General features: G+C 44.6%; 89 protein-coding genes, 3 tRNA genes, 3 rRNA genes, 1 pseudogene and 1 riboswitch (1 of these 97 only partly in view). Of the genes and pseudogenes, 68 read left to right on the top strand and 28 right to left on the bottom strand.

Annotation, left to right across the window (positions count from 1 at the left end; translation table 11 throughout):
* From PBAL39_RS02065 to PBAL39_RS02040, 5 genes are all read left to right on the top strand, one after another.
* A protein-coding gene (locus tag PBAL39_RS02065; RefSeq protein ID WP_008237747.1) for a RagB/SusD family nutrient uptake outer membrane protein crosses the window boundary here: on the top strand, positions 1-804 show its 3' portion. Its footprint begins 690 nt before the window's first position; only the last 804 of its 1,494 coding nucleotides appear in the window; its start codon lies beyond the left edge, outside the window; its stop codon occupies positions 802-804.
* A gap of 84 nt (positions 805-888) precedes the next feature.
* Positions 889-1,827, top strand: a complete 939-nt coding sequence (locus tag PBAL39_RS02060; RefSeq protein ID WP_008237745.1) for an ABC transporter ATP-binding protein — start codon at positions 889-891, stop codon at positions 1,825-1,827.
* Positions 1,827-4,202 carry a DUF4350 domain-containing protein gene (locus PBAL39_RS02055; protein ID WP_008237739.1) on the top strand — a complete coding sequence of 792 codons (2,376 nt, stop codon included), beginning with the start codon at positions 1,827-1,829 and terminating at the stop codon, positions 4,200-4,202. The genes PBAL39_RS02060 and PBAL39_RS02055 overlap by 1 nt, the downstream gene beginning before the upstream one ends.
* Positions 4,203-6,911 (top strand): putative mismatch repair-like protein, encoded by a 2,709-nt coding sequence (locus PBAL39_RS25660; protein WP_008237738.1) that lies wholly within the window; start codon positions 4,203-4,205, stop codon positions 6,909-6,911. It abuts the gene before it with no gap.
* A gap of 150 nt (positions 6,912-7,061) precedes the next feature.
* A complete protein-coding gene (locus PBAL39_RS02040; RefSeq protein WP_008237727.1) occupies positions 7,062-7,907 on the top strand; it encodes a transporter in 846 nt (281 codons plus the stop codon).
* A gap of 110 nt (positions 7,908-8,017) precedes the next feature.
* Here PBAL39_RS02040 and PBAL39_RS02035 read toward each other — a convergent pair whose 3' ends face one another.
* Positions 8,018-8,365, bottom strand: coding sequence for a hypothetical protein (locus PBAL39_RS02035; RefSeq protein WP_008237721.1), 348 nt, complete (start codon positions 8,363-8,365; stop codon positions 8,018-8,020).
* A 9-nt stretch (positions 8,366-8,374) separates the two neighbouring features.
* Positions 8,375-9,115: a hypothetical protein gene (locus PBAL39_RS02030; RefSeq protein ID WP_008237719.1), complete on the bottom strand. Its 741-nt coding sequence runs from the start codon at positions 9,113-9,115 to the stop codon at positions 8,375-8,377.
* A gap of 301 nt (positions 9,116-9,416) precedes the next feature.
* Between PBAL39_RS02030 and PBAL39_RS02025 the strand changes: the two genes are divergently transcribed.
* From PBAL39_RS02025 to PBAL39_RS01940, 17 genes are all read left to right on the top strand, one after another.
* Positions 9,417-10,850, top strand: a complete 1,434-nt coding sequence (locus tag PBAL39_RS02025; RefSeq protein WP_008237717.1) for a GntR family transcriptional regulator — start codon at positions 9,417-9,419, stop codon at positions 10,848-10,850.
* 225 nt (positions 10,851-11,075) lie between these two features.
* Positions 11,076-11,726, top strand: coding sequence for a DUF6266 family protein (locus tag PBAL39_RS02020; protein ID WP_008237716.1), 651 nt, complete (start codon positions 11,076-11,078; stop codon positions 11,724-11,726).
* 5 nt (positions 11,727-11,731) lie between these two features.
* Positions 11,732-12,007 (top strand): helix-turn-helix domain-containing protein, encoded by a 276-nt coding sequence (locus PBAL39_RS02015; RefSeq protein ID WP_008237715.1) that lies wholly within the window; start codon positions 11,732-11,734, stop codon positions 12,005-12,007.
* A gap of 176 nt (positions 12,008-12,183) precedes the next feature.
* Positions 12,184-12,840, top strand: coding sequence for a DUF6266 family protein (locus PBAL39_RS02010; RefSeq protein WP_157273851.1), 657 nt, complete (start codon positions 12,184-12,186; stop codon positions 12,838-12,840).
* Between the two features lie 72 nt (positions 12,841-12,912).
* On the top strand, positions 12,913-13,302 hold the full coding sequence (locus tag PBAL39_RS02005) for a hypothetical protein (protein WP_008237713.1): 390 nt from the start codon (positions 12,913-12,915) through the stop codon (positions 13,300-13,302).
* Between the two features lie 32 nt (positions 13,303-13,334).
* Positions 13,335-13,769 carry a peptidoglycan-binding protein gene (locus tag PBAL39_RS02000; protein ID WP_008237711.1) on the top strand — a complete coding sequence of 145 codons (435 nt, stop codon included), beginning with the start codon at positions 13,335-13,337 and terminating at the stop codon, positions 13,767-13,769.
* Entirely contained in the window at positions 13,766-14,281 is a 516-nt protein-coding gene (locus PBAL39_RS01995; protein ID WP_008237710.1) for a hypothetical protein, read from the top strand. Before PBAL39_RS02000 ends, PBAL39_RS01995 begins: the two co-directional genes overlap by 4 nt.
* Before the next feature lie 19 nt (positions 14,282-14,300).
* A complete protein-coding gene (locus PBAL39_RS01990; protein WP_008237707.1) occupies positions 14,301-14,975 on the top strand; it encodes a hypothetical protein in 675 nt (224 codons plus the stop codon).
* A 471-nt stretch (positions 14,976-15,446) separates the two neighbouring features.
* A complete protein-coding gene (locus PBAL39_RS01980; protein WP_008237704.1) occupies positions 15,447-17,465 on the top strand; it encodes a hypothetical protein in 2,019 nt (672 codons plus the stop codon).
* 56 nt (positions 17,466-17,521) lie between these two features.
* The gene (locus PBAL39_RS01975) at positions 17,522-18,418 is read left to right on the top strand and encodes a restriction endonuclease (protein ID WP_008237702.1); all 897 of its coding nucleotides are present in this window, start codon (positions 17,522-17,524) and stop codon (positions 18,416-18,418) included.
* Positions 18,415-19,503 carry a PIN domain-containing protein gene (locus tag PBAL39_RS01970; RefSeq protein ID WP_008237700.1) on the top strand — a complete coding sequence of 363 codons (1,089 nt, stop codon included), beginning with the start codon at positions 18,415-18,417 and terminating at the stop codon, positions 19,501-19,503. The genes PBAL39_RS01975 and PBAL39_RS01970 overlap by 4 nt, the downstream gene beginning before the upstream one ends.
* A 167-nt stretch (positions 19,504-19,670) precedes the next feature.
* Positions 19,671-20,615, top strand: coding sequence for a DUF1837 domain-containing protein (locus tag PBAL39_RS01965; protein ID WP_008237698.1), 945 nt, complete (start codon positions 19,671-19,673; stop codon positions 20,613-20,615).
* On the top strand, positions 20,602-23,193 hold the full coding sequence (locus PBAL39_RS01960; protein ID WP_008237697.1) for a DEAD/DEAH box helicase: 2,592 nt from the start codon (positions 20,602-20,604) through the stop codon (positions 23,191-23,193). The genes PBAL39_RS01965 and PBAL39_RS01960 overlap by 14 nt, the downstream gene beginning before the upstream one ends.
* Positions 23,193-24,134: a hypothetical protein gene (locus PBAL39_RS01955; RefSeq protein ID WP_008237694.1), complete on the top strand. Its 942-nt coding sequence runs from the start codon at positions 23,193-23,195 to the stop codon at positions 24,132-24,134. The genes PBAL39_RS01960 and PBAL39_RS01955 overlap by 1 nt, the downstream gene beginning before the upstream one ends.
* Positions 24,131-24,430, top strand: a complete 300-nt coding sequence (locus PBAL39_RS01950) for a hypothetical protein (protein WP_008237692.1) — start codon at positions 24,131-24,133, stop codon at positions 24,428-24,430. Before PBAL39_RS01955 ends, PBAL39_RS01950 begins: the two co-directional genes overlap by 4 nt.
* 86 nt (positions 24,431-24,516) lie before the next feature.
* Positions 24,517-25,206, top strand: a complete 690-nt coding sequence (locus PBAL39_RS01945) for a DUF2971 domain-containing protein (RefSeq protein WP_157273850.1) — start codon at positions 24,517-24,519, stop codon at positions 25,204-25,206.
* Positions 25,207-25,751: 545 nt separating this feature from the next.
* The gene (locus tag PBAL39_RS01940) at positions 25,752-26,144 is read left to right on the top strand and encodes a helix-turn-helix domain-containing protein (protein ID WP_008237688.1); all 393 of its coding nucleotides are present in this window, start codon (positions 25,752-25,754) and stop codon (positions 26,142-26,144) included.
* Positions 26,145-26,263: 119 nt separating this feature from the next.
* Here the strand turns inward: PBAL39_RS01940 and PBAL39_RS01935 are convergent, their stop codons facing one another.
* Entirely contained in the window at positions 26,264-26,536 is a 273-nt protein-coding gene (locus PBAL39_RS01935; protein WP_369750709.1) for a JAB domain-containing protein, read from the bottom strand.
* Between the two features lie 159 nt (positions 26,537-26,695).
* Here PBAL39_RS01935 and istA point away from each other — a divergent pair, with 159 nt between their 5' ends.
* Positions 26,696-28,249 carry an IS21 family transposase gene (gene istA, locus PBAL39_RS01930; protein ID WP_008237686.1) on the top strand — a complete coding sequence of 518 codons (1,554 nt, stop codon included), beginning with the start codon at positions 26,696-26,698 and terminating at the stop codon, positions 28,247-28,249.
* A 65-nt stretch (positions 28,250-28,314) separates the two neighbouring features.
* Positions 28,315-29,004 (top strand): IS21-like element helper ATPase IstB, encoded by a 690-nt coding sequence (istB, locus tag PBAL39_RS01925; protein ID WP_008237685.1) that lies wholly within the window; start codon positions 28,315-28,317, stop codon positions 29,002-29,004.
* Here the strand turns inward: istB and PBAL39_RS25510 are convergent.
* Genes PBAL39_RS25510 through PBAL39_RS01910 form a run of 3 tightly spaced genes read right to left on the bottom strand, consistent with a single transcriptional unit; the run spans position 28,945 to position 30,274 of the window.
* Positions 28,945-29,343, bottom strand: a complete 399-nt coding sequence (locus PBAL39_RS25510) for a DNA repair protein (protein WP_008237684.1) — start codon at positions 29,341-29,343, stop codon at positions 28,945-28,947. The two genes, istB and PBAL39_RS25510, sit on opposite strands and share 60 nt — an antisense overlap.
* Before the next feature lie 11 nt (positions 29,344-29,354).
* A complete protein-coding gene (locus PBAL39_RS01915; RefSeq protein WP_008237683.1) occupies positions 29,355-29,603 on the bottom strand; it encodes a hypothetical protein in 249 nt (82 codons plus the stop codon).
* 2 nt (positions 29,604-29,605) lie between these two features.
* Positions 29,606-30,274 carry a hypothetical protein gene (locus PBAL39_RS01910; RefSeq protein WP_008237682.1) on the bottom strand — a complete coding sequence of 223 codons (669 nt, stop codon included), beginning with the start codon at positions 30,272-30,274 and terminating at the stop codon, positions 29,606-29,608.
* Positions 30,275-31,091: 817 nt separating this feature from the next.
* Between PBAL39_RS01910 and PBAL39_RS25505 the strand changes: the two genes are divergently transcribed.
* The 12 genes from PBAL39_RS25505 (at position 31,092) to PBAL39_RS01860 (ending at position 41,278) form a co-directional block, all read left to right on the top strand.
* Complete coding sequence (locus tag PBAL39_RS25505) at positions 31,092-31,265, top strand: hypothetical protein (RefSeq protein ID WP_008237678.1); 174 nt, start codon at positions 31,092-31,094, stop codon at positions 31,263-31,265.
* 9 nt (positions 31,266-31,274) lie between these two features.
* A complete protein-coding gene (locus tag PBAL39_RS01905) occupies positions 31,275-31,916 on the top strand; it encodes a hypothetical protein (protein ID WP_008237675.1) in 642 nt (213 codons plus the stop codon).
* A 306-nt stretch (positions 31,917-32,222) separates the two neighbouring features.
* Entirely contained in the window at positions 32,223-33,392 is a 1,170-nt protein-coding gene (locus PBAL39_RS01900; protein WP_008237673.1) for an esterase, read from the top strand.
* 180 nt (positions 33,393-33,572) lie between these two features.
* Positions 33,573-34,175: a glycoside hydrolase N-terminal domain-containing protein gene (locus PBAL39_RS25150; protein WP_008237671.1), complete on the top strand. Its 603-nt coding sequence runs from the start codon at positions 33,573-33,575 to the stop codon at positions 34,173-34,175.
* Positions 34,163-35,887 carry a glycoside hydrolase family 95-like protein gene (locus tag PBAL39_RS25890; RefSeq protein WP_008237669.1) on the top strand — a complete coding sequence of 575 codons (1,725 nt, stop codon included), beginning with the start codon at positions 34,163-34,165 and terminating at the stop codon, positions 35,885-35,887. The genes PBAL39_RS25150 and PBAL39_RS25890 overlap by 13 nt, the downstream gene beginning before the upstream one ends.
* 109 nt (positions 35,888-35,996) lie before the next feature.
* Positions 35,997-36,266, top strand: a complete 270-nt coding sequence (locus PBAL39_RS01890) for a hypothetical protein (protein ID WP_157273849.1) — start codon at positions 35,997-35,999, stop codon at positions 36,264-36,266.
* 292 nt (positions 36,267-36,558) lie between these two features.
* Positions 36,559-37,452, top strand: coding sequence for an AraC family transcriptional regulator (locus PBAL39_RS01885; protein ID WP_008237665.1), 894 nt, complete (start codon positions 36,559-36,561; stop codon positions 37,450-37,452).
* A gap of 108 nt (positions 37,453-37,560) precedes the next feature.
* Positions 37,561-38,532: a carboxymuconolactone decarboxylase family protein gene (locus tag PBAL39_RS01880; protein ID WP_198139732.1), complete on the top strand. Its 972-nt coding sequence runs from the start codon at positions 37,561-37,563 to the stop codon at positions 38,530-38,532.
* A 109-nt stretch (positions 38,533-38,641) separates the two neighbouring features.
* Positions 38,642-39,379: a methionine ABC transporter ATP-binding protein gene (locus tag PBAL39_RS01875; protein WP_008237661.1), complete on the top strand. Its 738-nt coding sequence runs from the start codon at positions 38,642-38,644 to the stop codon at positions 39,377-39,379.
* 46 nt (positions 39,380-39,425) lie between these two features.
* A complete protein-coding gene (gene metI / locus PBAL39_RS01870; RefSeq protein ID WP_232282882.1) occupies positions 39,426-40,028 on the top strand; it encodes a methionine ABC transporter permease MetI in 603 nt (200 codons plus the stop codon).
* 23 nt (positions 40,029-40,051) lie between these two features.
* A complete protein-coding gene (gene metQ, locus PBAL39_RS01865; RefSeq protein ID WP_008237648.1) occupies positions 40,052-40,861 on the top strand; it encodes a methionine ABC transporter substrate-binding lipoprotein MetQ in 810 nt (269 codons plus the stop codon).
* Between the two features lie 54 nt (positions 40,862-40,915).
* Complete coding sequence (locus tag PBAL39_RS01860) at positions 40,916-41,278, top strand: nuclear transport factor 2 family protein (RefSeq protein WP_008237647.1); 363 nt, start codon at positions 40,916-40,918, stop codon at positions 41,276-41,278.
* Positions 41,279-41,326: 48 nt separating this feature from the next.
* On the opposite strand, the gene PBAL39_RS01855 is transcribed toward PBAL39_RS01860, so the two are convergent.
* The gene (locus PBAL39_RS01855; protein WP_008237646.1) at positions 41,327-42,016 is read right to left on the bottom strand and encodes a LytTR family DNA-binding domain-containing protein; all 690 of its coding nucleotides are present in this window, start codon (positions 42,014-42,016) and stop codon (positions 41,327-41,329) included.
* Positions 42,013-43,032 carry a sensor histidine kinase gene (locus PBAL39_RS01850; protein ID WP_008237645.1) on the bottom strand — a complete coding sequence of 340 codons (1,020 nt, stop codon included), beginning with the start codon at positions 43,030-43,032 and terminating at the stop codon, positions 42,013-42,015. The genes PBAL39_RS01855 and PBAL39_RS01850 overlap by 4 nt, the downstream gene beginning before the upstream one ends.
* 153 nt (positions 43,033-43,185) lie before the next feature.
* Here PBAL39_RS01850 and PBAL39_RS01845 point away from each other — a divergent pair, with 153 nt between their 5' ends.
* The 4 genes and pseudogenes from PBAL39_RS01845 to PBAL39_RS25885 all read left to right on the top strand — a co-directional run bounded on the left by PBAL39_RS01845 (position 43,186) and on the right by PBAL39_RS25885 (position 49,753).
* A complete protein-coding gene (locus PBAL39_RS01845; RefSeq protein ID WP_008237644.1) occupies positions 43,186-44,559 on the top strand; it encodes a TolC family protein in 1,374 nt (457 codons plus the stop codon).
* A 12-nt stretch (positions 44,560-44,571) separates the two neighbouring features.
* Entirely contained in the window at positions 44,572-47,844 is a 3,273-nt protein-coding gene (locus tag PBAL39_RS01840) for an efflux RND transporter permease subunit (RefSeq protein WP_008237643.1), read from the top strand.
* A 63-nt stretch (positions 47,845-47,907) separates the two neighbouring features.
* Complete coding sequence (locus tag PBAL39_RS01835; RefSeq protein WP_008237642.1) at positions 47,908-48,990, top strand: efflux RND transporter periplasmic adaptor subunit; 1,083 nt, start codon at positions 47,908-47,910, stop codon at positions 48,988-48,990.
* Between the two features lie 65 nt (positions 48,991-49,055).
* Positions 49,056-49,753, top strand: a pseudogene (locus PBAL39_RS25885) (DUF2461 domain-containing protein).
* A 113-nt stretch (positions 49,754-49,866) separates the two neighbouring features.
* Here PBAL39_RS25885 and PBAL39_RS01825 read toward each other — a convergent pair.
* The 5 genes from PBAL39_RS01825 to PBAL39_RS01805 form a co-directional block, all read right to left on the bottom strand.
* Complete coding sequence (locus PBAL39_RS01825) at positions 49,867-53,091, bottom strand: error-prone DNA polymerase (protein ID WP_008237625.1); 3,225 nt, start codon at positions 53,089-53,091, stop codon at positions 49,867-49,869.
* A gap of 28 nt (positions 53,092-53,119) precedes the next feature.
* On the bottom strand, positions 53,120-54,622 hold the full coding sequence (locus PBAL39_RS01820) for a DNA polymerase Y family protein (RefSeq protein ID WP_008237624.1): 1,503 nt from the start codon (positions 54,620-54,622) through the stop codon (positions 53,120-53,122).
* Between the two features lie 2 nt (positions 54,623-54,624).
* A complete protein-coding gene (locus PBAL39_RS01815; RefSeq protein WP_008237623.1) occupies positions 54,625-55,380 on the bottom strand; it encodes an ImuA family protein in 756 nt (251 codons plus the stop codon).
* Positions 55,381-55,513: 133 nt separating this feature from the next.
* The gene (locus PBAL39_RS01810; RefSeq protein WP_008237622.1) at positions 55,514-56,029 is read right to left on the bottom strand and encodes a DinB family protein; all 516 of its coding nucleotides are present in this window, start codon (positions 56,027-56,029) and stop codon (positions 55,514-55,516) included.
* A gap of 100 nt (positions 56,030-56,129) precedes the next feature.
* Complete coding sequence (locus PBAL39_RS01805) at positions 56,130-56,459, bottom strand: hypothetical protein (RefSeq protein ID WP_008237621.1); 330 nt, start codon at positions 56,457-56,459, stop codon at positions 56,130-56,132.
* 305 nt (positions 56,460-56,764) lie between these two features.
* On the opposite strand from PBAL39_RS01805, the gene PBAL39_RS01800 reads away from it, so the two are divergent.
* The 3 genes from PBAL39_RS01800 (at position 56,765) to PBAL39_RS01790 (ending at position 58,469) form a co-directional block, all read left to right on the top strand.
* Positions 56,765-57,229: a peroxiredoxin gene (locus PBAL39_RS01800; protein ID WP_008237620.1), complete on the top strand. Its 465-nt coding sequence runs from the start codon at positions 56,765-56,767 to the stop codon at positions 57,227-57,229.
* A 3-nt stretch (positions 57,230-57,232) separates the two neighbouring features.
* Positions 57,233-57,748, top strand: coding sequence for a thioredoxin domain-containing protein (locus PBAL39_RS01795; protein WP_008237619.1), 516 nt, complete (start codon positions 57,233-57,235; stop codon positions 57,746-57,748).
* A 286-nt stretch (positions 57,749-58,034) separates the two neighbouring features.
* Positions 58,035-58,469 carry a DUF4143 domain-containing protein gene (locus PBAL39_RS01790; RefSeq protein WP_050784291.1) on the top strand — a complete coding sequence of 145 codons (435 nt, stop codon included), beginning with the start codon at positions 58,035-58,037 and terminating at the stop codon, positions 58,467-58,469.
* Positions 58,470-58,536: 67 nt separating this feature from the next.
* Here PBAL39_RS01790 and PBAL39_RS01785 read toward each other — a convergent pair whose 3' ends face one another.
* Positions 58,537-59,136 carry an FMN-dependent NADH-azoreductase gene (locus PBAL39_RS01785; protein ID WP_008237615.1) on the bottom strand — a complete coding sequence of 200 codons (600 nt, stop codon included), beginning with the start codon at positions 59,134-59,136 and terminating at the stop codon, positions 58,537-58,539.
* 109 nt (positions 59,137-59,245) lie between these two features.
* Between PBAL39_RS01785 and PBAL39_RS01780 the strand changes: the two genes are divergently transcribed.
* Positions 59,246-60,406, top strand: coding sequence for a DUF3095 domain-containing protein (locus tag PBAL39_RS01780; RefSeq protein ID WP_008237613.1), 1,161 nt, complete (start codon positions 59,246-59,248; stop codon positions 60,404-60,406).
* Positions 60,407-60,430: 24 nt separating this feature from the next.
* Here the strand turns inward: PBAL39_RS01780 and PBAL39_RS01775 are convergent, their stop codons facing one another.
* A complete protein-coding gene (locus PBAL39_RS01775; protein WP_008237611.1) occupies positions 60,431-61,327 on the bottom strand; it encodes an AraC family transcriptional regulator in 897 nt (298 codons plus the stop codon).
* A 151-nt stretch (positions 61,328-61,478) separates the two neighbouring features.
* A complete protein-coding gene (locus tag PBAL39_RS01770; protein WP_198139728.1) occupies positions 61,479-62,057 on the bottom strand; it encodes a hypothetical protein in 579 nt (192 codons plus the stop codon).
* Between the two features lie 307 nt (positions 62,058-62,364).
* Here PBAL39_RS01770 and PBAL39_RS01765 point away from each other — a divergent pair, with 307 nt between their 5' ends.
* The 6 genes from PBAL39_RS01765 (at position 62,365) to PBAL39_RS01740 (ending at position 71,789) form a co-directional block, all read left to right on the top strand.
* Positions 62,365-62,913: an RNA polymerase sigma-70 factor gene (locus PBAL39_RS01765; RefSeq protein WP_008237607.1), complete on the top strand. Its 549-nt coding sequence runs from the start codon at positions 62,365-62,367 to the stop codon at positions 62,911-62,913.
* Positions 62,914-62,990: 77 nt separating this feature from the next.
* Complete coding sequence (locus tag PBAL39_RS01760) at positions 62,991-64,193, top strand: FecR family protein (RefSeq protein ID WP_008237605.1); 1,203 nt, start codon at positions 62,991-62,993, stop codon at positions 64,191-64,193.
* A 257-nt stretch (positions 64,194-64,450) separates the two neighbouring features.
* The gene (locus PBAL39_RS01755; protein ID WP_008237603.1) at positions 64,451-67,951 is read left to right on the top strand and encodes a SusC/RagA family TonB-linked outer membrane protein; all 3,501 of its coding nucleotides are present in this window, start codon (positions 64,451-64,453) and stop codon (positions 67,949-67,951) included.
* A 52-nt stretch (positions 67,952-68,003) separates the two neighbouring features.
* On the top strand, positions 68,004-69,416 hold the full coding sequence (locus PBAL39_RS01750; protein WP_008237602.1) for a RagB/SusD family nutrient uptake outer membrane protein: 1,413 nt from the start codon (positions 68,004-68,006) through the stop codon (positions 69,414-69,416).
* A 28-nt stretch (positions 69,417-69,444) separates the two neighbouring features.
* Positions 69,445-70,614: a TlpA disulfide reductase family protein gene (locus PBAL39_RS01745; protein ID WP_008237600.1), complete on the top strand. Its 1,170-nt coding sequence runs from the start codon at positions 69,445-69,447 to the stop codon at positions 70,612-70,614.
* Between the two features lie 32 nt (positions 70,615-70,646).
* On the top strand, positions 70,647-71,789 hold the full coding sequence (locus PBAL39_RS01740; protein WP_008237598.1) for a TlpA disulfide reductase family protein: 1,143 nt from the start codon (positions 70,647-70,649) through the stop codon (positions 71,787-71,789).
* Between the two features lie 104 nt (positions 71,790-71,893).
* Here PBAL39_RS01740 and PBAL39_RS01735 read toward each other — a convergent pair whose 3' ends face one another.
* Positions 71,894-72,442, bottom strand: coding sequence for a fasciclin domain-containing protein (locus tag PBAL39_RS01735; protein WP_008237596.1), 549 nt, complete (start codon positions 72,440-72,442; stop codon positions 71,894-71,896).
* A 265-nt stretch (positions 72,443-72,707) separates the two neighbouring features.
* Here PBAL39_RS01735 and PBAL39_RS01730 point away from each other — a divergent pair, with 265 nt between their 5' ends.
* Positions 72,708-72,911 carry a hypothetical protein gene (locus tag PBAL39_RS01730; protein ID WP_008237595.1) on the top strand — a complete coding sequence of 68 codons (204 nt, stop codon included), beginning with the start codon at positions 72,708-72,710 and terminating at the stop codon, positions 72,909-72,911.
* Positions 72,912-73,024: 113 nt separating this feature from the next.
* On the opposite strand, the gene PBAL39_RS01725 is transcribed toward PBAL39_RS01730, so the two are convergent.
* Complete coding sequence (locus PBAL39_RS01725; RefSeq protein ID WP_008237594.1) at positions 73,025-73,828, bottom strand: glycoside hydrolase family 16 protein; 804 nt, start codon at positions 73,826-73,828, stop codon at positions 73,025-73,027.
* Between the two features lie 391 nt (positions 73,829-74,219).
* On the opposite strand from PBAL39_RS01725, the gene ccsB reads away from it, so the two are divergent.
* Complete coding sequence (gene ccsB / locus PBAL39_RS01720; RefSeq protein ID WP_232282880.1) at positions 74,220-77,540, top strand: c-type cytochrome biogenesis protein CcsB; 3,321 nt, start codon at positions 74,220-74,222, stop codon at positions 77,538-77,540.
* Between the two features lie 95 nt (positions 77,541-77,635).
* Here the strand turns inward: ccsB and PBAL39_RS01715 are convergent, their stop codons facing one another.
* A complete protein-coding gene (locus PBAL39_RS01715) occupies positions 77,636-79,318 on the bottom strand; it encodes a sulfatase-like hydrolase/transferase (protein WP_039865979.1) in 1,683 nt (560 codons plus the stop codon).
* A 286-nt stretch (positions 79,319-79,604) separates the two neighbouring features.
* On the opposite strand from PBAL39_RS01715, the gene PBAL39_RS01710 reads away from it, so the two are divergent.
* Positions 79,605-80,546 carry a hypothetical protein gene (locus PBAL39_RS01710; protein ID WP_008237588.1) on the top strand — a complete coding sequence of 314 codons (942 nt, stop codon included), beginning with the start codon at positions 79,605-79,607 and terminating at the stop codon, positions 80,544-80,546.
* Between the two features lie 244 nt (positions 80,547-80,790).
* Here PBAL39_RS01710 and PBAL39_RS01705 read toward each other — a convergent pair whose 3' ends face one another.
* From PBAL39_RS01705 to PBAL39_RS01675, 7 genes are all read right to left on the bottom strand, one after another.
* Positions 80,791-82,011, bottom strand: coding sequence for a sterol desaturase family protein (locus tag PBAL39_RS01705; protein WP_008237583.1), 1,221 nt, complete (start codon positions 82,009-82,011; stop codon positions 80,791-80,793).
* A gap of 217 nt (positions 82,012-82,228) precedes the next feature.
* Positions 82,229-83,035: a phytanoyl-CoA dioxygenase family protein gene (locus tag PBAL39_RS01700; protein ID WP_008237580.1), complete on the bottom strand. Its 807-nt coding sequence runs from the start codon at positions 83,033-83,035 to the stop codon at positions 82,229-82,231.
* Between the two features lie 544 nt (positions 83,036-83,579).
* Positions 83,580-84,356, bottom strand: coding sequence for an SDR family oxidoreductase (locus tag PBAL39_RS01695; protein WP_008237578.1), 777 nt, complete (start codon positions 84,354-84,356; stop codon positions 83,580-83,582).
* Positions 84,357-84,398: 42 nt separating this feature from the next.
* Entirely contained in the window at positions 84,399-85,385 is a 987-nt protein-coding gene (locus PBAL39_RS01690; RefSeq protein WP_039865977.1) for a TlpA disulfide reductase family protein, read from the bottom strand.
* Positions 85,386-85,426: 41 nt separating this feature from the next.
* Positions 85,427-86,905, bottom strand: a complete 1,479-nt coding sequence (locus PBAL39_RS01685) for a RagB/SusD family nutrient uptake outer membrane protein (RefSeq protein ID WP_008237576.1) — start codon at positions 86,903-86,905, stop codon at positions 85,427-85,429.
* Between the two features lie 42 nt (positions 86,906-86,947).
* Positions 86,948-90,055: a TonB-dependent receptor gene (locus tag PBAL39_RS01680; RefSeq protein ID WP_008237575.1), complete on the bottom strand. Its 3,108-nt coding sequence runs from the start codon at positions 90,053-90,055 to the stop codon at positions 86,948-86,950.
* 79 nt (positions 90,056-90,134) lie between these two features.
* Positions 90,135-92,381 carry a M28 family metallopeptidase gene (locus PBAL39_RS01675; RefSeq protein ID WP_008237574.1) on the bottom strand — a complete coding sequence of 749 codons (2,247 nt, stop codon included), beginning with the start codon at positions 92,379-92,381 and terminating at the stop codon, positions 90,135-90,137.
* Positions 92,382-92,474: 93 nt separating this feature from the next.
* A riboswitch (SAM riboswitch) is annotated at positions 92,475-92,582 on the bottom strand.
* Positions 92,583-92,803: 221 nt separating this feature from the next.
* Between PBAL39_RS01675 and PBAL39_RS01670 the strand changes: the two genes are divergently transcribed.
* The 15 genes from PBAL39_RS01670 (at position 92,804) to PBAL39_RS01600 (ending at position 113,354) form a co-directional block, all read left to right on the top strand.
* Positions 92,804-92,885 (top strand) — tRNA-Leu (locus PBAL39_RS01670).
* Positions 92,886-93,364: 479 nt separating this feature from the next.
* A complete protein-coding gene (locus PBAL39_RS01665) occupies positions 93,365-94,390 on the top strand; it encodes a LacI family DNA-binding transcriptional regulator (RefSeq protein WP_039865924.1) in 1,026 nt (341 codons plus the stop codon).
* 1,308 nt (positions 94,391-95,698) lie between these two features.
* Positions 95,699-97,220 (top strand): 16S ribosomal RNA (locus PBAL39_RS01660).
* 116 nt (positions 97,221-97,336) lie between these two features.
* A tRNA-Ile gene (locus PBAL39_RS01655) sits at positions 97,337-97,411 on the top strand.
* A gap of 14 nt (positions 97,412-97,425) precedes the next feature.
* A tRNA-Ala gene (locus PBAL39_RS01650) sits at positions 97,426-97,502 on the top strand.
* Positions 97,503-97,727: 225 nt separating this feature from the next.
* Positions 97,728-100,604, top strand: a 23S ribosomal RNA gene (locus tag PBAL39_RS01645).
* A 109-nt stretch (positions 100,605-100,713) separates the two neighbouring features.
* A 5S ribosomal RNA gene (gene rrf, locus PBAL39_RS01640) occupies positions 100,714-100,825 on the top strand.
* The 16S, 23S and 5S rRNA genes sit together here with 2 tRNA genes alongside, the layout of an rRNA operon.
* A 454-nt stretch (positions 100,826-101,279) precedes the next feature.
* The gene (locus PBAL39_RS01635) at positions 101,280-101,843 is read left to right on the top strand and encodes an RNA polymerase sigma-70 factor (RefSeq protein ID WP_008237563.1); all 564 of its coding nucleotides are present in this window, start codon (positions 101,280-101,282) and stop codon (positions 101,841-101,843) included.
* Positions 101,844-102,008: 165 nt separating this feature from the next.
* Positions 102,009-102,977, top strand: a complete 969-nt coding sequence (locus tag PBAL39_RS01630; RefSeq protein WP_008237556.1) for a FecR family protein — start codon at positions 102,009-102,011, stop codon at positions 102,975-102,977.
* A 168-nt stretch (positions 102,978-103,145) separates the two neighbouring features.
* On the top strand, positions 103,146-106,622 hold the full coding sequence (locus PBAL39_RS01625) for a SusC/RagA family TonB-linked outer membrane protein (RefSeq protein WP_008237551.1): 3,477 nt from the start codon (positions 103,146-103,148) through the stop codon (positions 106,620-106,622).
* A gap of 5 nt (positions 106,623-106,627) precedes the next feature.
* A complete protein-coding gene (locus PBAL39_RS01620; RefSeq protein WP_008237550.1) occupies positions 106,628-108,037 on the top strand; it encodes a RagB/SusD family nutrient uptake outer membrane protein in 1,410 nt (469 codons plus the stop codon).
* On the top strand, positions 108,027-108,800 hold the full coding sequence (locus tag PBAL39_RS01615) for a DUF4843 domain-containing protein (RefSeq protein ID WP_008237548.1): 774 nt from the start codon (positions 108,027-108,029) through the stop codon (positions 108,798-108,800). The genes PBAL39_RS01620 and PBAL39_RS01615 overlap by 11 nt, the downstream gene beginning before the upstream one ends.
* 56 nt (positions 108,801-108,856) lie before the next feature.
* Positions 108,857-110,341: a PKD-like family lipoprotein gene (locus PBAL39_RS01610; protein ID WP_008237547.1), complete on the top strand. Its 1,485-nt coding sequence runs from the start codon at positions 108,857-108,859 to the stop codon at positions 110,339-110,341.
* Positions 110,342-110,356: 15 nt separating this feature from the next.
* Positions 110,357-112,288: a TlpA disulfide reductase family protein gene (locus tag PBAL39_RS01605; RefSeq protein ID WP_039865923.1), complete on the top strand. Its 1,932-nt coding sequence runs from the start codon at positions 110,357-110,359 to the stop codon at positions 112,286-112,288.
* A gap of 1 nt (position 112,289) precedes the next feature.
* The gene (locus PBAL39_RS01600) at positions 112,290-113,354 is read left to right on the top strand and encodes a S9 family peptidase (protein ID WP_008237542.1); all 1,065 of its coding nucleotides are present in this window, start codon (positions 112,290-112,292) and stop codon (positions 113,352-113,354) included.
* Positions 113,355-113,503: 149 nt separating this feature from the next.
* Here the strand turns inward: PBAL39_RS01600 and PBAL39_RS01595 are convergent, their stop codons facing one another.
* Positions 113,504-114,097 carry a pentapeptide repeat-containing protein gene (locus PBAL39_RS01595; RefSeq protein WP_008237541.1) on the bottom strand — a complete coding sequence of 198 codons (594 nt, stop codon included), beginning with the start codon at positions 114,095-114,097 and terminating at the stop codon, positions 113,504-113,506.
* A gap of 54 nt (positions 114,098-114,151) precedes the next feature.
* The gene (locus PBAL39_RS01590) at positions 114,152-115,189 is read right to left on the bottom strand and encodes an aldo/keto reductase (RefSeq protein WP_008237539.1); all 1,038 of its coding nucleotides are present in this window, start codon (positions 115,187-115,189) and stop codon (positions 114,152-114,154) included.
* Between the last annotated feature and the right edge of the window lie 154 nt (positions 115,190-115,343).

Below are 115,343 nucleotides of genomic sequence, written 5' to 3'. Positions count from 1 at the left end.
ATGGGTAAGCCCGACGAAGCACTTCCTTTGTTAAAAGCTGCGCTGGCAGACGTAGCTGCTAACGGACAAACGGCCTTGTACAATTATAATCAAACCTTGCAGGCGGGAGGTAAATTTTTGCCAATTGACGAATACCGCGGGCCGGTAAACGGACCCGGTAACCTCGTAAACGACCTTCAGGAAGCGGTAGTATCGAAGGTATTTTATAGCGGGACTTACAACGGGAATTTTACCGGTAATGAAGGACTGGTATTGACAGATGAGGCGAAAGTTCTCTATGGAGCCAACGATTTGCGGTTGAGCTTTTACACCAACACCAACCTGGACAACACGTTGAATGCTGCCGGGCGACTTCGTAAATATGGCGTGACTTTCTCCAGGTGGGGACTGCAACTGCCGGAATTGTACCTGCTCGCGGCGGAAGCCAAGGCAAGGACGAATGATCTTGCCGGAGCTGTATCTGATTTGCAAACACTCAGAAGCAACAGGATCCAGGCGGTCGATGCAGACGGAAATGCGATTAACGATGCGATGGTTCCTGCAGCTGCTGCCAGCAATCGAGTGGCACTAATTCAGTTCATCATGGAAGAAAGAATCCGGGAGTTTGCGGTGGAAGGCTATCGTTGGTTCGATATGCGCAGGCTCGCCGTGGATCCTTTGTTTCCAAACTTAGCGTTTAAACATACCTTGTACAATGCGGATGGCAGCATCACGACATACACCCTGAAATTGCCAGAGCGTTTGGTCATGCAGCTACCACCCAATATCGTTGAAGGAGATCCCGGGTTAATTAATAACCCTTAGACAGACGAATAAATAACCACTTTATCTTTTCATAACTAACAACCCCGGTCGCCAGCAGGCGTTCCGGGGCTGATAAACTATTGTATGCAAACAAGTATTGTAAAAATTGAGCATTTATCTCATCGTTATAGCAGCTCATGGGCAATCCGGGACATTAACCTTGAAATCGCCCACACGGGTATTGTAGGGCTGTTGGGGTCCAATGGCGCGGGTAAATCGACCACCATGAACATCCTCTGTGGTGCTTTGAATCAAACTGAAGGACGGGTGCTCATCAATGGCATTGATATGCGAAAGGATCCCAAACAAGCGAAAAGGGAAATCGGGTTTTTACCGCAAAATCCGCCTTTGTATATGGATTTCACGGTAGATGAATATTTAACCTACTGTGCCGGATTGCGACTTATGGAAAAAAGATCCATAAGGGCTGCGGTAGATGAAGCGAAAGAAAAGACCGGCATCACACATTTCAGCAGCAGGCTGATCAGTAACCTGTCCGGCGGGTACCGGCAACGTGTGGGCATCGCACAAGCCATTATCCATCGTCCGCGTCTGGTGGTGTTGGATGAGCCGACCAATGGCCTGGATCCAAATCAGATCACGGAAGTAAGGACCCTGATCCGGGATATTGCTACGGAACGTGCAGTGATCTTCTCTTCCCATGTTTTGTCAGAAGTGCAATTGCTTTGCAAAGACATCCGGATGATCGAGGGTGGCAGGATTGTTTTTTCTGATACCATGGATGCTTTCAATAATTATGTGGAGCCGCATAGTGTGGTCATGCACCTGGAAAACCCGCCATCGGCAGCTGATATTCTCATGATTGAGGGAGTGACCAATGTTGATTTCCTGAGTGCAAAGCAGCTTCGTGTATACTTTAACGGCGACCAGGAAATCACCGAGCGCCTGGTGGCAGCAAGTATTCAACATGGATGGCGCTTGCGCGAAATTACGCTAGACAAAACCGCGCTTGACGAAATTTTTAAACAACTATCTGGTAAATCATCTAATCACATTAAATAGTGAAAACCGTATTCAGAATTGCAAAGGCAGAGCTCAGAAGCCTGTTTTATTCACCTATTGCATGGCTTTTAATCATCGTATTCATGATCCAGTCTGCACTCACCTATATGGATCAGCTGGGCAATACCGTTAGTCAGCAGGAACTGGGAGGCACGGCTTTATTATATTTGGACACGCTTACCTTCCGGATCTTCACGGACATCTTTGGCTTTTTCGGCAGCGTCATGCGGAATTTATACCTGTACATTCCGTTGTTAACCATGAGCCTCATCAGCAGGGAAACCAGCAGCGGAACCATCAGGTTGTTGTATTCTTCGCCGATCAGTGTCTGGGAGATCGTTTTCGGCAAGTACCTGTCGATGATGATCGTAAATCTCTTGTTCGTAGGAGTGGCCGGCATCTTTGTGGTATCCGGTGTTTTTCAGATTAAAGATGCAGAGATCGGGATGTTGATGACGGCAATGCTGGGGCTCTACCTGTTGCTATGCACGTATGCTGCCATCGGCCTGTTCATGTCATCTTTGACCAATTATCAGGTGGTGGCTGCGATCTGTACCTTTGCAACCATAGGCGTACTCAGCTATGTGGAAACCTGGTGGCAAGGAGTAGAATTTGTAAGAGACCTCACTTACTTTTTATCCATAAACGGCCGGACGCAGAATTTGATGGAAGGCTTGGTGACTACCAAAGATGTGTTTTACTTCATCCTGATCATTTACCTGTTTCTGGGCCTTAGTATTTTTAAACTTAAAGCGGGTATGGAATCCAAGCCGGCTTTGATTAAAACATCCAGATATCTGGCTGTTGTGGTTTCGGCACTTTTGCTGGGTTATTTGTCTTCTCGCCCAGGTATGATTGGCTACCATGATGCCACCTCAAACAAGAACAGGACGCTGACACCAAATGCACAGCAGATCATAACAGAACTTAAAGCTGAGCCTTTGGAGGTTATTGCATACAACAACCTCCTGAGCAATTTCTGGTATATGGGCAGTGCCCAGTATTATAACAAAAACCAGGCGTTGTGGGCACCCTATCTGCGTTTTGATCAGAACATCACTTTTAAAACGGTGAATTACTATGATGCTCCGACAGATAGTAAACTCTTCAAGTATTATCCCGGCAAAAACCTAGAAGAAATCGCGGAGATCTTTGCCCGAAACAACAATGTTGAACTAAAGAGCCTCCTAAAGCCTGCTGAAATCCGTAAGATGATTGATCTGGAACCAGAAATGTACCAGTATGTCATGCTATTGAAGTGGAAAGGAAGGCAGACTTTTCTTCGTGTGTTTGATGATCCGATGATCTGGCCAAGTGAAACTGAGGTATCCGCTGCGTTTAAGCGACTGCTGCAGGCAAAGATGCCTAAAATCAGTTTTCTTACAGGTGACCTGGAAAGAAACATTCATAAAACGGGCGATCGGGAGTACAAGGCCCTCACTAACCTGGCCACTTTTCGCCATTCACTGGTTAATCAGGGGTTTGACGTAGATACGCTTTCTTTAGAAAACCGCGAGGTACCTAAAGACATTACTGCGCTTGTCATTGCCGATCCTAAAATTGCTTTCAGTCCGGCCACGATGACCAGGCTGCGTAAATATATCAACGACGGAGGAAACTTGCTGGTCGCTGCTGAACCAGGAAAACAAGATGTTGTCAACCCGCTGTTGAAGGAACTTGGTGTGCAGGTGATGCAAGGGATGTTGATTCAAGAGAGCAAGGACATGGCACCCACCTTAGTTACGCCAGAGCTGACTAAGTTTGCAGGCACCTTCTCAAAACGGGTCGCAGAAAGTCTTTCGGATAGCATGAAGGTGTCAATGCCGGGTGCAGCTGGTCTTTCTTATGTTAGCGGGGGACCATTTGATGTTCAGCCATTGTTGCTGACCGATCAAAGGCTGAGCTGGAATCGGCTAAAGCCATTAGGTACCGATATCGTGACCGCAAGTTTAAATCAACAGGAGCCATCCGCATCTCCTTCTGCTGTGGCAAACAGAAGCAACACCGGTACCGTCAGCTTTTCGTCGGCGGAAGGTGATGTGAGAGGAGCTATTCCAACTGTACTGAGCCTTAGCCGCAAGGTGAACGGTAAAGCGCAGCGAATCATTGTTGCCGGCGACGCAGATTTCATGAGTAATGTGGAATTGCAGCGGATGAATGTACGGACGGCTAACTTTGCGTTCAACACGGCATTGTTTAGCTGGATGTGTGATGGGGAGTTTCCTATTGATACTTCCCGTCCCAGGGCAAAAGACAATCGGGTGAACGTCAATAGGGAACAGTTAGCTGCGCTACGCATTTTATATGTCTGGATCTTGCCAGGATTGCTGATGGCTTTTGGCGTTATTTTGTTAATTAGAAGGAAGAGGAAGTAGATGAAGTTATTTACAACAGATCAACAAACGCTTGATGATTTAAATATTTTTGGTAAACACGGAAGCGATTCTGTGTTTGCCCTCTTTAACAAAACAGCGACGCGGGGTGGTGCGGCCTTGCTGGAAGCATTTTTTAGGAATCCGATGTCAGACGAGGCTGCCATTAGTCAGCGCAGCGTACTGATCAGGTACTTCGCTTCAAAAGCAGTAGGCTTTCCTTTTGATCCTGCAGATTTTGTGATCATAGAACAGTACCTGAGCAATACAGATGAACGCAGTAAGCTCTCAGCTCAAGTGCAGTCTGCTTCAGCCAAGCTAACCAGTTTGATCGCTGTAGACGCAGAGGTAGCTTCTTTTCATAAAGGCATTAACGCTGTTGCCAGCCTGATGAAAAAAATGAGGACATTTTTGAACAGTTTAGAGGTGGGGATCCATGACTATTATCAGAAGGATAGCGTTGCATTGCTATCAATTTTAAGTCATCCTGATTTCGCTGAAGTGCTGGAGCATCAGGCCGAAAAGAAGTTTTCCAATACCGAGTATGCGACCTATGATGTGCTTTTCCGCTTTCGCAACCGGGAGCTGATCCATGAATTGCTGCAGCAGGTCTATCAATTGGATGTCTATCTGGCCATAGCCAAAACTGCCCTGGAACACAATTTCAGCTTCCCCTTAGCATTGCCCGGAGATCAGCAGGTAGTTCAGCTGGAAGGCTTTTATCATCCCCAACTTAAAGAGGCAGTTTCTAATTCCATTGAGATTAACCGGGATAGCAATGTGATATTTCTGACCGGAGCAAATATGGCCGGAAAGTCCACCTTTATGAAGTCGCTAAGTGTCAACATGTACTTAGCACACATGGGATTCCCTGTGGCTGCAGATGGGATGCGGTTTTCGGTGTTGGATGGCATTTATACCACGATCAATCTACCGGATAACCTTGGTATGGGAGCAAGTCATTTTTACGCTGAAGTCCTTCGCGCAAAAAAGATAGCGGCTGAACTAAAAACTAAAAACCTGTTCATCGTATTTGATGAGCTTTTCAGAGGTACAAATGTCAAGGATGCCGGAGAAGCAACCATTGCGCTCACAGAAGGTTTTGCCAGAAAGCGTGGAAGCATATTTGTCATCTCTACCCATATCATCGAAGCTGGGGATGTGCTGCGGGAAAAATGTTCGAACATCAGCTATGTATACCTGCCTACATCGATGTCAGGTAATACGCCGGTTTACACCTACAAACTAAAACAGGGAATAACGGAAGACCGGCATGGAATAATCATCATCAACAATGAAGGAATCCTGCAAGCCCTGGATTGTGGGTTAAATGTGCAGGAAAAGTCAGTTGGACAGGTGGTTAGCGTAAGTGAAAAGCCAGTCGCGTTTACTGTTGATCAACAAACCTTAACTGACCTAAACCTGCTGGGGAAATATAAATCGAATTCGGTTTATAACTCCTTTAATAAAGTCGAAACGTTAGGAGGGGAACGTCTGCTGCAAGAAATGTTTCATCATCCCTTAACAGATGCTGAGCAAATCAACCTACGCAGCAGTTTATTCAAATATTTCGGCAGTCTGGGCTTTACGTTTCCTGTAAAAAAGGAGCTGTTTGTACTTGCGGAAGGCTATTTAACGTCAGGCACTGAGAGCAATTTACCTTCGGCATTGCTAGGTCTGCTTTCTAAAAAGCTGCAGGCTGAGTTTTTAAAAGACGAGCAGTTCAGTTTTATTCATGATGGACTATTGGCTGCCATTAAGATGCTGAAGTTATATGCGGGGTTTGTCGAGAAACTGGCTGCAATTTGCCTGACTGGTAGCCCTTATTTTGAGGAACTGGCATCCCAGCAAAGGATAATAAATGACAAGCGTTTAGGTTTTCTTCACACCGGGCAAAGTCTGGAAAAGTTGTCCTTGTTTGAGGTGGCGAAATATGACTTCCTGTTCAAACATACGCTTAGAAATGAAGTGGAAGTCGTGCTCAATTGCTTATATCGGTTGGATGTGTTCTTTGCTGTAAGTGGGGTTGGTAAACATCGGGGATACGCTTATGCACATGCACTCCCTCCTACAGAAAACATCATGCGATTAACGGGATTGGTGCACCCGGCATTGGTTCGTGGAATCCCAAATGCTGTGTCCCTGACCCAGGACGAAAATATGATGTTCCTGACCGGGGCGAATATGGCAGGTAAGTCGACCTTCATGAAGGCTTTCGGCATTGCAGTTTACCTGGCACACATGGGGTTCCCCGTAGCGGCGGAGGATATGCAGTTTTCCGTTAAAGATGGGTTATATACTTCGATCAATGTACCAGACAGTCTGACCGATGGGCATAGCCACTTTTACGCAGAAGTTCTGCGTGTTAAAAAAGTAGCAGAAGAAGTGGGAGCGGGCAAAAAACTGGTTGTCATATTTGATGAATTGTTTAAAGGTACAAATGTGAAAGATGCTTATGATGGTACGTTGGCAGTGACCGGGGCATTTTCAAAATACAGGAGCTGTTTCTACATCGTGTCTACACATATCATCGAAGTGGGGCCTGCTTTACAGAATAGCGGGAGCCAGGTACAGTTTGCGTATTTGCCTACGGTGATGGAGGGAAATAAACCTAAGTATACTTATAAACTTGAACAAGGTATTACATCGGATCGACAGGGGATGCTGATTATAGAGAATGAAGGGATTTTTGACCTGTTAAAATCAAAGTAAAACCATGCCAATGGCGATGTTTAGATCTTTGTATGACGAAGCTGCAATTTTTTATTTCTATGTGCTGCAAACCTTTTGTCTGAGTAATGGGTTAAGGCATGAAGTCAGTAAGGTATTGCTTACTACTCATCACATCCCAGCTTTGTAACTATGTATAAATTCCATCAGATTCTGCTTTTGCTGTTTTCTCTATTTTATCTGCCTGTTCAGAGTTTTGCTCAGGCCACACCTGCCGCCAGCTTCTCATTATTTCATCCTGTGCCAAAAGCGCAGATGAGGGATATGGAAACGGACCGTCCAGATGTGACCGAATCTCCCTTCACGGTGGATGCCGGGCATTTTCAATATGAAACTGATTTCGTCAGAGTGACCCGGGAGCGATCTGAGCAAAGCCAGACAAATACATTGCTGATCAATCAGGCCAATTTGAAAATTGGATTGACAGGTTCTACTGCCATACAGATAGGACTGCAGAGTTTTGGCCGTCAAAAAGAACTTGACCTGGCTTCGGGCGAGCGCAAGGTGAGCTCTGGTATTGGCGATGTAACGTTAAGAATCAAGCAGAATCTTGTAGGCAATGATGACGGTAATTTTGCGCTTGCTATTTTACCGTATGTCAAGTTCCCCAGTTCAAAGTATGATCATCAAAGCCGCTTTGAAGGCGGGATGATTGTTCCTATGTTATTCAAACTACCCGGTGAATGGAACCTTGGGCTCCAGGTACAAGCAGACCGGCTTAAAGATGCCGATGCGCAGGCAATGCATACTGAGTTTTTACAAGCGCTGACGCTGAGCCATGCGCTGATAAAAGGAATGGACGGTATTGCAGAAACTTATTATACCTATGACCTTAAAGCACATCAATGGTCTAATTTTTTAAATGCGTCTGTCCAGGTAGAGGCCAGTAAAGACTTTAAACTTGATGCCGGTTTGAATTGTGGACTACAGAAAACAGCTTCCAAACAATACTTTATCGGCGCATCATGCCGATTTTAGCAGTGTACGCTTCTCCCGCTACGTTCAAATGAAGCACCTGGCTGATCAAGACAAAGCCAAACATCTTGGCATTTGACTTTCATTCTGCACTACCAGTAACTTTGTTAATTTCAGGGCTCATATCCCTCGTCAAAAGCGGTTAGTATTAATGCTGGTTTTGTTCTGGAATATTTAATGGAAATGCTATCTCCTGCTTTTATTTGGTGGCGCACATGTGAAGAGAAATTGATAGGTGTGATATACGTTTCCCCGTCTACCTGGTAAACAACAACCATCTTGTTTTTTCTTAGATGCTTGCTTTTAATAATGCCACGTGTGCTGCCATAGTTTTGATGAATGAAATGTATGCGTTCTGTCTGCTGCTGTTGCAAATAAACATATAATATAATCACAGCGATAACGGCTACGCCTAATAACATGATGAATGCCTTACTGTATAGTGATACCTTCTGGGGCATAGATTATTATTAATTTAGATCGTCCATTTTTCCCTTCCTGCGCCTCGGTTTATTCAAAGTTATAAACTCTGCCAAGTTGCTTTCGATAGACAATATCAAATCAAGCAACAAACTCACTTCGATAATGTTCGTGTCTAGTCGTTTATATTTTCCATTGCCGCCATTTCGAAACTGGTTGGCGAAACCCCGTGGAATCTTATTGCTTTGCACGGTGAGGGCACTGGCATATTTATAAAGCGTTGAAATAAAGTCGACAAGTACTCCTTGATAGGACACCCGCATCTGTTTATAACTTTTGGAATCCATCCGTATTAATTTACAAGCAGAAAATCTTCCTGATTCAGTACATATATCACGATCATTTAAATCAGTCCGCTCGTATATGAGATGCCTAAAATTAAAAGCGTGTTTAAATCTGCTAATCCGGGAGAATGTCTGATAACCGTTTTGTACAAAAGGGTCATCAACCCCACCGAGGAATACAAGGTGCTCAATTGGCTGATATATCGAATTGTGGAACTCCTTTGGGTAGGACTTCTTAGATTTTTTAAAAGCCAGGTAATAATTATAGTCGTAAACATCTGACCACATGCTAGTCAGGACAATTACTAAGCCACGAATGAGTAAATCAAATTCGAAGGCGTCATTTTCAGATGGGTATCTAATTTCCATATGTTTTAATTTTTGCGCCAATATATCAGGAGTAAATGGAATTCCTTTGGTGTCAACTAGCTGAATTTTAGGTGTCATAATTTGCTCATTTTTCCTGCAGGTTCGTGTGAAAACCTTGAAGACGCATTTCGCTAAAACAGCTACAAAACCACAGCATTTTTGGTAGAGTTTGATACTGATTCTTGCAATCAAATATTCTAAATAGTTGATTTTTAGTTTTTTATTAAAAAAAATAATTCTCTTTGAACAGGGAATTGTTGATTTGCAATCAATGTAAATTTATTGTTATAGTATCTTGTGATAGGTTACGAACAGTAAAACTTTATGTGTCAAAGAAATTTTGTGTCGCAAATTAATATTGTTTGATTTACATTTGGACATGTCTGAACGTCCTCCATGCCCAATCTCCCCCTCCATTGACGCTGCTCAATTCTGGAACATTTCCTGGCAAATTGTTAAAGGTGCCAAGTTTTCACAGAAGCGCCAGATTATCGAATATATCTGTAAAGAATACGCAACTGGCAACCACCCACCGATGGGAAGGATGCCGTCAATAAATAGTTTGTCTAAGCAAATCGGAACCGATCGCTCGAATGTCCAGAAGGCTTACCATGCTTTAAAAAAACAGGACACGATTCTTTACGGTTTCGGAAAGATCACTAAAATGTATCCTCTTAATGTCCAGGATGATGAGGATGAGCCGAGAGCAGATGATCTGCCTATATTTGGGAACGACTACGATTTTTCATTTCTGGACCAGTCCAAGCTGAATATGTTAACCCTTGGAAAGTCAGGTGCCGAAATGCTCAGAGAAGCTTATCATGAACCGGAGCAGTATAAGCTAACGGGAAGTTTAGTCAGGGGGCGCAGCACATCTCAGGAATATATTCTTGACATCGGAGCCAGATATCTGCTTCGGAATAAATACATCACGAGTGTAAGACATGTATGTATTATACCCGAAAATTTTGCATTGACCAAGGTACTCAAATCCATTACTAAAAGTGGAGACCATGTGGCTATGGTGTCTTATTCCGACTATACCGCAATGTCATCCATTGCAGACCTTAACAGGAAACTGGTCTTTACTGGTGCGGACGAGGACGGTATGTTAACCGACAACTTAAAATCGGCCTGTCTGAAACATACCATTAAAGCAGTGTTGATCAGGCAAACATCCGATTTTCCTGTTCCGAATACCTTATCGGAAAGCCGGTTTATCGAACTGATTGCCATGTCCAAAGCTTATGGCTTCTGGATCATCATGCTGGATGATGATCATTTTTATCGCGATGAACCTGGCATAAATCCACGTATAGACAGTAGACGAGTCATCTATTTATGTCATTATCCCGCTTTCAATCCGTTGTACAATGTCTATCTCGTGACTGGTCCCCCACATCTTTTTGATTCCATAAGCAGGAAGCTGGCCCGGGCTTTTGCCACCTGGCCAGTGATCCGCCAAAAGGTAGCGAGACTGGATGAAAGCAGGGCAAGACTGGAAAAAGAAATCAGCATCATCAACCAACAACGTGCTCAGGGACGTCTTGCTATTGAGAAAGTACTGAGTAAATTGATCACGAAAAAAGTGGAGGTGATTATCCCCAGGTCAGGAACTTTCGCTTCTATTATCTATCAGGAAACAGTGCCCTTACACATCACTGAATTCACCAGGACCAGCCCGGTTTTTCATGAAAATGAAAACCTCAACCATGAACCTGATAAACCGGTAAAAATTGTACGTATCAGTCTTTTGACGACCGACTGGAGTCCGATACACAGCATACTGGAGTTCATGAATTGGGAAAAGTAAACCCATTTCAGGAATTCCTGTCAGCCCTATACACCGGCTATATACCGGCTAGGTGTGAAGGCGTCTTGCAGACGGGATGACAAGGGGTTAATGAGGTAAAATGGCCCTTTAACCTTGTGAACCCCTTGTCATCCCCTTGATAACCCCTTGTTAACCTTAGCCCTCATATAGGGCGTGGTTAGCCACAAACTGAATTAACCAAGTCATCACATAAAACCAAGAAAAATGCCGAATTCTAAAAGAAATCCTAAAGGAAAACGATCGAAAAAAGTGGGGCGCACTGTGAGTTATCTATTAAATGGCAAGATGGTAACACGTAGCGTGGGGATCCGTACCACGCCGTTTACTCCAAATGAACTTGCAATTCAATTTTTGGTAAAATTAGTTCAGAAATTTATGAATTCAATTGAAGGTTTTCTCCATGTCGGTTATGAGCTGGAAGCCCGCCTTCAACACCAAAACCAACAAAATGTATCCTTTTCCTATATCCGGAAAAATGCGATCGCAGGTATATATCCCGATGTTGGCATTGATTACGCCAAGGTACTTGTAGCCATGGGCGCATTAGGGCCGCCCATGGATCCGGTCGTCACGATCGTCAATAATGAGCTCCTGTTTACCTGGAAGTACGATCCCACAGATCCGGCACAGCAATGGGCAGATCAGGTGATGCTGCTGGCTTACTTCCCTGAAGTGAACAAATCGGTGTATATCACTGCCGGTGAGCGTCGTGAAAAAGAACGTGCGCTGCTGGAGCTGCCCAGGTACCTGAAGTTCAGCATCATTGAAACTTGTATTGCCTTCGTTGCCAGCGACCGCAGAAAGATATCTAACAGCGTGTATACCGGCCGGTTAACCTTAACTAAATCCCTCTAAGCATTATGTATTTAAGAAGAATATTAGAAGTACTGGAATTCCTCAAAGAACTCCTGGAACGCAATACCCAAATTCTGGAGCATGTAGGACTTACTGTGTTCCCCAATCCTGATAAATACCTTTCCACCTCAGAAGCCAGCTACCTGCTGAAAAAATCTGAGAAGACCCTATACAACTGGGGCGTCAGAGGATGGATTGCCTTCAGGAAAATCGGAGGTGCGAACTATTACCTGGAATCAGACGTGATGATGCTGGTCAACAATAAAGGGCGAAAAGCCTGACCCGAGTTCGGTAAAAGCCAGTAACTGGTCGGTAAAAACCGGTAAAATCCGGCAATATGGTGCTGTACGTTAGGAAGTTATGATTTAACGTTCTACTTTCGTTTCAACGAGCCGGAAACATCCGGAGGTGGAAAGCTCGAAATAACAAAATGTTTAACAATTAAATTTTAACAATTATGGCAACTAACAGAAATGGATATCTCGGACCCTTTAGTGGAAAACTAGGGCCAGCAATGGGATCCGTATGGAGAGGCATACAAGTCATCAAGACCCTGCCTGCTCCCTCCAACAAACCACCAACCGCAAAGCAGTTGGATCAGCACGCAAAGTTTGGGCTGGTAACCGATTTCCTGGGTAAACTATCCAGCTACATCAAGCGTGTGTTCCAGAGCTATACCATGGGAGTTACACCAATGAACGTAGCTGTAAAGTATCATCTTGAAAAGGCGGTATCAGGTGTCTACCCACTTTACGAGATCAATTATCCAAATGTGCTGCTCACAGATCCCAACTCGGACGGAATTGATGAGCTGCTAAACCCGGTGCTGACTGCATTACCGATGCATAAGATCAAGATCGACTGGGATACGGAGAACTTCCGGCCGGAAACGAAAGCAACAGATAAGCTGACTGTCGTTTTCTACAGCGAGGCAAAAGACGTCATTATGGGTACTGCGCTTACACCAGCCCGTACCGATAAGACAATGACTTTTACTTCATCGCGTCAGTTTGCTGCCGCGCCAGTGCATGGCTGGGGATACTTTGTCTCCGATGACGGTAAGATCGTTTCTCCAACAGTTTACCTTGGCTCGATCCAGACGATCGACGCCTAAAGATTTCCCGGCAGCGTGTTCAGCGCTGCCGGGTATCTGAAAACAACCATTTCAAATCTTTAACATTTCATTATGAACACTAAAAAATTAGGGTTTAAGGAATTCCCTACGCCAAATTTTCCTGAACTGCTGACTAAAGCAGAGCCTTTGTTACTGTTCCTGATACTCCTGTTGCTGTGGTGTTGCGCACCTGGTTTCCTGCGGAAAGCAGATGTTGCTGCGGGATCCATTGATCAGAGCATCTGGCTTTTGATCCTGCTGAGCATCATGGCTTTTCTGCTGATACTGGGTTTGTGCTGGTGGATTTTTCAGCGCTTTGTGCTGGCGGTAGCGCTACCGTCAGTGGAATATATGGTTTCACAATTCAATCTTTTAAAAACATGGCAACAATACGTTTTCTACTTTGCTTCATTTTCCTTGCTACTGCTTTCAAGCCTGCTGTGCCTGATCGCCATCTGCTAAGGCAGTCCAATCAAAATGTCAGGCAAAAAATAGTGCGCATTGCAACAGCCGAAGTCGGCGTGAAGGAAACAGGGTATTCCAACCGTGGTATCCGTGTAGAGGAATACCTTCGATATGTATCGTTAAAGGGAGGGCAGCCCTGGTGCGCAGCTTATGTCTCATGGGTGTTTGGCCAGGCAGGTTTTGCTAAACCAAGATCGGGCTGGTCGCCAGATCTGTTTCCCTCTTCAAGATTGGCCCGCTCTGCTTTGCCCGCCAACCTGATTGGGATTTACTTCTCGGAATTAAAGAGGATTGCGCATGTGGGAATTGTGGTCAGGCAGGATGGGGACTGGATCGTAAGCGTGGAAGGTAATACAAATGATAATGGCAGCAGGGACGGGGATGGGGTCTATGTCAGACGACGGCATGCGAGAACAATTAAACAGTTTGCGGACTGGACGGATGGAGAGAGGAGGTTACCATGAGGGCTTTCAAGTTACTGCTAACTGTACTTCTACTGATCGTTTTGCTCATTTACAGCTGTAACCTGCTCAAAAATGTATCTACAGATAAGAGCCTGAATCGGAGTAATTCCAAGTCCTCTTCTGAGTATGTATTGTCCTCAGATTTTGACCGGGAAAGGAATATTGATTTTTTCTCCTACCGGAAAGACTCAGGTAACCAGCAATACCAGGTCACCTTATGGCCAAAAGGCCGGTTCAGCTTTAGCCAGGATAGTGGCTTTAGGGGAGAAGCAGATAGGATTGATATTAAAGGAACTGCTTCTTCCCTAAGGACTGCTACGGCCAGGATGAAAGGCGACGAAAAGTTGAAAGTGCAAGAGGAATTGACAACCCGTAACCAACAAAAGTTAGCCGAGGAGCAAAGCCACAAACAAAAAATTACATCTGTTTCCTGGAAGTTACTGCTGATGGTGGTGCTTGGTATCCTCGTCCTGCTGTTCTGGCTGTACCGGAAAATTAAACGGAAAAGTTAATGCTTTAAATTTTATTCTAATGATGAACGAAATCAAAAAACGGATTGCTTATGTCTTCGATGAAATTGCTATAGGAGAACAGTTTTATTACGGGCATAAATGTTATACTAAAAATGAACTTGGCGAGATTGAAGAGGTGCCGGGTGCGCCGGTGAAAAAGAAACACCAGATAGTTAATTCTCTTCACAAGTACTGCTCAGATGAAATCAAGGACGTTGTAAGAATAGGCTGTAAACATAATGGGTCGAAATATCATTCGGCAGAGACTAAGGTGAAGAAAAAGAATTTGGGATGTATCAAAGGGGATTATCCGGACTTGTATTTCGATTTTTCTGCGCTTTCATTAACTCATTCTTTGAATGGGGTTTATATGGAAGGCTTGCCAAATCCTGTTATTTGTAATGAACCCTGGGAAGGATTTAGGTTAACCTGGGATCCCAGTGGTGATGGAGCGACAGGCCTGGAAAAAGATGCAGATCGATTGGTGATGTTGCTATTTAATGTTTACCAACAGAGGTTCTATGTGATGGAAAATGCCGGCTATATTAGAGGTAACCAAATGCTGGATTTTTATGTGGAAGGGGCGGCTGACCATCATAGGATTGAAGGTTGGGCATTTTTCGTGAGTAAATGTGGTAATTATGTTTCTGGAACAACGTATCTGGGAGCGTTTTGTAAGGATAGGGATATTTAAACGGGGGACCGGGCTGCTGTCTTTTGGCACAGCCCTTTTTATTGATGTAGTTTAGTCTGCATACCCGCTCGAGTAGAAGACTTAGAATCTTTAACTTCTATCTTCTACACCGTCTGAAGCTCATTTCGAAATTATCTTCAATTTTTAATGAGTATCAGCTTATCACCGTCAACCATAGTTTGAGATATCAGTAAAAAAGTATTAGGACTCAACGATAATGTTCAGTTATCCTTTATTTAGGGGCCTGATTACCATATCAGAAATTCGTTTAAAATATCAGGCTATGAGATCTGAGAAAAAGACCTGGCCTTTGAACGAACATTATAGCTTTATAAATAATTCGATTATAGATATTAGTACCATTGTCAACCTAAAAAAAGAAGGTGTTGTAAAAGCAAAAGCCATTCGCCATTCAGGTTTTCACGGATTCCATTCGTTATATTTGATTATAAACCATAACTATCACAGTTCATGAGTCCAAAAATTGGAATACTGGCCTATGGGTCTTTGATTAATGACCCAGGCAAAGAAATTGAACCGCTTATAATTGACCGGATAGCTTGCGTTACGCCATTCGCTATCGAGTATGCTAGGTTAAGTAGCACTAGAAATGATGCTCCCACACTTATTCCTGTGAAAGAAGGTGGAGCCAAAGTCAAAGCGCAAATTCTGGTGCTAGAATGCAGTATTTCCTTGACCCAAGCTGAGGATATGTTATGGCGGCGAGAAACTCGGCAAAAAACCAATGTTAAACCATACCCGAGGAATAAGGAGCCTGGAAAAAACTCAGTTACCGTCATCCGAATAGATAATTTTGAGGGCGTTGACCAGGTAATTTATACCTCGATTCCTTCTAATATTGGCTTGAACTCTCCGGGCATTTTAGCTGGCTTGGCTGTGCAATCCATTTTGCAGGAAGCTGGGGAAAGGCAGATGGATGGTGTGCGATATTTGCTGGACGCGAAGCGAAATGGCATCAAGACACTAATTTCTGAGGCCTATGAACAAGAAATTCTCAAACACACGGAAACGGAAAGTTTAGAGGCCGCTATTGAAAAGCTGGACGCCTTGCGTCCAGCGCATTTGGCACGTGCCGCAGCACTAAGCGAATTTGAAAAAGAGGTCGTTGAATTAACGGATTTAATTTTGGCTTATGGGATGAATAAAACCACCGATACCAAAGGTAAGACCTACGAGGAATTTCAGGCATTAATTCAAAAAAACAAGGAAACTTTCATCACCAACGTTCATGAAGGTTTCAAACTGGCGCAAACTAAAATTGTTAACATGTTGCTCGGTTTTGAAACTGAGAAAGATCAATTACAAGCTGAAATAACACCGCTCAACCGAAAAAAGGAAAAAACAAGGGTGGACGAAATCGAAAGCCTCCTGGATCTAATACACCATAAGGAGGCGGTATTACGCCATTTGATAGATACCATTGTTTGGCAGCAGATCAAAGGACAATTATATATTGCCAGAAGGCTCTATCAAGGCGTGAAGGGCGAAAAGCGGTTACTTAAATCTAATATTGAATCGGTCATTAGTGCTGCAAACGAACTGAACAAAGATCCTTTGGCTTTTGCGCTGATCACTGACCTGTCAGCTTATATTCAAGTTGGAGATATCCTGATGACCGACGGCAAAGACGCATTACATTTTATAGAGGTTAAACAAGGGCGTAAAAATCACGAGATAATTCAGGTAATGGATGATGTGCTAAAGTCCGACAAATCCATGGAGGAAATCTTCAAAGATATTAAACATGATAAAAAGACGATCCAGCAATTAGACCGGAACATGAAGCAATTTAGTGGGATGTTTTCGTTGATGGAGATATTGAATACGGACAAGGGTACAGACCCATCATCTGGAAAGCCTGTAAAAATTATTACGCCCAAAGAAGAAACGCCTTATTTTCATGACCGGCTACATGGCTTATATGCACAATTACAGGCCCGTAACATGTGGGCCTATGATGTTATTGAGCGTTGTTTACACATTGCACTTTACGAAGGCCCGTTTCGTCGGTTAGGTCCTCTACTGTTAAAATCTATGGGCGATCAGCATGGAGGCAACTATATCATTGTGGATTTCCTTTCCATTATTAAGTCATTGCACAAACCATTGTTTTTTCTACCATTCCCAAGAGTTTTTTTATTTGATATCATCTTTGGCCGTGTCAAGTTATTCTTTATGCTGGAAATAGAGAAGTACCTAAAGTTATTTGAAGCCTTTGAAATGCAAGCGGAATGGCTCTCGAAAAAAGAAACCATGAAAGTCGTTGAAGGCGAAAAAGATCACGGCGTCTTTATCTATCAAAACCGAGCCATCCGCATCAAACACAAAGGAACTAATTTGGAATCTATTGTCAGCACCGGCCTTTTCGGCAAAATGTTCTTTGAGCATATTTTACCGTCTTACACAGCGTATACACAAAGCTATTTTCTAGACAAAAACGATCCCGAAGCACCGGATGCAGCTATTTGATCAAATGTGTAGCAACAAGAATTACTATATTTAAAATTTACTAAAGGCCGTAGTTAATGAATTTCGAAGAAAGCGATATTAATTTTGATCGTATTGATTGGCGTCAATTTGAGGAACTATGCTTCGACCTCCTAATGAAATACCAGTATCACGACATGATCTGGCATCAGGGCAGTGCAGATGGTGGAAGGGATATCGAAGGCTTGTCCACGGTAATTAATCCCTTATTGGGCTCTTACACGGAAAAATGGTTTTTTGAGTGCAAATTTTACACAGGCGGTGTTCCTATGGATGAACTAGTGAGCAAGATCGGTTGGGCAACGGCGCATCGTGTAAAACATTTTGTTTTAATAACGAATACCCATCCGACGAAAGACACTTGGGATTATCTTAACAAAACCCAGGAAATGGCCAGTTTTAAAATACATGTTATTGACGGAAAAAAAATCAAGTTAAGGTTATTAGCGTTTCCTGATTTGATTGTAAAATACTTTGCGGATGATACTGTAGCGTGGGTTAAGAATTTGGTTCGGCAATGGCTTTTTCAAAAAGCACTGCCTGAAGTAAAAACACTTGCCAGGTTGGCGGAGATTGTCGATCCGGCCAAATTCGCTAAAGAAGAGCTGGTATTTCTGATGATGGCTTATCAATCAAGTGATTACGACGAAGATGATCTACCTATTGACTTTGAACCATTTGATTTTGATTTCCTTTGGCCTGAAATTGTTAAATATGAAAACGAAAAATATCCGATCAATCTAAATGATGTATTTCTTTCCCAGGATCGTGATTGGCTTCATCTTAGGTTGATGAGTTCCACGATTGAACAACTCGATGAATTTGCTTTCGCCATGCAACACGAAATTGACGATGTAGGACATATTCAAATAACGCTGAGAAGAACCGGTAAACAATTTGCTGTTAAAATTGCCATCAACAAGCCTCAACCATGAAAGTTGTATTAGACACTAACATTATTTATGATGACTTCAATTTTAAGAAGCCCAATAGCCTGATTTTACTACGTGAATTGAAAGAGGGCAAGTTGACACTGCATGTCCCTGAAATTGTATTAGACGAAATCGTCAACAAATTCCGGCAACGCATGGAGAAGGCACATAAAGAAATCAAATCTGAGTTAGATACGATTAAAGAACTGGCGTTGGAAGGATTAACTAGCCCGACGAACGACCAGGTGATTAGTGATCTGGTCAACAACTACCGTGACAGATTGATGTCTTTATTTGAAGAATACGATGTTAAAGTAATTCCGTATCCTAAGACTGATCATCGGTTCTTGGCAAAAAAAGCGATGTTAAAAACAAAACCTTTTAATACGAATGAAAAGGGTTATCGCGACAATCTCATTTGGGAAAATATTAAATCTTTGATCTCAGGAGCTGGCGAAGAAATAGCATCCCGCCCCGAAATGGTATTTGTGACAAATAATCATACCGATTTTATGTCCGGTGATAACCTGCACGAGGACTTGGTTGCTGAATTAGATGAACAGGATTTGCAGAGCGACACGGTGGCCGTCTATAGAAATCTAAAGGAGTTTGTCGACAACGTATTGAACTTATATGTCGTGCAGGAAGATGTATTCAGGGAGCGGCTTAATGCAAATGATTTTTGGGATTTTGAATTGAAGTCAATTATTGAAGAGTATTTAGATAATGAATATGTTGGTCGTAACCTTAGTAATTTTGAGTTTTCTGCGCCAGGCGATTACTCAGATGACGATCGGGAGATCACTGCTTATCATGAAAATTTTCAAATCCGCGATTTAACAGTAAAAAAACTGAGTGCCGATGAATTTGTGGTTGATGCTAGGATCGATATTGAAACCGAACTTGAATATTTTGTAGATAAATCAGATTATTATTCCAGCAGGGATGAGGAATATGCCGTAATCGACTCTGACTGGAATAAACATGTGATGCTCGTCGGCCAAACAGAGACCATCCCATTTGATGTGACATTAATTGTGAACAGCAAATTAGAATGTCAAAGTATAGAGCTGAACAAAACTGATTAAAAGTGACAAGTTTCCTATGGATTTGCTAATGTTTTTAGTATTATTGCTTGCAGTTGTTTTTGGAAGTGATAATTATGTTAAGGTATTTTTTAATCTATATTAATATTGTTAGTTTTATAGGAGTAAAAACCTATAAATCAAATACCTTTCATCGCCAATCCAACCCAATGGCAGAATCCACAAAATCAAATCCTGATGTTTTATCAGGAGAATTGGACGTTAGTCCTGATCATTATGCTAGCATCGTCGATCATATTCAGGAAAATTGTAACATTAACGACAGGCTACAGGCCTCATTTCATTTTATTAAATATCACGATTGTGTCAATCGTGATAATGATTTCTTAAAAACGCTTTCCGGATACCTTGTTCAATATTGTTTTTCTAAACAACGTTATAAATCAGCCAACGTTTTTGAGGTCCAACAACTGTTTATAGAGGCCAGGGATAAGTTTTTTAATCCTAAAGACTCAGCCAATGGTCGAAGTGGTGCAAGCCGGTCAGGGGAGCTAGGTGAAATCGCTCTTTATTTTCTTTTAGAATCATATTTAAAATCTCCGCAGATCGTTAGTAAAATGGCGCTCAAAACCACTGGTGGTGAAAATTATAAGGGTTCAGATGGTATTCATGTAGGCATTGTAAATGATAAAAAGTGTTTTTTTTACTGTGAATCCAAGTTGAATAAGGTAAAGGATAACGCCTTTAGTTCCTGTATCACTTCAGTTATTGATTTTCACTTACACAAAAAGGATTTCGAGATATCTGTTGTCAATAATCATATTGAAATAGAAGACGTTAATCTGCGGCAAGCGGTTTTAGACTTTTTAAACCCTTCCAAACCTAAAGGAGATGATTGGTTAGAAGTAAATGCCTGTTTTATTGGGTTCGATTGGGCGAATTTCATAGATATCGAAAAGTGCCAGCCTAATGAAGCTCTGATGAAGAAACTGACAGATGATTTAAAATTGGAAATTGAAACCATCAAAAAACACATTACTGATACTATTATATTCCCTACTATAAAACACCGTTTTTTCTTTTTTGTAATGCCATTCAAGGATGTCGAAAATATGCGCAAGAATTTTATGAAATTGTTGTATGGAGGGAAATAATAAAATATCTATTTACGATGAGTTGGCTGTTTCGATTGTTGTATCAGAGCGGTTTAAAATATATTTGTCGCTGATTCGCAACGAGTTATTGAATACATTCGAGCCTGCTAGGCAGCAGAATGATATAACTAGGGAGGATTTGAAATTTTTATTGGAATCCGCTTCTATTTTAGCTTGTGCAACTTCGGACGCACATAAACAACTTGCTTATGCTATTGCGGTAAACGTCTATAACCAGTTCAAATCAGAATATGAGGATATTGATCGAATCGCCTCTTTTCTCCTATTGAGGCTTGGTAATTTTCCGGGGTTTCAGTTACTTAAAAACAGGGCAGTTGAACGAGCATTAGAAAAGGAAATGGCTGATATTAATATCAATCAGCAATATGAGGTCATTTCAAAAAGCATTGATAACAAAGTTTCCGTGAACGGAACTGATCTTTATCTGACAGATTTTCAGCGAGACGCATATCATAGTCTGAGTATTGGGCAAGATTATAGTTTTTCAGCACCTACCTCAGCTGGGAAATCTTTTTTAATGATTTTGTTTATTATAGAGCAGCTTCAACAGTCCACTGAACTTAATATTGTATATGTCGTTCCTACAAAAGCCTTGATCAACCAAGTTAAAAATGATATAAGAAGCGCCTTTAATCGCTATGATATTCAGGGCGTTGGGGTGCATTCTTCTACAACCTCTTTTGAATTAACGGAGTTGCAAAGCACTCCAACTGATAAAATCAAACATATCTACATACTTACCCAGGAACGGTTAAGCCACTTATTATCAAGGCGCGATATTCCTTTTGTTATTAACATTTTGATTGTTGATGAGGCGCAAAAAGTTGGTGACGGTTACCGCGGCGTATTATTGGAAAGAGTGATTACACAAACAGCGCGCACTTACCCGAAAGCCAGAATTGTATTTTCTTCACCGTTAGCTTCCAATCCTGAGTTTTTCAAAAAATTCAAGCCAGAATTACAAGAATCGAGGACCAACAATTCGCCGGTACATCAAAATGTACTCTTTTTGAATAGTAAGAAAAAGGATACTTTTTTGTCGGTGTTGCATGATAAAGTAGAAGCTCTAATTGAAGATAACGACCTTCAAAAAGGATGTCCAATTGCTAAACGCGCGAAGATGGCTTATTGGGCATTTCATTTAGGAAAAGGACAGTCTAATATTCTCTACGGAAATGGTGCGTCCGAAACTGAAGAGTTGGCCAAGCACCTTTCCGACTTACTACCGGATGTGCAAGATGAACGGATCGAAGAATTTGTCAATTTTATTCGGGACAATATTCACGGGGAGTACACTTTGATCAGCTGCTTGCGTAAAGGTGTTGCGTTTCATTACTCGACCATGCCGCGGGAATTAAAGGAAAAAATTGAACTTTTATTTTCGGATGAAACTGTTCCGGTAAATTATTTATGTTGCACCAGTACACTTTTGGAAGGTATGAACCTGCCTGCAAAAAATGTCTTTATCATTGATCCTACCAAAGGCCAGGGGAACCACATGGGTAAATTTGATTTTTGGAATCTTGCAGGCAGGGCAGGACGACTGTTAAAGGATTTTTATGGCAATATCTATTGTATTGACCCAGACTCTTGGAACGATGAAAGTTACATCCCGGAAAGATCTATTGAAAACTATACCATTGAAAGTTCCACTGATAATGTTTTGGTCGATAGAGCAGTAGATTTAACCAGCTACCTGCAAGATGTTGACCAAACTTTTCCAGGTAAAGATAAAGAGCTATTAGAACAAACATCATCTACTTTTTTGATTAATTCGCTGAATGATCCCGCCGATACCATCGGCAAATATCTTAATGACCATAAGATTACGATGGAAAGCCAGCAGGTAACGACTATCGAAACTGCTATTACCGGAATTATCAATGAAAACGTGTTACCCGATTATGTAATCCGGAAGAATCCGGGCATCGATATGAGGTTGCAAAACCGGCTATTTGCGTATTTCAGCACTGTGCCTACCAGTGTCTCGGTGCCGGTTTATCCAGCAGCCTTTGAATTTTATAATTCCATAGTTAGTGTTTATGACGCTATCAATACTATATTTTTGGCTTCGGCAGACACCCGTATGATTAGACGTTATGCATTCGTTTCTTCCGTCTGGATTAAAGAAAATCCTTTAGGTTACCTGATTCAAGAACAAGTAAAATATGAACAAAAAGAAAACAAGTTTTCATCTGTAAATAAATGCGTAAGGACGGTAGTCGATTTGATAGATGGTATACTCACTTATAAATATGCCAAGTACACCAAATGCTACAACGATATTTTGGAGCACTATATTCAAACCATTAAGGCGGATGTTAAACTGATCAATTTATCGGCTTATCTGGAACTGGGTGCATGTAACCCGACAACGATTAGCTTAATATCTTTGGGTCTATCCAGAACGACTGCCATAAGATTACGCATCCTGATCGGGCGCAATGACCTTGACCGCACGGCATGTGTTAATTGGTTGAGTCAAAATTATACGCGATACAAAAACCGCTTGCCGGTAGTTTGCCAAGATGATTACGACAATAATTTTAACGAATAATGGATATCGGCGATTTTTCAAAATTTGAACAGAATTTTCTAAACGGAAAGCTTGGCGTATTTGCTGACAAATATGTACGGATGCGGATTGTCTGGACACCCGAACAATTGTCTGATGATTTTTTAAAGCACATCGAAGACGAACTGGTAGCCGATATCATTTATCTTCAAAATTTTAACGATAACCGTAGGCCGGGTTTCAATCCGATTCGCTCGATGGAATGGTTAACATCGCGCAGCGGGCATACTTGGGTATTAAACAAAGCAATCACTAAGTATAATAAAGATAAAGATGTAGCACGGAAAGGAAGCCCCATCGCCGAAAGGGTTCGATTTGGCGACCGTGGTACTAAAATGTTTTATGATATCAATTTTGGTCTACAGGGACCGAATAATCATAACCGGGTGAGCACCGAAGAATATCGTAACATCAACCTTATTCCCTGGACGATTAAACACGTTAACCATGAACTGAAAATTAAACATGGCACTGATCTCAAGACAATACTTTACAACTTACCCTTAAACAGTTCACTGGTAGATATCACAGATCATTGGCTTGGAAATTATTATGATGATGAGAATAACCCAGCTTTAATGCCATTGCTCAAAACGTTCCGCTCACCGTTCTATTATTACGTTTATAAAGGGAAATATTATGCCTCGGCAGAAAGCTTAGGTGAAGAGAGATTTTCCCCGGATTCACAATATTACCAATACGGTTTCGACCTCTGCGTGCTTAATTTTTATCAACAACAAGGGGCGGTATTTGATATCAAAGATTTCACAGAGGAAGAAAGACCATTGAAAATAATTTTAAAACAGCTGACCAATGAGGCAGGTATAGATTACCACGCTGTCAGTCCGAACGACCTGGGCGTCAATGCTGATCGTTTTTTTACAACTTATGCAAACTATCTTAACTCCAAATCTATATCATGATCAAAGTAACCTGGAGGCCGCTCATGTTAGCTGCCACCCAAAACACATCTTACTGGTACTCTTTAAAAAAAGTAAAGGATCAAACCACCGCTAGGTTTGCTAACGCACTGGAATGTCAGATCAATGAAGACTTAAATGTTGGTCACGATATTTTATTAGTCGTTGGCATGAAAAAAGGACCGGACAAATTCACTTGGGATTTCTCTTATGTTCCTGAAAGTGCCGATGGAAAAGAGGTTATTAGTTACATTAAGAACAGGCGCTTTGCCAATGTTGGATTGGATTTCATCTTCTAATGTCTTTGTTTCACTATACGACCTTTCCTACACTGATTGAACATATCCTGCCGACAAAAAAAATACGCGCAAGTAATCTCAATGGGATGAATGATCCCAGGGAATCGCATCCCTGGTCATTTGGAAGTATCAATTTGCCACACGAGGAATTGTTTAAAGATGAGTACTCCAGCGAAACCCATATCGATTGTCAAATGAAATTTGGCAGGATGGTGAAAGATCGCTTTCAAATAGTTTGCTTTTCTGGCGCTCGGCACGAAGGCTGGAACAATGAAATGATGTGGGCGCATTATGCGGACAGACAACGCGGAGTTTGTCTAGAGTTTGATGCTGATTTATTAAAATCAACGATTACTGATGAATTCCCCAACTTGAATTGGGTGCTGGAGCCGGTTACCTACATTCAAAAGCCGGTTGAACATCCCTGGATTTATTGGAATCAACACGAATCAATCCAAGACAACTTTTTCAATAATATTCAACGGATATACCCTGTAATGACTTTACATAAGTCGCATTTTTGGGAAAAGGAAGATGAGAAGCGCTTGGTATTTCTTAATCAAATGGAAACTGTTTATGTGCCTATCAATTCCTGCTTAAAAGCCATCCATTTGGGGCTTGGGTTTCCACGATCCTATATGCCTGCCATTGAATCACTTCTTACTGAAATTGGAAATGCGAAAATTTATCAAATGATTTACCAAGGCGATGTTTATGCGCGCTGGCGTTTAAAGAAAACAGCCGATAAATGGCTTTCTTATGCGGAAGATGATTAATTAATGAATTGCAGGAATAAGTGTTTATCAAATTTTTGAAATTCGTTGAGAGTAAAAATGAAACATCTTTACTTTACTCATCCACCAGTCAAAATTACAAGGTTCGAAATAGTTCAATGATCCATGAAATCCTTCCCCTGTAAAACCGTAACAAATACGTAACGGACCAAAATTTTGAGGTTTCAAAAATAGTTCGTAAATTGCTTCTGTAAGTCAGAAAAGCATATTTTGCCTCATAATAGGGCGGTTAGGCTAGAAGACTCATAATCTTTTAGTTCAAATAATTGCATGGTGAATATCTTTTGATTTACGGACTAATTGAGAAAACTTAAGTTGGTAGTTACCAATTCGTAATCTTTCATGTATGTTTTGGAGCACTTCCGTAGGTACTACATTATACCAGCAGAAGTATTATCAAGCTCATGAAGTATCTATTTTAAAAAATACGATTCTGGAAATTCTCAGTCCATAATATTCCTATTTTTTGTATTTGTTTTAATACTTTATAGATTTGCCAATCTCATATATTAAGTGAGGTTTTCTATATGAATAAAAACAAGTTAGATACTGGTTTCAAGATCCGCTCTTTACGCCAAAGACAAATGAAAGGTCAAAACGCTATCGCGCAGAATTTGGGTATATCGATTGCGGCTTACGCAAAAATTGAAAAAGGTATTACAGATATAAATATTTCCCGTCTAACTCAAATCGCAGCACTTTTCAATGTAAAGCCAGAAATCTTACTTCCTAGTTATATTGAGGAAGAGAAAGTTATTGAAAGTTCTGTGGGGAATATAGAGAATATAGAAAAAATAAATGCATTAAATTCAGAGGTGATTAAACTCCAGTCTGAGCTAATTAATGCATATGAGCAGATAGAAAATCTAAAACTGGAAAATAGTCGTCATCGGTCTACAAGGTCACAATCAAAGAAATGAAAAACATGGTCTTCTAAACTTGGTAATTGGTCAACAAGCTCTGGCTAATTGATGGTGGCCAATATTTAACAAAGTTATTCGGGCATCGCCCGAATAACTTCAGCTTTAAGAATGGCTGATTACATCATCATTTCAAAGTTTTGTAATAGTTTTCCTGGCTGTCTATTACTTAGCATTTGCCGGTCAGCGAAGCTCAGATAACCATCTGAGGTAACGATCAAGTGGTCTATCAGTTTGATGTTCAAAAGCGCAGCACCCTGTTTTATTTGATTCGTAATGTCAATGTCTGCTTTACTGGGAGCGAGGTTCATCGAGGGATGGTTGTGCGCGAGCACAATTCCACTGGCACCACTGTTGATTGCTGCTACCAATATGGATATTACGGTTCGAATGGTGCCAGCTATTTCGGTCTGTTAGTGCCAGCGATTACGGTTTAAATGATGCCACTTTGGTGGTTTAAATTTTCATCCATTTATCGGTTTTTACGGTTCAAACTGTGCCACTTTAAAAGATCAAGAAAGAATTACCTTTTCGCTATTAAATACAGCGATATGGCCAACAAACTTGATCCGATGGACTTAAAACAAATACTCACATTACATCTGGAGGGTTACAGTAACCGTAAAATAGGTTCTGTTCTCGGTATTTCCCGTAACACTGTCAACACCTATATGCAACTATTTGCTGGTAGCGACTATTCATGTCAGGAGCTTCTGGGGTTTGATACGGTTGCCTTATCCGAACTGTTCTCATCACATACCACCCTGGACACCATTCGCCACAATGAGCTCATGCTTTATTTTGAGGGGGTCAACAAGGCCCGGAACCATCCCGGTTTTACCTTCCTGTATCATTATCAGCAATATGTTGAGCTGGCGGCAGAACCTTACAGTTATACGCAGTTCCTTGAGCATTTTCGCCGCAAGTATCCTAAAGAAAAAGGGTCAATGAAACTTCAGCACTTGGCTGGCGAAGAAATGTTCATAGACTTTGCCGGTAAAAAGCTGCAGATCATCGATAAGCAGACCGGGGAGATTGTTCCCGTGGAAGTATTTGTAGCCATACTTCCCTGCAGCCAGTACACTTATGTTCAGGCATGTATGAGCCAAAAACGCGAAGACATGCTATCATGTTGTGCTGATGCCTTACGTTTCTATGGCGGATCGCCTAAAGCGATTGTATCGGATAACCTTAAGTCCGCAGTTAACAGATCGAGTAAATACGAGGCCGATATCAACCGTAGCTTTAAAGACTTTGCCCGCCATTATAATTGTGTTATCAACCCCACCCGTAGTTACGCTCCCCAGGACAAGGCGCTGGTTGAGAATGCGGTGCATTTGGTCTACCAGCGTATTTATTATCCTCTACGGGAAATGACCTTCTTTTCTCTGGAAGATCTTAACAGGGAAATTGCTGTCTTATTGGAGTGTTACAACACGCTTTTGTTCAAACGAAAAGAATCCAGCCGTATTGAACTCTTCCAAAGTATTGAACGTCAGTATCTAAAAGAGCTACCACCCAGTACCTATGAAATGAAAGACTATAAAAGGGCCAAGGTGCAGAAGATGGGTTACGCATACTTTTCTCCTGACAAATGTTATTACAGTGTTCCCTACCGATATATTGGAAAGGAGACCATGATCCACTACACCAAGAGTCGTATTGAGATCTATTATAATCATGAGAGGATTGCCCTGCATCAGCGTAACCTGAATAAAGGTAGCTACATCACTAACACAGATCACTTGAGCAGCACACATAAGTTCTACTCGGATTGGAGCCCTGAGTTCTTCAGGAAAAAAGCGTTGCCACATGGTGAATATGTTTTGGCATGCATAGAAAAAGTACTGGCCTCGCAGGATTACCCGGAAATAAGCTATAAGCGCTCTTTGGGCATTATTCATTTGAACCGTTCCTATGGCTCTGAGCGGCTCAATAATGCCTGCAAAAGAGCTCTGGCAACAGATAGCTGCTCTTACCTGCGCATAAAGAACATCCTGAAAAATAATATGGACAGACTGCCCGCTATTGATGAGCAACCCGATACCATAAAACCACATATACCTTTTCATAACAACATACGCGGTGCTTCCGCTTACCAATAAAGACAATCAAAAATCACAACAATGAATAATCAGACAGTGAAAACTACGTAACATGCGCTTGGGCGATGGCTCAATTACACCAACAGTATGTAAAGGAAAACAGGTTTGAAGGCATCACATGCGATGAATACCTGGCACTACTGACCGACCATCAGTGGGAAGACCGCGAGAACAACAAAATTGATCGGTTGCTGAAACTGGCAAACTTTAGGCAGAACGCCAGTCTTGCCGATATAAACTATGCCAGTGAAAGAAATCTGGACAAGAACATGTTTGCACGACTTGGCACACTGGACTTTACAATGAGAAAGGAGAACATCATTATATGTGGCGCCTGCGGCACAGGCAAAAGCTATCTCTCACAGGCCCTTGGACATCAGGCATGTCTTACTGGAGTAAAAACACTCTATACAGTAACCGCCAGGCTGATCAAAAAGCTGAAATTGAGCAAAGTTGATGGAACCTACCTCAAGGAACTGGAAAAACTAACTAAAATGGATCTGCTCATACTGGATGACTTTGGACTGCAGGCTTTCGATAACCAGGACCGGGAAACACTGATGGATATTATAGACGACCGGCATGGTAAAAAATCAACTATCATATCCTCACAAATACCAGTCTCGGCATGGTACGAAATTATCGGTGGTGAAGGAACTATTGCAGATGCAATATTGGATCGGATTGTAAACTCCTCACACAGGATTGATCTGAAAGGTGAATCCCTCAGAAAAGGAATATTGAAAAAGGAATAATCCCAGCTTTTTTATATCATTGTATGATCTTTTAAGTGGCACGGTTTGACCGAAATCACTGGCACCATCACGCCGAAATACCCACAATATAATTCTGACATCTACTAGCACCCCTCCAATTCCACCCGAGGCAACTGGGAGCAGCCCCAGTACGATGCCCGAGGTGTTGAGGAGAATGACTTTGAATTCTTCGATAAAGCCGATGGTATTTTGATTCCAGTTGTCCATCAGGATCTGATATAGATCATTCGATTTGCTCACTTTTGGACGGTCACAGAGCTTGAATTTAGGCTTGAAACTCAGCTCGATGCTTGGGATATTGTGGAGGTTCTTTAACATGACTTAATGGTTTATAAATTTTCAATAAATGGATGTGTTTCTTCAATTTCTTCCCGTGTAGGCATCAGTGCCCGGTACAACTGGAAAATGCTTTCCATGTTGCCTTGAGGATAATCATCCAGGTCAGATGTTTTCCTTGCCATCTGAATCATATCCATTACGGATACAAGGTCTCTCTGTAGTTCCATGATGAACGTAGATTCAAAATCTTCAAAAATTGGAATATGGATCGTGGCCATTCCTTTACTTAATTCATACATGGTTAAAGCGATTTAGATTTTGCTAAAATAGAACGGATGCGGGTAACGTTAAATACGTACTGATATCGGTCGTTGTCGTACTGCTTTTTTAATCCTCCCAATCCATCGCCCTGGCAGAAATTATCCAGTAGGTCTTTAAGCAACCGGGGATCAATGGTTAGTCCAAGGGTTCTGCTGACGTGCTGGTAAATCTGGTAAGGCCATTTGGGCTGTTCAAAATATCCTTCCTCCCGCATTTTTGCTATTTTTTGTTTAACCAGATCACGCTGGTCATATTGCATCTGAGCGAATACTAGTTTTGGTCTCAAATCAGCATCTTCAGTTAGGATGAAGTAGACATGTGCGTGTCCTACTGAAGAGTAGGAAGTGCAAATGTGGAAGTATCTGGATTCAAAGAGATGCCGTTCCATGTTGATAAAGAGTGGGTATTCTTTGATATCCGTGTCGTCAGGTGATGGGTTGATCTGTTCTTCTAAAGCTTCAGAAATGAAGTCCAGATCTTGTATGGTATAGGATGGTATAACAAGACTTTCTACACCGTCTATGTAGTTATGTTCTTTTCCGATCAGGAAAGAAAGATCGCTGGATTTGAATCCTTTGGCAATGCGTTTTTTCATCACCTGAAAAATGATCTCCAGCTTCAGGTTGCTGCTGTTAATGTAGGTTTTCATTGTTACTGTTTTTTAGGGTTTAAAAAATTGGACATAGCGCTGCCATGGGGACGAAATCCTTGAATGGCAAAAAGATAAAAAAGGGAAAAGGAGGTAGGTTTAACCTGGTGGATTCGGGTTAATGAACATCATCAGGGGCATAAAAAAATGCCGCTCAGAATGAAAATGAGGTAAGGTAACAGAAGTAGGGTAAGGGTTTAAGTTCATCATTGCTTTTTTGAGTTAAAGGCGCTAAAGCAATGATCCTAATAGCAGGAGGGAACAATAAAATATGGTCGCCTCCCGCACGCACGACACCTCCTCGGAGAGGAGAGAACCTAAGTTCCCCAACAAGCAGCACGGAAGACGCCCATATTTCTGGGTAAAGTTACAGAAATCGGGCCGTCTATCAATCCATACTTTGCTTGTTGAGATTTCCGAGGTCTGTCGTGCAAAGTTTCGTTGATTTAAAAGCCAAATCAATAAAAATTTATGCGGGTCATCCGGGAGCTACCCCCGTGTGAATCGCATGATGTAAATCTATCGATAGTGTTTTGATTGTTGTTAATTTTTGACCAATTATTTAAATAATTAATTTTGAGTTGCTTTTTATTTTTTAATAATAAACATCAACCTAGCTTTATAAACTTATAGCTAATGCCAAGACGATGAGGGTTTTAACTCATATCTTATCCTTAAATCTATATATGGTGGATAGATTTGCTGCGATAAGCAGGAACAAACAAACTCTCAATAACTCTTTGTTACTAAGAATAATCCGGTATATGATTTGCTCCATAAAAATCAAATGGATATATTTGACTAAAATAATAATACAATGAGTGATAAGGACATACAATATCTAAAAGAGATTGCTATCGCAAGACTGGAAGAGGCCAAACGGATGACCAAAACTCAGGCCATTCGCTCTTTAAATGATGCAGGCATCCTCACTACAAAGGGTCAATTCAAAAAGAACTACCAACCTTTGGAGGAGATCGTTGCAAAATAAGTCTCAATTATGTACGATGTACGCCCCAATACCATTATTGGCTTTCATGGCTGCGATCTTAGCGTAAGAAATAAACTCATATCAGATCCCAATACCGTTGAAGTAAGTAGCAAACCTTATGATTGGTTGGGCAATGGTTTTTATTTTTGGGAAAATAACTATACGCGAGCACAACAATGGGCAGACGATAAGGCGGCAAAAGGTGAAATTTCAAGTCCTGCAGTTGTTGGAGCTGTGTTGCAGCTTGGAAACTGTTGCGACTTTCTCGATTCAAAATTTACCGGCATTATTGAGCTTTATTATCCCGCAATGGCGGCGGAATATCTGGCTGCTAATAAACCCTTACCAAAAAATGTGGAGGCTAGGGATGATGCACATAAAGATAAACTTGTTAGGTTACTGGACTGCGCGACAATAGAATATATGCATAAAGTTGTCACCGAAACGTATTTTAAGGACATAAGTGCTCAAGGTCACAGTTCATCTAAAGTGTTTGATTCGGTGAGGGGTGCATTTTCCGAAGGTGGCCCTGCCTTCCCCGGTGCGGGAATACAAAAAAAGAGCCACATTCAAGTATGTATCCGCAATTTGAACTGTATAAAAGGATTTTTTATTCCCCGAGAAGAGATAGATTTTCCGCTACCTTTGTAATATATCAACGCTAAAAATGGCACATTTCATTTTCATTGGTGCTGTCTGAAAAATTCAAATATATTAACCCTGTCAAATCTGTACCAATACATTAACGTTAGCGCTAACATCACTGCATGAAAATTCATTATAATAGTCAATTAATACCCTTAATGGATGAATTTTCATGCACATTTAACTAACTGTGAAAATTAAAACAAGGTATATTCTTCTGGAAGGAAATGCCATGATTGTAATTAAAAAATGTAGTATTGTAGTGTGATACGTGTACTAAGTCACATGATACATCCTCATTTACGTAAGATTATGAAAAAGAATATCATCCTCACCGCATTGTTCGTTATGATCTGCTGGTCTACATTTGCACAGCAGGCATTGTCTGGAGGCTCCGATCTGGTGTCCCCGGAAGTTCATGAAAACAAAACCGTCACTTTCCGGATCTTCGCACCAAAGGCGGCAGAGGTGAAACTCACCGGCGACTGGATGCCAGCAGATGGCAGAATGCCCGGAGCTGCGGCCATGTCGAAAAATAAAGATGGATTATGGACTTACACCAGCCCGGTCTTGCCCTCAAACCTGTACAACTATTCCTTCCTGATAGATGGGCTGAAAACTACTGATCAGAACAATGTATACCTGATCCGTGACGTCGCCTCCCTGACAAATATTTTCACCATTCCTGGCGATAGAGCTGATCGTTACGATGTTAAAGATGTGCCTCACGGTACAGTTGCAAAACGCTGGTATGATTCTCCGGGTAACAACATGCGCAGGAGAGTCACCGTATACACTCCACCAGGGTATGAAACCGCTAAAGACAAATTACCAGTACTGTACCTGTTGCATGGGATGGGAGGGGATGAAGAAGCCTGGCCTGCATTGGGTAGGGCTACGCAGATCCTGGACAACCTGATTGCACAGGGAAAGGCGAAACCTATGATTGTGGTGATGCCCAATGGAAATGTTGCCCAACAGGCAGCTCCGGGTGAATCTGCAAAGGGATTTTATAAACCAACATTTCAGCTGCCAAATACTATGGACGGCAAGTTTGAAGAGACCTTTCCTGATGTGATGAAATTTATTGAAAGCAACTATCGCGTGAGCAATAAAAAGGCAGACCGTGCGATTGCAGGTCTTTCCATGGGAGGGTACCACTCCTTGCACATCTCCAGGTTCTATCCGAATACCTTTGACTACATTGGCCTGTTCTCTCCGGCGGTATTGCCCGATCGGAAAGCCAGCTCCGTCGTGTATAAGGATTTCGAGCAAACCTTAAAGAAACAAAAAGACAATGGTTACCGGCTGTATTGGATCGGGATCGGCAAGACAGATTTCCTGTATAAAAATGTGACGGACTATCGTGCCCAGCTGGATAAAATAGGACTGAAATACACGTATCAGGAGTCGGAAGGTGGCCATACCTGGACCAACTGGCGCGACTACCTCTCTACATTTGTGCCCCTGTTGTTTCAATAGGTAACAGCGCTCTGGTAAGGGCGCTATTTTTATTTCAGCCTTTATTTCAGCAGATCGTAATCTGGTAGCATCGGCGGGTTGCTTTGTAAACTGAGCATAGCAGAATGTCAATATCACTGAATCTGGAAAAGTAATATTCCCTTAGCTTTGGTAAACACCAATGAACCTTTGCTACCAGATATGAACCGTATTGAAATCAGATTTCCAATTTTTTCTTCCTGCCTGCTTTTGTTTTTCATTTTTGCTGTCCCCACAGTAGAGGGGCAGTCGATAGGAAAAAAGACCGCCAGTCGCCTGACACAGGCTAAACGCAAGGCCGCCAGTGTTACGACAGCTAAAACAACCTATCAAAAGATATGGGACAACCAGCCCGCTGAGAACTGGATGACCGATGCGTATCCAATTGGTAACGGCAGGATCGGAGGCATGACCTTCGGCGGAGTAAATTCGGAACACATCCAGTTTAATGACAATACCCTTTGGACAGGTAATGAAACAGAGCGGGGTACCTATCAGGCCTTCGGCGATCTGTTCATAGATTTTGATCAGACCTCAGATCACCCTGAAAATTATCATAGGGAACTTGACCTGAGCAGATCCTTAAGTACCATCAGCTACTCGGCAAACCAAACCCAGTTCAAACGTGAATATTTTTGCAGCTTTCCCGACCAGGTGATGGTACTGCGGTATACGGCCGACAAGAAGGGCGCCTTTTCCGCCAGTCTGCGCCTCAAGATGCACATGGTGCGCAACCAACTGCAAATGGTACCATGGTACAGTTAAATGGAAAATTATCAAATGGAATGGAGTACCAGGCCACAGCATTGCTGCAGCTTGAGGGTGGTTCGGCTAAAGTCCAGGCTGACCCTCAGGGAGGATCGTTGCTTAAAATATCCGAAGCTAATGTCATGACCATACTTCTGAGTGCTGCGACAAATTTCAGTATGGACAGAAAGCAAAACTGGAAAACTACAGAAAGCGCAGCGGCCAAAGTGCAGCGACTGCTGAAGTCTGCAGCCGCAAAAAGCTATGTAGAACTGCTGAGCCGACACCTCAAAGACTATCAGCAGTTATACGGAAGGGTGAAGCTGGATCTTGGCCAATCAAATGAAAATACCATCAAGATGCCTACCGCAAAGCGTCTTCTGGAATACCGGAAATCACCCGATCCTCAGCTGGAAGCGCTGATCTTTCAATATGGCAGGTATCTGCTCATCAGCTCTTCCAGGAGAGGTGGCTTGCCGGCAAACCTGCAGGGCTTATGGAATGAAAGCAATGATCCGCCATGGGGCAGCGACTACCATACGAACATCAACATTCAAATGAACTACTGGCCGGCAGAACCGGCGAATCTCTCGGAGTGTCATTTTCCCTATCTTGATCACATCAACAGCATCCGGGAGGTCAGAAAGATCAATACCCGCAAGGAATATCCGGGAGTGCGTGGCTGGACACTGAGGACGGAAAGCAACCCCTTTGGTGGCGAGAGTTATCTCTGGAATACGCCGGGCAGCGCCTGGTATGCGCAGGCACTCTGGGAGCATTATGCTTTCACAAAAGACAAAACCTACCTGAAGGATTTCGCTTATCCGATACTAAAAGAAATTACGGAATTCTGGGATGACCACCTGAAACGTCGTCCCGATGGAACTTTGGTCTCACCCATGGGCTGGTCGCCGGAACATGGACCGACAGAAGATGGGGTGACGCATGATCAGCAGATTGTGGATGATCTTTTTATAAACTATACTGAGGCCGCAGCTATCTTGGGCATAGATGCAGATTATAGGAAACACATTATTGATTTGAAGGCACATTTACTACAGCCAAAGATCGGTAAATGGGGACAGCTTCAGGAATGGGAGACGGATCGTGATGATCCTAAGGATACCCACCGGCATGTGTCGCATCTGTTTGGCCTGCATCCGGGAAGGTCCATCAGCACCATCAAAACTCCGGAGCTGGCAAAAGCAGCAAAGGTAAGCCTGCTGGCCCGGGGCGATGAATCCACCGGCTGGTCGATGGCCTGGAAGATCAACTTTTGGGCAAGGCTTCAGGATGGCGATCATGCACATACCATCATCCATAATTTCATTTCGCTGGTTGGCGGTGGTGGTGTCGACTATAATGAGGGCGGCGGTATTTACGCGAACCTCTTCTGTGCGCACCCTCCTTTCCAGATTGATGGCAACTTCGGATATACTGCAGGTGTAGCCGAGATGCTGGTCCAAAGCCATGCGGATGAGATACAATTGCTACCCGCATTGCCCAAAGCCTGGTCGACAGGAAAAGTACAGGGACTGAAAGCGCGTGGGGATTTTGAAGTTTCTGATATGAGCTGGAGCAACGGACAGTTGATCAGCATCAGCATCAAGTCTGGATCGGGTGGGAGTTGCTTACTCCGCTACGGAAATCTGAAACATACTGTCATCACAGAAAAGGGAAAAACGTATCATTTTAAACTGGATACAAAGGGCTTCAGAAAGGCAGGTTAGACGTCTTTTTTGTGTTTCTAATTGTTTAACATACAATAAGATGCTTAACATATTGATAACATTGAATTAACCTGTTAATAACTTACATTTGATGATACAAAATCAGGTTATGAAAAAAGGTAAATTGAAGTCACTAGTAGCATCAGCGCGGAAAGCAGCAAAGAAAGATATTGAGCTAAGTATAATCTCTGAATTAAACGAAGTTGCAGAAAAGTTAGGTCAGGATTCTAAAAAAGTAAAGAAGAAAATAGCAAAGGGAGCGAGAAAGTTGGCCAAACAACTGTCTAAAGCACTTAAGATAGATAAAACAGCGGTAAAATCGGAAGTCGCAGCAGGTAGTGTAGTGACTCCGGAATTGGAGGAAGCGAGCGTTTCTTAATCTGCTCAGACATTTTTCATGAAGCCCATGTGTTAACCATCCCAGGTTGATACATGGGCTTTTTTGTTTTTGTCCAGATGATCAAGGATTAATAATCGGATTGGAAATCACGAAATGTGATATCCAAGAATTGAAGATTAGTTTATTGATCAATTGACTTACACATGTGAAATGTGCTACTCAGTGGCTCAGCTAGTTATACATATTCCTGTATCACATACCATAATTCCTGATTTGGAGGGAACATGATATTTTAGCAAAATCTTATACTAATTTTGTTAATAAAAACAGGATGGAACCGATCACCAGGCTTGAGCATGTAAGTAGTTTCAATGAAGAAAGAGGGCAGGAAACGCTTCACCCTTTGATAACAATATTGGACCAGAATAAATCAAAGCCAATCAAAGTACATCGCTTTTTATCAGGCCTATATATCGTTTTTTTTAAGCATGAAAAATGTGCCGATATCTTATACGGACGTAGTCAATATGATTATCAGGAAGAATCGCTGCTGTTCATTTCTCCCGGTCAGCTGGCAGGTTTCGAAGAGGACGGTACAATGATACAGCCCAATGGCTGGGCCCTGGCTTTTCATCCTGATTTAATCAGGGGAACAACATTAGGAAAGACGATTAAGGACTACCATTTTTTTTCTTACGATGTTCGCGAAGCACTACATGTTTCTACCCGGGAAAAGCAAATTATCCTGGAGTGTTTTGAGAAAATAAAATTTGAACTTGAGCACCCCACAGACAAGCACAGTCGCAAGCTCATCGTCAGCAACATAGAACTGTTCCTGAATTACTGTGAACGTTTTTATGACAGACAGTTCATCAGCAGGGAGTTTGTGAATAAAGATGTGCTGACTAAGTTTGAGGACCTGGTTGATCGTTATTTTAGAGAAGATCAGCGGTTAGCAGGTCTCCCTACAGTGACCTATTGTGCCGGGCAACTTCATTTATCGCCGAAATATTTTGGTGATCTGATTAAGAAAGAAACAGGTCAGTCTGCTCAGGAATACATTCAAAAGAAAGTGATAGATGTAGCCAAGGAAAGGATGTTTGATACCAGTAAGTCCATCAGTGAAATTGCTTATGAAATGGGCTTTAAGTATCCCCAACATTTCACCCGGATGTTTAAACAGCATGTTGGACGATCTCCACATGACTTTAGAACAATGAATTAAGATAAACCTAAACTCGTCCCAATGAACAAAAACATCGTCTACATAACCATTGCATTATTGGTTTTTTTATCTGCTCCAATAATCAAAGCACAAGAAAAAGATCATAGCATGAGCGCATTAAATAAACATCAGCAAACTTTGGCTGCGATTGCGGCACTTACCGCAACCGGAAATTTACCCGAATTGAAATCCGCATTGAATGATGGTCTTGATGCAGGCCTCACCATCAATGAAATAAAAGAATCACTTGTACAATTATATGCGTATTGTGGGTTCCCCAGAAGTCTGAATGGGATAAACACATTGATGGCTGTATTGGAAGAAAGAAAGGATAGAAAGATAACCGATCCGGAAGGTAAGGAGGCTACAGTAGTAAAGGAAACAAACAAGTACCAGTCCGGAAAGCGAAATTTACAGCAGCTGACGGGCGTTGAGGAGAAGGGGCCGAAAACCGGAGCCAATGCCTTTGCACCGGTAATTGACGTTTTTTTGAAGGAGCACTTATTTGCCGACATTTTTAATCGTGATGTTTTGAGCTACCGTCAGCGGGAATTTGTTACAATTGCTGCATTGGCCGCAATGCCAGGTGTAGAGCCTCAGCTGAAAGCTCACCTGTCAATGGGTAAAAATACCGGTATAACCGACACGCAGCTGGCGGAACTTGCCGGGGTGATTGAGATAAACGCAGGCAGAACACAGGCAAACATATTAAGAAAGCTAATTGATCAACCGGAATTGCCGGTTGTACAGGCAGATATGATGGTGAGGATCTCTGAGATAGAAATTGTCCCGGAATACCTGGAAGAATACAAAGAGATTCTTCATCAGGAATCATCACAATCTGTAAAACTTGAACCGGGTGTCATTTCGATCTTCCCGATGTTTCAGAAAGAAAACCCAACCCAGTTTAGATTATTGGAGATTTATGCCAGCGGAGCAGCTTATCAGGCTCATCTGCAGTCTGCACATTTCAAGCATTACAAAACTACGACTTTAAAGATGGTGAAAACACTGAAACTGGTGGATATGACCATGCTGGATCCTGAAACCGTTGAACTCATCTTTGAGAAATTAAAATGAGACGATAGTTTCATACAGAAGCTTTGATATTTTTAAAATCGACTAGAATGATAGACTATTGCCTTTAATTCTTATTTTTGCAGCGGCAATCGATAAGGATAAATTTTGAATGATTGAATTAAGAAAGGTAACAAAGCGGTTTCAGCAGAAGAACAGGGAGGTGACGGCTTTGGACGAAGTATCTTTGACCGTACCCGAAGGAAAGATTTTCGGCGTGATAGGTGCTTCAGGAGCAGGGAAGAGTACGCTCATCCGTTGTGTGAACCTCCTCGAAAGACCAACTTCCGGAGCGGTAATGGTAGATGGCAAGGACCTGATGTCTTTGTCGAATTCGGCACTGGCGAAAGAACGGAGACACATCGGGATGATCTTTCAGCATTTCAACCTGCTCTCTTCCCGGACGGTGTTTGATAACATTGCTTTTCCACTGGAACTGGACGGCTGGTCGCGTTACCAGATCCGTGCAAGGGTAGAGGAGCTGCTTGCCTTAGTAGGCTTAGCCGAAAAGGCCAATGACTATCCTGCAAGCCTTTCCGGAGGACAGAAACAACGTGTGGCCATTGCCAGAACACTGGCTACCAGTCCGAAAGTTTTATTATGCGATGAGGCGACAAGTGCACTGGATCCGGCAACCACGAAATCCATTCTCAGGCTGTTGAAAGACATCAATGAACGGTTACAGATCACCATCTTACTCATCACCCATGAGATGAAAGTCGTTAGACACATTTGTGATGAAGTCGCCGTAATCAGCGCGGGCAAGCTGATTGAGCAGGGGCCCGTAGACGAAGTCTTCAGTCACCCGAAACATGAACTCACCAGAGAATTTATACACGACTATGTCTGATGCAATGATTTTACTCCTGTTTAAGGGCACAGGAGAAACGATATTAATGACCTTTTTATCCGGATTTTTTGGCTTTGTACTGGGCTTACCTGCGGGGGTGCTGTTGTTTATGACGCGCAAGGGCCAGGTGCTGGAACACCGGACTTCCAACTACATCCTGTCTGCGTTTGTATCCATCTTCCGGTCCATTCCATTCATCATTCTTATTGTATGGATGATCCCTTTTACGAGGATGTTGGTCGGCACGTCAATAGGAGTGGAAGCTGCATTGGTTCCATTGAGCATTGGGGCTGCACCATTCATCGCACGTATGGTGGAGAACAGCCTTGCAGAAGTTCCTGCCGGTTTAATTGAGGCGGCGAGGGCCATGGGGGCAACGCCTTTTCAGGTTGTTCGTAAAGTGCTGCTGCCGGAGGCCTTGCCTTCATTGATCAATACCGCGGCTATTACCCTGATCACCCTGGTTGGCTATTCGGCCATGGGCGGTGCGGTAGGTGCGGGTGGTCTCGGACAAATCGGTTACCAGTATGGTTACGTAGGTTATGATACGGTAGTGATGAATACGGTGTTGGTCATCCTGGTGGCATTGGTTTTTGCGATTCAGTTTATTGGAGATTTTATCTCCAGGCGGGTAGACCACAGGAAATAATAATGAATATTAAAATACCTTTTATGAGAAAATATACCTTTTTAGTGGCCTTGGGAATAGCTGCGTTGATTAGTGGATGTGGCGGTGCGGCAAAAAATAACAATCCTGACTTCATCAAGGTTGGTGTCGAATCCGGCCCTGAGTATGCGGTGGCGCAGGCCGCACAGAAAGTAGCGAAAGAAAAATTCGGACTTGAGGTGGAGCTGGTCCAGTTCAATGATTATGTGATGCCTAATGAAGCCCTACACCAGGGGGATATTGACGCCAATGTGTTTCAGAACAAACCTTACCTGGATGTTCAGGCGAAACAACGCGGCTACAAATTTGCCATCCTGGGAAATACCTTTGTATTCCCTTTGGCAGGTTATTCGAAGAAAATCAAAGACATCAAAGACCTGAAAGATGGCAGCACGATCATCATCCCCAACGACCCCACCAATTTAGGCAGGGCGCTGCTGTTGTTGCAGACAGCCGGGCTGATCAAATTGAAAGATGGCATTGGCCTATTGCCTACAGCAAATGACATTGTGGAAAATAAAAAGTCGCTAAAAATTCTTGAGCTTGAGGCTCCGCAGCTGCCACGTTCACTGGATGATGACAATGTAGCTATCGCGGTGATCAACAATACTTTTGCTACTCCTGTTGGGCTGATTTCCAAAAGAGATGGCTTGTTTGTAGAGGACGAAAAATCTCCTTATGTCAACATCATTGTATCGAGAGAAGACAATAAAAATGCGGAGAACGTGAAAAAGTTCGTGCAGTCCTATCAATCTGACGAAGTTGCAAAAGCGGCAGAGAAGGAGTTTAAGGGCGGTGCAGTGAAGGGCTGGTAGACGAAAAAAATATCTGGACCGCAAACTTTATGATGCAGTCGGTGTTCTGAGAAAATGGAACACGAGCTTTTAAAACTGGAGGAAATAATGATTAACGCCATCATCTACAGCGATGTGGCGGTGCTGGATCAGCTGCTACATGCGGATCTGGTATTTGTAAATCAGATGGGGATGGTGCTGACGAAACAGGAAGACCTGGCTTCACACCTGAGTGGTGACCTGAACATTACTGCGGTCTCTGTTTCTGATCAGCGCATTCAGTTTTTTGGCGATACCGCAGTGGTCACAGTTTCTAAATTCATACAGGGAAGTTATCTTGGAGAAGCCTTTGAGAGCAATGTGATGTTTACGCGGGTATGGAAAAAGTTTGATCAGGAATGGCTGGTCATTGCCGCCAGCAGCGTACCGCATCAGTAGGCACTCTGGGCCTATGCACTAATAGAAAATAATCAATTGCGTTTTCCCTTAGCTCAATAACCTGCTTAAGTTGCGCCTGTAGGTAATGCCCACAGGGATCTTTTCTTTATTCAGGATGATGTTATCACGCTCCATCTGTTCGATCTTCTGAACTGCGACAATATAGGATTTGTGTACCCGGACGAAATGGTCTTTGGGCAATAGGTTTTCCAGCTGATTGGTAGTGATGGAGGCCAGGTACTCACGGTTCGACATGAAAATCTTCACGTAATTGCCATAACTCTGTGCATATAGGATTTCACTAACAGGAAGTTCCAGCAACAGGCCATCCACCTTTACCTCAATACTGATTTCTGCTGCATCTGTCTTTTCCACAGGATCGAGCGCAAGAAAACGTTCAATAGATTTCACAAACCTGGGGTAATAGATCGGCTTGAGCAGGTAATCAATAACGCCATACTCATAACTCTCCAACGCAAATTCTGAATAGGCCGTGGTCAGGATAGTCCTAGGAATTTGTTTCAGGGTCTGCAGCATTTCAAGGCCGGTAATCTCCGGCATATCAATGTCCAGAAACATCAGGTCGACCGTATGATTGCGCAGAATGTTCAAAGCTTCAATGCCATTGTAACATTGATGGGTAAGCTCCAGCTGTGGGTTCTGATTGATGTAATTGATCAGAACGTAGTGTGCTGCGGGCTCATCATCTACGATGATACATTTCTTTGGGGTACTCATGCGCTCAGTTCTACTTCGAGGTTTACCGTATATGTGCTTCCGCTGGCGAAGCAGTCCAGATGATGTTTCTCCGGATAGATGATCTTGAGACTTTCAATGGTGTTTCTTAAGCCAACTTTTGTAGAGATCACTTTTTTCTTTTTCTCAGGGATGGAATTCCGGATCCCGAGGTGTAATACATTGCCTTCCATGTGGATGTCAATGTGGACAAAACAATCTTCAATGGCACAGGTGCCATGTTTGAAGGCATTTTCAATGAAGGTAATGAGCAGCATGGGTGCAATCTTGTAATGCCCGTACTCCAGCTGAGGGTTATAGTCGATCTGGCAGCGGTAACCTACCCGTTCTCTTTCCAGTTCGATGTAACTGGAGATGAAGTCGATCTCGTCATCCAGTGGAATAAACTCTTTGGTATTGTTTTCTACCTGGTACCGCATCATTTGAGAAACCTGCATGATCAGTTCTGAAGAACGTTCCGGGTATTGCAGACTGACGCCGTAAAGGGTATTGAAGGTATTGAACAAAAAATGGGGGTTGAGCTGTGCCCTCAGCACATTGAGCTGTGCCTGGTTGTGTAGCAGTTCCTTGTTGGTTTTTTTCTTCTGCTCCCGGTAATGTTCCAGGATTTGTATGGAACCTAAGATGCAAAGCAAGGTTCCGGCAAGGGTGCCCAGTTGAAAATGATAAGTCTTTTGATAGGACGATTTATACAGGAAGCAGTTCTTATAAAGGATTTCTGTAGAGACCTCATAGAGGAGAATCGAAAATACAAAGAGAAGCGCTGCTGTCAACAGCAGGTAGAGGTGTGGTTTGTGTTCGCGGAGCAGCACAGGCAGCACAAAAAAACGGTTGATCTGCGCATGACTATATAAAATAAAGAAGTACACCGAGCCGGTAAAAAAACTTTTCCAGCTGGTGATCAGAATCCAGTCGTTGACCGTAAACAGCAGGAAGGAAAATACCAGTATGGATATTTCCTGCAGCCATTTGTTTTCCAATATACTTTTTGACGCCATTATTATTGTTAGAATGTACAAAGTACGGATATAATCAATTAAGATGTGGATATAAATGACCAATTCAATTCATCATTTATAAGGTTCATTCATCATTTAGCATACTTATTTATAATGCATTCGACTTAGTTTTGATTCAAACTAAAGAATCAGATGTCTAAAAAGTGGCTTATTGTTCTCCTTTTATTATTTTCTGTTCGTGGTTATTCCCAAACCCTCACACTAAAGGAAGCCATTGAGCAGGGCGTTGCCAATTACGGTACCATCAAAGCAAAAAACAACTACCTGTCTGCATCACAGGAAAGCCTGAAGCAGACCAAAACAGATTACCTGCCCAACGTCACCTTATCTGCACAGCAGGATTATGGAACCGTGAACGGGCAGAACGGTCCCTTGTATGGTTTCGGCGGGTATGGGGTGGCCTCTTCGGGACTACCTTTGCCTGAGCAAAACTGGAATGCTGCCTTTGGCGCTTTATACCTGGTGAATGTGAACTGGGAAGTGTTTTCTTTTGGCAGGATCAGGGAACGCGTAAACCTCTCCAAAGCCGAAGCGGAACGCTCAGCGAAAGACCTGGAGCAGGAAGTATTTCAGCAAAAGATTAAAATTGCCGCCGCTTACCTGAACCTACTGGCCAGTCAGCGGCTGATCCTATCCCAGGAGAAAAACCTGGAGCGCGTGATCGTCTTTAAAAACATCGCCGCGGCGCGGGTTAAAAATGGCCTGCTGCCGGGTGTAGATTCTACATTGGCATCTGCGGAAGTATCAAGAGCTGTAATTTCTTTGAACCAGCTGAAAGACCGGGCGAAGGAAGAAAACAACAAACTGGTGGCCCTGATGGGGGTCGATATTCGGGATTTTACCCTCGACAGCAGTTTTGTAAGGCGCGTGCCTAATGCGATGTTGTCCAACACCAGCGCCCTGAACCCAGTGCTGCAATATTATAAGAGTCGCGTGGACGCAGGCAGTCAGGCACTAAAACTTTATAAAAAAGACTATTATCCAAGCCTGAATCTGATCGGTATTTACCAGGCCAGGGGATCCGGGTTTAATCCTGACTATGCCAGCAACCAACATTCTTTTACGCAGAACTACCTGGATGGCATCAATCCCAACCGGCAGAATTACCTGTTTGGTTTGGGGCTGACCTGGAACCTGACTTCCATTGCCAGAGCCAGCAAGAGGGTTGCCGCACAGCAATATACGGTGTCCGGATTACAGAATGAATATGAGGTGGTAGACCAGCAGCTGAAAACTCAGCTGGATGCCGCAGAGGCGAAGATCAAGTTTGCACTGGATAACTACCGGGAGGCACCGAGGCAGGTCCGCGCAGCACGTCAGGCGTACCTGCAGAAGACGACCTTATATAAAAACGGACTGACCAACCTTGTGGATGTGACCCAAACGCTGTATACGCTGAACCGTGCTGAGATTGACAGCGACATCATCTACACCAATGTCTGGCAGTCGCTGCTGATGAAAGCCGCCGCCGCCGGTGATTTCGACCTTTTTATTAATGAATTTTAAAGCTGTAGCTCAATGAATTTAATACGTTTTGCCCTTCGCAAACCCATTTCTATCCTGGTGCTGGTTGCCGGACTTTTCTTTTTCGGCCTCGGCGCCATCAAGAGCATCAAGGTCGACATCTTGCCGAAGATGAACCTGCCGGTGATCTACCTGGCACACCCTTTCGGTGGATACACCCCAAACCAGATGGAGTCTTATTTTGCCAAGAACTATGTCAACATCCTGCTCTTTGCCAATGGGGTGAAGTCCATAGAAACCAAAAATATTCAGGGCCTGACCTTGGTGAAGGTCACCTACTATGAAGATACCAATATGGCGCAGGCAGCAGCGGAGCTGAGTGCATTGGCAAACAGGATCCAGGCGGCGTTTCCTCCCGGATCGCAGCCGCCTTTTATCATCCGTTTTGATGCTTCGTCACTGCCGGTGGGCCAGCTGGTGCTGAGCAGCAAGACCAAAACCAATAACGAATTGCAGGATCTAGCCAACGTTTATGTAAGGGCTTCCTTTACATCGGTTCCCGGATTACTTTCGCCACCTCCCTTTGGTGGTAGCCCGAGAACGATAGAGATCAACGTGGATCCGGTGATGTTGCGTACCCATAACTTAACACCCGATCAGATTGTGGAGGCCATCCGGGTCAATAACCAGACGGCGCCTTCCGGAAATGTGCGGATAGGAGACCTGAACTACATTACACCGACCAACAATACCATCAAGGAAGTCAAGGACTTCGAAAAAATTCCTTTGTTTAAGGGGGGAGTACAAAATGTTTACCTGGGAGATGTGGCGACAGTGAAAGACGGAGCCGACGTGACTGCCGGGTATGCGCTGGTGAACGGCAAACGTTCTGTATATGTCAGCATTGCAAAGGCGGGCGATGCCTCTACCTGGGATGTGGTGCAGCAGCTGAAAGCCAAGCTGCCTACGATACAAAGCACACTGCCGGATGATGTACAGCTGTCCTACGAATTTGACCAGTCGGTTTATGTGATCAACTCTGTAAAGAGTCTGGTGACAGAGGGCGCGATTGGGGCGGTGCTGACCGGTCTGATGGTCTTGCTTTTCCTGGGCGACCGAAGAGCGGCGCTGATCGTGATCCTGACGATTCCCATTTCGGTCATCTCGGCTGTGTTGATGCTGAAACTGTTCGGGCAGACGATCAACCTGATGACATTGAGCGGTCTTGCACTGGCCATCGGGATCCTGGTAGATGAAAGTACGGTAACGATAGAAAATATACACCAGCACCTGGATATGGGGAAACCCAAGGCCCTGGCGATATGGGATGCCTGCAAGGAGATTGCCTTGCCAAAACTGCTGATCCTGTTGTGTATCCTCGCTGTTTTTGCACCGGCATTCATGATGTCCGGCATCCCCGGAGCGTTATTCCTGCCTTTGGCACTGGCCATCGGTTGTGCCATGGTGGTTTCCTTTTTGCTGTCGCAGACTTTTGTGCCGATCCTTGCCAACTGGTTGATGAAATCGCATACGAAGGTGGCGCACCAGGAGGGGATTACTGATGATGAAGCGGAATTTAATGCTTCTGGCATCAGCCCGGAATCGGAGCGGGACGTCACCACGCAGAAGGAAGTACTGATGCGTGATGATATGGACAATGATGGAAAGGTGAGTGGTTTTGAACGTTTCAGGGTCGGTTTTATCAAGATGATCGACAGGTTGTTTCATTTCCGGAAACCGGTGACCTTATTGTACCTGCTGGGGATCTCGGCGTTAGCGGTGGTGCTTTTAAATGTGATTGGTCAGGATGTTTTTCCGAAGGTCAACTCCAGTCAGTTTCAACTGCGGTTACGCGCTGCGGATGGCACCAGGCTGGAGCGTACGGAAGATCAGGCCAAGGCGGTGCTGCAGGACATTGAAAAGATGGTGGGCAAAGACCACCTTGCGATTTCATCCATTTATATTGGTCAGCACCCGGCGCAGTTTTCGGTATCACCGATTTATCTGTTTACCGCCGGCCCGCATGAAGCTGTATTTCAGGTAGCCCTCAAAGATTACCATGCCGATATGGATGTTTTCAAAGATGAAGTCAGGGCAAGGATCAAGAAACGCTATCCAGATTTAAAAGTTTCCTTTGAGCCGATAGAGCTGACCGATAAAGTACTGAGCCAGGGTTCTCCGACACCGATAGAGATTAGGATTGCAGGGAAAAATAAAAAACTCAATGAGCAATATGCCAATAAACTGATTGCCCAGCTGAACCAGGTGGACTACTTCAGGGACGTGCAGATTGCACAGCCGATTCACTATCCTGCGCTGGACATCAACATCGACCGTGTACGTGCAGCACAGCTGGGGGTTGACATGAGCGACATATCGAGATCACTGATTGCCTCCACCTCATCATCGAGGTACACGGAGAAAAATACCTGGGTGGATGAGAAAGCGGGACTGTCGTACAACGTTCAGGTACAGGTGCCGCTGGAAAAGATGATGACGGAAAATGAGATGGGTGCGATACCTGTTTTGAGAAACAATTCACGTCCGGTGTTGAGCGATGTGGCAGAGATTGTACCATCGGTAACCTATGGTGAAAATGACAACATTGGTGCCATGCCTTACATCTCTGTTACCGCAAACATCGACCATACTGACCTTGGGACGGCCTCCAAGGAGGTAGGCAAACGAATTGAGGCGCTTGGCACTTTGCCTCGTGGGATGTTCATTGAGCCCATTGGCTTGAGCACGGTGCTGACAGAGACAATGAGCAGCCTGCAGTCGGGATTACTCATTGCCGTGGTAGTGATCTTCCTGATGTTGTCTGCGAATTTTCAATCTTTCAAAATCTCTTTTGTCATTCTTACCACAGTGCCGGCAGTGGTCTTGGGGTCTTTAATCTTCCTATTACTGACAGGATCTACGCTGAACCTGCAATCTTATATGGGGATCATCATGTCTGTAGGGGTATCCATCGCCAATGCGGTGTTGCTGATTACCAATGCGGAGCAGCTGCGGAAGCACAATGGCGATGCGGTCTTGTCGGCCAGGGAAGCCGCTTCCCTGCGTCTGCGTCCGATCATCATGACCAGTATTGCGATGATTGCGGGGATGTTGCCTATGGCAATAGGCCATGGCGAAGGTGGCGAGCAGGTTTCCCCATTGGGCAGGGCCGTGATCGGAGGACTGTTGTTTTCGACATTCACCGTACTGATCGTGTTGCCGATGATCTTTGCATGGGTAATGGGCAAGTCGACTACAGATTCCGTATCCCTCGATCCGGAGGATGAAGAAAGTAAACACTACATTTCGACTTTACCACATTCCTAAAGAAAGGCAATAGTTCGGTTTGGAGTCAATTGCTGCAGAAGTTTAAAAAAGAAAAACATACAAATGAAAAATATATACATCACCACCACAGTTTTCAGCCTGGCACTGCTGTTGTCCAGCTGTGCTGAAAAGAAAAAGGAAACGGTTCCTGTTGAGGAAAGTCCGTCAATGGAGACCTTTGAGGTTAAAAAAGAAAAGTTGTCTACGGAGCTGACCATGCCGGCAGAGCTGGTAGGTTTCCAGCAGGTGGACCTGTATGCCAAGGTGACCAGCTTCGTGAAGGAGCTGAAGGTAGACATTGGATCTGAAGTGAAAAAAGGGCAGTTGCTGCTGGTGCTGGAAGCACCGGAAACCATCTCTCAGGTTACTGCGGCTGAGTCAAGGTTACATTCGCAGGAATCGGTATACACCGCAAGCAATAGCACCTATAAAAGACTCCTGGAGACCAGCAAGGTAGAGGGGACGGTATCTACCAACGACCTGGAGCAGGCGGAGGCACGCAAAAATGCAGATTTCGCACAATTGCAGGCGGCAAAGGCGAGTTATAGGGAAGTGCAGTCGATTCTGGGATATCTTCAGATCCGCGCGCCATTTGACGGTGTGGTATCGGCGAGGAACGTGAACCTGGGCGCTTATGTAGGTCCTTCAGGAAAAGGTTCCGAGCTGCCGCTGTTTACCATTCAGGAACAGCGCAAGTTACGTTTGTCGGTATATGTGCCGGAATCTTACGCAGGTTACCTGAGTGTGGGCGACCAGATGCATTTTACAGTACGCTCATTGCCGGGTAAAGACTTTAGTGCAAAAATCGCCCGTAAATCAGGTGCGCTGGATAGCAGACTTCGCTCGGAACGGGTGGAGATGGATGTGGCCAATACAGGAAATCAACTGTTGCCAGGGATGGTGGCCGAAGTGGTGCTGCCGCTGAACGCAAAAGACAGTACTTATGTGGTGCCTAAGTCGGCAGTAGTGACCTCAAGTGAAGGGGTGTTTGTGATTGCCGTGGAGAACAAAAAGACCTCACGTACCCCCGTGCAGAAAGGCAGGGAGTTTAAAGATAAAGTGGAAGTCTTTGGTGCGCTCAATGAACATTCAGTGTTGGTAAAGATCGCATCAGAGGAAATTAAAGATGGTACGGAAGTTAAGTAAGTTTTTTTGTTGTTTAACTGTTAATAGACGGATTCTGTAGCACACATTTTGATGTGAGAGCCATTATGCAAGTGAATAGTAAGATCAAACTTCCGATTGTTCCCGCCTCGAGCATGGATTTTCTGAAAAAGATAGGGGACAATAATAACCGCGAATGGTTCAATGCCCATAAAGATGAATTTTTGAAAGAACAGCAGCACATCGTCGACTTCGCAGATGGTTTGTTGTTGGCACTGAATGTGCATGATGTGATCGAGACCCCATCTGGAAAGAAAAGCCTGCACCGCATTTATAGGGATACGCGTTTTTCAAAGTTCAAAACCCCATATAAGACAAACTGGAGTGCTAATTTTACCAGGGCAACCAAATTTCGCCGGGGCGGGTATTTTTTCACCTGGAGCCGGGAAATAGTTATATCGGTGGAGGTTTCCAGGCACCCAATGCCGGTGACCTGAAGCTGATCCGTGATGACATCAGCTTTGATGATGCACCACTCAGGAAAATTATCAGTAGTCCTTCATTTGTAGGCAACTTCGGGGAGATCCGCGGAACGCAACTGATCACCGCGCCTAAAGGATATGCTGCGGATCATGAGGCAATTGATTTATTGCGTTACAAGCAGTTTCGCCTGATCAGAAAATTCAGCGATGAAGAGGTCCTCGATTCCTCATTTGTGGTGCTGGTCGACCAGGGGTATCAGGCGATGCGGCCATTTTTTGATTACATGAGCGAGGTGCTAACAACAGATCTGAACGGCGAATGATAATCAACATTCTGTCGTAGGTCAAAATGCATTAATGATAAGTAGTGGAAAGAAATTATGCTCATGTCTTACCTTGTTAGGATGAGGGAATTACAAGAAATACCTTGTAGAGGTTACTTGAAGTTTCTGGCATTTGGGAACAGCTGTTCCTGCTTTTCATCAGGCAGTCCTACCTTTTTAGGGTAAACAGGGAAAGGCGTCCGTTCATCCGCCCGTGATAAGCTGAGCAATGTTTCATCATCGGCTGCAGTGCTGCTCAGCCCTCTGAGTAGTTTGGAAAGGTCAAAGCAGCGTTTGACGACGACGTGGATCACCTCACCCTCACGTTGCAGCTGCCCTTCTACCATCAGCAGCTTTGATTGCAGGATTTCCTTTCTGTATTTGTCGAATACCTTTTGAAAAACCACGAGGTTGCTGAAGCCCGTTTCATCTTCAATGGTGATGAAGCAGACCCCTTTTGCTGTTCCTGGTCTTTGGCGAACGAGCACTAGTCCTGCAACCTTTAGCGGTGTCCCATCTTTAATTTCACTGAGCTCGCCCGTGGAAACTACGCGTAATAACCGGAGTTGCTCCCGCACAAAGCTGACCGGGTGCGCTTTTAACGATAAAGAAGTGGAAGCATAATCCTGCACCACATGTTCCCCGGCGGTCATTAGCGGCAGTTCTATCTGGGGCTCCGACTTGCTTTCTGAGTCCTGCCCCTGGAAAAGTGCAATGGGCCTGTCCTGAAGCGCCGATACCTCCCATAAAGCTTGTCGCCGGTCCAGTCCCATCGAGCGGAAGGCATCCGCATCAGCCAGTTTTTCAAGTGTCGACTGACTTACACCTGCTTCGCAGAGCTCATGGATGTTTTTATAAGGAGTAGTTCTAGCCTGGATCAATGCCAGGATTTCATCTTCTGCAAGCCCTTTGATTTGGCGGAAACCCAAACGCATGGCATGCCAGTCGCCACTTTTTTCTTCCAGCAGGTTGTCCCAGTCAGAATGATTCACATCTGCCTCTCGCACTTCAACACCATGTTTTTTGGCATCAATAACGATCTGCGCAGGCTGATAGAAACCCATGGGCATGCTGTTGAGCAAGCCCGCGGCAAATACATCTGGCAGGTGACATTTGATCCAGGAAGAAACGTAAACCAGCAGGGCAAAACTCGCCGCATGACTTTCCGGGAAACCATAACTTCCAAAACCTTCCAGCTGCTTGAAGATGCGTTCCGCAAACGCCGCCTCATATCCATTGGCGATCATGCCCTCAATCAGTTTTTTCTTTTGGGTGCTGACCATTCCTTTTACTTTAAAGGTGGCCATGCTCCGGCGCAGCTCATCTGCTTCCGTAGGGGTAAATCCTGCGGCCACAATGGCGATTTTCATTGCTTGTTCCTGAAACAGTGGCACTCCGAGCGTACGCTTCAGGATTTCCCTTAATGCTTCAGAAGGATATTCTTCTTTTTCTTCACCGTTGCGGCGGCGCAGGTAAGGATGCACCATGTCCCCCTGGATGGGGCCTGGCCTGACGATGGCGACCTCAATGACCAGGTCATAGAAACATTTCGGGCGGAGGCGGGGCAGCATGGATTGCTGGGCGCGGCTTTCAATTTGAAAAACCCCGAGCGTATCCGCATGACTGATCATCTGGTACACCTCAGGGTCATCCTGAGGCACGTTGGCGAGCGTAAGATCCCTTTGGTGATGTTTTTTAGCGAGGTCAAAACATTTTCGGATGCAGGTGAGCATCCCCAGGGCGAGGACATCTATTTTGAGGAAGCCCAGTGCATCAATATCATCTTTATTCCACTCGATGTTCGTACGGTTATCCATGCGGGCATTCAGGATAGGGCACAGGTCGGTGAGTTTTCCCTGGGTGATGACAAAACCGCCGGTATGCTGGCCCAGCTGACGTGGAAATCCAATCATCTGACCCGTCAGCTGCAGTACTTTTCGCAAGTGCGGATCGTCGGGGTTTAATCCCTTTTCCAGGATGCTGTCGCGCTCAAACCAATCTTCCGTAAACTCCCAGATGGCTGAAGAAAGTCTACTGATGGTATCCACCGACAAGCCCATGGCTTTGCCTACATCCCTGATGGCACCTTTTTTATGTTGCTGCGTTACGGTTGCCACAATAGCGGCACGGTCGCGCCCATATTTATTATAGATATATTGGATGACTTCCTCGCGGCGTTCATGTTCGAAATCCACATCTATATCGGGCGGTTCATTCCGTGCGGAGGATATGAAACGCTCAAACAGCAGCTCAAATTTAGTGGGGTCTACGGCGGTGATGCCCAGGCAGTAACAAACGGTGGAGTTTGCTGCCGAGCCACGCCCCTGACATAAGATCCCCTGCTGGCGGGCAAAACGTACAATGTCATATACCGTCAGGAAGTAGGAAGCGTAGTTCATCTCTTCCATAAATTTGAGTTCATATCGGATTGCAGCAGAGATGCTTTCCGGGATGTTGTTTTCATAGCGCTCATTAGCACCTTCCCAGGCGAGGTGGGTAAGCTCCTGCTGTGGCGTACGGCCATCAGTAGTCAGCTCTTCCGGGTATACATATTTTAGGGTACTCAGCGAAAATTCACAAGCATCGGCGATTTCCTGAGCATGCCTGATGGCTTCCGGGTACTGACGGAAAAGGCGCAACATTTCATCGATGGGTTTCAGGTGCCTTTCCGCATTCTTGTGCAGTCGGAATCCAGCGGTGTGGATGGTGCATTTTTCACGTACACAGGTCAATACGTCCTGTAGTTCCCGGCGTGAGGTATCGTGGTAGTAGACATCATTGGTTGCCGCCATGGGGATGTGGAGATCTGCAGAAAGCTGTGCAATGCGGTACATTTTCTTCAGGTCATTGCCCTGGTAAGCCCTTGTTGCGGCAAGGTACAATGAGTTGCCCAATGCCTGTCGGTATTCGGTTAAGTCCTGCTTAAAGGCTGCATCAAAATCGAACAGGGTATTGAGCTCCTGAGGGGGGATGACGATAAACTTCATGCCCTCCGCATGTTCATAAACATCGGTCTTGTAGAGGTGGCAGTCCCCTTTTTCTGCACGGAGGTTTCCCTTGCTGAGCAATGCCGAGAGGCGGGTATAGGCGGCCATATCCGTAGGGTAAGCCAGTAAGCTTGGCCCATCAAGCAGGTTCAGTCGGCAGGCAGGGATAATGCTGATTTCTTTTCCTTTTGTTGCCGTATGTGCCCGTACCACACCTGCAAGGGTATTGTGATCCGTAATGGCTATTTTTTTGTAACCAAGCGCATAAGCATGAGCCACCATCTCCTCGGGATGCGAAGCACCGCGGAGAAAGCTGAAGTTTGTGGTGACCTGTAGTTCTGTATAGCTCATGTTAATTCATATCACTTCATGTGAGGATTTAGGCAAAATAGCCATGAATAAACCAACGGCTTCCCTTTTCACCCTGGTAATGCCCGGACCTGAAGATCCAGTAACGCTGGCCATCTTCATCTTCCACCTGGTAGTAATCGCGGTGTTCCCCATGCTCCAGCCACCATTCCCTTTCGATACGTTCCGGGCCGTCTGCTTTTTTGATGTGGTGAACGTTTCCTTTGTAGCGGAACAGCATTGGCGGGTAATCGGGGATAGGGGCGGTAACTTCAACAGGTTCCGGATGGCGGAGCAGCTGTGTAGGACGGGGCCTGTCGCTGCGCCAGCCCGAAGCTGCTTTTTCATGGATGGAGGCCGCAATCCTGAGCGACCGTTCCGGCCAGTAGTGTTCCGCAGGAAGGTAGCGGTGGATGACATCATTACCCAGCTTAACCGTGAGCCGGTCGAGTAACTCCGTCAGCCCCTGGTTGTTCAGGCCCAGGTCACCTGCCCATAACACTTCCTGCTCCGGGGATATAGGTTCTACTTTTGTCGCCTCCATGACAAAGAGGTCGATGCCTAATGCAGGTTCGATACTTTGTATTTTAAGTTCAAACAGTTTAAAAAGATGGTGGATATGGTGGGAAGGGCGGTTGGTGCCGATGTCGGTTGTGATGATCCTACCATCTATGCGGTAGGAGGTCAGCCGTGCGTTTCGTAAACCTATACCTTCCTCTTTCAGGCGTTTACAGAGCTGTTCTAACAGTAGCTGAATGGCAATTTCAATTCCCTTAGCCGTACGGATGGGCTCCAGGCTGGGCAGCCGTTCCTGATAAGGAGGGATGACCTGTATGGGGATGATGGATTCTTCTTCAATTCCGAGCGCCTGACTAAGCCGGAGCAGCAGCTCTTCGCCAAAGCGCCTGCGGAGGACAGAACGGGGCATATTGATGAAACTGCTGATTTGGTTAAGCCCTAGTTTCTGCAAGCGCTGTAATGTCCCTGCTTCGAGACGCAATGCTGCTGCAGGCAGGGACAGGAGCGCATGAAGCTGCTGTCCGCTTTCCATCACTGTAGGATGTTTTGCAAAATGAGAAAGTGCCCATGCCGTTCCAATGGTGTCTGCCATTGCGAGTTGGATGTGGTAACCTTTATCCCTCAACCGGGTATGGATCTCCCTGAGGTAATCTTGTTCGTCACCCCAGAGGTGTGTACATCCGGAGACATCCAGGATCAATCCATCGGGGAGGTCGACAGCAACGATAGGGCTGAAGCGGATGCACCAGTTGCCGATGGCCTTCAATAGCTTTTCAGCCCTTTCCGGCTTGTCGTCAAATACTTCCAGATCTGCCACGATGGCTTTGGCATCCGCTACTGTAGTCCCCGTCCTGATGCCATACTTTTCTGTTTCCGCACTGAGGGCGGTAATTAGTTTCCTTCCATGGTCCTGCGTTGCAAATACAAACCTGGTATTTAGCAGTTCAGGGCGACGGATGACGATCCAGTCGGACATGAGCCTTGGGAACCATATGGATACAAAACGCTTTTGCATGATTAACCGGTTTTTCGCTGTTCGGTTTTTCGTTGTTCTGCATGAAGTGCTGACACTTGCTTTTGAATCGGTAGGGTATAAAATTCATCTGCAGCCCATTCTACCTGCCAGCTGCCGGGGTTCCCATTGCGCACTTTTAACAGTTCCACTTGCCAACGGGGGAAGCCGAGGCCGGGCATACCTTGTTCGGGTACTGTAGGCAGGGGGCTGATCTTCCAGCGTGCATTGCTGGCCGTAGCACTTAATTTCTCCGTCTGATTTCTGAGGATGATGCCGGTGACCCTGCTTTGCTCCACAGCAAGCTGGAGTCTTCTGGATTGTTTGAAGCTGATTTGCTGAACTTCAGCAATGACGGCATTGAGGCCATCACACTTCAATGCTTCTTCCATCGTCCAGAGCACTTCCTTTTCTCTTTTGAGGTCGGCAAAGATCATCCTGTCCGGCTCAAGGCCAAATGGTTTTAGTGCTGAAGGAAAAAGTTGCCTGGACACACTGATCCACATGGCGATGCCGGAATGCTGCATGAGGGCAGCCAGGAGACCGGCGATAAATCCTCCGCTGGCAGCGGCCTGCTCCCGGGAGTCAATGATGAATTCATGGATGGCGGCACTTGGGAATACGGCATTTGGAAAAGCAGACAGGATGGGACCAAGACCTTTGATGGTCGCAGCCCCTTCGGACTGCGGTTTGATGCCCTGCAAAAGAAGGATTTCCTTTTGCAGCTGATCATAAATGTCTTTTTTGCTTTGCGTATCCATAGCTCCCTGTTGCGTGATCACCGGTCATTTCCTGGTATAGGAAATGGTTACTGCAAATATAATGCTAAAAATATTAGTATTTATAAACAATATTCAGGTGGTTACCAACATGCAAAGCAGAAATCGAAAGCGGTTAGATACCTCCCTTTTTGACTACAGCGGTGGTGACCAGCAGCTGCCCGGTATGGCGCATGGTATGCTCTGCAGCGTGTACCAGCAGACCAATTACTGTAGAGGGAAGCCCGGCCCTGCCGATGCCCCTATATTCTGCAAGAGAAACGGCTTCCGTATTTTTGAGTTGTAGCAGCGCAGCATCCACCTGTTTGGAAAAACGGTCGGTCAGGTCTGCGACGGTATAGGGAGGGTTGGCATCTTTTCCTTCTTCTTCCAGTTGTGAAAACTGAAATTCAGAGAGTCCTTCAGCTCGGGCGTAGGTGAATACGCGATCCAGGACACCACTCAAGTGCTGAAGATGAAACCCTGCAGAAGCGAGTCCTGCAGGGCGTACCCATAATAATCCGGATGGAAAGTCCAGCATATACTCTTCAATTTCTTCACGCGCCTGTAACAATGCATGCGCTACAGGCTGCAGCATTGGAAGGATATCGGGGAGTGGTCCCCTTTGCCATACTTCTCTTTTCTGTGTCATCCTAAATAATTAAAGGTGAATAATGATTAAATTCTTTTGATTGACCTCTGGTGTTTTGATCTCTTTTTACTTGATTTCTTTATTTTACCAGATGTCTTTCCTATTGCTTGATCTCTTTTTTATTGTCCAGACCAGTATTATAGGTGCTTTCAAAGTCGCCCTTTACCCAGGTTACTTTGCCAAAGTCCTTGACATCTACACCGATAATGTACTTACCAGTTTGTGTATCCAGGATCAGGGTCATCCTGTCTCTTATGATGGTCTGGTACCTGCCATTTTCTCCGGCATTGCTGCTCTTCATCTCGTTGATGCCATTTCGGGTATCAACAGTGTCTTTACTGCTTTTGTCATTTGTAAAGCTGAAGGAAATCAAAAGGGCAGCACCAAGAAATCCGATGATCATTGATTTGAGGTCTAATTTGTGATTCATGTCTTATAAAATTAAATGGTTTCGTTTGTGTATTACAATATGCGAATAGCCACCGGCTTTTATATCATCGAATCCGTAACGATGTTGTTGTTGATAAAAGATCAATTGTATGGGAGCGGGGCTTGTAATTTTAGCGCAGTGCGGTTCATGATTTGACAGAAAAGATGTTCAGGAATTAACAGAAGAGACGTTCAGGAATTATCAGAAGAAGCGTTCATGATTTGACAAAAGTGTGAGGTTCAGGCGCAAACAATAATCTCTTTTTCAGGGTATGGTATATAGTGTTACCTCAAAAATGAAATACTATGTTGAAAGCCGGAGAACAAGCCCCCGAATTTGAATTATTTGCCACCCCGGATCAGAAGATCAAGCTGTCTGAGCTGAGGGGAAAGAAAGTGATCCTAGCCTTTTATCCCGCAGACTGGAGTCCGGTATGCAGTGATCAGCTGGCACTATATAATGAGACCTTAAAAATGTTTGACAAGCATAATGCTACCATCCTCGGGATTTCTGTGGACAGCAAATGGTGTCACCTCGCATTTGAGCAGGACCGCAACCTGCATTTTTCCTTACTTTCTGACTTTGAGCCTAAAGGGGCTGTTTCGAAATTGTATGGAGTATATAATGAAGAAGAAGGAGAAAGCAAAAGAGCCTTGTTTGTCATAGATGAAGAAGGGCAGATTGCCTGGAGTTATGTATCGCCTACAGCCATCAATCCGGGTGCAGATGGCATTTTGGATGCACTTGAGGAACTAAACGTAAATAAATAGCCTATGTCTTTGAAACCAGCAGTAACAGAAACAGACCATCGTCAGGGTAATGGATCGGCATCTTTAACCATTGTGGAGTATGGCGATTACCAATGTCCGCATTGCGGAAAAGCCCATCCGGTGATTAAAGAAATACTGGACACCTTTGGGGACCAGGTGCTTTTTGTCTTTAGAAATTTTCCTTTACAGGAATCCCATCCATATGCCACGATCGCCGCCCGGGCAACAGAAGCCGCTGCCCTTCAGGATAAATACTGGGAGATGCACGATGCCATTTTTGAGTTTCAAAGCCAACTGAATGAAGAATTTTTATTTTCATTGGCAGAAAGGCTGGAGCTGGACCTGGATCAGTTCCGGGAGGACATCACATCAGCAGAGGTAAAAGAAAAAGTAGAAAATGATTTTGAAAGTGGTGTGAGAAGTGGCGTGAACGGTACGCCTTCATTTTTCGTCAATGATAATAAGTTTGATGGTGATGCCACAGACCTTTTTAATGTTTTGAAGGAAAGCGGCAATTAAAAAAATATTCAATGATCAATAGCAGCAAGCGGTGAAATTCTGGTATTTATAAAATATCAGAATCATGAGTCAGTTTGTGCCTCAATTTTCTCATGAAAATCTTTAGACAAGAGCTGAATTTAAAATAATCTTTTCAAATCATCCTTGTAATTCTAATATTTAATGTTAGAATTACAAGGATGATTAAGCGTAACTTACAAACAGAAATTACGAATCTATTGCAGGAATTTCCTGCTGTTGGGTTATTAGGGCCACGTCAAGTGGGTAAAACCACTTTGCAGAAGCAATAGGTAAACGCCTTGTCAAGGCACCGAAGGTCTACCTTCGTGATAGCGGAATAGTGCATGCACTACTTAACTTAACAACGCTGGATGATATTTTAGGGCACCCAATAATAGGTGCAAGTTGGGAAGGATTCGTAATGGAAAATTTGATTTCTTCACTTCCCGATGGTGTGACTCCATGGTTCTACCGGACTGCGGCAGGTGCTGAAATTGACTTGGTGATAGAAGTAAATGCCAGGAAAAAAATCGCTATTGAGATAAAACGTTCCTTGTCACCCAGTACCTCGAAAGGCTTTGCCATTGGCAGTGAGGATGTTGGCGCAACCGATTGTTTCATTGTTTATCCACATAGAGAACGTTTCGCTTTGAACAAATATACTTCAGCCATACCGCTTTTGGACATGATGAAAGAGTTACGGAATATCCGATCGTCTTAAGAAGAAAAACCCTGAGTCGAACATCATGTGTACGGCTCAGGGTTTTTTCATGTTTCCTCAGATCTGATTAGATGACGATGCTGTCGATCCCTTTATCCAATGCGGTAGCCTGCAACTCCTGTACGGCAAAACCTTCAGCCCTGACTACAGTAACGTCAGTAATCCCGATGAAAGCTAAAAAAGCTTTAATGTATGGCGTCACAAAATCATAAGCTGCCGCATCTCCAGAGCTGTAAACACCACCAGTAGCCACAGCGATATATGCTTTTTTACCGGTCACCAATCCTACAGGACCTTCTGAAGTATATTTAAAAGTGATACCCGCACGTCCGATATGGTCAAACCATGATTTCAATACAGATGAAATACCGAAGTTGTACATCGGTGCACCGATCACCAATACATCTGCGTCCATAATTTCCTGGATGGCTTCATTAGAATGGCGGATGGCCGCTTTATTTTCGTCAGTATGTTGTGCTATAGGAGTGAAAAATGCATTCAGGTGTGCTTCTTCCAGATGTGGAAAAGGTCCGTTGGTAAGGTCTCTTGTTTGAACTGCTGCTGCAGGATCTTGCTCTTTCAAGCGGTCGATAATGGCGTTGGCTAATTTAATGCTGTTGGATGCTGCTCCTCTTGGGCTGGAGATGACATTTAAGATTTTTGACATATGCGTAAATATTATAAGTTCTAATGTTTGATGAGTCAAAGCTACGGCGATGAAATTGCCCCAATCTTGATCTGTGATAAGAAATGAGATTTTAGTTATATTTACTGACATGGGATCCAGCAACCAGTTTTATACCAACTTACCCGTCAATGGCGGGACATTCGGTGCACTGCTGCGCCAACCACAATTGTTTGCTGAGGTTCCTGCCGACTGGTATGTGGTGATTACAGATATTGAGCGTTCTACGAATGCGGTGTTTGAAGGTAAACATGAGCAGGTAAACCTGATTGCCACGGGGAGTATTGTTTCTGTGTTGAACATCGCTTTTGCCAGGGGGATTACTGTTCCCTTTTTCTTTGGCGGTGATGGGGCAACCTTTCTTGTGCCTCCTGATGTGATTGATCCGGTAATGAAAGCACTTTATCAGTACCGGGTCAATACGAAGAATAACTTCGGACTGGAGTTGCGTACGGGAAAGGTGCCGGTCAGTGCAATTTATGCGGAAGCACATCAGCTGCACCTGGCAAAGTTCAGCAGCAATCCCTCTTTTTCCATTCCTGTTTTATTGGGTGATGGATTGGCTTATGCGGAGCGGCTGATTAAGGGGCCGGACTACCTTTTTGCGGAAGAGGCTGCCGCTGACGCGACGCTGGACCTTACCGGTATGCAGTGCCGTTGGGACCGGATTGCCCCGCCTGAAGATCAGGAGGAAATTGTGACCTTGCTGGTGGTGGTAGGAGAATCACGCAGTCAGGCTGTAACCTTCCAGCGCGTTATGGATAAAATGGATAAACTGTATGGAGCACCTGAAAAAAGACAACCGATTTCTGTCGCCCAGCTTCAGCTGAAAACAACTTTTCATGACCTGGGTATGGAGATGCGTGCGCGCCTAGGTAAAATCAACTGGCTGGAATTGATCTGGACCTGGATCCTCAATCTTTACGGCTTCATCTATTTCCGTACCACATCAGGGAAAAATTACCTCAACAGCCTGGTGGAAATGTCGGACACCCTGGTGATCGACGGAAGGATCAATACCGTAATTTCCGGTAGCAAGGACCAGCGCATGGCATTAATGGCTGCTTTGGATAAGATGGAGCAGGAGGGCGATTTGTTTTATGGCGTGCACATCAGCAACGCTTCTATCATGTCCTGTTATGTTAGGGACCTGAAGGATGGGCATGTTCATTTTGTAGATGGATCAGAGGGAGGATATACCAAAGCTGCGGGGATGCTCAAAGCAAAAATCCGCAGCCTGGGTCATCAGTAAAAGCCACCTGAGTGATCAGTGAATTTAGTAAATGGCACATTGCAGCTCCCTGAATTCAGAAGGATTATAACCTGCAACCTGTTTGAAGAACCTGCCAAAGTGGGAGCTGGTGTCAAAATTAAGCTTAATGGCAATTTCCTTAATCGTGAGCGAAGAAGAGCAGAGCCAGTATTTTGCCTGCTGGAAAATGCGGTGATGAATGACGTGCAGTGGATTTTGTCGTGTTTCCTGTTTCAGCACTTCGCTGAGGTGTTTGGGCGTGACAAAAAGCAGGTCGGCATATTCAGCCACTGTCCGCAGGTGGTCGTAATTTTCTTCCACGAGTCTTTTAAAATCATTTACGAGCTGCTGGTGCCTGGTGAGCTGAAGGGTGGTATTCAGCTGTTCAGGATAACTTTTGCTGGCGCGTGTAGTTTCCAGCAGCAGTTCCAGGAAAAGCAGTCGCAGCATCTGTCCTTTAAAGAGCTGCTGATGGTCATATTCCATGGCAATTTTATGGAAGAGGTGGTGTATCGCCCCTATACGGTCGTGATCAATCAGGCAGATGGGCTGTTGATTGTAAATTGGCCTCAGTAGGTTGTCGATCATGTCTTCCCGGATCAGGCTGTCGGTCAGAAAGTCTTTTTTAAAAAAGATCACATATAGTTTCAGGTCTGATGAAGCCTGGAGGTATCCGTTTGCGGTATTGGGAGGAACCAGGTGAAGGCTCTTGGGGGTAATATTAAACCGGTTCTGGTTGACGGTTCTGATGCTGGTACCATCGAGGCAGAGTACCAGGGAGTAATAGTCTGATGGTGAGTGTAATCGGCTCAGGTCATTTCCTTCATGGCGGATGACCATGAAATTCTGCTGAGGGGTAGGGATGTCCTCCAATTGCTGGTAGGTATCGGCCAGGTTAATGGTTTTGGAGATTTGCTTCATTTAGTTGATTTTGATGATGCAAATGAAAGGAGGAATCTTTGAAGAACGGTTATACAAATCTCATTTTAGTGTTGAGCTATTGTCAGTAAACAAAACAAGCCCATCAGTAATGATGGGCTTGAACAAATGTATGAATCACTATTTTTTCAGGTTACAGGCCTAGGCTGTAAGCTACACGGAGGGCGAAGTAGTTGTTGCTGCTTCCGTTGTCAGTGAATTTAGAGTTTCCTTCGAAACGTACGCCAGCGTCAATGGCATGTTTGCCACCAAGGTTGAACAGGTAACCAACCTGAGGAGCATATACAAATGCAGCAGATTTAGTTGCGCCTACGTCTTTTTTATTGGCTAAGAATGCAGCACCTGCTTCACCTTGCACATAGAAGTTATGAATTGGGAAGTATTTCAGACCTGCTTTTAAAGGGATCAGTTGAAGATCCTCACCAGTTACACCAGCATTGTTGTCTTTAGCGAAGAAGTTTAGGTATCCGGCATTGAAAGTAGCATACAGTTGGTCTTTCAAAATCGGGAAGTCTGCCTGTACAGAACCCCCGAAGCTCCAGTCGTACGCATCGCCAAAATTACTTACCGGAATGCCTGCATCCGGACCGATGCTGATGCGGATACCTGAATTTCCTGAGGTAGCAGGTTTAGTGTCCTGAGCGTTGGCAGTTAAACTGAATATTGCGGATAATGCTAGGGATAGTACACCTATTTTAATTGAATTTTTCATTTTCTTGTTGTTTGTTGTGTTGTAAAGTTTGTTCATTTTATGATCTGAAAAACAAGTTGAGGCTCATTTGAGCCAGTTGATAGAGTTCTGGTAATTTTCCTTTTAGTGCTTCGATTCGTTTTTTCATTTTCATTGTTTTTCATTTGATAAGTCAAAGGTACTGGCTTGCTGAAAGCGGGTCAATTCCAATATTTCCGTTTATGGAACCAATTTTTCCGCTTTCATCATAGGAATGTTTCATTTGATGATTTATAAGCAATGCAGCTACCTGATAATATAATTTAAGGCGTATATTAGAGCAATATTCATGGAGGGGGAAGATAAATCGGCTGTTAATATTGATCAATTTGAGTTGCTGTTCCGCAGTAACCACAAATTTCTATGCATGATTGCCATGCAGTATGTGCAGGACCATTTTATAGCCGAAGACGTCGTCCAGGAGTTCTTTCTGGATTTCTGGCAACGTCGCCAGAGCATCACCATCAGTGGCAGTTTCGAAGCCTATGCCCGACGGGCGGTAAAGTATAAATGTATCGACCATTTGCGTAAGGGGGCTGTGGAGGAAAAACGCAACGGCAGGTTGCAGGTCACTGTTCCCGAAGAAGCTGCGGATGTTGCCGCGGAAACAGAGGCGCTGGAGCTGCAGCACCGCCGGTATCTGGAGATTAAGGACAGGATACAGGAGCTTCCGGAAGAACGTCGCCGCATCTTTATGATGCACGCCCTGGAGGAGCTCAGCTATGCACAGATCGCGGAAAAGAAAAAGGTTTCGGTGAATACAGTGAAAACACAGTTGCGCAGGGCCTATATGGCATTGAGAAATAAGACTGTGGTGCTGTTGATGGTGTTTTTTTGAGGTGCTGGTCTTCAAATTCTGCTTTTTTCAATAAATTTTAAAAAAAATCTGATTTTTCTGTCACCCATTTTGCACCTATGTACGACAATGTGTTGATGATGGACAACAAACTCAACCATTTTGATGCCGATTGGGATAAAATTCTTGATCAACTAGAGGCCGCTGCGGGTTCCGGACAGATGCTCAATGAAGAAGAGGAGCAGTTGCTGGCGGAGCTTCAGGATATCCGTTTGTCTGCGGGAGTAGCTTTGAAAGCCGAGCAGACTTTCGATACCGACCGTCAGTGGGCGAAACTCCGTGAGCAAATTGTGGCTGCTGAAGTTCATCCCGTCAGGAAACAGCAGGTATTTTACATATTGGGGTATTGGGCAGCAGCAGCGGTTGTTATACTTGTCATTGCAGCCGGTTTGTTCTATCGGTCAAATACTTCTAAGCGGGACATTCAGACCGCAAACATCTTTAGAAATGACATTGCTCCTGGTAAAGAGGGGGCCACACTGACGCTGTCAGATGGTAAAAAGATTGTTTTATCTGAAGCCGCAAACGGTTCCCTGGCCAAGGAATCCGGAGTGCAGATCAGCAAAACTGCCGACGGCCAGATCATTTATAAAGTAATAGCTGAAGAAACTTCTGCTGAACCTAAAATCAATACTTTATCAACGATAAAAGGCCAGACCTATCGGCTGGTGTTGCCAGATCATAGTGAAGTATGGTTGAATGCAGCATCGTCCGTTCGTTTCCCAACGTCTTTCAGTGCTTCAAAAACGCGTCGTGTCGAACTGAAAGGAGAAGCTTATTTCGAAGTTGCAAAAGATAAAACACATCCTTTCATTGTCCATACAGCGGATCAGGAGCTGGAGGTATTGGGTACTCACTTTAACATCAATGGGTATCACATTAATGGAGGCACCAGGACGACCTTATTGGAAGGTCGTGTCCGTTTCAGCAACCGGGATGGTCAGCAAATGATGCTTAGTCCGGGACAAGAGGGTATTGTTGATAAAGATCAGCAGATGAGTGTTGTTACAGCAGATGTGAAAGAAGCGATGGCCTGGAAAAATGGTTATTTCCGCTTTGAGCATGAAAGAATCGACGAGGTGATGGAAAAGATCAGTCGTTGGTACGACATCCAGGTGTCATTTGAGGGGGCTATTCCCAATGAGAAATTTAGTGGAAACATTTCCCGGTACAAAAATATCAGCGAAGTATTGAATATGCTGAGCTATTCTAATGCGGTAAAGTTTAAAGTAGAAGGAAGGAGGGTGACTGTAATGAAATAACGACTACTTTATTATATCAACCAACCGTCATTGAAGCAGTGTCAGAACCATAATTGACCTGAAAGATATAAGTACCAGTCCGACGCCAATCGAACTGGTAAACGTAAGGCTGATCAATAACTGAATTATCAACTAACCGCTGAAGGCCGCGATCTCGAAAATACAAAGCCCCCAGCAACAACCTAACTAAACAAATGTACAAAATTTGCACGCAACTGCTGTGCCTGTCGCACGCGCAGAATAAACTAGGGAGAGTCATGAAGTTAACCACTTTTCTCTTACTCGCATTCATCATGCAGGTCAGTGCCACCTCTCACGCACAGAAGATTACCCTGTCAGCTAGAAATGCCGAACTGTTTTCCATTTTTGATCAGATCAGCGATCAGAGTGGTTATGATTTTATTGTTACCAACTCCATCCTAAAAAATGCACATAGGGTAAACATCCGTGTGCAAAATGCGGAGCTGAAAGATGTGCTGGCGGAAATTTTTAAGAGCCAGCCCCTGGAGTTCAGTATTGAGAATAAGACCGTACTGGTGAAAAAGAAAGAACCTTCTTTTCTAGACGACCTGATCAACCGATTTCAGGAAATTGACATCAAGGGTAAGGTTTTGGATGAGCATGACCTTCCGCTTCCAGGTGCAACCGTAAAAGTTAAAGGCACCAAAAAACAGGTGCTGACCAATACATACGGTGAGTTTAGCCTGAGCAACGTAGATGATAAGGCCGTATTGGTCATTTCTTTTTTAGGCTACCAGAGCAAAGAAATTGCGGTGACTGAGAACGTGGGGACTATAAAATTAACTGAACAAACAGGGCAGTTAGAAGAGGTAACGGTATCTACAGGATATCAGACACTTCCTAAGGAGCGTGTGACCGGATCTTTCTCCAGTATTCCTGTAAAGAAGCTGGAGCAGCAGCGTTTGAGTAGTATTGGGTCATTGCTGGAAGGCAGGATCCCAGGGTACAACAACGGGTTGATCAGGGGAACAACATCCATGAAGGGGGTAACCAATCCTTTATATGTGATTGATGGATTTCCGGTGGAGAACACCAAATACAACACAACTGGTTCGATTACAGAAAATGTCCCTGGATTGAACCTTGAAGATATTGAAAGCATTACCGTACTTAAAGATGCCGCAGCAGCCTCTATTTACGGAGCCAGGGCAGCAAATGGTGTGATTGTCATCGTTACTAAAAAACCTAAAAAAGGAAAACCGCAGATTTCTGCATCCAGTACATTTACCCTTTCCTCAAATTCGGTATACACCGATAACCTGACCAGTGCAGCAGACATTGTTGACCTGGAGAGAGAGTGGGAGACCAGCAATCCTAAGCTGAAAGCGGCAAATGCTGCGGCCTATGCTGCGAATGTACTGACCAATGCAGGGTATCAGAGCCAGGGTATCAAAGCCATTCTTGCAAAATATGCAGGTACGATCACCCAGGCACAACTGGATGCCAAACTAAATGAGCTTGCTGCAGGAGGTTATCAGTATTATGATGACGTAGAAAAATATAGCAAACGCAACCCTTTCTATCAGCAGTATAACGTCAATGTGGGAGCGGCAAATGAAGTCAACTCATTTTATTCTTCATTGACCTATCGCAACAATAAGCTGGAAGATAAATATAACTATGATGAGAACCTTGGTCTGAATATCAACAATACGACTAAGATTAATAAATGGCTGACCTTGGAGTTGAGCAACTACCTTGCTTACAACGGTTCTACACAACAGAATTACACTACACTGTCGCCAGGATATACTTTTTTACCTTACGACCGTCTGGTGAATGGAGATGGTACTAACTTTACCTCTACTGCTGCATCACGACTGAGTGCCAATACCATGTCGCTCATCAACAGCAATGGCCTTTACAGTCAGGATATTACTGCCCTGGACGAACAGGGGCGCAATTTGGGCAAGCTCAAAAGTTTCAGTAATCGCTCTTTTGCGAAATTAAACGCCGACATTACCAGCTGGCTTTCCTACAGGTCCACCTTCCAGTATGAGTTTAGCTCCGACAGGTTCAACAGGCTTTACGATAAAAACTCTTACTATGTGAGAAACATGGTCAACAGCTATGCGGGTAAAGTTGCCGGTGGTCCGGTTACTTTCAACCTCCCATATGGAAACATCAATTATGATCAGGACCAGTTTACCTCTTCGTATAATTTCCGTCAGCAGGTGAATGTAGACAAAACATTTGGCGATAAGCACAATTTAACGGCTATCGTAGGTACTGAGGTGAGAAATGCAAAGCTGGAATTTGAAGATCAGTATTTGTATAATTTTGACCCTAATGTGTTGACGTTTGACCTGATCAATGCTAAGGCACTTGCTTCGGTACAAGGCGCTATTTTAGGCGGAGGATATTTCTCTAACAGCAACGTGGCGAGTCAGCGGGAAAATGTAAACCGGTTCGTGTCGGTATATGCGAATGCGGGTTACGCTTACGATAGCAAATATCTGGTTACAGGTAGTTTGCGTTGGGACAGGTCGAACTTATGGGGTACCAATTCAAAGTACCAGAACAAACCATTATGGTCTGTTGGCGCAGGGTGGAACGTTTATAAGGAATCTTTCTTTGATGCGGATTGGGTGGATGTGCTGAAACTTCGTGTTTCCCACGGTATCAGTGGTAACATTGCCAAAGATGCAGCTCCATACATGACGGCTTATTACAACAGTAATAACAATGTGGGCGGCTTGCAGGGATCAATTGGTACAAGACCTAACCCTTTGCTGTCCTGGGAGAAGACCACCACAACGAACGCTGGTGCAGACTTTGCCATCTTCAGAAACCGCATCAGTGGATCGGTAGATTATTATCATAAACAAGGTAAGGACCTACTGGCAAGTACCATGGGAGTGCCTACCGAGGGATTCGGTTATTCAACTTATTCCATCAACAATGGTGAAATGACCAATAAGGGTATTGAGCTTTCCCTTTCAGGCGATGTGATCCGTACCAATGACCTGACCTGGAATGCCAGCATCCAATATGCACACAACAAAAATAAAGTGACTTATGTAAATGTAGAAGCTCCGGTGTATTACCTGCAGTTGGATTATCCACAGGCTTACCCGCGTATCGGGAATCCTTATAATGCCATTTACAGCTACCAATGGGCAGGCCTGAGTGCAGATGGATTGCCACAGGTATATAATGAAAAAGGGGAGAAAGTACTGAATTCTCCGGCAACACTGGAATCTATTGTGTACAGTGGCTCTACCGTTCCTACCTATTACGGTTCCTTTAATAACTTGTTGGAATACAAAAATTTCTCTTTCTCTTTCCTGCTGACGTTTGAAGGAGGTCATAAAATGAGAAACACTTTCCTTCCAGTATTGGGAAGTGCTTATAACGGAGCTTTGGGAGGTTATGTGACGCAGATTACTGCTGTTAATAATGACATCGCAAACAGATGGAGAACAGCAGGTGATGAAAATCGCACCAACATCCCTAGATTGGTGTACGCTGAGGACCCGGCCTACAACAGCCAGAGTGCAGAGATTTATCAGAAAGCGGACATCAACGTTATTGATGCTTCCAATATCCGCATGAGAAATATCTCTTTGGCTTACAGACTTCCAAAGGTGATTGTAAGAAAAGCAGCGCTTGAAAATGTAAGGTTCCAGTTTAATGTGGAGAATGCATTTACCATCGCCAAAAGCAAAGAAGCTAAATATTTATTGAATGGATACCGCCCGGCAAATTTCGTGTGGGGTGTTTATCTGAATTTTTAAAACATACGTGATGCAGATATCTGCTGTTCACCATTTAAAATGAAACAATAAAATGAAAAAGATTATATCCAATACCCTGAAAATTTCGGCTCTGGTACTGCTCGTCAGCTTTAGCAGCTGTAAAAAGTTCCTGGACATTGTCCCTAAAGGAGTAAAGATCCCAACAACGCTGACCGACTATGAAGCGATGATCCGTGATGAATATGGCAATCAGCGCACCACCATCACACAGGCCATTCTGCTCTTGAATGATAAATTCGAAACTTCAGCCAACCTGAACTATTATCCTTTATATACTGCAAATTACTTCTGGAATGAGGCGGCCGACAGGATTGCACTGAACAATAGTGATGAAACCACTTACTACAATGCCTATACGGCGATTTCTACCAGCAATCTGCTTATTGAACACGTCCCGGAATCTACCGATGGAACGGCAGAAGCTAAGGCTGAGGTTGTTGCCCAGGCAAAAGTACTCAGGGCACTGAACTATTATGTGTTGGCTAACTATTACGCCGACACCTATGAGGAAAGCAATGCGGCCACCAAGCTTTCAGTACCGCTCATCCTGAGTGCCGACATCAATGCGCCTTATACTCAAGTGACCATCAAGGAGCTTTATGATTTCATGTTGAAAGACATTGATGAAGCCATTCCCAGCCTGAAAGCAACAAGTGCTACTGTGCTTCACCCTAACCTGGGTGCTGCCCATGCGCTCAAAGCCCGTATATTTTTAACCATGGGCAGGTATAATGATGCGCTTGTGTCCGCAAATCAGGCATTGACCTTTAATGACAAGCTGTTCGACTGGACGCAGTTTTATACTACTTATAAAACACAGATCGAACAACCGGATGTCTACACGAATGCGCCTTCACCAATGGGGTTTGATTTTGTAGAGAATTACTATTTCCGTCATGGCAGTAGCTACAGTTCCGGCAGGGAGTCTGCGATCCGAACAGACCGTGCGACACGTTTTGAAACTGGCGATGCGAGGTTTGCGTCGAGGTGGAAGCTGAGAACAGTTGCCGCCGATACCTACTTTACCAGCATCACCATCGGATTTTTCAATTACGGAGGGCTCACTACTACAGAAGTCTACCTGATTAAGGCGGAGTGCCAGGCGCGCCTGAACGATGTTCCAGGAGCAATGACTACGCTGAATGCTGTACGCTTAAAAAGGATCTTCCCTGCAAACTATACTGCGCTGAGCGCAGCAAATACAGTGGATGCGGTAAAGCTGATCCAGCGTACCAAGTCCAATGAGCTGATCAATAGCATTACTACTTTTGCTGACAGACGTCGTTTGAACAAGGACCCTAATTATGCGACCACAATGACGAAAACGGAAAACAACCAGAATTATTCACTTTCCCCATCCTCTCATCTGTGGACCATGCCTTTCCCTCAAGGTGCATTTAAAAACCCCGGAAATGGTACCATCAAGCAAAATGTAGATAAGTAGCACAGACGACCATTTATAAAAAAGAATTATGAAAATTAAATTGAATAGCCTGATGATGTTGTTGTTGACAATACTCATCAGCCACAATATTGCTGCCGCCGCACCAGCTCCCTTTACGATTACGGGCAGCATCCAGGGCTTGCCTGATGGAATAAAATTAAAGCTTGTTCCAGGTGCCACCCATGCAGATGAGCAAGCTATTGCCACCACGGTTGTAACCAAAGGCAAGTTTACTTTTAAAAGTACAGTGGATGGCATCCGTTTCTTCTACATTATGGCTGCTGAGATTCCCGGTGCTACCTCAGTAATGGTACAGCCTGGCAAAATAACCATGACGGGCAAGGCTGCTTTAGTGGGCAATGAAAACCAGTATTATGACTTTACCGATGTGGTGGTGAAGGGCAGCCAGGCACACCTTGCATACCTGAAGAAGAAAGCGCCAAAGTTTATGCTGGATTCTTTGTTTGAAGCCAATCAGCAATCAAATAAAGAGGTGACGGAAAAAGTAAACCAGGCTTATCAGAAAAAGGATACCGTGCTTGTTAAACAATTAAAGGAGTCGGCGGCATGGAAGAAACTTTCAGATGATGAATCTGCATTTTTTAAATTGGCTGGAGAAAGTCTCAATAAAATAGTGAGCGACAACAAAGACAGCTGGTGGGGGCCTTTCTTTGCGCTGGATCTTTTCAATTATTTTACACCTAAGGATAAGGAAGTCTACGCTTCCTTGTCACAACAGGCGAAGGATAGCTATTATGGAAAAGTTCTCGGCGAACTGGTCAATCCGGTTGGTTTTAAAGGTAAGCCGGCACCTCTAGTAGACCTTAAAGGTGATGCAGGTCTGGCAACAGACCTGGCCTCTTTAACTAAAGGTCATAAATATGTGCTGGTAGATTTCTGGGCTTCATGGTGTGTGCCCTGCAGAAAGTCTATCCCTCAGTTGAAGAAAACCTATGAGGAACTGAAAGACAAAGGGCTGCAGATCGTTAGCATTTCGATAGATAAAAAAGAGGCGGACTGGGCAAAGGCACAGACTGAAGAACAGTTACCATGGCCAAGTCTGCTGGACAAGGGAGCCACCTCAAATGCCTGGAAGATCCAGGCCATTCCGGCGATGTTTCTGCTGGATGAAAATGGGGTAGTAGTTGCTGAAAACCTTAGCCTCGAAGAGATGGTGGCCAGCATGAAAGGCATGTAATTCAGAAATTCATATTAAATACATCGAAGATCATGAAAAATAATTTAAGAAATGCACTGCTGGTATTGCCAATCACAGCCTTATTGGCTGGAGGTGCATTACAGGGTTTCGCTCAGAACGGTAAGTTTTTGTTGAAAGGCAACCTTGCCAATGCTACTGGTAAAGTTTATCTTGGACATGAAGTGGATGGCAACCCGGTGGTCGTGGATTCAGCAACTCTTGTAAATGGTGATTTCACTTTTAAAGGATCTTTGAAGTCGCCGGAGTTTTATACGCTAAATAACAAAAGCCTGCGTTATCCGCTGAACTTCATCCTTGAAAATTCAGCGATCACCGTCACTAAAACTGCCGACAGCTTATCAATGGCTGTAGTTAAAGGATCTGCAGCACATGATGTCTATACTGGATTTTATAACGGTCCCTGGAAGGAAATTACTGCAATTGCAGGCGGGATTTACCAGCGTTCAGATCAAGCGGAGAAAGCAGCAAAAGCTGCAGGAACAAAGGTTGATTCTCTTACAAGAGTGGGTATAGACAAAGAATTTGCAGATCTGGATCTGAAAAACCAGGTGGCAGTAAAAGATTACATCAGTAAATACCCCTCTTCTGCGGGCTCTGCTGCGATCATTTACGACCGTTTTATCGGATATCCCAATTTCCCTGTAGCGACCGGACTTTTTGCGGTATTGACAAAAGAAGCCCGTGAATCTGCCATTGGTCTCAGCATTACAAATGCTTTAGCCATTGATGCTAAAACCGCAAAAGGAAAAGCTGCACCTGCGATCTCTATGGCAGATCCGGATGGAAAGATGGTAAAGCTGTCAGATTTCAAAGGAAAATATGTCCTGATTGATTTTTGGGCCAGCTGGTGCGGTCCTTGTCGCAAAGAAAACCCGAATGTTGTTGCTGCTTACAAAAAGTATCATGACAAGGGGTTTGAGATCCTTGGCGTTTCTTTGGATTCTAAAAAAGATGCCTGGCTGAAAGCAATTGATGCTGATGGACTGTCATGGACGCACGTGTCTGATTTAAAAGGATGGCAGAATGCTGCTGCCGCGGAGTATGGTGTGAAAGCCGTTCCTGCAAGTTTCCTGATCGATCCAAATGGAAATGTAGTGGGTAAAGACCTGAGAGGTGAGGAGCTGAATAAAACACTTTCGGACCTGTTTAAGTAATTCCTGCAATATTATTAAGCCTTTTTGCAATATATTATAAATAAAAAAAGCCGCTTCAATTTAATATTGTTGCGGCTTTTTGTTTTTCATAGGAGTTGTGTTTATTAAGGCATCAACACGGTGTCAATGACATGGATGACACCATTTTTTTGCATTACGTCAGCAATAGTTACTGTGCTCATTCCGCCTTTCTCATCTTTCAGGACCAGCTTTTTACCATCCATCCATGCCCAAAGCTTACCACCTTCAACTGTGGTCAGTTCAGCTTTGCCATTTCCTTTTTTGATGGCTGCAGCAATTGCTTTTGAATCCATTTTTCCTGCTACAACATGGTAAGTAAGAATTTTAGTCAGCATTTCTTTGCTTTCCGGTTTTACCAATGTCTCTACTGTTCCTGCAGGAAGTTTATCAAAGGCAGCGTTCGTCGGTGCAAAGACGGTGAAAGGGCCTGTACTTTTTAAGGTTTCTACCAGACCAGCCGCTTTAACTGCAGCAACTAATGTAGTGTGGTCTTTAGAGTTTACTGCATTGTCAACGATGTCTTTGTTGGCATACATGGCAGCGCCGCCAACCATTGGGTTTTTTTGTGCTTGCACTTCTGTGGCGTAAGTTAAAGTAACTAAAGCGATCACAGATAAGATCAATTTTTTCATGGTAGTGATGTTTTGTTTGATGAGATGTACGGAAGACTGGATGTCTTTGGTTTTAATTAAACTAAAATAAAGTTAATCATTTTATTTTTAGAGGTAATCCGTTTATTTAATAGTTGTGTTTTGTGACTTGATTGAAGATGTGTCCGAGGAGGATGGTCGTGTTTTTCAATTAAATACGATTACTGCAGCGATCTGGTTTTAATGGATTTTAATCGACCGTGGTTCCTAATATAAAGTCGAAACAATGATTCCCTTAACGTGTTGTATGAAAAAAGACATTATGGACAGTCAATATACAAATCAGAGATATTCAGCCGCTGAAGATCCTGAAAAAACGAATCTGGACAATTGGAATGATCGATTGGACGAAAATCTGGAACCTGAAGAAACAGGCGATGAAGAAGCTGATGAAAAGGCTGCAGACTATTCTGAGCGTAACGGCAGCGGTGACCAGTCTGACGAAGATTGATATGAAACTGGAGCAGTTATGCAATGCCCCTGGAAAGTGTTTAACTTTTTAAGGACATTGCATTCTGCTGCGATTTGGTAGAGTGTTAATTAAAATGAGCGCAATTCTAAATTTTAGTCGGCGATGAACTGGAAAGAGTGAATAATGATTTCCACCTCCTGGTTGTTGGATGGAGCGTATCCATTATACAACCACAAGTTCATGTGCACTGGCAGAGATTCCGTGCTGACCGGGAACCCAGTATCGGGAGTGGCCCAGGGATAAAAGGCGTTTGTTTCAGCAGTGGTGTGTCCATGGAAGGCTTTGTAAGAGACCTTCTGACTGTTGCGGTGAAATCTATATGTGGAGTAGGTTCCGTTGAGTGAAAGTTCGTAAGTCTGAAACTGTCGTGTCTGAGGATCGCCGTAGGCTGGATAGACCGTATAATTGAAATTTGGCCAGGCATCGTTACCCCACCGTGCAAACTCAATGTCTACTTCATGGTGTCCATTGTCTCCTGCCTTGTAGTTAAAAAGACCAAGAACAATGTTCTTATCCAGGTCGTCTACAGCCCCTTCAACTTTCCATATGTAAGAACCGTATCCGAATGTCTGCAACGAATGTACTTCTGCACAATTCCACCGGCCGGTAACGGGATCTTTTTTAATTTTCAGATGCAGGTGGCCGGCTGCATCCACCCATACACTGCTGGCTGCCCAATAGTTCGGGCCAGGCCCTCCATATTGCAGGTCGGTAACTTCCTTAACTTCCCAGGTAATCCCGCTGAAGTTAATCGTACTTGCCATCAATGCGCTCGGCGTAGCGTTCGTATTTAAACCGGAGGCCAGTTTTGTTGGCTGTAGATCTGTGACAGGCTGGTCTTTTTTGCAGGCGGACACCATCAGGGCGAGTACCGCTGCCAGGTAAATTTTTTTCATTGTTTCTTTTTAGATTAAGAGTGATAAATAAATTGCAGAAAGCTGTTGATCAGGTAGCTGACTTAATTACAAGTGTTTAGGTTTCTTTATTTTTACCAAAAAAATTCAATAAAAATTAAAATAACTCGGAATTGGCGAATTTTTGAGATTTATCAGGAATGATTGTAGTTTTAGTATTTTAATTTCAAAGAGGACAGGTTCACTATTTTTGTTTGCTTTCAGCTATTAAACGGAGCTGTTTAGTCTTATTTTTGCCATAAATTCAATTTGCCTTCCATTTTCTGATTCGTGAGCGCCATCTTTGCCGAATTATTTAAATTAGGTTTCTTCTGCCCGGGGGAGTATAAAGTGCATTTCGGGCTGAAAATGAAACAAAAAGAACAAGTAAGGAATGATTAAAAGTTTAGTAAAGATTCTCTTTTCTACCCGTACAATGGGTACCATGCTACTATTGTATGCCTTCTCCATGGCCATGGCCACTTTTGTAGAAAATGATTATGGCACACCTGTCGCAAAAGCACTGATCTACAACTGCTGGTGGTTTGAGCTCATCATGGTGATCCTGGTACTAAACTTTATCGGTAACATCAGTCGTTATCGCCTTACGCAACGTAAAAAATGGCCTTTGCTCGTTTTTCACCTTGCCTTTATCGTTATTTTTATTGGCGGATACATCACCCGCTACATCAGCTTTGAGGGTTCCATGCACATTCGTGAAGGAGAATCCAGTGATGAGGTCATTTCAGATGCTACTTTCTTTAAAGTACAGATTGGAAAAGACGATCAGGCATTGGCTTATGATGATGTTCCCGCTATTCTGGTTTCCAACAAAGTGCCGACTTATTTAAAGCCCTTCAAGAAAACCTTCACGTCCGAATATGATTATATGGGAGAACGGGTGAAGATGAAGGTCCTGAATTTTTATTCCAGGGCCCAGGACTCGCTGGTTGTGCAGGACGGGGGAACACCCACACTTCACCTTGTGGTGCTGGAAAACGGACAAAGGGTAAATAAATACATTCCTGCAGGAAACCTGCAGCTGATCCAGAACATGCTGGTCAGTTACAATAAACCTACTCCTGGCGCCATCAACATCGATGATACCAAAGGTTCGTTCCAGATCTCTTCACCTTATGAAGGCAATTACATGATCATGGCTACGCAGGAAAGGAAGGTGGTAACCGGTAATGATGAAGTACAGCCTTTTAACCTCAGAAGTCTTTATACTTATGGCGGACTTGCCTTTGTAGTTCCCGAGGCTCCGGTATCAGGCAAGATCTTATACTTTGAAGGCGATAAAAAGAAACATGAACACGATCCGGATCTGGTGATCCTGGAGGTAACAACGCCAACTGCGGTAGATACGGTATCTTTCTATGGCGGAAAAGGAATGACCAATTTCCAGCACCAGAGTGAAATCGGCGGACTGAGGGTATCTCTTGCTTACGGTTCTAAAATCTATAAAACACCGTTTTCTCTGAAACTGGCCGACTTCAAGATGGAGAAGTATCCGGGAAGTACGAGCCCTGCCTCTTACTCTTCTGACGTGGTACTCCAGGATTCAGGAAATGAAACACCTTATAAAATATTTATGAACCACGTGCTTGACCATGGTGGATACCGCTTCTTCCAGGCCAGTTTTGATGATGATGAAAAAGGGACCGTTCTTTCCGTCAATCACGATTACTGGGGGACAAACGTGACCTATATTGGTTATACCTTCCTCTTTCTGGGAATGTTCGTTACGCTCTTCTGGAAAGGCACACACTTCTCTAAGTTAAATGAACAATTGAAAAATATCTCTAAATCAAAAGCCCTGATCCTTGCCATGTTGTTTCTGCCACTGGGTGCTGCATTCAGTCAGGAACAGAAAATAGACATGCATGGTAAAAATGGACCTCAGCAGATGCCGCCGGTGATGCCTCAGGAGCCACACGATCACGAACATGATCATGAGCACGACCATGCACATGAAGGAGAGGCCGGGCATAACCACATGCAGAGCCCCGACCATGTTGCGGAAGTGCAAAAGATTTTCTCTGCCAAGACTTCTGATCCGGTACAGTTTGCTGCAGCTGTAAAAATCGACGCAGATCATGCTGATAAGTTTGGCAGATTGCTCGTGCAGAACATTGATGGGAGGATTGAACCTGTAAATACCATGGCGCTGGAGATTCTCCGGAAGTTACACCGTAAGGACCGTTTCCATTCCCTGAATGCGAATCAGTTTTTCCTGTCTGTATCTACGATGCCTTTCAACTGGGTAAACGTTCCCCTGATTAAGGTCGGTTCTAAAGGAGGGCCTGCATTGTTAAAAGCAACAGGAGCTAATAGTGACGGATACACCTCTATGGTCAGTCTCCTGCAGATCAGCACCGATGGATCGGTAGATTTCCTGCTGAAGGATGATTACCTGAAAGCTTTTGCGAAAAAACCTGCGGAGCAGGACAGCTATGATAAAGACGTCATCGACCTGAATGATAAACTGCAGGCCATGGAGCAGCTGATTGGTGGCAAGTACCTGCGCATCATTCCGATTGCAGGTGATGAAAATAATACCTGGATTGCCATGGCTCCAACACCTGCGGATAGTGTGGCCACCATGCCTAATCCTATAGATCGTTATTTTAAAGCAATCAGTGCCGCCCAACAAGGTGGAAACTGGGCTCCTGCAAATGAGGCACTCGACTATATCAAATCTTTGCAGCAAAAATATGGTAAAGATGTGGTGCCTTCTGAAGCGAAAATTGATTGGGAAGTCAGCTACAATGGCTGGAACCTTTTCCTGAACCTGATGATTACCTACGCACTGCTTGGTGTAGTGATCCTGACACTGGCATTCATGAAGCTGTTCAGGAATTCCAAATCGCTGGACCTGCTGGTTACTTTTGTGTTGATATTGATCAGCATTGCTGCGTTATTGCAGGCTGTTGGCCTTGGTGTACGCTGGTATATTTCCGGTCATGAGCCATGGAGTAATGGTTATGAAGCGGTATTGTTCATCAGCTGGATTGGGGTACTTTCAGGCTTGCTGATGTACCGTAATAGCAATGCCTTTATTCCTGCTGCAGGATGTCTGATTGCGGTAATCCTGATGGGCTTTGCACATGGTGGCTCGCAGATGAACCCGCAGATTACACCTTTGGTGCCGGTATTGAAATCTTACTGGCTGATGATCCACGTGGCGATCATTACTTCCAGCTATGGCTTTTTTGGATTGAGTGCGCTGATCGGAACAGTGGTGCTGGTCCTGTTCATCATCGACAACAAAAAAATCAATGCCAAAGTGAAAGCTTCAGTTACTGAGCTGACAATTGTCAATGAGATGTCCCTTACTGTAGGTCTGTTTTTGCTTACTGTAGGAACTTTCCTTGGCGGTATCTGGGCAAATGAAAGCTGGGGACGGTACTGGAGCTGGGATCCTAAAGAAACCTGGGCATTCATTTCGGTGATCATTTACGCGTTCATTTTGCATGTACGCCTGATTCCAAAGTTGCAAGGTAAGTATCTATTCAACCTGTTGTCGTTGATCGGATTTTCAACCATCATCATGACCTATTTCGGGGTGAACTATTACCTCACAGGTCTGCATTCCTACGCACAGGGTGATCCGGTGCCGATTCCATCATGGGTATACATCACCATTGCCAGTGTGTTCGTGCTGGCTGTGATTTCCTACCGTAGATATAAAGTGATGAATCCAAAGAAATAATTTGCTGTATTCAGCATTTGTAAGGATGCTCCTAAATGGCGAGGTAATTTAATCAGCCGTTTAGGAGCATTTTATTTAAGCACGTTTTGAAGCCCTTATGGTTTCGGAAATACCTTATGTGTTTCTGCCCATTGCTGCCAGAGGTCATTCATAGTTTTTACCTTTTCCGGGTACTGTGCAGCAAGGTCATTGATTTCTGATTGATCCTCCTCAATGTGATACAGGTGCCAGTTGTTTCGTTCCTTTGCCGTGGCTACCAGCTTCCAACCCTGATAACGCACAGACCTTGCACCGAAATGCTCATTGAACAGGGCGTCATGTACCGGCCCTTTTTTGTTTTTCAGCGTCGAGGCAAAGCTGACGCCCTGCATTGGCGTGATCTCGTTGCCTTTGTATTCCTTAGGATAGCTGGCTTTTGCCAATTCAGTGAAAGTCGCCATAAAATCCATTACATGACCTACATGATCCGTCTGACCACCCTTGTTTTTAATCTGGTTCGGCCAGAAGGCGATCAGTGGAGTGCGCGTCCCGCCTTCATAAGATTCTGCCTTAGCAAGTTTATAAGGCGTATTGGCAACGTTTGCCCAATCCGGGCCAATGCTGAAATAGGTGTTCTCCGGACCTGGAAGTACTGTTTTCTTCAGGTCATAACTCACAGGATCTCCGGCTCTGGTCTGACTGGAGCGGTCAAATCCAGGACCATAAGCTGCAGAATTTTCAGGACTTGCACCGTTGTCGCTCAGGAAAACAATGAGGGTATTGTCGAGTTTTCCGGTCTCCTTTAAAGCCTTGATGATTCTTCCGACACCCTGGTCCATGCGGTCTACCATTGCAGCGTGAACGGCCATCGCATGCGCATCCCAGTCTTTGTCCGGGTTGTTTTCCCAGTTCGTTTGTGCATTCAGCCGGGGAGAGAGTGCTGTCGTCTTTGGATCGATGATCCCCAGCTCCACCATTCTTTTATACCGGTTTTCACGAATAGCATCCCAGCCGACCTTGTAAGTGTCCTTGTATTTCTCAATATCTTCTGGCATTGCCTGTAAAGGCCAGTGTGGTGCATTTTGTGCTACATATATAAAAAAGGGTTTATCGTCCTTAGCGAATTCACGGATATAGGTTGCTGCTGTGTCACTGATGGCATCTGTATGATAGTAGTTTTTTGGAACACTGGTGATCGCCTTAGTTCCGCTTACCAGTGAGAAGGGATCAAAGAAATCTATGACTCCCCATATGGTGCCGAAATAACGTTCAAAGCCTCTGTTAGTAGGATATTGATCAATTGGCGAAAAATAAGGGTGTGTTTCCTGGTGATTTAGCCAGTTCAGTTGTGCAGCAGGGTCTTTCTGTTCGGAGGTATTGGATACATGCCATTTTCCAGACATAGCAGTATGATATCCTGATGCCTTCAGAACTTCGGCAAGTGTTACCGCATGATCTGTAAGTCTACCCAGATATCCGGGTTTTTGAGTTTTTGCGGTCATCTGACCTATGCCTGCTTCATGATTGTATAGCCCGGTCAGCAATGCCGCTCTTGTAGGGCAGCACCTGGACGTATTGTAGAAGTTTTTGAACTTTAATCCCTGATTTGCCAAAAAGTCAATGTTTGGTGTCTGAATTTCACCACCATAGGCGCCAAGGTCAGAGTAGCCCAGGTCATCTGCAAGGATGACCACAATGTTGGGGCGTGTGTCTTTTCCGGATGTTGTTTTCTTTTGTGCCATGCCATTGAAATCCGACAGGAGCGCCGCAAGTATGACCAGGTAAGTTATTTTTCTCATCAGCATTTAAATTTAAAGATGGGTTGCATCTCTTCTGTAGACATAGAAACTGCAGGAGAGGAATTCTAAATTTAACATTTAGTGGTTGAAAACAGTAAAGTGTCTGGAAAAATCCCTGTTACTTTTACGCGTTTGGCATATTTTATAACGGTTTACTACTTTCTATGCCAGAATCGCTGAACATAAGGCTAAATCCTTAGAATGATTACAGGAAAAGGCGAGATATATTTGAAGACACACAACAATCGAAGGATATAACCAATCCTGTTTAAACACTTTAGACTTAATGAAACCATCAAAACAAATTATCGCAACCTCAGCAGTATTGCTGACACTGATTACCGCATCCTGCAGTGTTTCTAAAAAAGCGGCAACCGCATCAACCACAAAAGAAGAAGTTGGTGCTCCGCCAAGAACATGGCAGGAGCATTGGTTTGAACATGATATGCTGACCAACCGCGTATTTTATGATGATCACGTGGCGGTGTACTATGATAAAAATATGGACACCACGGTAGCCTGGCCATTTAAAGCCATGTCGGACACATGGGCTTATGTAAAGAAGGTGTACGGTGAGATGGGTAAAGATGGTCGCCTTTATGTGATCCTTCATCGTGTGGTGTCCGATAAGCTTGGCGGAGGTCATCCGGCATCTTACTTGAATGAAAGTCATGACTACCGCAATATGATCGACTGCGGACTGGGCAACTGGGATAAACCTACAGGAGAACAAATCGGAATGCCCATCCATGAGATCGGGCATATTGTGACGGGTAATACCCACGGAGTAAGTGGATCTCCATCAGATGTGCTCTGGGGAGACAGCAAGTTTATGGAGATCTTCAACTATGATGTACTCATGAATATTGGCAGAAAAGATGAAGCGGAGCGCGTCTACACCCAGATGCAGACACAATATGACGATTTTCCAAAAGCCAGAACGCAATGGTTCAAAAACTGGTTTTATCCCATCTACAGCAAATATGGAAAAGGGGCTTTACTAAACAAATACTTCCTGCTGGTCGGCCAGAACTTCCCAAAGGTCAATAACGTCATCACCCGCAGAAAGAAAATGGATATGGGTGAGTTTGTACATTTCTGGAGCGGTGCCGCCGGCCTGAACCTGAAAGAACAGGCGACACTTGCTTTCGGATGGGATGAGGACATGGAGCGCAAGTTTAAAGCTGCGCAGCAGAGCTTTCCCAATGTGAAGTATAAAAATCAATAGGACTTAGTGATTACTCAGGATTGATGAATCGCTTATCCGTGAGGATTCATCGTCGTCTAAGTTGTTCCCTGTGATTGATACCCCCCTTGACTAGCATCTCCGTCACAGGGAACACACTTTTGCCATATGCTGTAATGGCATAAACTACAGTAACCGTCATATACTGGGGGGTACATCGCAGGTTTCTGATAAAATCTAGACATGCCATGCAGGCTATAAATAGAGCTAAATCTTACGCTATTTATCAACGCTCTTCATACCTAAGTACATACTGAAGATACAACTGCCTCATGTTGAAGGTCCGTTCGATCAGAATCAGTACGACTGGTGCCAGTAAGGTAAATTCAGGCATGGCTGCCTTCCAGAAAATATAAGTGAACAGGATGAAGATCCGGAAGTGTTCCAGGTAATAAATCCAGCGTCGCTGCTCCATCAGTGCACCGCAATTGACGAGGGTGCATAAGATGAAGAGCACGACAAACAGTTTGTCCGCAACATCAAGAAAAGAGTAAAATGCGGTAGTCAATGTCAGCAACAGCACAGACGATAAGACCTGCAGGTTGAGGTATCCTCTGAATTTAAAACGGTTGTTCTGATTCGCTTTATGCTGGAGATATCTTTTTTCGAGGCTGGGGCGGATTTGCTGATCCAGGGTCGCGGGACTACCAAAAAGGATCTGCAACTTATCTTTAAACGCCGGGGCGCGTCGGCACGCTTCCAGGAGTTCCAGGTAATAATGAAAATGCTGCCACAGAAAGCTGTAGCTTTTTACTGGATGGGTAAGCCCGAAATTGGGCTTCTCTTCTTCTTTCTGAAAGGTGCCAAAGAGCTTATCCCAGAATACGAAAACATCACCATAGTTTTTATCGAGGTACTTTTCATCACTGGCATGGTGGATACCATGAAGGGCAGGGGTGATGAGGATATATTCCAACCAGGGGATCTTGTTTACGAGCTGCGTGTGCGTAAAGAACGAATAGGCACCATGAACCATCAGTATCGTTATGACCATTGCCGGATGGAAACCGAGGAACGGAATGGCGCACCAGAAGAGGTTTCTGATCAGTGCCTGAAATACGGTAATCCTGGCGGCAACCGTCAGGTTAAATTCTTCACTCTGATGATGGACGATGTGCGCCGCCCAAAGGACGTTTACCTGGTGGCCAAGTCTGTGGTACCAATACCAGACGAGGTCGGTCACCAGGATGAGCAGTACCCATACCCACCAGACGTTGGGGATCTTGAAAATGGCATGATGCTGATAGATCCAGTAGAACAGGCTATAGAAACTACCGGAGATGAAGAGGTTCAACAGACGCTCGGCAATGCCGATGCTGAGGTTGGAAACCGAACTTTCGTATTTGAAAACTGAGGTTTTATTCAGATGACGTGCCAGCTGGTATTCCAGGTATAGAAAGATGAAAAATGCCGGAATGGCAAAAGCTAAATAGTTAATATGGGTCATAATTCAATGTTTAAAGCATTAGCAATATCAATTGAAGTCAGGCCATCCGACCTGACTTTACCAAACAAAACGTAAGCCCAAACAAAATGAAAATTATTTCCTGAACCCCCACCTGAAGGGATATCTGTATAGATCTGATGTCAGCAGCCTTTTACATTGTTCAATCTTTCCGGTACGGAAAAGATAGGTGATGATGAATGCGATGAGCATGACCTGATTATTTCACGATGCCAGCAAAACGCTGATAAAAGGCTGTCGGACTGTTTTCATTTTTAGGCTCATACTTTCCTGCAATAATCGGCAGGTAGATGACGCGGCGGCGGCTTTCTTCACCTATGATCTGCGACTGTGCCACACGGTGCCACAAACGGCCATCGTGAATGGTAAGGTCACCAGCTTCCGGAGTAATCGCCAGTTCATTTGCATCCGCATTGTTATCCAAAAAGTATCTTTTATGGAACAGCATTTTATATATTCCCTGTTTGTGGGTGCCAGGCAATACCCGCAGTCCACCATTCTCCGGTCTTAGCGTGCTGAGGTGAATACCCACATTCAGCATTGGGTTTAACTTCTGTCCGAGAAAAATATCCCGCAGTCCGTCGGTATGCCAACCCATCTGCGTAAACTTACTCTCAGGCCCATTTACATAATGGTTAAGCACCATGCCGTCTTTCTCTTCTGTTCCCAGGCGGGCGCCATCGCCAATCAGCTTTAGCAGGATCTCGAAACGCGGATCCTGGCTGAGCTCTGCAAACAGGTCGTGGTGCTGGTTGATGAAAGCAAAACGCTGCACAATAGGGCTGCCGTCCAAATCCTTGCCGTACTTGACAGGAATGCCGTTTACTTTAATCCGTTGTTTTTCTATCCATTGATCCTGAACTTCTTCTGAAGCTCTGATGATGTCGCTGACGGTTTGGGTTTTTATAAATCCTTTGAAATGGATGAAGCCGTTTTTATTGAAAAAGTCTTGTTGTTCGTTCGTAATTTGCTCACCTAAGGTGAACCTTGGATATGAATTTTCCATGATGTCTTGATTTAAATTAGTAAAGAGAAATTGTAAAATACCCGGGCCGCAACAAAGCTGCAGATGGGTGTTGATCAGAAAATAAGTTGTGGATCAACAACAGCAACAACAACAGCAGGCCCTGTCTGGAGACATGGGCATTCGCATTCGCGATGTATATGATATGTGCTGTGTATGTGTCATTTAACAAAGTATACTAATTTAGTAGACATTACAAATGTAGTAAAATAATTCTATTCACAAATATTTTTGCAAATCTTTTTTATGCTGGTGTTTTTTGATTGTTTCTGGTTAAAAGACAGTGTTTTACGTCTGGTAGTCCTGTGTATGGTTTGTCGCAGAACCTGGATAAACCAGGATGATACTTGTATTGTAAGATTGTTTGTTGCCGGCCATCATCGTTTCATGACGGAGAGGTTATTGAAGCCAAACAAGCCGATGTCAGAGAACAAGCCGATGTCAGGGAAACAAGCTAATGTAAAGGAAATACACTGCTATCAAGGAAATGCGCCGATGTCAGGAGGATGTTATTATCGGTGAAGTCTTACAGCTTATAAAGACTGGCAGCGACACGCTCTACCAATACCTTCGGCAGAAAGCTGGCGGCAAGTGCTCCTACACGATTGCTGAAGCCCGGAACAACTTCTGCTTTTTTACGAAACATTGCCCGAAGTCCTGCTTTTGCCACGTCAACGGGAGACATGTTGAATTTTTCAGCAAGCTCGGCAAAGGCATCCAGGCCCGCGCGACTGGCAAATCCGGTGGCGGTAGGGCCTGGGCACAGGCAGGTGACTGATATGTTGCTTCCTTTCAGTTCGTATCTTAACCCGCGACTATAGGAAAGGATAAATGCTTTTGTAGCTGAATAAACGGCAAGGGAAGGGACTGCCTGATAGGAGGCGGTACTGCCCAGGTTGAGCACATAAGATTGAGCTTGTTGTTTTAGCAGTGGCAGGAGCTGATGGGTCAGGGAAACGACGGCTTCAATGTTCAGGTGTAACATGTCCTGCTGATCTTTCAGACCAAGCTGATCAAATGCACCAAAGAGGCCGTAACCTGCATTATTGATCAATATTGACAAGGGTAGTTTTTGTTCCTTCGTCCAGCTGGCTACCTGCGATGCACCCCCTGGAGCACCCAGGTCACAAGGCAGGTAGCTGACCTGTACTTTATATTTTGCTTTGATCAGTGCCGATAATACTGCCAGCTCTTCCTCCGATCTTGCTGTCAGGAGAAGCTGGTAGCCCGCTCCTGCAAGCTGAAGGGCGATTTCTCTGCCAATGCCTTTGCTGGCACCGGTAACTAAGGCGTATTCATTCATATCGGCTACTTTACTTTCAAAACGAATGTAATGGAAAATTTTTTATTTGAGCAATTCTGCCAATGTTTTGCTGAGGTCTTCACCACGCAGATTACGGGCAACGATGACACCATCAGGGCCGATCAGCACGTTGGAAGGGATAGCCCTCACACCATAAAGCTTCGCCGGTTCACTGTTCCAGAATTTAAGGTCCGAAACATGCGTCCAGGTCAGTTCATCATCTTTGATCGCCTTTTCCCAGGCTCCTTTACTGTGGTCTAGCGATACACCCAGCACATCAAAACCCTTATCATGGTATGCTTTCCATGCGGCAACTACATTCGGGTTTTCCCTGCGGCAAGGCCCGCACCACGCAGCCCAGAAATCTACCAGCAGATACTTTCCACGGTGGTCAGATAAACGCACTTGTGTGCCATCAGGAGCGGAGGAGGTAAAGTCTGGTGCCGTTTTGCCAATGGCTACTGTCGACAATACGCCTACCAGGTCCTTTAGCAACGCCACGTAAGGTGTGCTGCTCAGTTTGGGGTCAAGCAGTGCTACGCTTTCGTTGATCTGTTCTGGTGTAAGCCTGTAAGAAAAATCCCTGTATAATACGTAAGCAGATACAATAGATGAGGGATGTTCCTTGATGAATGCATTGATCTCTACACCCTTCTGTTGTTTGTAAGATGTAAACAGGTCCTGACTTTTAGATCCGGTAACGGTGCTGCCGCGGAAATAGCTGGCGGTATCAACAGTAACATTTACTTTTCCAGGCTCAAGAAAGACGTACAGCGGACTTTTATCCGGGTTTAAGGCAATGCCATAAAGTTCCGGCAGCTCCAGTTTTTTATCAAAAGAGAAAGCGCCGTTCTTCAACTCTGCAGAATCAATTGAAGAAAACATTTTATTGTTGAACTTCTGCAGGTATATTTTTCCGGAGGATACGCCTTTTACCGTTCCTGTGATGGTCACTTTTTCCAGTTTTTGTGCCTGAAGCCCCTGACTGATCAGCAGGGCTCCAAGGACTATCGATGCGGTGATTTTCATATTTTTCATTTTTATAGTTGAGGATACGTTCCGTAGTTTAATTATAAATTTGGATTGGTATTGATCTCATTTATTGGAATAGAAAACAAGTAATAAGGGCTGTTGGCCACAAAAGCACTGTTATCCGGGAATACCCTGATATAATGACCTTTCACCAATACATTGCTTCCACCTGCAGTAAAAGTTTCTGTTGTCTCTTTTCTGACAACGCTCCTTTGCAGGCGCAGGATATCTGGTAAACGGAATCCTTCTCCCCAAAGTTCTCTTCTTCTTTCTGTAAGGATTTCTTCAAGCAATGCCGGTGCGGCCAACTCAGTCTCTCCCAGAGCCGTTAGCCCTCTTTTGGTACGTAGCTCATTTAAGGCAGTCACCGCCGCGGGCAATTCGGATAAGCGGGCCCGGCTTTCAGCCTCAATTAACGCCATCTCCGAGGAGCGCATCAGCACAATATTTCCTGAGCGATCGGCCTTGTCGACAAACTTTTTATATTTATACCAACGGTACATCGGATCGGTGGAAGTGGTAACCAGCTGGAACAGCGATTTGCGCACATCCTGATCACTGAAAAGGTTCCTGAAATAAGGATCAGGCATGATGCTTCTGTAACCTGCGGCAGGAGTGACATCGATATAAGCAAAGAAAGAGGCGCCACCCAGGGTCTGATCGGCGCGCTGAGGATGTCCCCAGATCCATTCCACATTGCTCACATCATTGAAGCCCAGCGAATATTGATTTGGCTCCATGATGGCATATCCGCTGCGTGCTTCCTTAGCTTTTGAAGCCGCCAGGGCCCATTGTTCTGTGGTCAGGTAAGTTCTTGCAAGCAACCCTTTAACGACGTTAAGGTCAAGTCTGTTTTTTACCAGTCGTTTAAAGCCTACCAGCGCGGTCTCTGCCTGTGTTAAATCAGCGATAACCTGGTTGTATACTTGCTCTACGGTAGATCTTGACTTTGGTTGAGTGGTCGGGCTTGTAGGTTCAGTATAGACAGGGATGGCTTTTGCTGTTTTATCTTTTGCATAAGTGAACTGGTATTGGCGCACCATGTTCAGGTAAACAAATGCACGCAGGGCCAGTGCCTGTCCTTTCAGGTATTTCTTTTCATCATCTGTACCTTGTGCCTTGTCTACATTGGCAATGATGCCGTTGCAGTTGTCGATCACCTTGTATTGGAAGCTCCAGAAAAACAATGCCCGTCTTGTGGTATTGTCATAAGGATCTTTAAAGGGATAAGAATCCCTGAAACCATAAACACCATCGCGGGCGATCGCATCGTCACCCATCACCTCCTGGCTCAGCATGATGGCTGCATAACCTGGATTATCTTGCGAGGTACTGGATTCCATCAGGTAGCGAAGGGTGCCGTTCATCAGCGCGTCAATGTTGGTGGTTGTGGCAAATGTTTCAGATCCCGTCAGGTCGCCCGCCGGACTGGTCTCAAAAAACTCGTCACTGCAGCCTGTAAACAGCAGGGCAGCAATTAACGTGTAGAAAAATGATTGATATATTGATTTTTTCATGTCTTTGATAATTAATTCATCCTGTTTTGAATGATGAGGTGTTTAGAAGGATACGTTTAAGCCCAGTGAAATCGTTTTCTGCGCCGGATACCTGTAAAAGGTCACGCCATCTACAGCCTGCTCCGGATCCAGTCCGTCATGACCGAACAAGGTGACCAGATTCTCTGCAAGTGCAGAGACTTTTACCGACTTGAGTCCGATGCGGGAAGTCCATTGTTCAGGCAGGGAATAGGCCAGACTCAGGTTTTTTAACCGTGCATAAGTAGCATCATACAAAAATCTTGTTGATACACTGTTCCAGTTGGTCGCCTGAGTATTTAAACGTGGTACATCGGTATTTGTGTTTTCCGGAGTCCATCTGTTCAGGATGTCTCTGGACCAGGTTTTGCCAGGGCTCTCACCGTTGTGAGAAATCATGACCTCATCAAGATCGAGGATCTTTCCACCGATGCTGTAGGATACGAGGAAGGAAAGTTCTATACGTTTATATTTGAAATTACTGTTGAAACCACCATATAGATCAGGTAGGGCTGATCCCTGGAAATACTGCGTTGCATCAGCAAAGACCGATGTGGTCGTTCTACTGCCATCAGGACTAGTTTTATACCATTCTGGTTTTCCGGTGGTCGCATTGACACCGGCCCATTCGCGGATGAAAAAATCATATACAGAACCGCCGACAACGAGTTTTTTGGTGGAACCCAGCTGCCCAACTGTACCGGAGAAGATCTCCTTCTGTGGCAATTCCGTGATTTTATTTTTGAAGTGTCCGAAGTTGATGCCAAAATCCCACCTGAAGTTCTCCGTAAGTACGGGCACGATGTTGATCTGTCCCTCGAAACCATTGTTTTTAAGCGACCCGATGTTGTCGTCGATGGCGGTAAAACCCAGAGAGGGAGACAGCGGTCTGCTGAACAGGAGGTCTTTGGATTTACGCTGATAGACTTCGAAGGTACCGCTCAGTCGGTTGTCGAATAAGGCGAAGTCGATGCCTGCATTGAAGTTCAGGTTACTTTCCCATTTCAATCCCGGTGTTGGGAGCCTGGAAGTGGTCAGACCTGCCTCGCCAAGACTGTTGTAGATGGAATACAGATCCTGGTATGCATAATAACTACCCAGGTTGTCATTTCCTTGTGCACCATAACTCGCACGTACCGTCAGATTGTTCAGCCAGGTAGTCTCCTTCAGGAAGTCTTCGGCGGTAGCATTCCAGGATGCACCTAAGGACCAGAAGTTACCCCAGCGTGAGTCCGGACTGAAACGTGAAGAACCATCTCTACGGAAACTGGCAGAGAAGAAATATTTCTGATCGTAGTTATAGTCCAGCTTACCGAGGAAACTGCTCAGCTTGTATTCATCTGAGCCGCCGGTAAAGCTGTTCAGTAATGAAGCCGCATTGGGCTCATCTTTACCAAGGAAGCCAAAGTTACTTCTCGAACCTGAAAGCACAGAAGTATTCAGCAGGTACAATTCCTGTCCGCCGAGGAAATTAAAATTGTGCACATCACCGATCTTGAAAGTATAGTCGAGCAGGTTATTGATGGTGATACCCATTGAGCGGGAGCTACCCTTAGTTACAGAACCTTTTCCGGTGATACCGGATCCGAAAGCCGGATTGATGTAAGAGTGGTTCAGACGGCTGACATAATCTGCATTGGCACTGCTTTTCAGCTTCAGGCCTTCCAGCAGGTTGAACTGCAGGTTGCCCCTGAAGATCATGGCGTCTTGTTTGTTGTTGTATTTATTCAGCTCGGAGGATCCAAGGAGGTTGTTTCCTGTGGCGGCTGCACTTGGGCGATAGTTTCCAAAATCATAAACCTTCTCTCCGTTGGCATCAAGTTTTAAGCTGCCATCGGGGTTGTGCTCATAAATGGGGTATATGTTAGATACCAGCCTGCCGAAGTTGGCAAAGTTACCCTGGTCGCTGTCGGATTGTGGCGGTGCATCCTGGCTGGTGGTATTTGCAGCGACATTGAAGCCTGCCTCAAACCATTTGTTCACCTTGGTGCTGTAGTTTACCCTTGCGTTATACCTCTTGAAGCCTGATCCGACGATAAAACCTTTATCATCCAGGTATCCACCGGATACGAAATACTTAGAGTCTTCACTACCCCCGCTGATGCCGATCTCTGCCTGCGTGCGTACGCCGTTTCTTGAAAGTGACTCCGTCCAGTCGTCATTCCATAAAGAGACTGCTCCCGGAACAAGTTTACCATCCAGTCCTACCGGCTGAGGATAGGCGCTGCCGTAAGGGTTAATTTTTAAGGCGTTGACCAATTCTGCGGATGCATATTGCGCCGCATCGGCGCTGTTCTTACCCTGATCCAGCTGATTGTTTCTTAAGGCTTCCCAATAGAGCTCAAAATACTGATCATTGTTGACCATGTCGTAATCTTTAATGGCACGTTTGGAAATACCTGTAGATACATTTAAGGTCACTGTTGGTTTCGAGTTCAGCTTTCCTTGTTTGGTGGTGATGATGATCACTCCGTTTGCACCACGTGATCCATACAGCGCACTGGCCGAAGCATCTTTCAGGACAGAGATCGATTGAATTTCGCTGTTGCTGATGGAATTGATGTTTCCCGAGAATGGCACTCCATCTACTACATAAAGTGGTGCACTGGAAGCATTAACGGAGCCGATGCCCCTTAGTCTGATGGTGGCGTCGCTGCCAGGTTGACCTGCAGAGGCGACCGACTGTAATCCCGGTACCAGTCCCTGTAGAGATCTGGATACACTTGATACTTGTCTGCCTTCCAGTTCTTTTGCGTTTACTACGGATGCAGATCCGGTATAGGTGGCTTTTTTTGCAGTTCCATAAGCGACCACGACAACTTCGTTGAGGTCGTTATTTTCACTGGCCAACTGCACATTGTATATGTTGCCGCTAACGGTTGCCTGTTGCTGTTGAAATCCGACATAAGAGAAGATCAGTGTATTTTCATTACCCGATAACCCTATCGAATATTTACCGTCGCTATTGGTAGCTGTACTTTTCTTGGTGCCTTTTACCGTGACGACTACGCCGGATAACGGAACGCGGTCAGATTGTTGCGTTACCGTACCTGTGACGGTTCGGTCCTGTGCATAACCCTGGCTGAAAAACAAGGTTACCAATATAATAATGAGTGTAAATTGATGTTTCATTTGTTAATTTATATGTTGTATTGTCTACTGTACTGAGGCAGGTTAATGCCTGCTTCAGCAAAATGATTGTTCCGACTGGTTATTCTGATGCTGCGGCATTCAGGAATGAGGCCAGGTTGTTGATTTTCTTCGCTGCAATGGCCAGTTGTTCCCGTGCAACCGTCCAGTCGTTCTGCTCGATGGCCTCACGTATACCTGGAAGTGTTTTTACTCCGTATCCAGTATAAAATCCTGGCGCATAGATGGTATGTCTGTACCAGGGACGGAGCGGCAGTCCACCTTCATTCAAAAGCTGTTTTTCCGCCTGGAACAACGCCTGGTTCAGCTTGACCCTGCTTTTATTGGACAGGTTGGTGTTGTTACTGATGGTGGCAATCTTTACCGAGGCGCCATCCAATGATTTCAAGGCAGCATTGATTTCGCTGAAGTCAAATTCCGGCACTTCCGGTTTTGTTTTCGGTACAAAGAATACTTCTGAAGGGTTGGCAGCTTGTTGATATTTGCCTTCTTTGATCAGCCTGTTTTCTACAGTATAACTCTCTCTGAGCTGGTCACTCAGCTGGCTGACTTCCGCAACATACTTGCTGACAGTTTTCTGAAGGTTGCTGAACTCAAAAGGTAAAACCTCTGCATCTGCCAGTCGCAATACGCTGCGACCTGCTGTCTGTGCCAGCGCGACACCATATTTGAAGTCTGTATCCTTAAAGCGGACATAATTGTCGTAGGAATCATAGATGGAGTGGTATTCGCCACCTTCATCTTCACCACCAAAGGCAAAGTTTAAAGAAGGGATACCCAGATGCTGAAGGAAAGCCGAATAGTCAGAACCAGTACCAAGGGCACCTAAAGTTAAGGTATCCCTGTCGAGCAATGTCTTTTTCAGTTTTACTGTCGCAGCCTTCGTAATGGCGTTCGATTTTTTGCGATCGTATATAGATGCTTGTGTTTGTGGATCAGGGATCACCTTTGCAATATCGTCCACCAGCTGTTCAAGTGCATGCGAGCCGCCAGCTTCCAGGAAACCACGACCATTGCCGTCTGTATTGATATAAGCTACAGCTTTTTTGTTCAGCTCTTCAGCATGGTCTTCTACCCACTCAGTAGAGCCGAGCAATGATTGCTCTTCCCCATCCCAGGCACAATAAACCAGCGTTCTTTTGGGGCGATAGCCTGCTTTGACCAGGGCACCGATCGCTTTGGCTTCTTCCAGTTCTGCGGCAAGTCCGCTGATCGGATCTGCAGCACCATTTACCCAGGCATCGTGGTGGTTACCTCTTACAATCCATTCGTCAGGATAAGTTGATCCTTTGATTTTGGCAATGACGTTGTAAGCGGGAACAATATCCCAGTTAGAACTGATGTTCAGATGTACTTTCGCCGCTCCGCCACCAATGCGGTAGGTGATGGGCAGTGCGCCGCGCCAGCTTTCTGGTGCTACCGGACCATCTAATGCAGCAAGAAGTGGGAGTGCATCATGAGAACTGATTGGTAATACCGGGATCTTCAGGATCGTCGGTGCGTCTTCACGTGCGATGCGTTTAGCATCTTTCGTAGCACCAATATTTGGGGTCAATGGGTCGCCAGGGTAAATTACCATGTCGAGCACAGATCCCCGTTGTACAGTATGTTCGTTTTTAAACGGCCCCTTAGGGTAGACGTCGCCTTGGTAGTAACCATCTTCCTTAGGGTCTGCATAAATGATACAGCCAATAGCACCATGTTCGTAGGCGATCTTTGGCTTCATCCCTCTCCATGAACGGCCGTATCTGGCAATGACAATCTTTCCGGAAACGCTGATGCCCAGCTTTTCCAGCTGCTCATAATCGTCCGGAAGACCAAAGTTGACAAATACCAGTTCTCCGGTCACATCGCCATCAGCGCCCCAGGCATTATAAGTAGGCAGTTGTCCTTCTTGTCCGGAGGTTGCATCTTCTGCAAATGCAGGTTCCTTTAACACTGCGCTGAAGCGGGTAGGGGCGATGAGCTCCAATACCCTGGTTTTTGGTGTTGGAAAGAGCACCTGGTAAGTTTCAATCTTTGCATCCCAGCCATAGTCCCTGAACTTCTTTAATATAGATTCTGCAACGATTTTACCTTGGGCGGATCCCAGATGGTGTGGTTTTGCAGATAGTTCCTTAATGTTTTTACCGATGTTTACATTACTCAGCTGTGCATCAAATTTCTTTTCTAATGACAGCTGCGCTGAGGATGACTTGCTACTGAATCCCCGTAATTGCTGCTCCTGTGCATCGACCGTATAGACCGTCAGGCTGACTAAGCCAAGTAGTAGGTATTTCTTCATGATGTGGTGTAATTGTTTATCCATAAAATGTTCAATTTCAGAGTTGTTCGGTCATTGAGAAATTTTAGGACAGGCATAGATAGCTCAAACCCGGCCACAGTTTGCGGCGGAATGGAAAACTTATCTTTCTCTTTCTACAGAGTAGGAATTAGCACCTTTTACTTCCGGCTAGTACAGGTTGCTAAGACGTTACAGGGCCTTTCCCTCAGTCTTTCTTTATAAGTATGATCTTTAAGAACTCGTTTTGTGCGACAAAGATATAAATAATCTAGTAACCCTATAGTCTTTATTTAAAATTAAGGTGATTTTGCCTGGGAAATCACTTTTGTGGCTTTTCTGTGATGATTCAGCCTGACTTGCCTGAGCGTGAAAAATTTTGTGAATTCTTTTGCAGGGTTTAGAAAAACTATTCTATATTTGCAGCCCTAAGAAAATACATCCTAACTGCGGAAGTGGCGTAATTGGTAGCCGCACCAGACTTAGGATCTGGCGCTTCACGGCGTGGGGGTTCGAGTCCCTTCTTCCGCACTAAAAAGAGGACCTCAATCATGAGGTCCTCTTTTTTTATAACCACGGTAGGCATTTTAGTGTTTTACCACGCACAACCTCATCATTATTCACCTGTTGCTGGGAATTGATTTTAAGGATCTCATTCCGACGATGCTGAATGTGGATGAAAGGATGAAGCTTGCGAATGTCATCCGTGAATTGGGCAATCCCAAATTGAAACTCAATGAACAAAATCTGGAGCTTGTAGCCGTTTGAGAACTTCCTCTCCTGAATTGTTTCCTCTAGGCATTGCATTTGAATGATTAATGCTGTTTTGCGGTGTCTGCCTTGTTTTAGTTCTTGAATTAACAGTAGTTTTTGTCTGATTTTGATTTGTTTTTATTAATTTTCTCCATTGCAGGAGATATTTCGTCTTGCACTAATTGGTATTTTAAGACAACATATTGATGTTCACCAATATAATGAGCTTATAGGATCTTTTATTAAAGAAGTTAATTATGATAAAGAAGAGAGTTTCCATGAAAGACATTGCCCAACGCCTGGGTATTTCTACTGCGTTGGTGTCTTATGTATTGAATGGGAAACTTTCTGACAGAATTAATAAAGCAACTGCCAGCTTAGTTAAAGATACTGCAAAGGAAATGGGATACCAACCCAATTTACTTGCGAAGAGCCTGAGGAATAGTAAAAGTTATACGATTGGATTAATCCTTGCAGATATTGCCAATCCTTTTTCTGCCCACCTGGCAAGGATCATTGAAGATGAAGCAAAGAAAAGTGAGTACACTGTGATCTTTGGCAGTGCAGATGAGTCTCATCTTAAGTTTAATGATCTTGTTCAGACTTTTTTAAGCAGACAGGTTGATGGCTTTATCATTGCTGCGGTGGAAGGTGCGGAAGAATTGTTACGTTCTCTTAAGGAGCAGAATATTCCTTGCGTACTGATTGATCGTTATTTTTCCGGAATAGAGATGAATGCTGTTACGACAAATAATTACCAGGTGTCGTATGATGGAATTATGAAACTCCGGCAGAATGGATTTAACCGCATAGGCATGCTGCACCTGAAAAGTTCTCTAACCCCAATGACGGAACGGGTACGCGGTTATCAGGATGCTGTATCAAAAGATAATACCTATACCGGGGATCGTTATCTCATAGGAATTGATGAGCCGGATCTGAAACTGCAGGTTGTTTCTGCTATTGATCAATTGGTGAGTAGGGATGAACCTGTAGATGCTTTATTCTTTGCATCTAATCTTCTGGCTATGGAAGGACTTATCCATATTCGCAATTTGAATCTCCGTGTACCGGAAGATATAGGTATCCTCTGCTTCGACCAATCGGCAGCATATAATTTATTCTATTGTCCTTTGAGTTATATTGAGCAACCTATAAATGAAATTGGTGAGCAAGCGGTGACGATCTTACTTAATTCTATTGACAACTCTGAACTTCCTGTTCAGGATCTGGTATTGGAATCCAGGCTGGTGATGGAGCGCTCCGCTTTGAAAACCTCATAATAAATCGAAATCTTCTTATTCGTCTTTTTGCTGGCTGTTACGGACTGGACCTCGTCTGGTCACTGTCCGTACACTGGTCGAGAAGGAGAATGAGAAATGTGAGACCATAAAGAAAGTAAAGAGAGAGAAAAGAGAGGGCCGCTGTGCCTTTGGTCTCTGTTTAGTCTCTCTTTTCTCTCTCTTTAGTCTCTCTTTTGTGTCTGTCTTTCCCGAACCGTGTATGAGCGTCGTACGAACCGTGACTTATCCTGATATGGCTATACCTTTATTGATTTAACTATATCTGCAGATTTGCCGTTCCTGATCCAGTTATGCAAATCGTATGAGAATCCTTACGGAACCATGCTCTGACAAGGGCTGATTATCTTAGTCTATATATAATACTATACACTGTTATATATGATGCCATTATTTGTAATACTATTACAGAATACTCCAAACTGTATATATCGCATACTTTTTGTCTTGTGCAAACCAAAGAACTTATCTGTGATTTTATAGACGAGGTCCAACAAGGGGGGGGCGTTGTTAAGACCATTGAGGGTGCTCGGAGCGATGGTTTCCTCATTTTACTTGGGTTAGAATAGGGGATTTCGCCTCGGATTTATTGGTATTCGACCCTGCAATGGTATTTTTCGCCTGGAGGGCTGCTGCGACTAAATCTGTTTCCTGCTACCCTGTTTGTTCTTACGCTATTGATTATGACCATGCGCATAATTTTTTTCTGGTTGTAAACCATGCAGTTAGGGCTGTGATACAAATAAAGGGCTAGAAATGTTTTGGTCTACTGATATTTTTCCTACTTTTGCATCCCGCTTCGGAGGAAGTGAAACGGTGAGAAGGATAAGAGGAGAAGGAGTTTGAAATGTTGCAGTAGGAATTGGCCAGGCAGGTTTTTTAGTTTTTAAGTGTTAGAACAGAGAAAATAAAAAAGATCAAAAAAAAGCTTGACAATAACAAAAAGATTTCTACCTTTGCAATCCCAAACAACGGGGAGCTAAACGAACGGAGTTCGCAAGCGAATAAACAAGATTGAAACAATAGGCTTAACCGCAACAGAACTGGACGAGAAAGACCAGGTAAACACAGGGGTAGCAGATTGCAACATATAAAGAAGACCCGTGAGGCGATTCGAGAAGTTCATTAAAGAGATGTCATTTATAGCGTAGCGAGGTAGATTAGTACGGAATCAAAGTACATGATACTGAAGCTATTTTTTTAAGTTTGATTCTAACAGACAATATAACAATTAGAATAAAGACTATTATTAACAAGTTAAGAATGGTCAGCGTTCAAACAACACATTTTACAATGGAGAGTTTGATCCTGGCTCAGGATGAACGCTAGCGGCAGGCCTAATACATGCAAGTCGAACGATACTTTCCAGCTTGCTGGAGAGGAAAGTGGCGCACGGGTGCGTAACGCGTATGCAACCTACCTTAATCAGGGGGATAGCCCGAAGAAATTCGGATTAACACCGCATAAAATCACAGTATAGCATTATACAATGATCAAATATTTATAGGATTAAGATGGGCATGCGTGTCATTAGTTAGTTGGCGGGGTAACGGCCCACCAAGACAGCGATGACTAGGGGATCTGAGAGGATGACCCCCCACACTGGTACTGAGACACGGACCAGACTCCTACGGGAGGCAGCAGTAAGGAATATTGGTCAATGGAGGCAACTCTGAACCAGCCATGCCGCGTGCAGGAAGACGGCCCTCTGGGTTGTAAACTGCTTTTATTCGGGAATAAACCTCCTTACGTGTAAGGAGCTGAATGTACCGAAGGAATAAGGATCGGCTAACTCCGTGCCAGCAGCCGCGGTAATACGGAGGATCCAAGCGTTATCCGGATTTATTGGGTTTAAAGGGTGCGTAGGCGGCTTATTAAGTCAGGGGTGAAAGACGGTGGCTCAACCATCGCAGTGCCCTTGATACTGATGAGCTTGAATACATTAGAGGTAGGCGGAATGTGACAAGTAGCGGTGAAATGCATAGATATGTCACAGAACACCGATTGCGAAGGCAGCTTACTATGATGAGATTGACGCTGAGGCACGAAAGCGTGGGGATCAAACAGGATTAGATACCCTGGTAGTCCACGCCCTAAACGATGAATACTCGCTGTTAGCGATATACAGTTAGCGGCTAAGCGAAAGCGTTAAGTATTCCACCTGGGGAGTACGCCCGCAAGGGTGAAACTCAAAGGAATTGACGGGGGCCCGCACAAGCGGAGGAGCATGTGGTTTAATTCGATGATACGCGAGGAACCTTACCCGGGCTTGAAAGTTAGTGAATCATTTAGAGATAGATGAGTGAGCAATCACACGAAACTAGGTGCTGCATGGCTGTCGTCAGCTCGTGCCGTGAGGTGTTGGGTTAAGTCCCGCAACGAGCGCAACCCCTATGTTTAGTTGCCAGCACGTTAAGGTGGGGACTCTAAACAGACTGCCTGTGCAAACAGAGAGGAAGGAGGGGACGACGTCAAGTCATCATGGCCCTTACGTCCGGGGCTACACACGTGCTACAATGGATGGTACAGAGGGCAGCAAGCTGGCAACAGCAAGCAAATCTCAAAAAGCCATTCACAGTTCGGATAGAGGTCTGCAACTCGACCTCTTGAAGTTGGATTCGCTAGTAATCGCGTATCAGCAATGACGCGGTGAATACGTTCCCGGGCCTTGTACACACCGCCCGTCAAGCCATGGAAGTTGGGGGTACCTAAAGTATGTAACCGCAAGGAGCGTCCTAGGGTAAAACCGATAACTGGGGCTAAGTCGTAACAAGGTAGCCGTACCGGAAGGTGCGGCTGGAATACCTCCTTTCTGGAGTAGGTCAGACTACTCGCTGCGCAAATGATATAAATGACAGAAGATCTCAAAAAGAAACACCCATAGGATGAAACATCGTTTAGTGTTCTCATACTGAAGTAAAGACACCTAGTCCCGTAGCTCAGTTTGGTTAGAGCACTACACTGATAATGTAGGGGTCAGCAGTTCAAATCTGCTCGGGACTACAGATATATTCTAAGGGGGATTAGCTCAGCTGGCTAGAGCGCCTGCCTTGCACGCAGGAGGTCAACGGTTCGACTCCGTTATTCTCCACCATGACCGGTACTTAAGATAGAAGGTACAGAAATAGGGTTCAGGAATGAACTCCGGGATAGAAAAGTTCTTTGACATATTGGAAGAAGTTAAAAAAGAAGAGCAAACAACAATAGAGACGTTGTTAGCTTTGAGGAATGAAATGAGTAAGCAATTACAAATAGAAATCCGAAAGAGATAACAACCATCAAAAAAAGCATTTCCATAGGCGCAAAAGGCTATGGAGAGAAGAAAGTAAATAAGAGCACACAGGGGATGCCTTGGCTCTCAGAGGCGATGAAGGACGTGATAAGCTGCGATAAGCACTGGGGATTAGCAAATATGAATTGATCCGGTGATTTCCGAATGGGGAAACCTGGCTAGTTGAAGACTAGTCGTATAATACGCAAACCTGCCGAACTGAAACATCTAAGTAAGCAGAGGAAGAGAAAATAATAATGATTTCCTAAGTAGTGGCGAGCGAACGGGAAAGAGCCCAAACCATATTTGTTACGGCAAATGTGGGGTTGTAGGACTACGATATGATTATAATGCAATGAAGTGGAACAGGATGGGAAGCCTGGCAACATAGAGTGAGAGCCTCGTACACGTAAGTACCATTAGTCTAGTAGTATCCTGAGTACCGCGAGGTCGGAGACGCCTTGTGGGAATCTGCCGGCACCATCCGGTAAGGCTAAATACTCCTGAGAGACCGATAGTGAACCAGTACCGTGAGGGAAAGGTGAAAAGAACCCCGAACAGGGGAGTGAAATAGAACCTGAAACTGTGTGCTTACAAGCGGTCGGAGCGTCCAGGTGGCGTGACGGCGTGCCTTTTGCATAATGAGCCTACGAGTTACTCTTCTCTGGCAAGGTTAAGTGTTTAAGACACGGATCCGAAGCGAAAGCGAGTCTGAATAGGGCGTATAGTCAGGGGAGGTAGACGCGAAACCTTGTGATCTACCCATGGACAGGTTGAAGGTGCGGTAACACGTACTGGAGGACCGAACCGATAAACGTTGAAAAGTTTCCGGATGATCTGTGGGTAGGGGTGAAAGGCTAATCAAACTGGGAAATAGCTCGTACTCCCCGAAATGTTTTTAGGAACAGCGTGGATATAAAGTTATATAGAGGTAGAGCTACTGATTGGGTGCGGGGGAGTCAAATCCTACCAAATCCAGACAAACTCCGAATGCTATATAATATGATCTGCAGTGAGGCCCGGGGTGCTAAGGTCACGGGCCGAGAGGGAAAGAACCCAGACCATCAGCTAAGGTCCCCAAGTTATAGTTAAGTTGAACTAACGAGGTCCGATTGCATAGACAGCTAGGATGTTGGCTTGGAAGCAGCCATTCATTTAAAGAGTGCGTAACAGCTCACTAGTCGAGCGATCGGGCATGGATAATAAACGGGCATTAAACTATACACCGAAGCTATGGGTAATATTAATATTACGGTAGGGGAGCATTCCAGCGGCAGCGAAGTTATGACGTAAGTTGTGGTGGAGCTTCTGGAAAAGCAAATGTAGGCATAAGTAACGATAAGGCGGGCGAGAAACCCGCCCACCGAAAGGATAAGGTTTCCTGATCAACGCTAATCGGATCAGGGTTAGTCGGGGCCTAAGGAGAACCCGAAAGGGATATTCGATGGACAACGGGTTAATATTCCCGTACTTTTTATAACTGCGATGTGGTGACGGAGTAGTGACACTACCGCGATCTGACGGAATAGATCGTTGAAGACAGTAGGTATTGGTCTGGTAGGCAAATCCGCCGGACTAGCTGAAAGTCGATAGTACCGCGAACCTTCGGGTAAGTGGATAGTGTAGGTAATCAGACTTCCAAGAAAACCCGCTAAGCTTCAGGTTATAAAAACCCGTACCGCAAACCGACACAGGTATCCGGGAAGAGAATTCTAAGGTGCTCGAGTGAATCATGGCTAAGGAACTCGGCAAAATGGCCCTGTAACTTCGGGAGAAGGGGCGCTGGTAGCAATATCAGCCGCAGTGAAAAGGCCCAGGCGACTGTTTAACAAAAACACATGGCTTTGCAAAATCGAAAGATGAAGTATAAGGCCTGACACCTGCCCGGTGCTGGAAGGTTAAGAGGGGATGTTAGTCGCAAGGCGAAGCATTGAATCGAAGCCCCAGTAAACGGCGGCCGTAACTATAACGGTCCTAAGGTAGCGAAATTCCTTGTCGGGTAAGTTCCGACCTGCACGAATGGTGTAACGATCTGGGCGCTGTCTCAGCCATGAGCTCGGTGAAATTGTGGTCCCGGTGAAGACGCCGGGTACCCGCAACGGGACGGAAAGACCCCATGCACCTTCACTACAATTTAACATTGACATTGGATACAGGATGTGTAGGATAGGTGGGAGACTATGAAGCGGCGTCGCCAGGCGTCGTGGAGTCAACGTTGAAATACCACCCTTTCTGTATTCGGTGTCTAACTTCGCCAAGCGAAGGACATTGTTTGATGGGTAGTTTGACTGGGGTGGTCGCCTCCAAAAAGGTAACGGAGGCTTTCAAAGGTAAGCTCAATACGCTTGGTAACCGTATGAGGAGTGCAATAGCATAAGCTTGCTTGACTGTGAGGCATACAAGCCGAGCAGGGTCGAAAGACGGATATAGTGATCCGGTGGTTCTGCATGGAAGGGCCATCGCTCAAAGGATAAAAGGTACGCTGGGGATAACAGGCTGATCTCCCCCAAGAGCTCATATCGACGGGGAGGTTTGGCACCTCGATGTCGGCTCGTCACATCCTGGGGCTGGAGAAGGTCCCAAGGGTTCGGCTGTTCGCCGATTAAAGTGGCACGCGAGCTGGGTTCAGAACGTCGCGAGACAGTTCGGTCCCTATCTGTTGTGGGCGTAGGAATTTTGAGTGGGGCTGACCTTAGTACGAGAGGACCGGGTTGGACTAGCCTCTAGTGAATCTGTTGTTCCGCCAGGGGCATTGCAGAGTAGCTACGCTGGGAATAGATAAGCGCTGAAAGCATCTAAGTGCGAAACTAGCCACGAGATGAGAATTCCATATAGGACCGTAGCAGACTACTACGTTGATAGGTTACAGATGTAAAGGTGGTGACATCAAAGTCGAGTAATACTAATCATCCGAAGCTTTCAAGAGCAGTAAACTGTTGTTTGTTCTTCCTAACTTAACTTCTTTCAATAATATGTCATTGTTTGACAGCATAAGGTAAATCAATACCAGAAGCTGTATAAACATTAAAAATATTTAGGTGCCTATATCGGTGGTGTCCACCTCTTCCCATTCCGAACAGAGAAGTTAAGCCCACCAGAGCCGATGGTACTGCGGTAACACGTGGGAGAGTAGGTCGGTGCCAAATCTTAAAGAAAGCCTGTAGTCAAAACTGCAGGCTTTTCTTGTTTACAGAAATTTTTTCATTTATATATTATTGATCATACAATAGTTAACGTACAGGAGTGCTACATTTTATGAGAGTTTTCGTTTATGGGGATTTGATATTCCTCCCTCATTATTTTTAAATAAACGCGTCCTACTTCTTAGCATTTCAGGGGGCAATTGGCATTTCTCCAGCTTATACGGGATCTGTGGGCAGTGAATTTTGTACAGTCGATTCTCAGCGATTGGATAGGTCTGGTACTATTTTTTGTTTCATTATCGTTGTTTACTGACCATTTTGCTCTTATTCATGGCCTCTTACTAGAGCTGATCTCTGTTCTGTAATCTGATCTTACCTGGTATTACGTATTGGATGGCCTTAAGAAGGAAATCTTGATATATTTTATTAAATTTGAGAGGAAACACACATGATTTAGATGCATAAGGGATGTTCAGATGAGGAATTGATCGATCTGTTAAACGGCGGTAGCAGAGAGGCTTTTGATGAGATATACCGCAGACATTGGTCGGCGATGTACGTCATCGCATTCAATATGCTCAGAGATCATGATGCTTGTATGGATGTGATACAGGATGTGTTCGTTTGGATCTGGGACAGATCCGGTGAGCTGGAGATCGCTACGTTAAAGTCATACCTCATGTCGGCAGTGAAATATAAGGTCACTAATGTGATTCGCATGCTGAAGTCCCGTCAGTCTTACCTCGATCAGATTGAAACGATAGAACCTTCTTTCGATAATGTCAGCAGCGAAATGGAATTGAAAGAGTTGAAGGCTGTATTATTGCAGTTTACTGCTGAATTGCCTGAAAGATGTCGAGAAGTCTTTGAACTGAGCAGAAATTCCCATTTAAGTAATAAGGAAATCTCTATAAGGATGGGTATTTCTGAAAAAGCAGTAGAAAGACAGATGACTATCGCTTTGAAACGGCTGAAAAGTTCGCTTATTCTTTTTTGCATCCTGTATGTCTCTTCATTTTAGGTACACGTACCGGTGTATTCTTGGTTCTTTTGCTTTCTCTGCTGTAATTTTAAAATAAATAAAACTTTTTCTGGATTTCTTTGTGGGGCTGAGCCTGTTTGATGTGCCTTATAGGAAATGGGGATGATGAATTGCTCCTGATCCTTAAAAGCATAACCAGTTTCAATGACAAAAGAAGCGTTTTTTCAACTCACAGATAAAGTTAAAGAAGGCACTGCGAACGACGCAGAGCTGGAATTGTATAATCAATATTTTAATTACTTCCAGGTATTGGAGGCCTGGGATGAAGAGACGATGGGTGTAGAGGACGTTCGCGGTCAGTTATTGTATGAGTCAATAGATCGTGCGATAGGCGCTCCAGTCCCGGTCAGGAAACTAAATACAGGGTGGAAGAAGTTTGTGACTGTCGCGGCCGCGGTGCTGCTGCTTGCAGGATCTGCAGTTTTCTTTGTCTATCAGCAAGGGCAGCCAGCGGAACAAATACTATCCAGTATCAATGTCGCTTCTGCCAGCACGAACGACCTAATCCAGCTCCCTGACGGAAGTACGGTGATCTTGAGTGCGGGGAGCCAGCTGAAGTATGCCTCCAGTTTTGAAGGGAAAGCGGTCCGTGAGGTTTTCTTAACAGGTAAGGCTTTTTTCGATGTCAAACATCGCAGCAATCAGCCATTTATTGTCCGTACAGGAAAGGTGAATACACAGGTTTTAGGAACCGCCTTTGATGTGGACTCCCGGAATGAGCGGATCACCGTTACCGTGATCCGAGGAAAAGTAGTGGTCAATAAAGGAGGACAAACGCTGGGCACTTTAACCCCCAATAAACAGGTCGTTTATAATATTGCGGCGGATCAGGCCACGCTCCATGATACCGACGCCGAGAAAACGGTAGCCTGGAGAGAACAGGACCTGGTATTCAAAGACATCACTTTCGATAATGCCGCAGTGTTGCTGCAGGAGCGTTTCGATGTGAAGGTCATCATTGGCGACAAGCGTCTTGGCCAGCAACATTTCACCACCACGCTGTTTGAGAATCAGAGTCTGGAGGACTTCCTGACCTTAATCTGCGATTTTAATAATGCCGTATACCAATACGACGAGATCACTAAACATGTAACCATTAAACCAAAAAACTAACCCAAATGAACCAACCCAGACCTTCTTAATGAAAAAGGCCCTGCTATAGCTACATATTACGAGTATGGAACTATTGCAGAACCTCCTGGACCACATCCCCAAGGGATCATGAGTCCTGTTTTAATGTAATTCTCATAAGGTATTTAAATCACACCAACATTCGAATATATGAATTTTTCTGCAATTGCAGCTAAATACGGGGACGGGTATGTCCGCCGTATCCATAAAAAAATCCTGATTGATTTTATGCGTATTACTTCGTTTATCATTCTGACACTCACGATCTCAGCGCAGATGCTGACTGCCTCCAATGTTAAGGGCCAACGTATGGGAGAGGTACGTGTGAAGCTTAAACTGAACAGGGAAAGCCTGTCGGAAGCACTGGAGAAAATTGAAAAGCAAACGCCCTTCCATTTTCTGTATCGTAGCGAAGAAATTGGCGAAATAGGGAAATTAAACCTGGTAGAAACGACCACGACGCTTGATAAGCTATTGGAAGCTCTGCTGGCCAATTCTTCGCTGGACTTCAGGCAGGTCAACCGGCATATTGTCATTACTAAAAAATCAGAAACCCCATCAACCATTGCCAATGAAAAAAACGTCTACAAAAATCCAATTATAAGAGCTGATATTGACATCAGAGGACGGGTCATCGATCAGACCAAACATGGTATGCCGGGCGTCAGCGTATGGGTGGTGGGCAGCCGCTCAGGTACGACCACAGATAAAGATGGTAACTTTAACATTAAGGTGCCCGATTCCAGCGCTGTCCTTGAGTTCAGCTACCTGGGTTATTTGTCCAAGAAAATAGGTGTGGCTTCCGGTAATTATAAATCGGTTACCCTGATGCCGGATGACAACAACCTGAATGAGGTCGTGATCAATACCGGTCGTTTTGAGCGTAAGGCAGGAACTTTTACCGGTGCAGTTGCGGCCTTTACAGGAGCAGAGCTGAAACAAGTTACCAATCAGAATGTCATCCAGGGATTGGCGATTCTGGATCCTTCTTTCCAAATCCTGGACAACATCAACCTGGGCTCGGATCCGAACAACCTGCCGAACATCCAGCTCAGGGGACAAACGGGAATTCCGGAGAACCTGGAGAATGAGTTCGGCAACCAGCCCAACCAACCACTGTTTATTCTGGACGGCTTTGAGACGACCTTGGAGAAAATCTATGACCTGAACATTAACTTTGTGAAAAGCATCACCCTGTTGAAAGATGCGGCCGCAAAATCCATGTATGGTTCTAAAGCTGGAAATGGTGTGGTGGTCATTGAGACGATTGAACCGCAGGCAGGTAAGCTGAGGCTTAGCTATCAGGCAAGTCTGAATGTAACCGCTCCGGATCTTAGCAGTTATGAGCTGACAAACTCCCGCCAGAAATTGCAGGCAGAGCTGCTTGCTGGTAAATATACTTCTGCAGACCCATTGACGCAAGCCTCACTGCTTCGTGATTACAGCATCAACCAAAAAGCAATGATGGACGGAGTAGACACCTACTGGTTGTCGCAACCACTGCAAAACGGCTACGGACAACGTCATACCCTCATGATGGATGGTGGAGATCAGGCTATGCGTTACTCGGCAAATGTGGCCTATAATAAAACTACAGGGGTAATGAAGGGGTCGGACAGGACCAGTGTAAACGGTCAGTTTAACCTGATTTACCGTGTGAACAAGATCTCTTTCCGCAATAACCTGTCGATTGACAGGAACATCGCCAAAAATTCTCCTTACGGCAGTTTCTCCGAATATTCCAAGATGAACCCCTACTGGAGAATTTATGATGACAATGGAAACCTGATTCCTTCTTATGCGATGAGCAGCGGCCTGTTTAACATCTCTGGTCAGCTGGCGTATAACCCATTATATAATGCTTCACTTAACATTAAGGATGGCAGCAACTATACCAATGTGATTGAGAACTTCTCTACAGAATGGAACATTGTGAAAAACCTGCGCCTTAGCGGCCGTCTGGGGCTGAGTCTTCAGAACAACGAATCTGAACTGTTCTATCCTGCATCGCATACCAGGTACCTGAATGTAGATGTAACCAGTCCGGAATACAACAACCGCGGTATGTATACAGTCAGCAATGGCAAGACGGCGAATTACAATGGCGATATTTTGCTTGCCTACTCTGTACAGGCGGGGAAACACCTGGTCTATGCCAATGCGGTTTATGCTATGAACCAGATTACTGGCCGCTCAGTTGGTCAGACGATGGTTGGATTTCCCAATGATAAGATGGATGACATTACTTTTGGTAATGGGTATGCCGCAGGTAGTAAAGCTTCCGGGGCTGAGAATACAAGCCGTACGGTTTCCACCTCAGGAGCGGTGAATTACTCTTTTGACAACCGTTTTCTTGCTGATTTCGCCTATAGTCTCAATGGCGGATCGCAATTCGGCAGAACCAACAGGTGGGGTGGTTTCTGGTCGACTTCCATCGGATGGAACCTTCAGAATGAGCAGTTCATTAAAAATATAGAAGCCATTGATCGTTTGAGGATCACTGCAAGTACAGGGGTAACCGGTACACAGGGCGGTAATGCCTATAAATCATTGGCGAGGTACAGGTACATCACCAATGTCAACTACAATGGTGACCTTGGGATGGAGCTGATGGGTTTACCCAATAACGACCTGATGTGGCAGAGTGTGCGCGACAACAACATTGGCTTTGACCTTGGCTTTCTGAAATCTGCCAATCTCCGCGTAGACTATTACATTAAGGACACCAAAAACCTGCTTTCCGATCAGATCGTAGCACCTTCCGCAGGTTTCAATTCCTATGCAGAGAACATTGGAGAAGTACGTAACAAGGGCTTCCAGGTAGCGGCAAGTGTAAGGGTGTTCAACAATCCGAAGAACCGTTCCAACCTGAACCTTTTCCTGAACGTTGCCCACAATACCAATAAAATCAGTAAAGTATCCAACTCACTGGAGCAGTTAAATTCAGCTAAAGACAATGCGCAGCAGAATGGTTCTTTAGGTACAGCTGAAGGAAGGGCGACACTGCAGAATCCGTCCACAAGATATGAGCCTAACCAATCCACCACAGCAATATGGGTGGTGCCTTCTCTTGGAATTGATCCTGCAAACGGAATGGAGATTTACCTGAAAAAAGACGGTACACAAACCTATGTATGGTCGGCTGCCGACTACGTAGTGGGTGGGGATTCCAATGCTAAATACACCGGTTCCTTTGGATCTAACTTCCAGTATAAAGGTTTCAATGCAAACTTCGCCTTTTCATTCCGTCTGGGCGGGCAGATGTATAACTCCAGCCTGGTGACCAAGGTTGAGGATGCCGATTTCAACTATAATGTGGACATCAGGGCTTTGGAAGAGCGCTGGAAAACACCGGGGCAGCAGAGTTTGTATAAAGACATCGCGCTCATCATGCCAACCAGGCCGACCTCACGTTTTGTACAGGACCTGGATGAGCTGATCTTCTCCTCTGTAAGTCTTTCCTATAATTTCAGTGAGTTGAACTTCATGAAACAGAGCCGCATCAAAGGCCTGCAGTTTGGCGTCAACCTGAATGACCTGGCAAGGATCAGTACCGTCAGAACGGAAAGAGGATTGGATTATCCATATGCAAGAACCATGTCGTTTTCATTATCAGCTAATTTTTAAGAACCATGAAATTCAACTACTTCATCATCGCTGCTTTATTGCTGACAGGACTTTCTTCCTGCAACAAATGGCTGGATGTAAACCCAAAAACGGAAATAGAATCGGCTGTAGCCTTTCAGGATGAACAGGGTTTCAAAGACGCCCTGACCGGCTTATATGTAAAAATGGCGAGTGCGCCGCTTTACGGACGTGAGCTGACCTACGGTTACCTTGAAGTATTGGCAAAGCAATATCCGGTATTGCCGAATTCAAGTACCTATTATCAGGCTTCTTTATATAACTACCTCGATACTGCTTCCAGGTCCCGCATGGACAATATATGGAACATCGGGTACAATATGATTGCCAATGACAACAACCTGATTGAAAATCTGAATACTGCAAATGTAAGTATGTTTGCGGCGAATAATTACAATGTGATCAAAGGTGAAGCTTATGGCTTACGTGCATTTATGCATTTTGACCTGCTTCGCCTGTACGCCCGCTCACCAGCTTCTGCAGGCGGCATAACAAGTCCGGGGATTCCTTACAGCGAATTTCTTGACAAGAGGACCAGCGCTACCTTGCCGGTAGGAGAAGTGATCAATAAGGTCCTTGCGGATTTAGATGTAGCGGCCTCCTTATTGAAAACTGCCGATCCTATTGTACCAGGAAGTGGCGTAGCTGCTACCGGATTCCTGAGAGACAGGCAGTATAAGTTTAATTATTATGCCGTAAAAGCATTGCAGGCAAGGGTATACCTGTACATCAATGATAGGGTAAAGGCGCTTGAATGTGCGCGGGAAGTCATACAGTCTGGCGCGTTTACCTTTACGCCCAATACGCAGATTGTAAACAACACAGAGGAGTTCAGGAACAAGTTATTGACTCAGGAGCTGGTATTTTCATTGAATGTACCGACACTGCAGACCGATGCAGACCCATATTTTAATGTCATTAATGGGGAGCTCTCTATACTGACCACTGACTTCAATCAGATTTATGAAAGCAACTTGTCTGACTTGCGTTATGTGTACATCAGTAGGCAGAATGCCGACAATACCAGGCGTTATTCCAGTAAGCTGGTGGGGCCGACCGGATCGAAGGCACGCGTGCCTGTAATCCGCTGGTCGGAGTTGTATTATATTGCCGCGGAATGTCTGAAAGATACAGATCCCGGTTCCTCAGTCAACTACCTGAACCTGGTAAGGAGGCAGCGGAACGTCCTGAATGACCTTTCTGCAGCTGATCTCACAGCGGAGCAGATCCAGAACGAGATATTCAAAGAATATAGAAAAGAGTTTGTCGCTGAAGGCCAGTTGTTTTACTACTACAAACGGGTGAACAGGCCAACGATTGAATTCAGCACGGTGGCTGCCAATGACAATATTTATGTACTTCCTAAACCTGATAATCAAATTGAATATGGAAACTAAAAGATTAACATCTGTAAGCACCTTTGGCTTCAATTTTTTAATAATGGTGATTGCTGTGGCCTTCTCTGCTTGTGAGAAAAGTGTGGACAGCTACGAGAATGATCCGCGCATCTATTTTTTTGAACGTCAGAATGACCTGGTGTCGACCAGGATCACGTCAAAGTCTTTTTCTTTCCTTACTTATCCCTCAACGGTGACAAGGGATACCATGTTGATCAAAGTGAAGATCATGGGACTTCCGGGTGCAACAGACCGCATTGTGCGTGGCGAAGCCATTACAGAGGGTACTACCGCTATTGCTGGACAGCATTACGAATTTATTGACGGAACGATTAAGGCTGGTGCCATCATTGGAGAACTGCCTGTGGTATTGCTGCGTAGCGAGGACATAAAAAATGAGGCGGTGACGTTAAAGGTTAGGATTGCAGAAACAACAGATTTTAAACCGGGGGTTGCGGAAGACAGTTCTTTTAGCCTGACCTGGAATGATAACCTGATCAAACCAACGAACTGGGATACCGGTTTGTTCTTTTATTTCGGGACCTACAGTGCAGTGAAATTCCGGTTTGTGATCGATGTGCTTGGCCTTGCGGAGTTTCCACTTCAGGCAAGTGCAAGGGTTCCGCTTAAACCAGGGGAATTTTCCAATGCGGCGATGTTGGATTTCAAGGCTCGTATGAAGCAGGCCTTGCTGGAATACAACAATACCCATACTGATCCGAAGAAAGATGAAAATGAACAACTTGTCACTTTTCCACTTTAACCACCACCTGCAATGAAATTTAAATTATCATATAAAGTACTGCTGACGATGTTAATTTGTCGGCATTCTTCTCCTGTAAAAAGGACTTAGGAAATTATGACTATACCGACACAGCTGTTCCTGTGATTGACACTACAGGTATCGGCGGCGATATCAGGGTAATCCGCTATTCGAATCTCCATTTAGATCCGAAAATTACGCTACCCGGGAAAGATACGACAGGGCTGACTTACAAATGGATGATTTACAGGCGGGGAGCAGCAACTACAGGATCTGTGATCATTCCACGGGAGCTCGCTACTACAAGGCTGCTGGACGCGGCCATTGCTGAGACGGTCGGGGACTATTACTTGGAGCTGATTGTTACCGATCCGGCGACTGAGATCAGGAAAAACGTGATTTTTAATGTCGCGGTTTCTTCAGGGATGGACAATGGCTGGATGGTGTTGTATGAGCACAATGGTGGCGCTGATGTCGATTTCCTGATTACACCAAATGCGGTGCCCGGAGCAGAGGTCAGCTGGCTGAAGAACCTCTACTCCTTGTCGACAGGCGACGTGATGCGCGGAACGCCACGTTTCATCCGACAGTCGAGGAGAACGTCTTTTTCGTCACCAGTGATGAACTGGATCACTGTTGGAAGTTCTACAGAGATCCACAGGATGAACGGAAATGACTTCTCGCTGATGCGTGAAAATTCGGCCATGTTCAGACGACCTGAAACGATCAATCCGGAAGCCTTAAATACTTCTGATTTCAGTTTTGCAGAGGTGCTGATTAAAGGAGGACGATTACACTACCATCAGGTGGTCAATGATCTCGATGCTTTATTTGGTGGCTCCATTACCGGCGACTATGAACTTGCTCCTTTTATTGCCAATGCTTCAGGATCAAGCATGATCGTTGCGGCTTACGATCAGAAACATTCCCGGTTCATCCGTCCCTTTAATGGTGCGGCTCTTCCCCTGATGGCACCAGCGTCGGCAGGACAACCATTTGACCTTTCCAATATTGGTAAAGACATGGTATTTATGGATCAGGGCTTCAGCAACTATACGCATGGCTTCTTTAAGGATAAAACAGGAAATGGACGTTATATGTACACGATGAATTTCCTCATTGCCGACAATGGGATGCAGGCGATGGCGGCGTACAACATGAGTAGCCTTCCGGAGATTGCAAATGCGAAATTTTATCAATGCGGTGAGCTGGGCTATGTTGCCTATTATGCTACCGAAGAAAAAATCTATCTGTACGATTACTTCGGAACAAACACGGCGAGTGTTGCCTTTACGGTTCCGGCAGGGGAGAAGATTACGAGCATGAAGATCTATAAACCAAAACCGAATTTTGGACTGACCACTACCGATAACAGGCTGATGTACCTGGCGACCTGGGATGGCTCGACAGGCAGGGTATATGAGTTGGCCATCAATCCGACGAGCGGACAGATTACGCCAACACCACTCTCAAAATTTGAAGGCATGGGTAAGGTGGTAGATATGGCACCGAAGTCAAAAGGTGCTGGCTTATTACAATAAAAAAAGAAAATGTTTATGAAAAAATCAATCATTGCAAGTGCGCTGGCACTTGCAATGTTCTGCAGCTCCGGTGTTGCGCAGGACAAGAACTTTAGCCTCAGCAATAAAGAGCCCCAGGCGGGCGAATCTGTTGGCATCAACTACAATCCCAAAGGCACTGCCCTGGAAGGTAAAAAGAAAGTCACCGTTACGGTATATCAGTTTTGTAACTACCAATGGCAAACGAACGACGTGGTGATGGAGAAAAAAGACAGCCTGTGGACGGCAAGTTACCTGCTGCCTGAAAACGCCAGTTTTGCGGCGTTTAAGTTCAAAAGTGGCAAGGCTGTAGATGTTGGACAATCCATGGCTTACGGCTGGTTATTGTTCGGTAAAGATGGCAAGAACATGCCGGGTGCTTATGCGGGCTGGGCGTTTCTGAGAAATGCTTCTGTTCCGGAGATGTTCCCTGATTTCAGCAAAGATAAGTTCCTGATAGGTGACGATGTGGTCGTCTATTGGATGGAACAGCAATTGCGCAATCAGCCGTACACCAGAAGGGACATCTTTTACCCACACCTGAAAGTGCTTAAGAAAGTAGATGCGGAGAAGGCGAAGAAAGCGGCACTTAGAGATATCGACTACATGAAATCGCTCCCCGATCTGACAGAGAGGGACCTTAAAAATATGCAGCGGGTATATGCGGAGGTTCTGGAGCGCCAGGCATCGGCAGATTCCATGGGCAGGATGATTGCTGCCATCGACTCAGCAGCGATTAAGCGGTTGAACCCGGAGAAGCTGGCTGCTGTAAAGGCATTGGGAGCGGAACGTGATTATAGAAAGCTGTTGCCCATGACGATCAGTTTCCTGGACCGTTTTCCAATGGACAAAGCAGATCGTGCTTTTGACATTGCCAACAGGATTGATTATGTAAAATTTTACAGTAATATTGCCATCGTGGCATCAGTAGAAAAAGACTCTGTAACCTTCAAAAAATATGTAGCACAGGCACCCTTTGGTAGTCTGAGTACCATTTTTTACAAATGTATGAAGGTACCTTATGTGTCGCTCAAGAGTTTTACTGCAGCGGAAGCCTTTGTTTATGCAAAGCCAATGATGGACAGGTTACTGACATTCAATGATGCGAAGCCCGATGGATTCATGGATGTGTATATGGATAATGCGGGAGTATATTCCGATATCCTGATGCACCTGAATAAGGATGAGCAGGCACTCGGTTTTGCAGGCGCGGCGCAGCAGAAATATGAATATGGCAATTCCCCTTTAAATGAAGTGTCTGCGATATTGCTGGAAAGGAACGGGCAGCAGGATAAGCTGAAATTTGTACTGGAAAGCAGCATGAAGAAGAATCAGATGACACCCCTGATGCTGGAGATGCTGAAAAAGAATTACATCAGTCGCAACAAATCTGAAAGCGGGTATGATACTTATTTATCTTCCCTGAAGGATGGAGAACGGAATGCTGAACTGCAAGCAAAGGTGAAAAAGTCGATGATCAAAAAGACTTTGCCTGAGTTCAGTGTGAAGAATAATAAGGGGCAGATGGTGAAACTCAGTGATCAAAAAGGAAAAGTTATTGTTTTGGATTTCTGGGCTTCATGGTGTGCGCCTTGTAAGGCTGCATTTCCCGGGATGAAAATGGCGGTAGAGAAATATAAAAATGATAAAGACGTAGCTTTCTTCTTTGTAGATACGCAGGAGAATAGAAAAGACTACGAAGCCTATGTAAACGGATATCTGAAAGATAACAAATTCGAGGAGTTTGAGGTGTTGTTTGATGCAGATGCCAAAGTATCTAAAAGTTTTGGCGTTGGGCCGATCCCTCATAAAATGGTGATCGACAAAAACGGTGCCTTGCGTTTTTCGGAGGTCGGATACATGGGCAGTCCTTCAGAGCTGGTGGACGAGATCAGCATGATGGTGGAACTGGCACGTAAATCAGACTAGGATGAAGAAAGTTTTCATGGCAGCGCTACTGGTATTTTTGATGCAGGCAGCGGTTGCGCAGGAGTCTGAGGTATCCTTTAAGAATAAGGATGGCAGCATCACATTCGGGGCGACGCTTTCTGTTCCTACGGGATATCGGAGTGGCAATGCCGTCGTGTTGGTTTCTGGTACAGGTAAACAGGACCGCGATGGACTAATGGCTGGACATTTCTGGTTTAAGGTGATTGCTGCTTACCTGAACACTAAGGGACTTGTGGTACTGCGTGTAGACGATAGGGGCGTTGGAAAAACTACGGGTGTATATGAAGATGCGACAACGGCAGATTTTGCCGAGGATGCGCTTACCGCGTTAAATTACTTAAAATCCAGAAAAGACCTGCACCTAAAGAAGACAGGTATGCTCGGGCACAGTGAAGGTGGCGTGGCGATTTCAATCGCTGCTGCACAGTCGTCGGATGTCGCATTTCTGATCAGTCTCGCGGGACTGGCAACTACAGGACTGGAGGCACAAATCCTGCAGAATAAAGACATTGTTGCGGCGGCGCCGATATCTGATTATGATAAAAAACGTTATGATGTGATCAATGAGCTGATGTTTCATACTGCATTTAAATATGCAGATTCTACCAATATGCACGCTAAGCTCAATGAAGTTTACAATGTCTGGAAAGTTAAAGATGACGCTGCTTTTAAGGAACAGAAAATTGCATTCGATCATTTCAGGTTCCCAATTTACAGTTGGTCCCTGACTGCTGAGAAGGCCTGGTACCGATATTTTATCAAGTATGACCCGGCGGACTATCTTCCAAAGGTGAAGGTGCCGATCCTTGCCATCAACGGAAGTAAAGACCTGATGGTAAAAGCCGGGCCAAATCTGGCCAACTGGAAACAGCTGCCTTTGGAGGGTGGGAACAAACAGGTGACCATTAAAGAGTTTCCCGGGTTAAACCATTTGCTACAGCATAGTGAAACAGGGTTGCCGCAGGAGTATGCCGCGATTAAGGAAACTATTGCTCCGGAGGTGCTTGACGAGATTGGCAAGTGGCTGTCTGGCAATAAGCTGTAAAAATAACGCTCAGTATACCAATAAAAGAATCCCCGTGCATTTTAAATGCACGGGGATTCTTTTTGTCGATATTTATTTATCTGATCAGGTGATAGGCTGAGGAAGTGTTTTTCCGAATTATTGCTGATGCTAAGGCATCTGAATGTCCGTTAGTGGTTGTTGGAGATATCGAGCTGGTATCGGTCTAACAATCCGGCAAGGCTCATCGCGGAAAATTTAGCCTTTTTCATCTTGTTGAATTCAGGTTGGATGCTGAAGTTTCTGGCCGTCGTAAAGTCGGCTTTCTCGAGGGTGGTATTGAAGAATGTAGCGGCAGAAAGATCGCAGTTGCTGAAGATGGATTCTGTAAGGTCGGTTTCGGAGAAATCAACTTCTTTCAGTGAGCAATTGTCAAACGTTGTTTTTCTAAGCTTGGTGCCAAAGAAAGTACAATAATCGAGGAAACTATTAATGAAAGTAAATGAGAACAGGAATTTATTACACTTGGTGAAGTCGACGCCAAGTATTTTACAATCCTCAAAGACGACATCCCTCAGGCCTGCACCGTTAAAGATGGTCATGGTGAAATTGCAGTTCTTAAAGCTGCAGTCGATAAAGTCATTATCTGTTAAGTTACTCTTACTGAAGTCGCAGTTGATAAATTCACATTTTTCAAATTCCCGGTTTTGTAAGGTTTTTTCTGCATAGTTCACCTTTTTAAAGGTTTTGTTTTGATGTAGCGTAGGTTCAGAAGGATGGCTCATGTTTGCTGCTTAAGTAGTATAGGTTACTCTATTCGGTAAAGATACCGCAATTACCTAATAGAATTTTGGCAGTGGATTCAGCGAGGTATTCTGGCGCTGGTGCCAGTAAGGATAGATGGTGGGTGTTTCACTGGCAGCATCAAGTTTTTGAAGCTGTTCAGTACTCAGTTTCCAACCTACAGCACCAAGGTTTTGTTTCAGTTGTTCTTCATTTCTGGCACCGATGATGATGCTGGATACTGTGGGCCGTGATAAGAGCCAGTTCAGGGACACCTGAGCAACAGATTTGCCTGTTTCTTCAGCGACCTCGTCCAGTGCATCTGTGATGTTATAGAAAACCTCTTCATTGACCACAGCTTCAGGAACAGGGCTACCTCCCTGAGCCACACGGCTATCCTGGGGCATTGGTTTGTTACGGCCATATTTACCACCAAGGCGACCGGCAGCCAATGGACTCCAGATGAAACTGCCGACGTTCTGGTCTAAACCGAGTGGCATCAGTTCCCATTCATACTCGCGGTTGGCCAGAGAATAATATACCTGGTGTGCCACGTATTTGTTCCATCCATATTTTTCTGATACCGCAAGGGATTTCATAAGGTGCCATCCGGAGAAATTGGAGCAGGCGATGTAGCGTACTTTGCCGCTTTCAATCATATCATCTAGTGTTCTTAATGTCTCCTCAACGGGTGTATTGCCGTCAAAACCATGCATGTGGTAAATGTCAATATAGTCTGTGCCGAGCCTTTTTAAGCTTCCTTCCAGTTGTTTGAGCAGGTGAAAACGTGAGGAACCCTGGTTGTTGGGCCCTTTGCCAAAGGTAAATGTCGCTTTGGTAGAGATGAGCACTTCACTTCTGATGCCTTTTAACGTCTGTCCGAGGATTTCCTCAGACAAACCATCAGAATAGATGTCGGCTGTGTCAAATAGGTTGACACCAGCATCCAGGCAAAGCCTGACCATGCTGCTGGCCTCTTCCACCTGTGTGCTGCCCCAGGCCTTGAAAAAGTCATTTCCGCCGCCGAATGTGGCTGTGCCAAAAGTAAGTTCAGGAACAAAAAGTCCTGATGCGCCTAGTTGTCTGTATTCCATGATCTGAGAATAATGGTGTTATAAAAGTGGTCAGCAGTTTCACACTGTTGACCGTGTTTTTTTTAAATGTACAAAGTTATAGGAACTATAATCCATTTAAATTGTGACACCATAGTTGATCACATCGTTTTTTACATTTTCCTGTTTTTTTACG

Source organism: Pedobacter sp. BAL39 (genome assembly GCF_000170795.1).
Taxonomy (GTDB): Bacteria; Bacteroidota; Bacteroidia; order Sphingobacteriales; family Sphingobacteriaceae; genus Pedobacter.
This window is presented reverse-complemented; position numbering and strand designations above follow the sequence as displayed.

What these genes read in the sequence shown, in the direction of transcription:
- PBAL39_RS02060 (WP_008237745.1), top strand. Translation starts at nt 889, where the DNA reads ATGCAAACAAGTATTGTAAAAATTGAGCATTTATCTCATCGTTATAGC.
- PBAL39_RS25660 (WP_008237738.1), top strand. Translation starts at nt 4,203, where the DNA reads ATGAAGTTATTTACAACAGATCAACAAACGCTTGATGATTTAAATATT.
- PBAL39_RS02040 (WP_008237727.1), top strand. Translation starts at nt 7,062, where the DNA reads ATGTATAAATTCCATCAGATTCTGCTTTTGCTGTTTTCTCTATTTTAT.
- PBAL39_RS02035 (WP_008237721.1), bottom strand. Translation starts at nt 8,365, where the DNA reads ATGCCCCAGAAGGTATCACTATACAGTAAGGCATTCATCATGTTATTA.
- PBAL39_RS02030 (WP_008237719.1), bottom strand. Translation starts at nt 9,115, where the DNA reads ATGACACCTAAAATTCAGCTAGTTGACACCAAAGGAATTCCATTTACT.
- PBAL39_RS02025 (WP_008237717.1), top strand. Translation starts at nt 9,417, where the DNA reads ATGTCTGAACGTCCTCCATGCCCAATCTCCCCCTCCATTGACGCTGCT.
- PBAL39_RS02020 (WP_008237716.1), top strand. Translation starts at nt 11,076, where the DNA reads ATGCCGAATTCTAAAAGAAATCCTAAAGGAAAACGATCGAAAAAAGTG.
- PBAL39_RS02015 (WP_008237715.1), top strand. Translation starts at nt 11,732, where the DNA reads ATGTATTTAAGAAGAATATTAGAAGTACTGGAATTCCTCAAAGAACTC.
- PBAL39_RS02010 (WP_157273851.1), top strand. Translation starts at nt 12,184, where the DNA reads ATGGCAACTAACAGAAATGGATATCTCGGACCCTTTAGTGGAAAACTA.
- PBAL39_RS02005 (WP_008237713.1), top strand. Translation starts at nt 12,913, where the DNA reads ATGAACACTAAAAAATTAGGGTTTAAGGAATTCCCTACGCCAAATTTT.
- PBAL39_RS01995 (WP_008237710.1), top strand. Translation starts at nt 13,766, where the DNA reads ATGAGGGCTTTCAAGTTACTGCTAACTGTACTTCTACTGATCGTTTTG.
- PBAL39_RS01990 (WP_008237707.1), top strand. Translation starts at nt 14,301, where the DNA reads ATGATGAACGAAATCAAAAAACGGATTGCTTATGTCTTCGATGAAATT.
- PBAL39_RS01980 (WP_008237704.1), top strand. Translation starts at nt 15,447, where the DNA reads ATGAGTCCAAAAATTGGAATACTGGCCTATGGGTCTTTGATTAATGAC.
- PBAL39_RS01975 (WP_008237702.1), top strand. Translation starts at nt 17,522, where the DNA reads ATGAATTTCGAAGAAAGCGATATTAATTTTGATCGTATTGATTGGCGT.
- PBAL39_RS01970 (WP_008237700.1), top strand. Translation starts at nt 18,415, where the DNA reads ATGAAAGTTGTATTAGACACTAACATTATTTATGATGACTTCAATTTT.
- PBAL39_RS01965 (WP_008237698.1), top strand. Translation starts at nt 19,671, where the DNA reads ATGGCAGAATCCACAAAATCAAATCCTGATGTTTTATCAGGAGAATTG.
- PBAL39_RS01960 (WP_008237697.1), top strand. Translation starts at nt 20,602, where the DNA reads ATGGAGGGAAATAATAAAATATCTATTTACGATGAGTTGGCTGTTTCG.
- PBAL39_RS01955 (WP_008237694.1), top strand. Translation starts at nt 23,193, where the DNA reads ATGGATATCGGCGATTTTTCAAAATTTGAACAGAATTTTCTAAACGGA.
- PBAL39_RS01950 (WP_008237692.1), top strand. Translation starts at nt 24,131, where the DNA reads ATGATCAAAGTAACCTGGAGGCCGCTCATGTTAGCTGCCACCCAAAAC.
- PBAL39_RS01945 (WP_157273850.1), top strand. Translation starts at nt 24,517, where the DNA reads ATGAATGATCCCAGGGAATCGCATCCCTGGTCATTTGGAAGTATCAAT.
- PBAL39_RS01940 (WP_008237688.1), top strand. Translation starts at nt 25,752, where the DNA reads ATGAATAAAAACAAGTTAGATACTGGTTTCAAGATCCGCTCTTTACGC.
- istA (WP_008237686.1), top strand. Translation starts at nt 26,696, where the DNA reads ATGGCCAACAAACTTGATCCGATGGACTTAAAACAAATACTCACATTA.
- istB (WP_008237685.1), top strand. Translation starts at nt 28,315, where the DNA reads ATGGCTCAATTACACCAACAGTATGTAAAGGAAAACAGGTTTGAAGGC.
- PBAL39_RS25510 (WP_008237684.1), bottom strand. Translation starts at nt 29,343, where the DNA reads ATGTTAAAGAACCTCCACAATATCCCAAGCATCGAGCTGAGTTTCAAG.
- PBAL39_RS01915 (WP_008237683.1), bottom strand. Translation starts at nt 29,603, where the DNA reads ATGTATGAATTAAGTAAAGGAATGGCCACGATCCATATTCCAATTTTT.
- PBAL39_RS01910 (WP_008237682.1), bottom strand. Translation starts at nt 30,274, where the DNA reads ATGAAAACCTACATTAACAGCAGCAACCTGAAGCTGGAGATCATTTTT.
- PBAL39_RS25505 (WP_008237678.1), top strand. Translation starts at nt 31,092, where the DNA reads ATGAGTGATAAGGACATACAATATCTAAAAGAGATTGCTATCGCAAGA.
- PBAL39_RS01905 (WP_008237675.1), top strand. Translation starts at nt 31,275, where the DNA reads ATGTACGATGTACGCCCCAATACCATTATTGGCTTTCATGGCTGCGAT.
- PBAL39_RS01900 (WP_008237673.1), top strand. Translation starts at nt 32,223, where the DNA reads ATGAAAAAGAATATCATCCTCACCGCATTGTTCGTTATGATCTGCTGG.
- PBAL39_RS25150 (WP_008237671.1), top strand. Translation starts at nt 33,573, where the DNA reads ATGAACCGTATTGAAATCAGATTTCCAATTTTTTCTTCCTGCCTGCTT.
- PBAL39_RS25890 (WP_008237669.1), top strand. Translation starts at nt 34,163, where the DNA reads ATGGTACAGTTAAATGGAAAATTATCAAATGGAATGGAGTACCAGGCC.
- PBAL39_RS01890 (WP_157273849.1), top strand. Translation starts at nt 35,997, where the DNA reads ATGAAAAAAGGTAAATTGAAGTCACTAGTAGCATCAGCGCGGAAAGCA.
- PBAL39_RS01885 (WP_008237665.1), top strand. Translation starts at nt 36,559, where the DNA reads ATGGAACCGATCACCAGGCTTGAGCATGTAAGTAGTTTCAATGAAGAA.
- PBAL39_RS01880 (WP_198139732.1), top strand. Translation starts at nt 37,561, where the DNA reads ATGAGCGCATTAAATAAACATCAGCAAACTTTGGCTGCGATTGCGGCA.
- PBAL39_RS01875 (WP_008237661.1), top strand. Translation starts at nt 38,642, where the DNA reads ATGATTGAATTAAGAAAGGTAACAAAGCGGTTTCAGCAGAAGAACAGG.
- metI (WP_232282882.1), top strand. Translation starts at nt 39,426, where the DNA reads ATGACCTTTTTATCCGGATTTTTTGGCTTTGTACTGGGCTTACCTGCG.
- metQ (WP_008237648.1), top strand. Translation starts at nt 40,052, where the DNA reads ATGAGAAAATATACCTTTTTAGTGGCCTTGGGAATAGCTGCGTTGATT.
- PBAL39_RS01860 (WP_008237647.1), top strand. Translation starts at nt 40,916, where the DNA reads ATGGAACACGAGCTTTTAAAACTGGAGGAAATAATGATTAACGCCATC.
- PBAL39_RS01855 (WP_008237646.1), bottom strand. Translation starts at nt 42,016, where the DNA reads ATGAGTACCCCAAAGAAATGTATCATCGTAGATGATGAGCCCGCAGCA.
- PBAL39_RS01850 (WP_008237645.1), bottom strand. Translation starts at nt 43,032, where the DNA reads ATGGCGTCAAAAAGTATATTGGAAAACAAATGGCTGCAGGAAATATCC.
- PBAL39_RS01845 (WP_008237644.1), top strand. Translation starts at nt 43,186, where the DNA reads ATGTCTAAAAAGTGGCTTATTGTTCTCCTTTTATTATTTTCTGTTCGT.
- PBAL39_RS01840 (WP_008237643.1), top strand. Translation starts at nt 44,572, where the DNA reads ATGAATTTAATACGTTTTGCCCTTCGCAAACCCATTTCTATCCTGGTG.
- PBAL39_RS01835 (WP_008237642.1), top strand. Translation starts at nt 47,908, where the DNA reads ATGAAAAATATATACATCACCACCACAGTTTTCAGCCTGGCACTGCTG.
- PBAL39_RS01825 (WP_008237625.1), bottom strand. Translation starts at nt 53,091, where the DNA reads ATGAGCTATACAGAACTACAGGTCACCACAAACTTCAGCTTTCTCCGC.
- PBAL39_RS01820 (WP_008237624.1), bottom strand. Translation starts at nt 54,622, where the DNA reads ATGCAAAAGCGTTTTGTATCCATATGGTTCCCAAGGCTCATGTCCGAC.
- PBAL39_RS01815 (WP_008237623.1), bottom strand. Translation starts at nt 55,380, where the DNA reads ATGGATACGCAAAGCAAAAAAGACATTTATGATCAGCTGCAAAAGGAA.
- PBAL39_RS01810 (WP_008237622.1), bottom strand. Translation starts at nt 56,029, where the DNA reads ATGACACAGAAAAGAGAAGTATGGCAAAGGGGACCACTCCCCGATATC.
- PBAL39_RS01805 (WP_008237621.1), bottom strand. Translation starts at nt 56,459, where the DNA reads ATGAATCACAAATTAGACCTCAAATCAATGATCATCGGATTTCTTGGT.
- PBAL39_RS01800 (WP_008237620.1), top strand. Translation starts at nt 56,765, where the DNA reads ATGTTGAAAGCCGGAGAACAAGCCCCCGAATTTGAATTATTTGCCACC.
- PBAL39_RS01795 (WP_008237619.1), top strand. Translation starts at nt 57,233, where the DNA reads ATGTCTTTGAAACCAGCAGTAACAGAAACAGACCATCGTCAGGGTAAT.
- PBAL39_RS01785 (WP_008237615.1), bottom strand. Translation starts at nt 59,136, where the DNA reads ATGTCAAAAATCTTAAATGTCATCTCCAGCCCAAGAGGAGCAGCATCC.
- PBAL39_RS01780 (WP_008237613.1), top strand. Translation starts at nt 59,246, where the DNA reads ATGGGATCCAGCAACCAGTTTTATACCAACTTACCCGTCAATGGCGGG.
- PBAL39_RS01775 (WP_008237611.1), bottom strand. Translation starts at nt 61,327, where the DNA reads ATGAAGCAAATCTCCAAAACCATTAACCTGGCCGATACCTACCAGCAA.
- PBAL39_RS01770 (WP_198139728.1), bottom strand. Translation starts at nt 62,057, where the DNA reads ATGAAAAATTCAATTAAAATAGGTGTACTATCCCTAGCATTATCCGCA.
- PBAL39_RS01765 (WP_008237607.1), top strand. Translation starts at nt 62,365, where the DNA reads ATGGAGGGGGAAGATAAATCGGCTGTTAATATTGATCAATTTGAGTTG.
- PBAL39_RS01760 (WP_008237605.1), top strand. Translation starts at nt 62,991, where the DNA reads ATGTACGACAATGTGTTGATGATGGACAACAAACTCAACCATTTTGAT.
- PBAL39_RS01755 (WP_008237603.1), top strand. Translation starts at nt 64,451, where the DNA reads ATGAAGTTAACCACTTTTCTCTTACTCGCATTCATCATGCAGGTCAGT.
- PBAL39_RS01750 (WP_008237602.1), top strand. Translation starts at nt 68,004, where the DNA reads ATGAAAAAGATTATATCCAATACCCTGAAAATTTCGGCTCTGGTACTG.
- PBAL39_RS01745 (WP_008237600.1), top strand. Translation starts at nt 69,445, where the DNA reads ATGAAAATTAAATTGAATAGCCTGATGATGTTGTTGTTGACAATACTC.
- PBAL39_RS01740 (WP_008237598.1), top strand. Translation starts at nt 70,647, where the DNA reads ATGAAAAATAATTTAAGAAATGCACTGCTGGTATTGCCAATCACAGCC.
- PBAL39_RS01735 (WP_008237596.1), bottom strand. Translation starts at nt 72,442, where the DNA reads ATGAAAAAATTGATCTTATCTGTGATCGCTTTAGTTACTTTAACTTAC.
- PBAL39_RS01730 (WP_008237595.1), top strand. Translation starts at nt 72,708, where the DNA reads ATGAAAAAAGACATTATGGACAGTCAATATACAAATCAGAGATATTCA.
- PBAL39_RS01725 (WP_008237594.1), bottom strand. Translation starts at nt 73,828, where the DNA reads ATGAAAAAAATTTACCTGGCAGCGGTACTCGCCCTGATGGTGTCCGCC.
- ccsB (WP_232282880.1), top strand. Translation starts at nt 74,220, where the DNA reads ATGATTAAAAGTTTAGTAAAGATTCTCTTTTCTACCCGTACAATGGGT.
- PBAL39_RS01715 (WP_039865979.1), bottom strand. Translation starts at nt 79,318, where the DNA reads ATGAGAAAAATAACTTACCTGGTCATACTTGCGGCGCTCCTGTCGGAT.
- PBAL39_RS01710 (WP_008237588.1), top strand. Translation starts at nt 79,605, where the DNA reads ATGAAACCATCAAAACAAATTATCGCAACCTCAGCAGTATTGCTGACA.
- PBAL39_RS01705 (WP_008237583.1), bottom strand. Translation starts at nt 82,011, where the DNA reads ATGACCCATATTAACTATTTAGCTTTTGCCATTCCGGCATTTTTCATC.
- PBAL39_RS01700 (WP_008237580.1), bottom strand. Translation starts at nt 83,035, where the DNA reads ATGGAAAATTCATATCCAAGGTTCACCTTAGGTGAGCAAATTACGAAC.
- PBAL39_RS01695 (WP_008237578.1), bottom strand. Translation starts at nt 84,356, where the DNA reads ATGAATGAATACGCCTTAGTTACCGGTGCCAGCAAAGGCATTGGCAGA.
- PBAL39_RS01690 (WP_039865977.1), bottom strand. Translation starts at nt 85,385, where the DNA reads ATGAAAATCACCGCATCGATAGTCCTTGGAGCCCTGCTGATCAGTCAG.
- PBAL39_RS01685 (WP_008237576.1), bottom strand. Translation starts at nt 86,905, where the DNA reads ATGAAAAAATCAATATATCAATCATTTTTCTACACGTTAATTGCTGCC.
- PBAL39_RS01680 (WP_008237575.1), bottom strand. Translation starts at nt 90,055, where the DNA reads ATGAAACATCAATTTACACTCATTATTATATTGGTAACCTTGTTTTTC.
- PBAL39_RS01675 (WP_008237574.1), bottom strand. Translation starts at nt 92,381, where the DNA reads ATGGATAAACAATTACACCACATCATGAAGAAATACCTACTACTTGGC.
- PBAL39_RS01665 (WP_039865924.1), top strand. Translation starts at nt 93,365, where the DNA reads ATGATAAAGAAGAGAGTTTCCATGAAAGACATTGCCCAACGCCTGGGT.
- PBAL39_RS01635 (WP_008237563.1), top strand. Translation starts at nt 101,280, where the DNA reads ATGCATAAGGGATGTTCAGATGAGGAATTGATCGATCTGTTAAACGGC.
- PBAL39_RS01630 (WP_008237556.1), top strand. Translation starts at nt 102,009, where the DNA reads ATGACAAAAGAAGCGTTTTTTCAACTCACAGATAAAGTTAAAGAAGGC.
- PBAL39_RS01625 (WP_008237551.1), top strand. Translation starts at nt 103,146, where the DNA reads ATGAATTTTTCTGCAATTGCAGCTAAATACGGGGACGGGTATGTCCGC.
- PBAL39_RS01620 (WP_008237550.1), top strand. Translation starts at nt 106,628, where the DNA reads ATGAAATTCAACTACTTCATCATCGCTGCTTTATTGCTGACAGGACTT.
- PBAL39_RS01615 (WP_008237548.1), top strand. Translation starts at nt 108,027, where the DNA reads ATGGAAACTAAAAGATTAACATCTGTAAGCACCTTTGGCTTCAATTTT.
- PBAL39_RS01605 (WP_039865923.1), top strand. Translation starts at nt 110,357, where the DNA reads ATGAAAAAATCAATCATTGCAAGTGCGCTGGCACTTGCAATGTTCTGC.
- PBAL39_RS01600 (WP_008237542.1), top strand. Translation starts at nt 112,290, where the DNA reads ATGAAGAAAGTTTTCATGGCAGCGCTACTGGTATTTTTGATGCAGGCA.
- PBAL39_RS01595 (WP_008237541.1), bottom strand. Translation starts at nt 114,097, where the DNA reads ATGAGCCATCCTTCTGAACCTACGCTACATCAAAACAAAACCTTTAAA.
- PBAL39_RS01590 (WP_008237539.1), bottom strand. Translation starts at nt 115,189, where the DNA reads ATGGAATACAGACAACTAGGCGCATCAGGACTTTTTGTTCCTGAACTT.